Below are 112,980 nucleotides of genomic sequence, written 5' to 3' on the forward strand. Positions count from 1 at the left end.
ATCGCGGCCAACCGTACGCCTCGGGGGCCGGGTCCCGCGCCGCGTCGCGCGGAAGCCCTACGGGGCGAGGACGTCCAGCTCGTGCAGGGCGCCGACCGCGATCTCCTTGGTGATCCGTTCGGCGGCCTCCGGGTCGCCCTCGCGGACCGCCTCGGCGAGCCGGACGTGCAGGGTGACGGCGGCCGGGTCGGGGTCCTCGAACATCACCTGGTGGTGGGTGCGGCCCGCGAGGACCTCGGCGACGACGTCCCCGAGCCGGGCGAACATCTCGTTGCCGGAGGCGTTGAGGACGATCCGGTGGAAGGCGATGTCGTGTTCGAGGTAGCCCTCCAGCTGCTGGCCGCGCGAGGTGGCGACCATGCCGAGGGCGCGTTCGGTGAGCTCGGCGCACTGCTCGGCGGTGGCGTGGCGGGCGGCGAGGCCCGCCGCGACCGGTTCGATCGCGGAGCGCAGCACGGTGAGGGAGCGCAGCTGGCGGGGGCGGTCGGCGCCGGCGAGGCGCCAGCGGATGACCTGGGGGTCGTAGACGTTCCAGGTCTCGGTGGGGCGGACCGTCACGCCGACGCGGCGGCGGGACTCGACCAGGTGCATCGACTCCAGGACCCGGACCACTTCGCGCACGACCGTACGGGAGACGTCGAAGCGCTGGGCGAGCTCGTCGGTGCGCAGGACGCTGCCGGGCGGGAACCGGCCGGAGGAGATCTCCAGACCCAGGGTGTCCAGCACATGTGTATGCAGCCCCTGGCTCTGTGTGGTCATGGGTCAAGCCTACGGGGCGACCCTCGGGAACAATAAGTACGACGTTTACGTCACAGCCTCTTGAATAAGTCGTACCTAATAGGTTTCAGTAGCGCGACGGACCGATGTCGAAGAAGACAGCGAGACACCCCCATGAACACCGCACCCCCCGTGAACACCCCCCACGTCGTCGTGGTGATGGGCGTAGCAGGAACCGGCAAGACCACGATCGGTCCCCTGCTCGCCGCCGAACTCGGCGTTCCGTACGCCGAGGGCGACGACTTCCATCCCCCGGCGAACATCGCCAAGATGTCGGCCGGCACCCCGTTGGACGACGACGACCGGTGGCCCTGGCTGGATGCCATCGGCACGTGGGCGCACGAGCGGGCGGGGCTCGGCGGGGTCGTCTCCAGCTCCGCGCTCAAGCGGGTCTACCGGGACCGGCTGCGGGACGGGGCGCCGGACGCCCTCTTCCTGCATCTGACCGGTGACCGGGCGCTGATCGAGGAGCGGATGGCGGACCGCAAGGGCCACTTCATGCCCACCGCACTGCTCGACTCGCAGTTCGCGACGCTGCAGCCGCTCCAGGCCGACGAGGCCGGGGTGAGCGTCGACGTGTCCGGCACTCCTGAGGAAATCACCCGGCGAGCCGTCGCCGCACTGCGCCGGCTCGATAGTTAAGGACCATTACCGTGACCAGTCTCAGCGTCGAGATGCTGGCAGCGGAAGCCGCCGAACCGATCACCTCGGCAGGCAACGCTCAGTTGGGCATCGCCGTCCTGGCGGGCATCGCCGTCATCGTTCTCCTCATCACCAAGCTCAAGATGCACGCGTTCCTGGCGCTGACCATCGGTTCGCTGGCACTCGGCTCCTTCGCGGGAGCCGCCCCGGCCGACACGATTCTCAGCTTCACCAAGGGCCTCGGCTCCACCGTCGCGGGCGTGGGCGTCCTGATCGCGCTCGGCGCGATCCTCGGCAAACTGCTCGCCGACTCGGGCGGGGCCGACCAGGTCGTCGACACCATCCTCGCGAAGGCGAGCGGCCGGGTCATGCCCTGGGCGATGGTCCTGATCGCCTCGATCATCGGCCTGCCGCTGTTCTTCGAGGTCGGGATCGTGCTGATGATCCCGGTGGTACTGCTCGTCGCCAAGCGCGGCAACTACTCCCTGATGCGGATCGGCATCCCGGCGCTGGCCGGGCTCTCCGTGATGCACGGGCTGATCCCGCCGCACCCCGGCCCGCTGGTCGCGATCGACGCCCTGGACGCCAATCTCGGCGTGACGCTGGCGCTCGGTGTGCTGGTCGCCATCCCGACGGTGATCATCGCCGGTCCGGTGTTCTCCCGCTACGCCGCACGCTGGGTGGACATCAAGCCGCCGGAGAACATGATCCCGCAGCGCCCCTCCGAGGACCTGGACCGCCGTCCGAGCTTCGGCGCGACCCTGGCGACCATCCTGCTGCCGGTCGTCCTGATGCTGCTGAACGCGCTCGTCGAGATCGTGGTCGACAACCCCGAGAACGGCCTCCAGAAGGTCACCATGGTCATCGGCTCGCCGCTGATCGCCCTGCTCGCGGCCGTCCTCGTCGGGATGTTCACGCTCGGCCGGGCAGCCGGGTTCACCAAGGACCGGATCGCCGGCACCGTGGAGAAGTCCCTCGCCCCGATCGCCGGGATCCTGCTCATCGTCGGCGCGGGCGGCGGCTTCAAGCAGACGCTGATCGACGCCGGAGTGGGCCAGATGATCCTGGAGTTCTCCGAGAACTGGTCGATCCCGGCCCTGCTGCTCGGCTGGCTGATCGCCGTCGCGATCCGCCTCGCCACCGGCTCGGCCACCGTCGCCACCATCTCGGCCGCCGGTCTGGTCGCCCCGCTGGCCGCCGACATGTCGACCTCGCACGCGGCTCTGCTGGTGCTAGCGATCGGCGCCGGTTCGCTCTTCTTCAGCCATGTGAACGACGCCGGGTTCTGGCTGGTGAAGGAGTACTTCGGCATGGACGTCGGCCAGACCCTGAAGACCTGGTCGGTGATGGAGACGATCATCTCCGTGGTGGCCATGGCCTTCATCATGCTGCTGTCGCTGCTGCTGTAGCGGGGCCCGTCCTCGTAACGCGTGCAGACGCGTACAGGTGCGCCCGCCCCGGGACCGTCCGGGGCGGGCGCACCTGTACGCGTACGGGGGTGTACGGAGATGTCAGCGGCGGGCGGACTCGCTCTCGGCGGCCTTCTCCAGCTGGAACGCCTCGTTGCCGAGGCCGATCCTCGCGTGCACCTCGGGCTTGACCGAGCGCAGCACCGCCCCGTACACGAGGCCTCCGGCGAGCGCGAGGAGGATCACGCCCGGCAGCAGCCAGTCGAGGGCCGAGCCGGGGCCCGAGCCGACGAGGACGTCGAAGTCGCGGACGGTGAAGACGGCGATCGTCAGGAGCGCCAGTCCGGCGAGGGCGGAGGCGACCAGGCGCGGGGCCTGCGCGCGGCCCGCGCCGCGCTTGACGAAGAAGGCGATGACGGCGAAGGAGGCGGCGGCCATCAGCAGGATGACGCCGAGCGCCCCGACGTTGCCCATCCAGGTGAACAGCCGCAGGACGGGGGCGGTGGGGTCGCCGACCGGGTTGTCGTCGGTGACGGCGAAGACCAGCACGATCACGACGGAGACGACGGTCTGGAGCAGCGAACCGGTGCCGGGGGCGCCGCTCGCCCGGTTGGTGCGGCCGAAGCGGGCCGGCAGCAGCCCCTCGCGGCCCATCGCGAACGCGTAGCGGGCGACGACGTTGTGGAAGCTGAGGAGCGCGGCGAACATCCCGGTGACGAAGAGGACGTGCAGGATGTCGGTGAAGGTGGAGCCGAGCCGCTCCTCGGTGAGGCCGAACAGCATGCCGGGGCCCTCCTTGAGGGAGGTGTCGGCGATGGAGCCGGGTCCGGCGGCGACGGTCAGGGCCCAGGAGCTGATCGCCAGGAACAGCGCGGCGTAGCCCACCGCGAGGAACATCACCCGGGACACCACGATCTGCGGGCGGCTCGTCTCCTCCGCGTACACCGGGGCCTGCTCGAAGCCGACGAACGCGGCGATGCAGAAGCAGAGCGCGGTGCCGAGCCCCGCGCCGGTGAGGGTCTCGGGATTGAAGGCGTGCAGCGACAGGCCCTCCGGGCCCGGCTTGCTCACGGCGGCGATGTCGAAGATCACGACGAGGGCGCACTCGATGACCAGCAGGACGCCGAGCACCTTGGCGTTGAGGTCGATCTTCAGCCAGCCGAGGACGCCGACGACGGCCGCCGCGACCAGGGCCGGAATCCACCACGCCAGCTCGATGTCGAGATACGTGGCGAAGATGCCGGAGACCTCGAAGCCGAGGATCCCGTAGATGCCGACCTGCATCGCGCTGTACGCCACCAGCGCCACGAGCGAGGCTCCGGCGCCGGCGGTCGGGCCGAGCCCGCGGGCGATGTACGCGTAGAACGCGCCGGCGTTGTGGACGTGCCGGCTCATCTCCGCGTAGCCGACGCCGAACAGCATCAGGACGACACCCAGGATGATGTAGAGCAGTGGCTGACCGACGATGCCCATCACGCCGAAGACCGTGGGCATCACTCCGGCGACCACCATCAGGGGGGCGCTGGCCGCGACGACCGACAGCAGGAGGCCGGGAGTGCCGAGCCGGTTCGCCCGCAGGGCGCGTTCCTCGCCCTTGTAGGTGTTGATCCCGCCGGTATCGGCCGTCCCCCTCGTGGTGCCGGTATCGCTGGAAAATGAACTGCCGGTCGACATGGCGGGATGGGTCCCTTCCTGGTGGTGGGGTGGTGCCTTTCGTGGATCACGGGGTGCCGAGCGCGTAGGAGCGGGCGGCGACGAACGCGGCGTGCGGCTCCCGGCCCGTGTACGACCAGGGCGCGGCGGTGGCGTAGGAGCCGATGCGGTGGAAGAGGGCGGCGGCCTCGGCGGGCCGCCCCTCGCAGACCTTGGCGTGCGCCAGGAAGTTCAGGTCGAGACGGTGGCGCGGGTGGTCCTCGCGCTCCCATTCCAGCCACCAGTCGAAGGCGGCCTTCATCACCTGGCGGGCCCGGCGGCCGGACCAGTGCTCGGAGACCCCCGGGTCCTCGGACTCGATGCCGGCGGCGACCAGGACGCGGTAGCGCTCGGCGTGGGCGATGACCGGGAGCACGGCCAACGGGGAGTCGGCGGGGGCCAGTTCGGCGGCCCAGGCGGCGAAGTCGTACACCTCGTGGAGGGGGTCGTGGCCGCTCTCGGGGTTGCTCTCGGCCAGCAGAGCGGTCATCACATGGTGGGCGTGATGGTGGTCGGGGTGGCGGGAGCGCACCTCCTCGAAGAGCCTGCCGGTCTCGTCCGCCCCGTCGTCGCGGCCCCGGTCCAGGAGGAGCAGCGCCAGCCAGGGGGTGGGGTCGTCGGGGATGAGGCGGGCGGCGGCCAGGCAGGCCTCCCGGGCGCGGGCGGCGTCGTTCGCCTTGGCCTTGGGCCGTAGCGCGCGGGCGACCCGGGCGCAGCCGAGCAGGACGGCGGCGTCGGCGCTCTCGGGTTCGACGAGCAGCCAGTCACCGGCCCAGTCCACGGCGGACGGGGTCTCGGCGAGGGCCAGAAGTCGATGTCCGCGGCGGTCCCAGTCCCGCCCGGTGCCCACCAGCAGGGTGCGGGCCTCGGACCATCTGCCCTGAACGAACTGGCCGCGTGCGGCGATGAGTTCATCGTCGTCGAGGGCCGGGTCGAAGACGTGGTCCGAGCGGCTGCCCCGACGGCGGGAGCGGCCCAGGGGCGGCGGAGGCGGGGGCATGCCGCAGGCTTCTTTCGATGCGGTGTGCGAGCGGATGATCGCGCACAGCAAAGCGGCACGCAATGCTCCACGTCAAGGGGCGCCTAGTGTCAACTCTGTTCACTTTTTGGCTACTTGGCTGGAATTCATCCCGTCGGGCGGGGTGTTCGCACAGCGTGCGGCGGGGGCGGGGGGGCGCGGAGTGGCGCCTGACACACTGAGGACATGGAACCTCGCGAACCGCTCAGCCCCTTCCTTCTCGCCTTTCCCGGGCCGTTGCGCGATCAACTGGTCGCGGCGGTCCTCTCCGGCGAAAAGGTGTCCACCTCCGGGCTGTTGGCCGAGTACGAACGGGAGCAGGAAGAGCTTCCCCCGGTGGGCGAACGGTCCGCGCTGATCGACTCGGAGGGGCGGGAGGTGGCGTTGCTGGAGCTGACCGGCGTACGGGTGCTGCCGCTCGGGGAGGTGGATCTGCAGCATGCGCTCGACGAGGGCGAGGGATACCGGTCGGTGGCCGAGTGGCGGGCGGGGCACGAGCGGTTCTGGCACAGCGAGGAGATGCGGGAGGCGTTGGGGGATCCCGGGTTCACGGTGAACGACGCGACGCTGATCGTCGCGGAGCGGTTCCGGGTGGTCGAGCGGTTGGGGTGACTTCGGAGCTCCGCCCCGGACCCCGCTCCTCAATCGCCGGAGGGGCTTGAATTACCGGCCCCGCCCTCGATGGTCGGAAGGGGCGCGGCCCCGGTCGGCCGCGTTACGCCGTCGCTTCCGCCGCCGCCCTGCCCGCCGCCCTGCCGGAGAAGATGCAGCCGCCCAGGAACGTGCCCTCCAGGGAGCGGTAGCCGTGGACTCCGCCGCCGCCGAAGCCCGCGGCCTCGCCCGCCGCGTACAGGCCGGGGAGGGGGGCGCCGTCGGCGGTCAGGACGCGGGAGGACAGGTCCGTCTCCAGGCCGCCCAGGGACTTGCGGGTGAGGATGTTGAGGCGGACGGCGATCAGCGGGCCCGCCGCCGGGTCCAGGACGCGGTGCGGTTTCGCGGTGCGGATGAGGCGGTCGCCCAGATAGGCGCGGGCCCCGTGGATCGCGGTGACCTGGAGGTCCTTGGTGAAGGGGTTGGCGATCTCACGGTCGCGGGCGGTGATCTCGCGGCGCAGGCTCTCCTCGTCGATGAGGTCGTCGCCGGTGACCGCGTTCATGCCCCGGACCAGCGCGCCGAGGTCCTTCTCGACGACGAAGTCGACACCGTGGTCCATGAACGCCTTGACCGGCGCGGGCACGTCCGCGCGGGCCCGGCCGATCACGTCGCGGACCGACTTGCCGGTCAGGTCGGGGTTCTGCTCGGAGCCGGAGAGCGCGAACTCCTTGCCGATGATGCGCTGGTTGAGCACGAACCAGGTGTAGCCGTGGCCGGATCCCATGATGTGTTCGAGGGTGCCGAGCGTGTCGAAGCCCGGGAAGAGCGGGACCGGCAGCCGCTTGCCGCGCGCGTCCAGCCAGAGGGACGAGGGGCCGGGCAGGATCCGGATGCCGTGCCGCGCCCAGATCGGGTTCCAGTTCTCGATGCCTTCGGTGTAGTGCCACATCCGGTCGCGGTTGATGTGGTGCGCGCCCGCCTTCTCGGCGATGCCGAGCATCAGCCCGTCGACGTGCGCGGGCACCCCGGACAGCATCTTCCCGGGCGGGGTGCCCAGGCGCTCGGGCCACTGGGAGCGGACCAGGTCGTGGTTACCGCCGATGCCGCCGGAGGTGACGATCACCGCCTGGGCCTTCAGTTCGAAGGCACCGGCGACCTCCCGGCCGCTCGCGGTTCCGCGCTCGGCCCCGCTGGGCTCCAGGATCTCGCCGGTGACCGTGTCGAGCGCCCCGGCGGTACGGGCGAGGCCGGTGACCCGGTGGCGGAACCTCAGCTGGACGAGCCCCTTGGCGACGCCCGCGCGGACCCGCCGTTCGAAGGGGGCGACGACGCCGGGGCCGGTGCCCCAGGTGATGTGGAAGCGGGGTACGGAGTTCCCGTGGCCCATCGCGTCGTAGCCGCCGCGTTCCGCCCAACCGACGACCGGGAAGATTCGCAGCCCCTGCTGGTGCAGCCAGGAGCGCTTCTCGCCGGCGGCGAAGTCGACGTACGCCTCGGCCCACTTGCGCGGCCAGCGGTCCTCCTCCTCGCGGTCGAAGCCCGCCGTGCCGTACCAGTCCTGGAGGGCCAGCTCCCGGCTGTCCTTGATCCGCAGCCGGCGCTGTTCGGGCGAATCCACGAGGAAGAGGCCGCCGAAGGACCAGTGCGCCTGGCCGCCGATGGACTGCTCGGGCTCCTGGTCGAGGAGGATCACGGAACGGCCGGCGTCGACCAGTTCGGCGGTGGCCACGAGCCCGGCGAGTCCTGCCCCGATCACGATCACATCAGCGTCGTACGCCATGGCTTCCATCCTGTCGGGGTGGCTCGGGGGCGGGCGGGGAGGGCGGCCTGCCGGGTCGGCGAAGCGTTCAAGTTACCCGTGCGTCAGATCTTGGATACCCGCCGGGGCCACGTCAACCTTCCGGGTGCTGTTGGATGAAACGCATGACGCCCTCTGACGAGATTCTGGACATCGTCGACGAGAACGACGAGGTCATCGGGCAGGCTCCGCGTGGCGAGGCGACCGCGCGGAGGCTGCGGCACCGCTGTGTGTTCATCGAGGCGCGTGACGCCGACGGGCGGGTCTTCGTCCATCGGCGTACGCCCACGAAGCTGGTCTTCCCCTCGCACTACGACATGTTCGTCGGCGGGGTGGTGGGGGCGGGCGAGTCGTACGACGAGGCGGCGCTGCGCGAGGCGGAGGAGGAGCTGGGGGTCTCGGGGCTGCCTCGGCCCGAGCCGCTGTTCCGGTTCCTCTACGCCGACGCCGGGCACACCTGGTGGTCGGCGGTCTACCGGGTGCGGTGCGAGCTGCCGGTGGTCCCGCAGGTCGAGGAGGTCGCCTGGTACGCGTTCCTCGACGACGCGGAGCTGGAGCGGCGGCTCGGCGAGTGGTCCTGGGTGCCCGACGGCCTGGAGGCGTACCGGCGGCTGCGGGAGTTCCGGGCGGGATGACCGGCATGGACCGGCCCGAGCGGGGCCGGCCGGGCCTGACCGGGACCGGTCGAGCCTGACCGGGCCTGATCGGTAGGCACCCCCTAGGGTTCCAGGTGTGAACAAGATCGCGCAGAGCGTACGGCTGTGGTTCGCGCCGCAGCGGATCAGGGAAGAGGGCGACACCCCCGACTACCGGTTCTCGCTGGCCAACGAGCGGACGTTCCTCGCCTGGATCCGGACGGCTCTGGCCCTGATCGGCGGGGGGTTCGCCGTCGATCAGTTCCTGCCGGAGCTGGTGTGGGGCGTGCGGGCCGGGCTCGCGCTCGGGCTGCTGGCCGCCGGGGTGCTCTGCGCGCTGCGGGCGGTCAACCACTGGGTGCGGTGCGAGCGGGCGATGCGACGGGGCGAGGACCTGCCGGTGTCCCGGTTCCCGACCCTGCTGAGCCTCGTGGTCGCCGTCGTCGCGGTGGCGATGGTGGTGGTGGTCCTCTTCGGCTGGGAGGGCGTGTGACGGCGGCGGCGGACCGGGATCCCGGGCTGCAGCCCGAGCGGACGCGGCTGGCCTGGCGGCGTACGACGCTGTCCGCCACGGTCGTCGCGCTGCTCGCGGTGCGGCAGGCGCTGCACGGCGGGGCGACGCCGGCCGCGCTGATCGCGGTGTCGCTGAGCGCGCTGGCCTGGCTGGGGTTCCTGGTGGTGGCCCACCGCCGGATGCTGCGGATGGAGGCGGCGCGGCCGGAGCCGCTCGCCCCGCGCGGTGCGCTGACGGCGACGCTGTGCACGGTGGCGCTGGCGGTGTTCGCGGCGGCGATGCTGTTCTGAGAGCCGGGCCGGCCGAACCCGGGCCGGACGCGGGCGGCCGTGCTGTCCCGGGCCGGGCCCGGCACACGCGGCCGGCTGATCCCGGCGGGCTCCTCAGCCGTCCCAGTCCACCGTCACCACGATCTTGCCGCGGGTCCGCCCCTCCTGGTTGAGCCGGTACGCGTCGGCGGCCTGCTCCAGCGGGAACACCCGGTCCACATGGACGGTGACGATGCCCCGTTCGGCCAGTTCCGCGACCTGGGCCAGGTCGTCGGCGTCGGGGCGCACGAAGGCGTAACGGCCGCCGTAGGAGAAGACCTCGCCGTCCGCGATGGAGGCGAGCCGGCCGCCCGGGGCGAGGGTGTCGGCGGAGGCGCGCAGCGCGTCGCCGCCCACCGTGTCGAAGGAGGCGTCGAAGCCGTCCGGGACCAGTTCGCGCAGCCGGTCGACCAGGCCTTCGCCGTACTCCACGGGCTCCGCGCCGAGGCTGCGGAGGTGCTCGTGGTTGCGGGGGCTCGCGGTGCCGATCACCCGGCAGCCGGCGTGCCGGGCGATCTGGACGGCGATCGATCCGACGCCGCCGGCCGCCGCGTGGACCAGGACGGTGTCGCCGTCGCGGATCTTCAGGGTGCGGTGCAGCACCTGGTAGGCGGTCAGCCCGGCCAGCGGCAGGCCCGCGGCCTCCTCGAAGCTCAGGCTCAGGGGCTTGCGGGCGAGGGTGCGCACGGGGGCGGCGACGTACTCGGCGAACGTGCCCCGGGAGAGGAAGTCCTCGCGTACGTAGCCGATGACCTCGTCGCCCACCGCGAACTCGTCCACGGCGACGCCCGGTTGCACGACGACCCCGGAGACGTCCCAGCCGGGGATCACCGGGAAGACCGCTTCGAGTCCGCCCTGGAGGTAGCCCTCGCGGGCCTTCCAGTCGACCGGGTTGACGGCGGCGGCCCGTACCTTCACCAGGACCGTGTCGGGGCCGACCTTGGGGTCGGGCCGCTCGCCGTACTCCATGACGTCGGCGGAGCCGTACGCGCTGTAGCTGATCGCCTTCATCCCTCGACCTTCCGTGCAGGCCGGTGTTACCGCAACTCAAGGGGTACGGCCGGGGCCCACCCCCTCTCACCAGCGCGGGACCGCCGGTGTCGTCCACTCCGGGTCGGCGACGCGCATCGCCGCCGCGTCGTCGCGCTCACGGTGGGTCCCGTCGTCCTCCAGCCAGCGCCGGTGCAGGGCGGACAGGCGCTCGCGGTCCAGCTCGACGCCGAGGCCGGGGGCGTCGGAGACGGTCAGCCGGCCTCCGGTGAAGGCGTGGCGCTCGGTGATGACGTCCTCGGTCTGCCAGGGGTAGTGGCTGTCGCAGGCGTACGCGAGGTCCGGCACCGTGGCGGCGACCTGGGTCATCGCGGCGAGGCTGATGCCGAGGTGGGTGTTGGAGTGCATGGAGAGCCCGACGCCGAACGTGCGGCAGATGCCCGCCAGTTCCCGGGTGCGGTGCAGCCCGCCCCAGTAGTGGTGGTCGCTCAGGACGATCTGGACGGCGTCGCGGGCGAAGGCCTCGGGGACCTCGGCGAGGGTGGTGACGCACATGTTGGTGGCGAGCGGGACGTCGGTTCCGGCCGAGACGGCGGCCATGCCCTCCGTGCCGCTGGTGGGGTCCTCCAGGTATTCGAGGACGCCCTTCAGCTGCTCGGCGACGTACAGCGAGGTGGGGACGGACCAGGCGCCGTTCGGGTCCAGGCGCAGCGGGCGGCCCGGGAACGCCTCGGCCAGGGCGCGGATCGCGGCGATCTCCCGGTCGGGCTCGAAGACGCCGCCCTTGAGCTTGAACGAGCCGAAGCCGTAGGTGTCGGCGAAGCGCCGGGCCTGGGCGACGACGCCGGCCGGGTCGAGCGCGGCCCCCCAGTCGTCGGCCTCGCCCGCTCCGGGGTGGGCGGCCCAGCGGTAGAAGAGGTACGCGCTGTATTCGACGGAGTCGCGGACCTTGCCGCCGAGCAGGGCGTGCACCGGCAGGCCCTGCGCCTTGCCTAGGGCGTCCAGGCAGGCGACCTCGAAGGCGGAGACAACCGAGAGCCGGATCTTCCCGGTGTTCCTGACTCCGCGGAGTCCCCCGGCGTCGACCCGGTCGTCGGCCGCGCGCGAGTCGCCGCACACCTCCTCGGCCAGGGCGAACAGACCGTTCATATCCGTGACCGACCGGCCGGGGAGCGCCTCGGCGAGGGAACGTGCGGGCTCCAGGTAGGCGCCGTCGCCGTACGTCTCCCCCACGCCGGTCGTTCCACCCCGGGTGACGACCTCCACGATCAGGCGCGGGGTGTACGGCTGGTGGACGCCCTGCGTGTTCAGCAGGGGCGGATCGGCCACGAGGATCGGGGTGAGCCGGACGTCTTCGATCACCAGAGCTGTATTCATACGTGAACTCTATTCAGGGATGCGTTTTCCCGCCAGGCCCTCGCCTGCGCCGCCGGTGAGGCCGCGGGCGTCAGGGGCGGCCGGCGGGCACGGTGTCCTTCGTCAGCAGGGTGCCGCCGGACCAGCAGAGCCGGTAGAGGTCGACCTCGTCCAACAGGTCGCGGCCGGAACGGTAGAACTCGCAACGGGCGCCCGGCGGCCGGGGTGCGGAACGGGCGTGGTCGGGCGGGTAGGGGTAGGCGCGGGCCGGCAGCAGAAGGGCGAGTTCGGTGCGCGGCACGCCGGGGGTCAACTCGTCGTACCGGGAGGGCGGGAGCACGCTCGTCGTCAGTTGCCACGCCAGATAGACGGCGGACGGCACGAAGAAGACGGCCGCGACAACAGGTGCGACGAAGGCGAGGGCCGAGCGTCGACGGGCATCGCTCCGTACGGAGGCGAGCCGCTCGGCGGACTCCGGCAGGACCTCACCCAGGGCTGTATCCGGGTCCCCGGCCCTGATCGGGTCCGGGGCCATGCCCGGGTCCGGGCGGCGAGCGGTGCCGGTCGGCGACGCGGCCCCGTGGATCCCGGACGGCCTTCCGGGCGCCGTCACCGGTCCCGGCGCGGGCGTCCCGGTACGGGCGGCGGTCGTCGCCCGGTGCGGGAGCACGGCGGTGACGTGGAACCCGCCGCTGCCGGACCCGGTCCGCAAGGAGCCGCCGAGGACCGTCACGCGCTCCTGAAGGCCTATCAGCCCCCGGCCGACGCCGCTTGCCGGGCCTGCGCCCGCGTGCGCCGGTCCGCCGGCCGACGGGACGGCGTTCACGACGCTCACCCGCGTCCGGTCGGGCTCATGGGTGATCCGCACGCTGATCGAACAGTCCGGCGCGTGCTTCGTCGCGTTGGTGAGGGCCTCCTGCACCACCCGGTACATCCCGCGCTCGACCAGACAGGACAGGGGAGGCGACGCCCCGCGCCGCTCCCAGCGCACCGGCACTCCGGAGGCGGCCGCCCGTGAGAGGAGGTCCTCGACGGTGTCGTTGACCGGCAGGCCCGCGCCCGTGTCCCTGCCGGGCGGGTCCTGCAGGACCGCGACGGTCTCCCGGACCTGCTCCACCGCGTCCGCGATCGTCCCGCGCAGATCGGCGAGGTCGGCGCGGTCGCGGTCGGTGAGGTCGGGCGAGAGCTCCAGCGCCCCGGCGCGCAGGGCGACCAGGCTCAGGGCGTGACCGAGGGAATCGTGCATGTCGGCCGCGATCTCCGCTCGTTCGGTCAGCCGCGCCCGTTCCGCGACCAGATGCTGCCGCTCCTCCAGGCCGCGGGCCAACCGCCATCCCTCCCGTACGAGTTGGCGGCGACCGCGCCAATGCCGTCCCGCCAGCCAGGGCAGCAGCAGAGCCGCGGGCAGGACGGTCAGCGCGTAGAACCACCACACGGGCTGTGCCCGCAGCACGGCGCACGTCGCGAGATCGACCGCGGCGCACCCGGCGAGCACCAGGAGCGGGCGCCGCGCCTCGGCGACCCGGGCGCCGAGCAGACAGCTCAGGGCGGCCAGCGACAGGACATGGGCGTTGCCGGGAGTCGAGGCGTCGGCCAGGCCCATCACGCACAACCCGTTGACCAGCACGACGGCGGCCCCCGGTCGGCGGCGGGACCACGGCACGGCCACGGCCAGGACGGCCAGGGGGAGGACCAGGTCCAGCGTCAGGGACGCCGAACCCGCGTCCCAAAACCCGTAACCGGTGGCGGCGGCGAGCACCGTCCACAGAGCCGCGTCGCCGCGCGCGGACCTGGCTGAGGTGGTACGCGTGTTCAGCATGGCGCGTCGGCCGTCCTCCCGCTGGATGTCCTCACCTGTCAGGGGCAATTCTGTGGGGCGGGCCCGAACGCCCTGCGTGGGGGCGGGCCACGGCGAGGGCGTCCGGGACGTTTCCGCCGTCCTGTTCAGGCGTCCCGCCGTCGCAGCACGCAGAGACCGGCGACATGGGCGGCGACGGCCCACACCAGCAGGATCAGCACACTCACGGCGTCCGGGAACGGGGCTTCGCCGTCACCCAGCATGAAATATCCCCCCACGGTCTGCGGCATGTACGCGTTGATGGCCAGCAGCACCGGACCTCCCAGTCCGACCAGCATGCCGGGCAGCGCGGACACCACGAAGAAGATCATGGCCACGGCGCCGGCGGCCGTCCGCAGAGCGAACGACACCCCTACCGTCATCACGCAGATGAGCGCGGAGTACACGCCCATGGCGACGGTTTGGTACGCCACCTTCGACAGCTCGAATTCGGCGTGCCCCCGGAAGGGGCCCCAGGCCAGGGCGATGCCCAGCACGGCCCACACCATCGCGGTGACGAAGCCCACCAGGGCGCTCAGCAGCGCCTTGGCCAGCTGTACGCGGGGTCTGACCGGCACCCACAGCAGCGAGGTGCGCACGCTGTTCGTCGAGTATTCGCTCGTCACCGTCGTCATCGCCAGAATCACCAGGGCGAACTGGGTGAGGACGACCGAGGAGACCGACGCGTTGCCGACCGGCTGGAGCGGCTTGTCGTTGATCCGGGCGATCGACCCGTAGTAGTAGGTGAAGACCGCGGTCACGAGGAGGCCGGCGAGCAGGCAGACGTACGGTGTGCGGACGGTCCATAGTTTGGTCCACTCCGAGGTGAACGCGCCGACGAATCCGCCACCGGTGCGGTCGGAGCCCACACGGCCACGGGGGCCGTCGCTCGCTTCGGTCGATACGGTGCTCACGCTCATGCTCCGACTCCCCGTGTCTGCCCGGTACCCGTGCCGCCGGACACCGTGTCGCCCGTCTCGTACTCGACGCTCCGCGCGGTCAGTTCCATGTAGACCTGTTCCAGCGAGGCGGAGACGGTGCGCAGTTCGTGCAGCCGCAGTCCCAGCCGGTGGGCCAGGTCGCCCACCTGCTCGGCGCTGCGGCCCTTCACGACGAGCTCGTCGGCGGCGGGCGACTCCACGCTCACGGCGCCGTCCTTCAGGAGATGGCCGGTCAGCGTGCGCAGGTCTGCCGCGTCGGGGGTGCGCACCCGCACCGACGACAGCGAGCTGCCGGCCAACAGGTCGGCCATCGGGGTGTCGGCCAGGAGCTTCCCCCGCCCGATGATGACCAACCGGTCGGCGGTCAGCTGCATCTCGCTCATCAGGTGGCTGGACAGGAAGACCGTCCGGCCCTCCGCGGCCAGGGACCGCACGAGCTCACGCACCCAGCGGACACCGTCGGGGTCGAGGCCGTTGACCGGCTCGTCGAAGACGAGTACCCGCGGGTCGCCGAGCAGTGCGCCCGCCACGCCGAGCCGCTGGTACATGCCGAGGGAGAACGCCCCGGCGGAGCGCCGCGCCACCTTCGCCAGGCCGACCATCTCCAGCACCTCGTCCACCCGGCGCACCGGGATGCCGTTGCTGCGCGCCTGCGCCACGAGGTGGCCGCGGGCGGAGCGGGCCGGGTGCAGCGCCTTGGCGTCGAGGAGCGCGCCGACCTCGCGGACCGGGTGGCGCATCGATGCGTACGGCCTGCCGTCGATGAGCGCCTCGCCCCCGGAGGGATGGTCCAGGCCGAGAATCATGCGCATCGTGGTCGACTTGCCGGCGCCGTTGGGACCGAGGAAGCCGGTCACCAGACCACCCTTGACGTCCAGTGTCAGACCGTCGACGGCGACGGTCTCGCCGTAACGCTTGGTCAGTTCTCGAAGGGTGATCACAGAGCTCCTCGGTGCCGGTCGTGGAACGCGGAAGTCGGCGGCGGCGCGCCCACGGGCCGGCCCGTGATGCTCGGCTCCGGAGCGGGGGCCGCCGCGATTCCTGTACGAAAGCGACGCTAGAAGTCCGCGGCGGCCATGCCCATCGGTCGAACGGCAGCGGCGTCCTGCCGTTCGTCGGGGGCGCACCCGGCCTCCGGGCTGATCCGCGCCGCCCAGCGTTCGCACGGCCCCACTTCGGCCGTAGGCTCGCCGCGTGGAAGAGACGACACCGGGCAGTCGCCCGGTCCGGGTGCTGATCGCCGACGACGAAGCGATGATCCGGGCGGGGGTGCGGGCCATCCTGGCCCGGGACCCGCACGTCGAGGTGGTCGCCGAGGCGAGCGACGGGCACGAGGCCATCGCGCTCACCCGCGTGCACCGGCCGGACGTGGTCCTGCTGGACATCCAGATGCCCGGCCTGGACGGGCTCACGGCAGCGGCGCGGCTCCACCGGGAATCAGCGGAGGTGGGAGTGATCATGCTGACGACCTTCGGTCAGGACGCGTACGTCACCCGCGCCCTGGAAGAGGGGGCCGACGGCTTCCTGCTGAAGGCGGACGATCCGAGAGAACTCCTCAACGGCGTACGGGCGGTGGGAGCCGGCGGGGCCTACCTGTCCCCGCGGGTGGCCGGCCGGGTCATCGCGGGGATGCGCGCACACCGGGCGGCACACCCCCACCGCCCCCTGGAGCGGCTCACGGAACGGGAGCGGGAGGTGCTGGCCGGACTGGGGACGGGCCTGTCCAACGCGGAGATCGCGAGCCGGCTGCACCTCGTCGAGGGCACGGTGAAGGCACACGTCAGCGCGGTGCTCGCGAAGCTAGGCGCACGCAACCGGGTGGAGGCGGCCATCTCCGCGTATGAAGCCGGCCTGGTTCCACCGGTCGGCGGCGGTGATGACGCCACGGTGGTCGTCGAATCCCGTGGCCGGGCTCCCCGCTTCGGTGAGTAAGGGGTGTCGACGCGCGATGAGTTCTGTCGCCTCGGGCAGTCCCGAGGAGGAGACACCAAACCTCCGCTCGAACAAAGGTGGCATTCATGGACATCGTCCGCGTATTGATGGTTGCGCCCGTGGGAAACGTGGAGACCGCGGTGGTCTGGTACGAGAAGTTGCTGGGCCGTCCGGCGGACAACCGGCCGATGCCGTCGCTGGCGGATTGGCATCTCTCCACAGGGGGCCGGCTCTCGGTCTTCGAGGACGCCGAGCGTGCCGGTTCGACGCTCCTCAATCTGGAGGTTCCCGATCTGGACGAGGCCCTGGCGCAGCTCAAGGAACGCGGTCTGACCGCGGGGCCGGTGCAGGCCGGCGGTACGCGCACCCGGTTCGCCGCCCTGGAAGACCCGGACGGCAACCGGGTCACCCTGCTGGAGAACCCCGCGATCTGACTTCTCCGACAGCACACCCCGTAGGCCGGCGTCGGCGGCAGGAGCCCCGGGCGCCGGCCGACGCCGTCCACCACGGCCCCGGACAGTGCGCACGGTCACACGGCTCCGCACCGTCGGATCGCGGGAGGGCACTGGACGACATACCGACTGGTCGGCATCATGGTTCCCGATCACCCAGTCGCCTCGTCCCGCCGCCCGGAGGTACGCACCATGAGCCCAGTCCCCCCACCAGGTCTCGACCCGGAGCTGCTGCGCCGCCACCTCGACCGGGAACGGCCGGGGCTGGTGAGCGGACCCCTCGAAGCGCGGCTGATCGAGGGCGGCCGCTCGAACCTCACGTACACCGTCAGCGACGGGACGGGCCGGTGGGTGGTGCGCAGGCCTCCGCTCGGCCATGTGCTGGCCACCGCGCACGACATGACGCGCGAGCACCGCGTGATCAGCGGCCTGTACCCCACCGCCGTACCCGTGCCGGAGCCGCTGCTGCTCTGCGAGGACGACAGCGTGATCGGCGCCCCGTTCTATGTGATGGAGTACGTCGAGGGCACCCCGTACCGCACCGCCGAACAGCTCGCCCCGCTGGGCCCCGAGCGCACCCGGGCGGCGGTCCTCGGGCTCGTCGACACCCTGGTCGACCTGCACGCCGTGGACCCGGGGGCGGTGGGGCTCGGGGACTTCGGGCGGCCCGACGGCTTCCTGGACCGGCAGTTGCGGCGCTGGGGCAAGCAGTTGGACGCCTCCCGCAACCGTGATCTGGCGGGCATCGACGAGCTGCACGCCTCCCTCGGCCGGGAGCTGCCCTCCTCCCCCGCACCCACCGTCGTCCACGGCGACTACCGCCTGGACAACGTGCTGCTCGGCTCCGACGACCGGATCAAGGCGGTCCTCGACTGGGAGATGTCCACGCTCGGCGATCCGCTGACCGACCTCGGGCTGCTCGTGATGTACAGCTCCGACCTCGACCTGCCGAAATCGCCCGTCTCCACCACCAGCGGCGCGGCCGGGCATCCGTCGCCCGCCGAGCTGATCGAGCGCTACGCGGCCCGCTCGGGCCGGGACACCTCCGCCATCTCCTGGTACACCGCGTTCGCGTGGTTCAAGCTCGCCGTGATCCTGGAGGGCATCCACTACCGCTACACCCTCGGCCAGACCGTCGGCGCGGGCTTCGACCGGATCGGCGATCTGGTCCCCGTCTTCATCGAGCACGGCCTCACCACCCTCCAGGAAGGCTGAACCCCATGGACTTCGCATTCGACGCCCGTACCGAGGAGCTGCGGAGCAGGCTGCTCGCGTTCATGGACGAGCACGTGTATCCGGCCGAGCAGGTCGCCGAGGAGCAGCGGGCGCTCCTCGCCTCCCCGTGGGACACCCCGGCGATCGTGGGCGAACTGAAGGCCGAGGCGCGGCGGCAGGGGCTGTGGAACCTCTTCCTGCCCGACGCGGAGTACGGGGCGGGGCTGACGAACCTCCAGTACGCCCCGCTCGCGGAGATCACCGGACGCTCCCCGCATCTCGCACCGACCGCGCTGAACTGCGCGGCCCCGGACACCGGGAACATGGAGGTGCTCTTCCAGTTCGCCACGGACGAGCAGAAGAAGCAGTGGCTGGAGCCGCTGCTCGCCGGGGAGATCCGCTCCGCGTTCGCGATGACGGAGCCGGACGTGGCGTCCTCGGACGCGACGAACATCGAGACCCGGATCGTCCGGGACGGCGACTCGTACGTCATCAACGGCCGCAAGTGGTACATCTCCGGGGCGATGAACCCCGACTGCGCGGTCTTCATCGTGATGGGCAAGACCGACCCGGACGGCGCCGACATCCGCCGTCAGCAGTCGATGATCCTGGTGCCGCGCGACACCCCGGGGCTCGAAGTGCGGCGCGCCATGCGGGTGTACGGGTACGAGGACCACTCGCACGGCGGCCACGCCGAGGTGGTCTTCCACGACGTACGGGTGCCCGCGGCCAACCTGATCGGTGAGGAGGGCGGCGGCTTCGCCATCGCTCAGGCTCGGCTGGGTCCGGGGCGGATCCACCACTGCATGCGGCTGATCGGGATGGCGGAGCGGGCCATCGAGCTGATGTGCCGCCGGGCCGTGGCGCGTACGGCGTTCGGCAAGCCACTCGCCCAGCAGGGCGTCGTGCAGAACTGGATCGCGGACGCCCGGGTCACGGTGGAGCAGCTGCGGCTGCTGGTGCTGAAGACGGCCTGGCTGATGGACACCGTGGGCAACAAGGGCGCGCACACCGAGATCCAGGCCATCAAGATCGCCACCCCGCGCGCGGTGGTGGACATCCTGGACTCCGCGGTGCAGCTGTACGGCGCGGGCGGGGTGAGCCAGGACTTCCCGCTGGCGGAGCTGTGGGCCTCGGCGCGGACGCTGCGGCTGGCGGACGGGCCGGACGAGGTGCACCAGCGGTCGCTGGCCCGGCGGGAGATCAAGCGGTACGTGTGAGCCGCGAGCGGCCCCCTCCCGAGGTGCTCTTCGGGAGGGGGCCGCTGCCGGGCGGTCGACGGTCAGAAGGTGAGCTTCCAGCTGTCGATGTAGCCGGTGTCCTGCCGGGCGACGTCCTGGACGCGGAGCTTCCAGGAGCCGTTGGCCACCTCGGCGGCGGCGTTGACCGTGTACGTCGTGATGACGTTGTCGGCCGAGTCGCCGCTGCTGGAGTTCTTCAGCCGGTACGCGGTGCCGTCCGGGGCCACCAGGTCGACGACCAGGTCGCCGCGCCAGGTGTGCTTGATGTCGACGCCGACCTGGAGGGCGGCCGGGGCGTTGCCGGTCCGTCCGGTGACCGCGACCGGCGAGGTCACCGCCGCTCCCCCGTCCGGGATGGCGACGTCGGCGGTGTTGCTGAACACGCCCTCGCCGGTGGGCGGTTCGCCGGCGGCGGACAGGGTCCAGATGGCGTGTGCGGCGGCGTCGCTGTTGCGGTCCAGGGCGGTGTCGTTGATGTTGCTCGTGGTGTCGCAGGACGAGTGGTAGCAGCGGTCGAAGGCCTGCCCCGCGGTCCCGCCCCACTTCTGCGCCTGGGCGGCGGACTTGGTGTAGCCGGCGCCGGTGAAGAGTCCGCCGACGGGGACGCCGACGTTCTTGAACGGGGCGTGGTCGGAGCGGCCGTCGCCCTCGGTCTCGATCTCGGTCGGGATCGACAGGCCGGCGAAGTAGTCCTTGAAGGTCTTCTCGATGACCGGGTCGTCGTCGTAGACGAAGTAGCCGGCGTTGGGTGAGCCGATCATGTCGAAGTTGAGATAGCCGGAGAGCTTGGAGCGCTCGGTGGACGGCAGGTTGTTGACGTAGTACTTCGATCCGATCAGGCCCAGCTCCTCGGCGCCCCACCAGGCGAACCGCAGGTGCTTGTCGGGCTGGTACTGGGCGCGGGAGACGGCGAGAGCGGTCTCCAGCACGCCGGCCGAGCCGGAGCCGTTGTCGTTGATCCCGGCGCCGGAGGAGACCGAGTCGAGGTGGGCCCCGGCCATCAGGACCTTGTTCGGGTCGCCGCCGGGCCAGTCGGCTATCAGGTTGTAGCCGGTGGCTCCGCCGGAGGTGAACTGCTGGAGCGTGGTGGTGTATCCGGCCGCGTCGAGCTTGGCCTTCACATAGTCGACGGACGCCTTGTAGCCGGGGCGGCCGTGGGCGCGGTTGCCGCCGTTGTTCGCGGCGATCGTCGAGAGCTGTGTGAGGTGGGCCTTGACGTTGGCCAGGGGGATGTCGGGCGCCGCCGCGGCGGCCGCCGCCGGTGCCGGCTCGCCGGCGGCCTGGGCGGCCGGTGCTCCGGCCGCGAGGACGGCGGCGAGGGGGACGGCCAGGGCGGCCGCCGGGGATCTGCGCAGGGTGAAACGGTTCGGTCTCATTCACGGGCTCCGGATTCCGTTGGGGACTGACGGAACGTGCGGGGGGTCCCCGGCCGTGTGGTGATCCGGCCGGGTCCTGGAGCGTGGGCCCAGGGGCCCAGAGGTGCGCAATGCGTGACCGATGCTCAAGGAAGTGACCGTGCTCCGTCAAGAGCGGAAACCGGACAGAACCGTTCTATTAACGAACAGTGCTGTGCCCATGAACCCTGGCGCCTCATCGGGAGGCAGGACATACGTCATATATCCAGACTCACCCCGACCGGCGGAGCGGGCCAGTGGATGGCCCGGGCCCCGCTCCGGAGCGATGCGGGTGCCGGGGGCCGGGGCGCCGGTGCGTTACGGGCGCAGGGCCCGTAGCAGCAGGTCCGCGAGGTGGTCGGCGACCTCCTGGCGGCTGAGCGGGCCGTCCGGGCGGTACCAGGTGGAGAGGTGGTGGACCGAGCCGAAGTGGTAGTCGACGACCAGGTCGGCGGGGGTGGCCGAGGAGAACACGCCGCTGCGCTGGCCCTCCTCGATCAGGGCCCGGAAGCGCTCGTGGTACCGGCGGCGCTCGACGCGCACCTGCTTGTTCTTCTCGGGGCTCAGGTGGTGCATGGAGCGGAAGAAGATCGCCGCGTCGTCCAGGTTGTCGATGGTCGTGACGACCACGTCGGCCGCCGCGTCGCGCAGTCGCTGCTCGATGGGCGCCTCGGCGTCCGCGAAGGCGTCCAGCCGCTCCTGCTGGAGCCGCAGCACCCGGGCGTAGACCTCCTGGAGCAGGTCTTCCTTGGAGCCGAAGTAGTGGTAGAGCGCCCCCTTGGTGACGCCCGCCGCCTCGACGATCTCCTGGACCGAGGTGCGGTCGTACCCGCGCTCGGCGAAGAGCCGGGTGGCGGCGGCCAGCAGCCTCTGAGGGACAGGAGCGCCGTTCTGATCCGTCGCCTTGGCCATGAGCCGCCACCTTCCTTTCGTACCGTGCGTGCGCTGTTTCGACGCCGTTCTAACGGGGGGAACGCAGTTCCCGCCTGAGGATCTTCCCACTCGCCGTCTTCGGCAGCTCGGCCAGGATCTCCACCTCGCGCGGATACTTGTACGCGGCGAGCCGTTCCTCGCAGTACGCGCTCAGCTCGCCGGGCTCCACCGAGGCCCCCGGACGCAGACTCACGTACGCCCGGACCGTCTCCCCCCGGTACGCGTCGGGCACGCCCACGACGGCCGCCTCGCGCACCGCCGGGTGGGTGTAGAGGACATCCTCCACCTCGCGCGGCCACACCTTGAACCCGGAGGCGTTGATCATGTCCTTCTTGCGGTCGACGACGTACAGCCAGCCCGCCGCGTCCATGAAGCCGATGTCGCCGGTGCGCAGCTCGCCGTCAGGGAAGGCGGCGGCCGTGGCCTCGGGGAGGTTCCAGTAGCCGGAGACGACCTGGGGGCCGCGCACCGCGATCTCGCCCTGCTCCCCGAAGGGGACCTCCCGGCCCGTCTCGTCGAGGATCCGGACGAAGGTGTCGGGGCCAGGTACGCCCACGGAGAGCGTGCCCGAGACCGGGTCCACCGGGGCCTCGTGCTCGGGCGGGACCGAGGCGCAGGGGGCGGTGCACTCGGTGAGTCCGTAGCCGTTGCGGATGTACGGGCCGAAGCCCGCGCGGAACTTCTCCACGAGCGCGGGCGGCAGCGGCGCGCCGCCGGAGGAGATCACCCGGAACGAGGCGAAGTGGTCCGGGGTGACGTCCGGATGCGCGGCCAGCGCCATGAAGGCGGTGGACGGGCCGACGGTGTAGGCGGGACGGTGGGCGGCGAAGGCCTCCAGGACGACGCCCGCCTCGAAGCGGTAGGCCAGGACGAGGGTGCCCGCGTTGCTGACGCAGGCGGCGAACTGGCAGACCATGCCGGTGATGTGGAAGAGCGGGGCGAGCGCGAAGTAGGCGGAACCCTCGGCGATCGGGTGACCGGCGCGCTGGCGTTCGGCGTTGACCATGATGTTGCCGTGGGCGTTCATCGCGCCCTTGGGGGTGCCGCTCGTCCCGGAGGTGTAGCTGATCAGCGCCACGTCGGCGGCGGTGAGCTCCCGGCCCTCGGGGGCCGGGTTCCCGGCACGGGCCGCGGTGAGCAGGTCGTCGGCGAGGTCGTCGGGGCCGGGGGCCGGGAGCCGCTCGAAGCCGAGGACGCGGGGGTCGTTCACGCTCTGGAGGTCCAGCTCGCAGGCGGTGAGCGCGATACGGAGGTCCGGGGCCGCCGCCGCGGTGTCCCGCAGATACGCCTCCCACGCCCGGTCCGAGCAGATCAGCGCGGTGACCCCGGCGTCCGCGAGGACGTGGCCGACCTCGCCGGACTTGTACATCGGGTTGAGGGGGACGACGGTCGCGCCCGCCTTCCAGGCACCGAGCAGCGCGAGGACGAAGTGCGGGCTGTTCTGGAGCATGATCGCGACCCGGTCGCCCCGGCGCAGCCCCCGGGCGGCGAGGTGTCCGGCCACCGAGTCGGACAGCCCGTCGGTCTCCCGGTAGCTCAGGCGGCCGTCGAAGTAGGCCAGCGCCGGGTGCTCGGGCGCGCGCCGGACGGCGTCCCGGAAGGAGTGCAGCACGGTCGCGGGCGGGGTGACGGGGGCGCGCTGGGCGTCGCTGAGCAGGGCGAGCCACGGCTGGGCGGCGTAGATCGAGCCGCCGGGGGCCGGAGCGGCGGAGGTCGGGTCGCTCATGCCTCGCTCGCCTCCCACTTCTGCTGGAGGCGGTTCATACCGCGCATCCACCGGTCGGGGTCGGCGGCGCGGGCCTGGTAGTAGCGGGCCACCTCGGGGTGCGGCAGGACCAGGAAGCGGTCGGCGTCCATCGCCTCGAACAGCGCGTCGGCCACGACGTCCGGTTCGACGGCCCCGGGGCCGAGGACCAGCTCGCCGGCCGAACCCGCCGCGGTGAGCATGTCGGTGCGGACGCCCTGCGGGCAGATCGCGTGGACCTTGATCCCGCGGTGGCGGTAGGTGAGCGAGAGCCACTCGGCGAAGGCGACCGCCCCGTGCTTGGTGACGCTGTACGGGGCCGCGCCGATCATCGTCAGCAGCCCGGCCGCGGAGGCGGTCGTGACGAACCGGCCGCTGCCGCGCTCCAGCCAGTCCGGCAGGAGGGCCCTGGCCGCGCGGACATGGGCCATCACATTGACGTCCCAGGCGGCCGCCCAGACCTCCTCGTCGGCGAACACGTCGCCGGGCGAGGCCAGGCCCGCGTTGGCGCAGTAGACGTCCACCGTGCCGTCCAGCGCCTCCCGGGCGGCGTCCACGATGCCCGAGGCGTCCCCGGCGACGGCGAAGCCGCCGATCTCCTTCGCGAGCGGCTCGATCCGCGCGAGGTCGAGGTCGTTGACGACGACCCGCGCACCCCCGGCGGCGAATCTGCGGGCCAGAGCGGCTCCGATGCCGCCTCCGGCCCCTGTGACCACTACGCCGGCGCCCTGCACCGTACTCATCGTCATCCCGCCCTTCCGATCCGGCTGCACCGGCAGACTAACCGGTCGGTATGTGATCCGGGAAGGGTCGGGCGCGGGCCGGACGGGGCCCGTACGGATCTCCGGGACCGGCTCGGGGAATCGGCGCGGTCCAGGTCGTTCCGTGCGGCCCCGGGCCGCGCTAGCGTGCGTGGCCATGACAGTCGGCGCGATCATGGAGGTTACGGAATGAGCCTGTCCCGACGTGGTGTGCTGGCAGCGGGAGGCGCCGTGGGAGCGCTCGCGGCGACAGCGGCGGGCGCCGGTCCCGCCGCGGCGTCGGCCGCCCCCGGACGCGGCTCCGGGCACGGGCGGGGCCGGGTCCTCACCGGTTTCGACCGGCTGGCGGCCGACGGCTACCGGCTGCTGCGGGGCCAGAAGGTCGGGGTCGTCACCAACCCGACCGGCGTCACGGCCGACGTCCGGCACATCGTCGACGTGATGCACCCGGACGCGCGCGTGAACCTGACCGCCGTCTTCGGCCCCGAGCACGGGTTCCGGGGCACCGCGCAGGCGGGCGGCTCCGAGGGCCGCTACGACGATCCGGCGACCGGGCTGCCGGTCTACGACACGTACCTCAAGAGCGGGCAGCCGCTCGCGGACGTCTTCACCGCCTCGGGCGTGGACACCGTCGTCTTCGACATCCAGGACGCGGGCGCGCGCTTCTACACGTACATCTGGACGCTGTACGACTGCATGGAGGCGGCGGCGCTCGCGGGCAAGCGCCTCGTCGTGCTGGACCGGCCGAACCCGGTGACCGGGCGGGCGGCGCTCGGCCCGGTGCTGGACCCGGCGTTCGGCACGTTCGTCGGCCGCCGGGAGATCGCGCAGGCGCACGGGATGACGGTGGCGGAGCTGGCGCTGTTCTTCAACGCGGAGTTCCTGCACGAGAATCCGGCGCGGCTGGACGTGGTGACGATGTCGGGGTGGCGGCGCTCGGACTTCTTCGACGAGACCGGGCTGCCGTGGGTGCCGCCGAGCCCGAACATGCCGACGCCCGAGACGGCTCTCGTCTACTCCGGCACCTGCCTCTTCGAGGGCACGAACCTCTCCGAGGGCCGCGGCACCACGCGCCCCTTCGAGCTGCTGGGAGCGGAGGGCGTCGACCACCGCTGGGCGGCCGCCGCGAACGCCCTGGAGCTGCCGGGGGTGGCCTTCCGCGAGGCGTACTTCGCGCCGACCTTCTCCAAGTTCGCGGGGAAGACGGTGGGCGGGGTGCAGGTGCACGTCCAGGACCGGGAGGTCTTCGACCCGGTCCGCACCGGGATCGCCCTGCTGGTGACGGCGAAGCAGAGCTGGAGCGGCTTCGCCTGGCGGCCGGACAACTGGATCGACAAGCTCACCGGGAACACCCGGGTCCGCACGATGATCGACGCGGGCGCCGACACCGACACGGTGGTACGGGCATGGCAGCAGGACCTGTCGGCGTTCCGGGCGAAGCGGCGGAGGTATCTGCGGTACGGCGGATAGCGCGGACGTCCCGGACCCGGCCCGCCGGGTCCGGGACGGCGGGTCCGGGACGGCGGGTCCGGGACGGCGGTTCAGCCGGTCAGGTCCAGGTCGCCGAGGCACTCGTCGTCCTCGGTGATGCCCCGCTTGCGGTAGCCGAGCCGGAGGTAGAACTCCTCCGGTCCGCCCTCGCCGGGCTTCCAGGTCACGGTCGAGACCGTCCCGCCACGCCGCCGGATCTCCTCGTTCACCGCTCCCACGGCGAACCGCCCGTACCCCCGGCCCTGCTCGCCGGCGGCCACAGCGAGCCGCCAGAGACCGGAACGGGGCGGGGCGTCCGGCACGTCGGCGTCGAAGGTGAACGGCACGTCGAAGAAGGCCATCACGAAGCCGACGACACGCTCGCCGTCGCAGATCAGCCGGGGCCAGGCGATGTCGGGATGCACATAGGCCTCGGCCAGGGACTGGGCGACCGGGGAGACGAACACGCGCTGCTCGGGTGCGACTTCCAGCCGACAGGCGGCGAGCACGGTGTCGGGGGTGACCGGTTCCAGGCGCGGTCGAGCTGCTGTCATGAGCGAACCCAACCGCACGGGACCGTGCCGCCGCCACCGGATTTCGGGCGCGCCCGCAAGGCCGCACGCCCTCGCACCACCCGCCCGCGCGCCGCTCCGCTTCGACCCGTGGCACCCCCTCCCACATGGGGAGTCTCGGCCAATGGACGGATTTCATCTTTCGATGGAGCCGAAACGGGCAGGCGTACGTCCATTCCTTGACGTCCAAGGACGAGCGACGGAGGTGGCGGTGTCATGGCCGGTTTCCGGAGTCTTGCGAGACAGGTCCGCGATCCGATGGGGGATCTGGCCCTGCGGCGGTATTCGCTGCGCAAGTGTTTGGAGAGGTTCGCCCCGTACGGGCACCGGGCGACCTGGGACCATCTGTGCGCCCGGCACGGGATCGATCCCGAGGACCGGGCGCCCGATCCGGCGAGCCTGCTGGGCGCGCTGGACGAGCTGGAGGAGGCGCGGGCGGTCTGGCTCGCGTACGAGGCGGGTTTCGCCGAGCGGCGGAGGCGCGAGAAGCACGCGGGGCTGCGGCGGCCCGGCGCGTTCGACGACTGGCACCGCCGCACCTGGGGCGGTCACGGGGTGGCCCGCTGCTCCGACCCGGGCGTCCATCCCACCGAGCCGCTCGCCGAGGTCCTGCGCCGGCTGATCACGGCTCTGGGCGCCGGCCCCGGCTCCGCCTGCCCGGTCTGTGCTGGCACCGGCATCGAGTGGCGGCAGGAGCGGGGCGAGGCGCCGTGGGCGGGCCCGGTGTGCACGGGCTGCGGGATCGCGGTGCCGCAGCCCGCCCTGACCGACCGCACCCTGGCCAGGGCCCGGCTGCCCCGGCACCGGAGGCCTGCCGCGGCGGCGGCGTGAGGTCGCGCGATCCCGTCGCGGCGGCTACGTGCGCCTGGGCGGCTTCCGGCCCTCGGGCATCAGCCGGGAACCGGTGATCCGCTCACCGACGATGTCGTCGGGGTTGGACAGCACGCAGGTCTCCAGCGACAGACAGCCGCACCCGATGCAGTCGGTCAGATGGTCGCGCAAGCGGTGCAACTGTCCGATGCGCTCGTCGAGTTCCTTGCGCCAGACCTCGGAGAGGCGGGCCCAGTCCTCGCGGTTCGGCGTGCGCTCCTCGGGCAGTTCGGCGAGCGCCTCGCGGATCGTGACCAGGGGAATGCCGACGCGCTGGGCCGCCCGGACGAAGGCGACCCGGCGCAGTGCGTCCCGTGAGTAGCGGCGCTGGTTGCCGCTGGTGCGGCTGCTGCTGATCAGGCCCTTGGCCTCGTAGAAGTGCAGGGCCGAGACGGCGGCGCCGCTGCGCGCCGAGAGCTGGCCGACCGAGAGTTCGTGGAGTGTCTGTGGGATCTGGGGCACCCCTCGAATCTACTGCCATGTCGTTGACAGGAACGCGCCGCACAACGATGCTGAGCAAGCGCTTAGACATCGCGCCTGATGGTGCGCCGAGCCGGAAGGCAGGAACCGGGAACATGGCAGAGCCGAGGATCTTCACGTCCGCGCAGGAGCTGCGGGACGGAGTGGGCGAGCAGCTGGGACACAGCGACTGGCTGGAGATCGAGCAGGAGAGGGTCGACCGGTTCGCCGAGGCGACCGGCGACCACCAGTGGATCCACGTGGACCCGGAGCGGGCGAAGGACGGGCCGTTCGGCACGACCATCGCCCACGGTTATCTGACGCTCTCGCTGCTGCCCGCACTGGTGCCGCAGGTGATGCGGGTCGAGGGCATGAAGATGGGCATCAACTACGGGACCAACAAGGTCCGTTTCCCCTCGACCGTCCCGGTCGGCTCACGGCTGCGGGCGACGGCGGTGCTCCGCGACGTCGAGGAGACCGGCGGCGGCGTACAGGTCACGGCGGTCGTCACGGTCGAGCGCGAGGGCAGCGAGAAGCCGGCCTGCGTCGCCGAGTCGGTGTCCCGCTACTACTTCTGAACCTGCCGGGCGCCGACCATCCGCAGGACGAGGCCGGCGTACAGTTCGCCGACCTCGTCGGGGGTCCGGCTGCCCTGGGCGTTGAACCAGCGGGCCACGTCGATGCAGAGGGACAGCACCGCGAGCGCGGTGCCGGGGACGTCGGGGACGTCGAACTCGCCGTCCCGCACCCCTTCACCGATGATCCGGCGCACCACCGCGTCGCTCCTGCGCCGCAGTGCGACGATCTCGGTGCGGTGCTCCTCGCCGAGGGCGTCGAGCTCGTACTGCACGACCCGGGCGGTGGTGTGCCGCTCCGCGTGCCAGCGGACGAAGGAGCGGACGGCCCCGGCGAGCCGTTCGGCGGCCGTGCCGTCCCGGTCCGCCTCGGTATCGAGGACGCACAGGGCCCGCTCGTGGCCGATCTTGCTGATCCGGTGGAGCAGCTCTTCCTTGGTCTTGTAGTGGATGTAGAGCGCGGCCGGGCTCATCCCGGCCCGGCCGGCGATGTCACGGGTGGTGGTCGCGTGGTACCCGCGCTCGGCGAAGGCGTCCACGGCGGCGACGAGGAGCCGCCTGGCCGCCTCGGGAGTGACCTCGCCCCACGGCGCGTCCTCGCCGCTCGTCTCCTGCGCCGCACACATCGCCCAAGGCCCCTCTCCGTCAACAGGACGAACACCATACCCCGAACCTGAGCAAGCGCTTAGGGATTGTCCTGTCGATCTTGCCGGGTCAGAGCTTCTGGAAGGGGTCGTGCTCGGCGAGGATCTTCTCCAGCCTGGCCTGGTCCACCCGGCTGACGATCTGCCCGGCCTCCTGGCGGTCCCTGATCACCTTGGCGAGCGTGAAGCAGGACGTGACCAGGTAGAGCACACCGATGGCGAGGAAGCCGCGCACCCAGGCGTCGGCGTCGAGGAAGAAGATACCGAAGGCGACCGCGGCGATCGCCACCATGAAGGAGGCGACGGCCTGCATGTAGAAGGCCGCGGTGCTCTGCTGCTTGACCGATGTCGTGTCACTCATGGGTTCAGCATCCGCCGACGTGGCGCACGCCACATCCGTGCCCGTACTCAGGCCGGTACTCAGACACACGTACGAACACGCGTGCCGGTCAGAAGGCGGAGACGCCGGTCAGCGCGCGGCCGATGATCAGCTTCTGGATCTGGCTGGTGCCCTCGTAGAGCGTCATCACGCGGGCGTCCCGCAGCAGCTTACCGACCGGGTACTCGTCAATGTAGCCGTAGCCGCCGAAGACCTGGAGGGCGTTGTTGGCGCAGCGGACGGCGGCCTCGGAGGCGTACAGCTTGGCCTTGGACGCGGCGGTGGCGAATTCCTGGCCCCGGTCGATCAGGTCGGCGACCCGCCAGGTCAGCAGCCGGGCGGCGTCCACGTCCACGGCGATGTCGCTGAGCAGTTCCTGGACGAGCTGGTGGCGGGCGATGGCCTTGCCGAACTGTTCGCGTTCACCGGCGTAGCGCACGGCCGCGTCCAGGGCCGCCTGCGCGATGCCCACGCAGCCCGCCGCCACGGACATCCTCCCCTTGGCCAGGGCGGACATGGCGATGGAGAAGCCCTTGCCCTCGGGTCCGAGGAGAGCCCCGGCCGGTATCCGGACGTCCTGGAGGACCAGTTCGGCGGTGGCCTGGCCGCGCAGGCCGAGCTTGCCGTGAATGGTGCGGCGGGTGAGGCCGGGGGTGTCGGTGGGGACGAGGAAGGCGGAGACGCCCCGGTGGCCAGGGGTGTCGTTCGTGCGCGCGAAGAGCAGGACGACATCGGCCCAGGTGCCGTTGGTGATGAACATCTTGGTCCCGTTGACGACGTAGTCACCGCCGTCGCGCACGGCCCTGGTGGCGAGGTTCCCGGCGTCCGAACCGGTGCCCGGCTCGGTGAGGCCGAAGCAGCCGATCGCCTCGCCCGCCGTCAGCCGGGGCAGCCACTGCCGCTTCTGCTCCTCGCTCCCCCAGGTCGCGACGGTCTTGGCCACGAGACCGAGCGATACGGAGACGATGCCGCGCACCGAGGAGTCGCCGCGTCCCAGCTCCTCGGTGACCAGGCAGTAGGACAGGTGGTCGCCGCCGGAGCCGCCGTACTCCTCGGGGACGGTCAGGCCGAGGAAGCCGACGTCCCCGAGCTTCTTCACGATCGACTTGTCGACGTTCTCGGCACGGTCCCACGCGACGGCATGGGGGGCGACCTCGCGGGCGACGAAGTCCTCGGCCAGCTTCCGGACGGCTTCCTGCTCCTCGCTGAGCGTCAGGTCCATCGTGCCCACCCACTGTCTCTCGGGAGCGCCGCTCGGGCGCACTTTAATTAGCACTGCTAGTTTCTGGTTCGCAGGCCCTACTATGAGCCGCATGGCCCGACCGCGCAAGCCCCTCCTCAGCAGAGACCGCATCGTCGGGGCGGCGAGCGCGCTCGTGGACGCCGAAGGGCTCGACGCCGTCTCCACGCGGCGGCTGGCGGCCGTCCTGGGGGTCAGCGGGCCCTCGCTCTACAACCACTTCCGCAACAAGGAGGAGATCCTCGACGCCGTCGCCGACGCGGTCTCCGTACAGGTCGATCTGTCGATGTTCGAGGAGTCGGACCCGCGCGACTGGCGCGAGGCCCTGCACGACTGGGCGCTGTCCTACCGGGCCGCCCTCGCCGCGCACCCGCACATCGTCCCGGTGCTCGCCCGGGGCCCCGGGCGCCGCCCGGCGGGGCTGCGGGTCGCCGACGCGGTGTTCGGGGCGATGACCGGCGCGGGATGGCCGCCCGCCCAGGCCACCCGGATCGGGGCCCTGATGCGCTACTTCATCACCGGTTCCGCGCTGGGCTCCTTCGCCGGAGGATTCGTCGACGACGAGACCGCCTACGACCCCGCCGACTACCCGCACCTCGGCCAGGCCCACCTGCTGGCGGACCACCGCCGCCAGGTCGACGAAGGGGCCTTCGAGACCGGGCTGCGGGCCCTGCTGGACGGCCTGGCGATCCAGTACGAACAGTACGCACGACCCACGGACGGGCGCCTGTCCGACGCTTGAGGACGGGGCGAGCGGCTCCTCCGGCCGTCCGGTGCTGGAGGACGGGGGGCGAGCACCCCATCCAGCCCGTCCGGCGTTTGAGGACGGAACCGGTGCTGGGGATGGGCGGCTCCCCTGCTTCCCGGACACGGAGGGGTCACCCGGTGCCAGCTCCACGGTTCCGTCCTCAAACGCCGGACGGGCTGAGGTGGCTGAGCTCCGTCCTCAAACGCCGGACGGGCTTGGGTGGCGGGCTCCGAACACGGGGCGGGCGGGGGTGGCGGGCCCCGACCAGGTGGGTGGCCCGTCGGTCGTCGATTGACGGGACTCGACAATTCGGTGGGGGGCGCAGCGTTCCGGCTCTACGGTCGTGGCCATGACGACGACCCCGACACCCCTTCCGGTCTCCCCGCCGGCCCACCGCTGGCGGGCCCCCGCCGCCGCCTGCACCACCGTCGTGCTGTGGGCCTCCGCCTTCGTGTCCATCCGCAGTGCGGGCGAGTCCTACTCCCCCGGCGCACTCGCCCTCGGGCGGCTGGTGACAGGCGCGCTGGTGCTCGGGGCGATCCTCCTCGTACGACGGGAAGGACTGCCCGGGCGTGGCGCCTGGCGCGGAATCATCACCTCCGGCGTGCTCTGGTTCGGGCTCTACATGGTGGCGCTCAACTGGGGCGAGCAGGAGGTCGACGCCGGGACGGCGGCGATGCTGGTGAACATCGGGCCGATCCTGATGGCCCTGATGGGCGCCCGCATGCTCGGCGAGGGGCTGCCGCGCCGCCTGCTGCTGGGGATGGGCATCTCGTTCTCGGGCGCGGTCGTCGTCGGCCTGGCGATGTCCGGGCACGGCAGCTCGTCCGTGCTGGGCGTGGCGCTGTGCCTGCTGGCCGCGGTCGTGTACGCGCTGGGCGTGGTGAGCCAGAAGCCGGCCCTCGCACACGGGTCCTCGCTCCAGATCAACACCTTCGGCTGCATGATCGGAGCCGTCGCCTGCCTGCCGTTCACCGGGGTGCTGGTCTCCGAGGCGGCCGACGCCCCCATGTCCGCCACGCTGAACATGATCTATCTGGGCGTCTTCCCGACCGCGCTGGCCTTCACCACCTGGGGCTACGCCCTGGCCCGGACCACCGCGGGCCGGATGGGCGCCACCACGTACGCCGTCCCGGCGATCGTCGTGCTCATGGCGTGGGTGCTGCTCGACGAGGTACCGACGCTGCTCGGCGTCCTGGGCGGCGTGCTGTGCCTGGTCGGGGTGGCGGTCTCCCGGAGCCGTCAGCAGACTGGGGCCACACGCGGAAATCCGGCCAGGCCGGTGGAGGGATCCCGTCATGACGAGGAGCGCCAAGCGGAACGGACGTAACGGAACCGAGGGCAAGGCAGGCAAGGCACCCAGCGGGACCGAGGGCGAGGCACCCAGCGGGGCCGGGGGCCGAGCAGGGCGGGACGAGCCCGTCGCCCCCGGGGCGAGCGAGCGGGCCGCCCGTCTCGGCGGCCCGTACCTCGACGGGTTCGGCGTGGTCGACAGCGGCGACGACGATCCGGTCCTCGTGACGCCGGAGGGCCACGCCCGCGACGCCTGGCGCGAGGACTACCCGTACGACCGCAAGCTGCGCCGCCGCGACTACGACAAGGCCAAGCGGGCGCTCCAGATCGAGCTGCTGAAGCTCCAGCACTGGGTGAAGGAGCGCGACGAGCGGCTGGTGATCCTCTTCGAGGGGCGGGACGCGGCGGGCAAGGGCGGCACGATCAAGCGGTTCACCGAGCATCTCAATCCGCGTGGCGCGCGAGTGGTGGCCCTGGAGAAGCCGACCGAACGCGAGCGCACCCAGTGGTACTTCCAGCGCTACACGGCGCATCTGCCGAGCGCCGGGGAGATCGTGCTGTTCGACCGCTCCTGGTACAACCGGGCCGGGGTCGAGCGCGTGATGGGGTTCTGCACGACCCGGGAGTACCTGGAGTTCATGCACCAGGCGCCGGGCTTCGAGCGGATGCTCGCCCGGGACGGCATCCACCTGGTGAAGTTCTGGTTCTCCGTCTCCCGCAACGAGCAGCGCAACCGTTTCATGATCCGGCAGATCGACCCCGTACGGCGGTGGAAGCTGAGCCCCGTCGACCTGGCGTCGCTGGACAAGTGGGACGAGTACACGGAGGCGAAGGAGCTGATGCTCTTCCACACCGACACGGCGGACGCGCCCTGGACGGTGGTGAAGAGCAACGACAAGAAGCGGGCCAGGCTGGAGGCGATGCGGCATGTGCTGGACCGCTTCGACTACCCCGGCAAGGACCCGGAGACGGTCGGGAAGCCGGACCCGCTGATCGTGGGCCCGGCCTCCCGGCTGTTCGAGGAGGGCGAGATGGACGCCCGGCTGCTGGGCCCGGTGACGTCGACGTCCCGGACCACGGACTTCTGAGCGGGTCTCTAGAAGACGACCAGGGCGCGGCCGCCCTTGCCCGCGAGCATGTTGTCGAAGGCGGCGGGGATGCCGTCCAGGGCGATGTGCTCGGTGACCATCATCGACAGGTCGAAGCGGCCCGCGCGGATGTGGCCGGCGAGGACGGGCAGGTCGCGGGCCGGGTCGCTGTTGCCGTAGACGCAGCCCGTGAGCGACCGGCCCCAGTGGAAGATCTCCAGGGCGTTGAAGGTGACTTCCTGGTCCTTGCCGCCGATCCCGACGACCGTGGTGCGCCCGCCGCGCCGGGTGGATTCCCAGGCTGCCCGGATCGTCGCGGGCCGGCCGACGCACTCGACGGCGACGTCCGTTCCCTGGCCGCCCGTCAGCTTGCGGATCTCGCGCGGGGTGGTGGCGGAGGCGACGAGGTAGTCGGTCGCCCCGGCCCGCCGGGCCAGCTCCTCCTTGGCCGGGGAGACGTCGACCGCGATGATCCGGGAAGCGCCCGCGATCCGGGCGGCCTGGAGCACGGCGAGGCCGACGCCGCCGATCCCGAACACCACGACGCTCTCGCCCTCGCGGACCCGGGCGCTGTGGTGGATCGCCCCGTAGCCGGTCAGGACCGCGCAGCCGAGGAGGGCCGCGTCGGTGAGCGGGATGCCGTCGGGGGCGGGAAGCACGCAGTTCGCGGCGACGACGGTCTCCTCCGCGAAGGCCGCGACGTTGAGACCGGGGTGGAGGTCGGTGCCGTCCGCCGTACGGGCGTGGAGACCGGCGGTCCCCTTCAGGGCGTCGGCGCAGAGCCACACCTCGCCGATCCCGCAGTGGAAGCAGGCCCCGCAGGAGGGGGCCCAGTTGAGGACCACGCCGTCGCCGGGGGCCACATGCGTGACGCCCTCGCCGACGGACAGGACCGTGCCGGCGCCCTCGTGGCCGAGGACGGCGGGCACCGGGACGCGCATGGTGCCGTTCGACAGGGACAGGTCGGAGTGGCAGACCCCGGCGGCGGCGAGGGCGATACGCACCTGGCCGGGGCCGGGCTCCGGCAGGACGATGTCGGTGATCTCCAGCGGAGCTCCGACGGCGGGCAGTACGGCGGCGCGGACCACGAACAGACTCCTTGCGAGGGAAGGGTTACGGGGGTCAGAACTGGAGCGACTTGGTCTGGAGGTACTCCGCCAGACCGTGCGGCCCCAGCTCGCGGCCCACCCCCGACTGCTTGTAACCGCCGAACGGGGCCAGCGGGTTGAACCGGCCGCCGTTGATGTCGACCTGCCCGGTGTCCATCCGGCGGGCGAAGGCCACCGCCTCCTCGTCGTCGGCCGCCCATACGGCGCCGGCCAGCCCGTACACGGTGTCGTTGGCGATACGGAGGGCGTCCTCCACGTCCTCGTACCGCAGGATCGAGACCACCGGGCCGAAGATCTCCTCGCGGGCGATCGTCATGTCCGGGGTGACGTCGGCGAAGACGGTCGGGCTGACGTAGTAGCCGGTCTCCAGCGGCGCGTCCGGGCCGCCCGCGATCAGCCGGGCGCCCTCCTCGACGCCCTTGGCGATGTAACCGCGCACCCGGGCCTGCTGCTTGGCGTTGACGAGCGGGCCGACCCGCTCGCCGACCACGTACTTGGTGACGGCGTTCGCCGCGAGCTCCACGGCCTCCTCGTACCGCTCGGCGTCCACCAGCATCCGGGTCCAGGCGCTGCACGTCTGGCCGGAGTTGCTCATCACGTTGGCGATGCCGACGTTGACCGCCCTGGCGAGGTCCGCGCCGGGCAGGATCACGTTGGCGGACTTGCCGCCCAGCTCCAGGGCGACCCGCTTGACGGCGGCCCCGGCGGTGGCGCCGATCTGCCGGCCCACGGCGGTGGAGCCGGTGAACGAGACCAGGTCGACGTCCTCGTGGGCGGCGAGCGCCTGGCCCGCGACCGGTCCGAGGCCGGTGACCAGGTTGAAGACGCCGGGCGGCAGTCCGGCCGCCTCGGTGGCTTCCGCGAAGAGCTGGGCGGTGAGCGGGGTGTCCTCGGCGGGCTTGAGGACGACGGTGCAGCCGGCGGCGAGCGCGGGGGCGACCTTGGCGACGATCTGGTGGAGCGGGTAGTTCCAGGGGGTGATCGCGCCGACCACCCCGACCGGCTCCAGCAGCACGGTGGAGTTGCCGATCCGCTCCTCGAAGGCGTGCCGGGCGGCCAGTTCGGCGTACGAGGCGGCCACCAGTACGGGCACCCCCGCGTGGACCATCTGCGACAGCGGCAGCGGTGAGCCCAGCTCGGCCGTGATGGTCCCGGCCAGTTCGTCCTTGCGGGCGGCCAGCGCGTCGGCCAGCGCGGTGAGCCGGGCGGCGCGTTCGGCGGGCGGGGTCGCGGCCCAGGCGGGGAAGGCGGCGCGCGCGGCCCGTACCGCCGCGTCGACGTCCTCGGCCGTCCCCGCCGGCACGTGGGCGATGACCTGCTCGTCGACCGGGTTCACGACCGCGATCGTGTCCTGGCCGGCGGCGGGCCGCCACGCACCGTCGATGTACATCTGGTCATGGGCCTTCATGGCTGTTTCCTCCCGGACGTGCGGTGCGGAGCCGTGCTGTGCGGAGCGCCGGAGCCGTGCGGCGCGGGGCGACACGTCGCACCCGCCCAAACTAGCGCCGTTAGTTTTCTGACGCCAGGGAGCCACCCGAGACGCCCGTCACGCCCGGCACGCACGCCCCGGCACCGGCGCGTCACCGCCGCTGACGCCCCGGCACGGGCGCGTCACCGCCGCTCCCCCTCTCCCTCTCCTCGCCCGCCCTCCCGATCTTGCCGGAACGGCATGACGCCTTGCCCTGACGGCCGCAGCCCGGCCAAGACTGGGGCGAGCACGTGAACGCGGATTCCCAGGAGGCAACCATGACCACCGCACCCCGCCCCCGACGCCGCCGGGACACCCCGCCGCCCCGGACCGGGGCCGGCGAGGCCGAGGTGCTGCGCGGATTCCTCGACTACCTCCGCGACTCGGTCGCCGCGAAGGTCGCGGGCGCCCGGGAACCGGGGGTACGCGCCGCCGGGGTGCCCTCGGGCACGAATCTGCTCGGCCTGCTCAACCATCTGACCTCCGTCGAGCGGTCCCTGTTCCTCGGGGAGCGGGTCGACGACTGGCCGGCGACCTTCCACGCCGCACCCGAGGACGGCGTGGCCGAGGTCGTCGCCCGCTACCGGGAGGCGGTCGCGGAGGCGAACGGCGTACTCGACACCTGTGCCGACCTCGGCGCACGGGTGCCCCGCCCGCACCCGGAGGACTCCGCCCCCAGCGCCCGTTGGGCGCTCACGCACATGATCGAGGAGACCGGCCGCCACGCCGGTCACGCGGACATCCTCCGCGAGCTGATCGACGGCTCGACGGGGCGCTGAACCGGGCGGGCCCCTCAGCTCCGCGGGGCACCGTCGACCCCGGGCCGCCGGACGGGGGCGGTTCCCGTCTCCGTCGGTGCGGGACCGGACTCCGGCCGTACGGGGGCGGCCGCGGACTCCGACGGTGCGGGCGCCGTCCCGCTCTCCCCCGGCGCGGGGGCGGACTCCGGGCGTCCCTCGCCGCGCAGCCCGAGGCCCGCCGCACCGACCAGGAGCACGCCGAGCAACGCGAACGGCGCCGCCACTCCCACCGCGCCCGCGATCAGACCGGCCGCGGCGGGGGCGGCGACCTGGCCGAGCCGGTTGCCGGTCAGCCGGAGGGCGAGCGCGGTGGACCTGGCCCGGTCGGGCGCGGCCCGGACCACGGTGGTCATGGACAGCGGCTGGCCGACGCCGAGGCAGAAGCCGAGCACGGCGAGCATGACGGCGAGGACCGGGACGGACACGGGGAGGGCGACGCCCGCGCAGAGGAGCCCGGCGAGCAGGCAGCTGGTGGCCAGCAGGACCCTGCGGCCCAGCAGCCCCAGCAGCGGCGACATGACCAGTCGGCAGGCGATCGTGGCGGCGGCCCGCAGGCTCAGCAGCAGCCCGACGGTGGCCGGCGCGATGGAGCGGTGTTCGCCGACGACCGGCAGGTAGGCGGTGAGGATGTCGGTGGCGGACAGCACCGCCATGCTGATGAAGATGCCCGCCGGGACGCCGCGCGCGCCCAGGATCGCGCGGACCGGGACCTTGTGGCCGGGCTTGCCTCCGGCGCCTTTCGCCCGGCGGTGCTCGATGCGCCAGAGCGAGGTGAGGGCGACCGCGGCGACCGCGGCCGATACGAGGAGGGCCAGCGCGCTCGTACGCCCCAGGGTTCCGCCCTGTCCGGAGATGAGCGCGCCCGCGGCGACCGGGCCGATGAGCTGGCCGAGCGAGGCCCCGATCGTGAAGTGCCCGAAGTTGCGGTCCTGCTCGTCGGGCGCGGACTGCCGGGCCACGATCGACTGCGCGCCGATCACGAAGCACAGGTGGCCGAGGCCCATCACCCCGCTCCAGGCGGCCATCGCGGGCAGCGAGGAGACGATGCCGCTGAGCGCGCAGCCGCCGGAGATCAGGAGCACGCCGAGCGGCAGCAGGGGCGCGCAGCGGCCGTGGTCGGTACGGCGCCCCAGCGGTACGGCGACGAACAACGGGAGCAGGGCGTAGACCCCGGCGATGACGCCGACGGCCGCCTCGTCGGCGCCGAGCGCGAGGGCCCGGTAGGAGACGGCGGGCCGCGCCATCGACACCGCCCCCTGCGCGAAGGCGAAGGCGATGACGAGGCGCAGCAGCCAGCCCCTGCCGGGCCCGGTCCGTGGTTCGGGTGCCATTACATGATGCCGAAGAGGATGCCCGCCCCGAGCACCACGAGCGAGGTGAGCACGGCCCACTTGACGGTGAAGCGGGTGTGGTCGCCGAACTCGACCTTCGCCATGCCGACGAGGACGTACACGGCGGGCACGAGCGGCGAGGACATGTGCAGGGCCTGACCGGCCAGGGAGGCGCGGGCGATCTCCAGCGGCGAGACCCCGTGGGCCGCGCCCGCCTCGGCGAGGACGGGGAGGACGCCGAAGTAGAAGCCGTCGTTGGACATGAAGTAGGTGAGCGGCAGGCTGAGCAGGCCGGTGACGATGGCCATGTGCGGGCCCATCGCGTCGGGGACCGCGCCGACGACCCAGTCGGCCATGTTCTCGACCATGCCGGTGCCGGTGAGGACTCCGGTGAAGACGGCGGCCGCGAAGACCATGCCGGAGACGTTGAGGACGTTGTCGGCGTGCGCGGCGATCCGGGCCCGCTGGTCGGGCATGTGGGGGAAGTTGACGGTGAGCGCGAGGGCCGCGCCGAGCAGGAAGAGCACCGGGATCGGCATCAGTTCCATGATCATCGCCGTCAGCAGGGCGGCGGTGAGTCCGGCGTTGAACCAGTAGAGCTTCGGGCGGAGCGTGGACCGGTTGGGGTCGAGGCCCTGGAACTCCTCGTCGTCGGCCTCGTCCGCGGGGCCGGCCGCGGGATCGGCGTCGGCGCCGGTCCCCGTACCGCCCCCGGAGGCGGAGGCGCCCTTGCGGAGGCGGTCCTCGCCGCCGGCGCCGCCGGTGCTGCCGCCGCGCGTGCTGCCCGCGCCGGTGGACACGGTCTCCTGCTCCGGCTCCCGGGCGAGCGCCTCGTCGAGCGTCAGCATGCCCAGGCGCTTGCGCTCCCGGAGGCCGAGCACGTACGCCAGCACGAACACGGCGAGCAGACCCATGGCCAGCGCCGGGATCATCGGCACGAAGATCTCGGAGGCGTCCAGCTTGAGGGCGGTGGCGGCACGGGCGGTGGGGCCGCCCCAGGGGAGGGTGTTCATGACGCCGTTGGCGGTGGCCGCGACGCCGGTCATGACGACCAGGCTCATCTTCAGGCGTTTGTAGAGGGGATACATCGCCGAGACGGTGATCATGAAGGTGGTGGAACCGTCGCCGTCCAGCGAGACGATCGCGGCGAGCACCGCCGTACCGACGACGATGCGCATCGGGTCGGCCCGGCAGAACTTCAGGATGCCCCGGACGATCGGGGCGAACAGGCCGACGTCGATCATCACGCCGAAGTAGACGATGGCGAACATCAGCATGGCCGCGGTGGGCGCGAGGTTACCGACGCCTTCGATGACGTAGTCGCCGAGCTGCGCTCCCTGTCCGACGGCGACACAGAACAGTGCGGGGATCAGTACCAGCGCCGCGATCGGCGACATCTTCTTCGTCATGATCAGGACCAGGAAGGTCGCGATCATGGCGAAGCCGAGGATTGTCAGCATGGGGGATACCTAACGTTCATCCTTGAACTCCCACCGGTCTCGGCGGTCCGGATGACGTTAGGGGCGCTCTCGCGGCGTTAACAAGATGTTGACGTGTGAGCAATACGAGCAAAACCCCAGGTCAACACGGTGATGCTAGAGAGCGGGGGTCACGGAGACCGGAATGGCGTTCAGTACGGCGGTGCCGGACAGCGGATCCAGGAGCGTCCCGTCGAGCAGCTGGTTCACGTTCGCCCCCGGGTGGGCGGCGGCGACCGCCATACGGGTGCCGGGGCGGCTGTGGCCCCAGCCGTGCGGCAGGCTCACCACCCCGCTGCGCACGGTGTCGGTGATCTCGGCGGGGGCCTCGATCCCGCCGCCCGACGACTCGATCCGGGCGGTGGCCCCGTCCACGAGCCCGAGGCGGGCCGCGTCGTCGGGGTGGATCTGGAGGGTGCAGACGTTGGACCCGCCGGTGAGCGAGCCGACGTTGTGCATCCAGCTGTTGTTGGACCGCAGATGGCGGCGGCCGACGAGGACGAGCGGGGCGGGCCGGTCGCCCAGTGCCCGGCGCAGCCGCGGCAGATCGGCGGCGATCGGCTCCGGGAGCAGTTCGATGCGGCCGGAGCGGGTGCGCAGGACCTCCGTGACACGGGGTTTCAGCGGGCCGAGGTCGATGCCGTGCGGGTGGGCGAGGAGCTGTTCCAGCGTCAGCCCGTACGGGCCGAGGCGCAGCATCAGGTCCAGTCGCCGTTCGGGGCCGTTCTCGCCGGTGAGACCGGCGGCCAGCTCCTCCGGGGCCCCGGCGCGGGTGAGGGCGGTGCCGATGGCCTGGTCGTCGACGGCGGACGGCGGCGCGCCGTGCAGGCCGCTCACCGCGAGGACGAGCCGGGCGTGGATCTCGCTCTCGTCCATCCGGCCGTCCTCCAGGGGCACGGCGGCGCGGGTGTAGCGGACCTGGTTGTGCACGGCGAAGCCGTTGAACGCGAAGTCGAAGTGGGCGCTCTGCGAGGGCGGCGGCGGGGGAAGGACGACGTCGGCGTGCCGGGAGGTCTCGTTCAGGTACGGGTCGACGCTGACCATGAAGTCGAGTCCGTCGGCGAGGGCCGCGTCGAGGCGGTCGCCGTCGGGCGCGGAGAGCACGGGGTTGGCCGCGATGACCAGCAGGGCGCGGATGCGGCCCTCGCCCGGGGTGTCGATCTCCTCGGCCAGGGCGGCGATGGGCAGTTCGCCCTTGGCCTCGGGGTGCCCGGAGACCCGGCTCGACCAGCGGCCGAGCGCGAAGCCCTTGCCCGGGACGGCTTTACGCGTCCCTGGTTCGGCGGGCCGCGGGGCGCGCGCGGTCGCGGAGAGCGGGAACAGCGCGCCGCCCGGCCGGTCGAGGTTGCCGGTGAGGATGTTGAGGACGTCCACCAGCCAGCTGGCGAGGGTGCCGTGCTCGACGGTGCAGCTGCCGATGCGCCCGTAGACGGCGGCGGTGGGGGCGGCGGCGAGTTCGCGGGCGATGGCGGTGATGGTGTCCGCGTCCACGTCGCAGGCGGCGGCCACGGCGTCCGGGGTGAAGCCGTCGAGGGCGGCGGCCAGTTCGTCGATCCCCTCCAGGTGTCCGGCGAGCGGACCGGGGTCGGCGAGCTTCTCGTCGATGAGCGTGTGCGCGAGCGCGGCCAGCAGCAGGGCGTCCGCGCCGGGCCGGATCGCGACGTGCCGGTCGGCGAGGCGGGCGGTGCGGGTGCGGCGCGGGTCGATGACGGTGAGGGTGCCGCCGCGCCTGCGCAGGGCCTTGAGCCGGCCGGGGAAGTCGGGGGCGGTGCAGAGACTGCCGTTGGACTCCAGCGGGTTGGCCCCGATGAGGAGGAGGTGGTCGGTGCGGTCGAGGTCCGGTACGGGGATGGCGTGCGCGTCGCCGAAGAGCAGGCCGCTGGAGACGTGCTTGGGCATCTGGTCCAGGGTGCTCGCGGTGAACACGTTGCGGGTGCGCAGCGCCCCGAGCAGCAGGGGCGGGTAGAGGGAGCCCGCCATCGTGTGCACGTTGGGGTTGCCGAGGACCACGCCGACCGCGTTCGGCCCGTGGGTCTTCGTCAGCTCCGGTATCCGTGCGGCGATCAGGTCGAACGCCTCGCTCCAGGCAGCCTCGCGCAACTCCCCGTCGTCGCCGCGCACGAGGGGGACGCGCAGCCGGTCGGGGTCGGCGTCGAGCCCTCCGAAGGAGGCCCCCTTGGGGCAGATGAAGCCCCGGCTGAAGATGTCGTCGCGGTCGCCGCGCGCACCGGTGACGGTGGTTCCCTCGATGGTCAGGGTGAGGCCGCAGGTGGCTTCGCAGAGGGGGCAGATACGCGGTGCGGTGCGGGTGTTGTCGTGGGACATGGGCCCTCCCCGGGGCGGCGGCGGTGGCAGGACGACGTCGGCGACATGGACCGGGCGGGCGTGGGAGCCCCGGCACGGGCGAGCATACCGACCGGTACGCACGGTGGGGAGGTGTTGCGCGGAGGAGAAGGCGAGGAGGGAGCGAGCGGGCCCCACCACGGACCCCGATCACGGACCCGACCACGAACCCGCCCAGGGACCGGGCCAGGGATCCCCGCTCAGTCGAGCGTCTGGGCGAGGTAGGACCTGACCAGGGTCCGCGTCTCGGCGACGATGGCCGCGTCCCCCGACGGTTCGGTGCGGAAGGCCAGTTGGAGGAGCGCGTCGGCGGCCTCGACGCTCACCAGGATCGCCCGGTACAGCCCCTCGTCGGGCCGGCGGCCGAGGTGGCCCGCGAGCAGTACGGCGAGCCGGTCCGCCAGGCGCCGGTTGGCGTCGTCCGCCGCGTCGGCCGGGAGCGGTGGCCCGAAATCGACGAGCGCGAAGCCGGGGACGCTCCGCTTCATCGCCAGGTACTCGTCGAGCACCGCGTCGATGGCGGCCCGCCAGTCGGCGGCGGGGAGGTCCGCGAGCCGGGCCGTGATGCGGTCGGCGTAGGTGTCCAGGTTGCGCAGGGCGAGGGCGTCGACGAGCGCGCGCTTGTTGGAGAAGAACCGGTAGACGGAGCCGATGGGCACCTCGGCGCGCTCCGCGACGGCCCGGGTGGTGAGCTGCTCGTATCCGGTCTCGTCGAGGAGGCCTGCGCAGGAGTCGAGTATCCGGGCCAGCCGGTCGGCGCTGCGCTGCTGCACGGGGGCGCGGCGGAGGTTCGGGTTGACATGGGGCACGGGCCCCATGATGCCGTGCCCACTCCACCGGGCGGACGGCAGTGGCTGCCCGGCGGACGGCGGCGGCGCCCGGCGCCGGGAACCCCCGTCTCCCCGCACCCGCCGCCACGAGCGCGACACGGGCCCCGAATGGCGCGATGTATGCCGTTGACGTGCCCCGCTCTGATTCCTACGGTAGTACATAGGATTCGTCGTCCGGCGGATCCGATGGCTTTCTTGGGCACCGGGAGTGCGGGATGAGCGCGATCGACCAGGCGAGGAAGACGGCCGAGGGGCTGACGTATTCCTCGGGCTTCGGCAACGAGCACGGCTCGGAGGCGGTTCCCGGGGCGCTGCCGCACGGCCGCAACTCCCCCCAGCGCGCCCCGCTCGGGCTGTACGCGGAACAGCTGAGCGGCTCCGCCTTCACCGAGCCGCGCGCGGACAACCGCCGTTCCTGGCTCTACCGGATCCGCCCCTCGGCCGCCCACCCGGCGTTCACCCGGACCGACAACGGGGGCCTGCGTACCGCGCCCTTCACCGAGACGGTGCCGGACCCGAACCGGCTGCGCTGGAACCCGCTGCCCGACCCCGCGCCCGGCACGGACTTCCTGAGCGGCCTGTGGACCCTCGGCGGCAACGGCGACGCCGCGCAGCGCACCGGTATGGCGATCCACCTGTACAACGCCGACACCTCGATGACGGACCGCGTGTTCAGCGACTCCGACGGCGAGCTGCTGATCGTCCCCGAGCGCGGCGGACTGCTGCTGCGCACCGAACTGGGCCTGCTGCGCGCCGAGCCGGGTCATGTCGCGCTGATCCCGCGCGGGATCCGCTTCCGGGTGGAGCTGCTGGAGGAGACCGCGCGCGGTTACGTCTGCGAGAACTACGGCCGCCCGTTCGCGCTGCCCGATCTCGGCCCGATCGGCGCCAACGGCCTGGCGAACGCCCGGGACTTCCTCGCGCCCGTCGCCGCGTACGAGGACCACGAGGGCCCGGTGGAGGTGGTCAACAAGTTCTGCGGGAACCTCTGGTCGGCGACGTACGGCCACTCGCCGCTCGACGTGGTGGCCTGGCACGGCAACCACACCCCGTACGTCTACGACCTGCGCCGGTTCAACGTGATCGGCACGATCAGCTACGACCACCCCGATCCGTCGATCTTCACGGTGCTGACCTCGCCGTCCGACACCCCGGGGCTGGCCGGGGTGGACTTCGTCGTCTTCGCCCCGCGCTGGCTGGTCGGCGAGGACACCTTCCGCCCGCCGTACTTCCACCGCAATGTGATGAGCGAGTACATGGGCCTGATCGACGGGGCGTACGACGCGAAGGCGGACGGCTTCGTCCCGGGCGGCGGCTCCCTGCACAACATGATGTCGGCGCACGGCCCGGACCGGGCGACCTTCGACCGGGCGAGCGCGGCGGAGCTGAAGCCGCAGAAGATCGACGACGGCCTGGCCTTCATGTTCGAGACCCGCTGGCCGGTCACGGCGACCGCGCAGGCAGCCGCCGCCGAACACCTGCAGCGCGGCTACGACGACGTGTGGCAGGGTCTGAGCCGCAACTTCCGGCCGTAGACGGCGGAAGGCCGGAGGGGACGGGACGGGACGACGTGACAGAGAGCCAGGAGAGAGCCGGGGCGGATGCCCAAGGGACCGACGGCGACGCCACGACCGGGACCGACGGGGGCGCAGTCGTCGGGGCCGGGGCGGACGCCCAGGCGGTCCCGGTGCCGCACCCGCCGGCCTTCGCCCCCGACTCCCTCGTCCTGAACCGGAAGCTACCGCTCTGGTATCAGGTCTCCCAGTCCCTCCGAGCCTCCATACTGGGCCGCCCGCAGGACGCCTCCGCCCGGCTGCCCACCGAGGAGCAGCTCGCCGCGCACTACGGGGTCAGCGTGCTCACGATGCGCCAGGCGCTCAAGGAGCTGGAGACGGAAGGACTGATCAGCCGGCACCGGCGGCGCGGCACGTTCATCGAGCCGCGCGCCCGGCGGGTCTCCCCGGTCCGGCTGCTGGGCTCGGTCGACGCGATCGTGGCCCAGCAGTCCGGGGAGGCGACGACCGTTCTCGGCCACGGTCCGACGGCGGTGCCCGGTGATCTCGCCGAGTTCTTCCCGGACTGCGCCGAGGTGACCTGCTACCGGCGGCTGCGCCGCGACGAGGAGAGCGACGAGCCCACCAACTGGGCGGAGAACGCGGTCCGTCCCGACATCGCCGCCCGGATCGACGTCGCCGACCTCGAACGCTGGCCGATGACCAAGGTCCTGCGTGACGTCGTCGGGGTGAGGATCTCCCGGATCACCGACACGGTGGAGGCCCGGCTCGCCGACCCCGTCACCGCCGAGCTGCTCCAGGTCCCGCTGCTCAGCCCGATCCTGCACTACACGGGCGTGACGTACGACGAGGAGGGGCGCGTGGTGGACGTGGCCCGGATCCGCTACCGGGGCGACCGGTTCTCCTTCTCCGTGACGGTGGAGGCCCACTGACCCAGCCCCACGGGGACGCCGCCCGCCGTTACGATGCGAACGGGTGACGGCGGACAGGGGAGGACGGGCAGGTGCCAGCGCACGGGACAGCGGCGGCCGACGGCGACGAGAAAGCCCCTTCCTCGCCTCCGGGGACGCCCGAACCGCCGGACGGACTCCCGTCGCCGGACGGGCTCCTGTCGCTGGACGAGCTGATGCCGTGGTCCGTACGGCCGCTCCGGACCGGCCGCGCCTGGGTGAGCGGCCCCGACCCCGTGGCACTCCGGGCCCGTTGGGAACGGCTGGCCGCCGCCGGCCCCGCCGAGCAGGAACGGCTGTTCGCGCCCACCCGTTCCCGTACGCCGCACACCTCGGTCGCGGCCCTGCCCGGCCGGTCCGCCGGAACGGGCCGCTTCGCCCGGACCCCGGGCCCCTGCCCCGACCCCGTACGGATCCTGCACGGCCCCTACGACGAACAGTGGCTGCTCCCCGACCACCGGCTGATCGACGCGGCCCGTCCGGAGCTGTGGCGGGTCGCCGACGGGCGGCAGCTCTTCGTGGTCGAGCACAGCGCCGCACCCGGGGATTCCGGGCCGGCCCTGTCCGTGACCACGCTGCTGCCCGACGGGCACTCCCCCGCCGGGCGGCCCGGCCGGATCAGGCCGCTCTACCGCAGGCCCGGCGGCGCGGAACCCAACCTGGCTCCGGGACTCCCGGACCTGCTGCGCGAGCGGCTCGGCGGCGCGGCGGAGCCGGACGCGTTCACCCCGGAGGCGGTGCTGGCCTGGGTCCTGGCCGCCGCCCGGCCCTCCGCCACCGGCCCCCGGGTCCCGTTGCCGGCCGACGCGGAGGTGTGGTCGTCGGGGGTGGCGCTCGGCCGGGAGCTGATGCGGCTCCAGTTGCGCGGGTCCCGGGGCGGGGAGCGGCCCCGCCTGCCGGGCGGGCGCAGGCCCTATGTGCGGGCGGCCCTCCCGGCCCGTCCCACGGAGCTGGTCCATGACGCCGGGGACGAGGCGCTGATCGTCGGCGACGGCCGGATCTCTCCGGTGCCCGCGCCGGCCTGGGAGTTCACGGTGGGCGGGGTGCGGGTGCTGGAGCTCTGGTTCGGGCGCCGGGCCGCGGCGGCGACGGGCCGGGCGCCCGACGGGGCCGCCCCGGACGGGCTGGACGCGGTCGGTGCGCGCGGCTGGCCCCGGGAGTGGACCTCGGAGCTGCTCGAACTCATCACCGTACTGGCCCTGCTGGACGGCACGGCGGGGGCCCGGCAGGAGTTGCGGGCGGCGCTGGGGACGGGCCCGCTGATCGGGCCGGCCGAGCTGCGGGCGGCCGGGGTGCTGCCGGTGCCGTCCTCGGCCCGGCGTCCCGCATCGGTTCTGGGGCACCAGGAGGAGGGCCCGGAGGGGCAGTTCGCGCTGCTGTAGCGGCGGGCCGGGGAGTCCGCGGGGCGGGCGGAGGTGGCAGAAGCACCGGTCAGGGGGTAAGCACGGGGTCATGAACACATTGCCACTCCCCCTCGACGGCATCACCGTGGTGGCCGTCGAGCAGGCGGTCGCCGCCCCCTTCGCCACCCGGCAGCTCGCCGACCTCGGAGCCAGGGTCATCAAGGTGGAGCGCCCGGACGGCGGCGACTTCGCGCGCGGCTACGACACGGCGGCGCGCGGTCTCGCCTCGCACTTCGTCTGGTGCAACCGCGGCAAGGAGTCCCTCGCCGTCGATCTGAAGGATCCGCGCGGCCTCGCGGTGGTCCGTGAACTCGTCGCCGGGGCCGATGTGTTCGTCCAGAACCTGGCCCAGGGGGCGGCGGCCCGGCTCGGCCTCGACGCCGCCTCGCTCTGCGCGGCGCACCCGCGCCTGGTGGCGGTCGACATCTCCGGTTACGGCGCGGACGGACCGTACGCGCACAAACGGGCCTACGACATGCTCGTGCAGTGCGAGGCCGGCCTGGTCTCGGTGACGGGGACGGCGGACCGGCCGGTGAAGGCGGGCATTCCCGCGGCGGACATCGCGGCGGCGATGTACGCGTTCTCCGGGGTGCTCGCGGCGCTGCTGCGGCGGGCGAACACCGGGCGGGGCGGCCCGGTGGAGGTCTCCATGCTGGACGCGCTGGCCGAGTGGATGGGCCACCCGCTGCACCAGGGGACGCACGGCTCCGCTCCCCCGGCGCGCACCGGCCTCGCGCACTCGGTGATCGCCCCGTACGACGCCTACGCGACGGCCGACGGTGAGCAGGTGCTGCTCTCCGTGCAGAACGACCGGGAGTGGCGGCGGCTGGCGGAACAGGTGCTGGGGCGGCCCGAGTTGGCCGACGACCCGGACTTCGCGACGAACGCGGCGCGTACCGCGAACCGGGAGCGGACCGATGAGGCGGTGGGCCGCGGGCTGGCGGGTCTGACGGGGCGGGAGGCGCTGGCCGGTCTCGAGGCGGCGGGCATCGCCTGTGCCCGGCTGAACACGGTGGCCGATGTGGCGGCGCATCCGCAGCTCGCGGCACGGGACCGGTGGCGGGAGGTGGGGACACCGGTGGGGCCGTTGCGGGCGCTGCTGCCGCCGATCACGCTGCCGGGGAGCGAGGAGGCACGGATGGGTGCCGTACCGGCGCTGGGTGAGCACACCGATGCGCTGCTGCGAGCCCTGGGGATGACGGACGAGCAGACATCGGTGCTGCGCCGGGACGGAGTGATCGTCTGAACCGTCCCGAGCGGCGGGCCGGTCCTGACGGGCGATGCCGTGGGTCAGCGGCGGCTGCCGAAGAGCGAGCGCCGCAGTCGCCGCAGCGGCGCGAAGAGCGACACGCGTGCGCTCCTGCTCCGGCGGGTGTGCGCGGCATCACGCGAGGTCAGCTCACGCATCAGCAGGGTCGCTTCCGCCGACTCGCGCTGCGGGACGACAGGGCCGCCGAGCACCGCGAGATGGCGGTCGAGGCGCGTACTGGTCGCACCGCTCCCGCATGTGATGGCAGGCACACGCGGCCTGCTTCGCACCGTTATCTGTTCCATGTCACTCCCCACCCGTACGAGGGCACCCGGTCCGGGCAGGTTAACCCTATCGTCCCGCGGTGACACCCGTGTATCCCGGCCACAGGATTACGCACACACATACGGAGGTTGACGCCTCGTTACCGAATCCGCGCGATTCCAGGGCGACTTCGGGCAGTTCGGGTGGTTCGCGCGGTTCGGGGGCCCTGCCCGGCCGTCCCCCTGCGCATGCCGCGTGGGGGGACGGCGGGCGGCGGAACGCTTCGTGCGGAGCGCCGGGCCTCCGGTCAGAGAGCGGAGTTGAGGACGGGAAGATAGCCGCCCGACTGTCCGGCGGCGGTGGGGTGGTAGGACTCGCCGATATTGAGCCAGTTCACGCTGTGCAACCAGGCGTTGCCCGAGCAGATCTCGTGCCCGGTGAAGGTCGGCCTGACGTCGCCGAAGGTGAAGCCGTGGTCCGCCGCCCGCTTGGCGGTGGCCGTGTTGAGGTGGTCGGACGCCCCGTTGATGGCGGCGCGCTCCTTCTCGCTCAGGCCGGCGAGGCAGCCGCCGCCGAGCTGGTAGAAGCGGGGGTAGCCGAGGACGACGACCTGCGCGGAGGGGGCCTTGGAGCGGATGGCCGTGTACACGGAGTCGAGCCTGCCGGGCAGGGTGGAGTCGACGTAGGCGCGGGCGGTGGCGACGCGGTTGAGACAGGTGGCCTCGGACTGCAGGACACAGGTCGTCATGACGTCGGCGAAGCCCGCGTCGTTGCCGCCGATGGAGATCGAGACGAGGTCGGTCGAGGCGTTCAGCCGGCCGAGCTGACCGCCCGTGACGTCTCCGGTCCGGGCGCCGGAGCAGGCGGCGAAGTCGAACGAGGAGGGGGAGTTGGCGGCTGCCCAGAGGGCGGGGTAGGCGCGGCTGCTGCGCTTGCAGCTGGAGCCGTCGTAGCTGCCGGCTCCGACGCCGGAGGAGTACGAGTCGCCGAGGGCGACGTAGTCGACGGCCGCGACCGACGAGTCGGCGTTCGCGACCCCGGCACCGGTGAGGGCGAGGGCGGCGCCGAGCAGGAGCGAGGACGAGAACGCCACGAGTCTGGACATTTTCATGGGACCTCCTTGAGCAGGGGATATCTGCCTACTCCGTAGTAGCAGCACCCACACCGCACCGGAAGTGTTCATGCCAAAAATAGAAGTGGTGTGCTTCCGTCCGCCCCCGGTCGTTCAACGGACGCTCCTTGACGCCCCGCTGTCGCCCCGTCGGTTGCCGGGCGCACCGCTTTCCCGGCACGCGAGCCCGCGAAACCCGGGTGCACGGGGGCACCCCGTGCCGGATCATGGGCGCCATGCCCGACTCCCCCGAATCCGCTCTGCCGATCCGGCTCACCGTCGACGACAGCGATTCACCGTCCGATGTCGTCGACGCGCTCTTCCTCGGCCGCTTCGCGACGGGCGAGCAGCCGTACGCGCACAGCTCCTCCCTCGACCGGGTCAAGGCCGGGGCGACGCTGCTGCCTCCGGACGCCACGGTGCTGCGGGCCGCCCGCGACGACGACCGCAGCGCGACGCTCGCCGAGGGCGAGGGCTGGACCCTGCTGGCATCCCGGTGGAACCGGGGCGCGGACGTCACCGTCACCGCGACCAGCGAGGAACTGGCGGAGAAGATCCTCGGCCAGGCCGTCGAGGGGGCGCAGGACGAGCCGGAGCCCCAGCCCGACAACGTGACCATGGGCTTCTGGTACGTCTCCCCGCGCCGCGGCCCGTACCGCACCACCCGCCGGATCACCGCCGGCAGTTGGGACGAGGTCCGCCCCAACTACACCGCGCCGGTGGCCGACGCGATGGACCGGCTGATGAAGGTGACGCCGGACGACATCGCGGGCCGACTGCTCCTGCTGCACGGCCCGCCCGGCACCGGCAAGACGTCCGCGCTGCGCACCCTGGCCCGTTCCTGGCGCGACTGGTGCCAGGTCGACTGCGTGCTGGATCCCGAGCGGCTCTTCAACGACGTCGGCTATCTGATGGACATCGCGATCGGCGAGGACGACGGCACGGCGAAGGGGCGGTGGCGGCTGCTGCTCCTGGAGGACTGCGACGAGCTGATCCGCGGCGAGGCCAAGCACACGGCGGGCCAGGCCCTGTCCCGGCTGCTGAACCTGACGGACGGTCTGCTGGGCCAGGGCCGCAACGTGCTGGTGGGGGTCACCACCAATGAGGACCTGGAGCGGCTGCACCCGGCGGTCGTGCGGCCCGGCCGCTGTCTGGCCAGGATCGAGGTCGGCCCGTTGACCCGTCAGGAGTCGGTGGCCTGGCTGGGCACGGACGAAGGGGTGAGCCGGGAGGGCAACTCCCTCGCCGAGCTGTACGCGCTGCGCCGGGGCTTCGGCCCCGCCTCGGTGCCGAAGCAGGACGCGGGCGCGGACGCCGGGCTGTATCTCTGACCCCGGGTGTTACGGGTGGGACGTCAGTCCCCGTACGCCGCGCGCACCGCGTCCTTCGCCAGCGACAGGGCCTGCTGCCGGGTGAGGCCCAGCCGCTCGGCCGTCTCGGCGTACACCTGTGCGGCGGTCGCCGCCCGCTGTTCGGCCGCTCCCCCGGCGGCCGCGACGAAGGTGCCGTTACGGCCCCGGGTCTCGATGACCCCGTCCGCCTCCAGGGCCCGGTAGGCCTTGGCGACGGTGTTGGCGGCGAGCCCCAGCTCCTCGGCGAAGCCGCGTACGGTCGGGAGCCGGTGGCCGACGGGCAAGGCACCGGAACGGGCCAGTTCGGAGAGCTGGGTGCGCAGTTGCTCGTACGGCGCGATGCCGGAGTCCGGGTCGAGGACGATCTTGTCAGTCACGGGCCGATTCTCCCCTACCGGCGGAAAAAGGGGAGGCGTTCGGGGCGCGGCTGCGCATACGGTCCACCGCATGACTGTGATCGTGCGCGATTTCCGGCCGTCCGACGCGGAGGCGTGGACCCAGGCACGCCGGGCCTCGGTCCCCTGGATGGTGGCCACCCCCGAACAGGTCGTCCACGACCTGGCCCACGCCCATCCGGACCGGCACTACCGGCTGCTGGTCGCCGAGGAGGACGGCGAGATCATCGCCACGGCCCAGGCGGGCATCGCCCACGAGAGCCCGGAGCCGGGACAGGGGTTCTTCACGCCGCAGACGCTCCCCGGCCGCACCAACCGCGGCGCGGGCTCGCTGCTGCTGCGCACGGCGGAGGAGCACCTGGCCGAGGCCGGGGCCACGGTCCTGTACGCGTGGGTCATCGACAACCCGGAGAGCCTGGAGTTCGCCCGTAAGCGGGGCTATCTGCCCAGCCGCTCCGCGCACTTCCAGCACCTCGACCTCGCGGGCGGGACCCTGCCGCCGCGCCGGGAGCTCCCGGCCGGCGTCGAGCTCCGGCCCGGCTCCGACTTCGCCGGCGATCCCCGGCCGCTGTTCGACGCGGACGCCGAGGTCACCGCCGACGAGCCCGGCGACATCACCTCCGAGCTGGACGACTACGAGGACTGGCTGACGAGCGTCTGGCGGCACCCGGCCTTCGACCAGGGGCTCACCTCGGTGGTGCTGGTGGACGGGAAGGTGGCGGCGTTCAGCGCGGCCACCACCGACGGCCTGCGGACGTATCTGAGCGCCATGACCGGCACCCTGCGGGACTTCCGGGGGCGTGGCCTGGCGAAGCTCGCGAAGAACGACTCGCTGCACCGGGCTCGGGCGGCCGGGTACACGGACGCCTACACCTCCAACGACACCGGCAACGGCCCGATGCTGGCCGTCAACCAGTGGTTCGGCTACCAGGTATGCGCGACGGAGGTCCGCCATGTCCGCACCCTCTGAGACCCGCGCGGGCCGTACGAAAGGCCTCGTCGTCGACCTGTCCAAGGCCGGCCGCACCAAGATCAGGTATCCGGCGGAGCTGCTCCGGGACGACGGCGTCCGCGTCACCGTCCGGGCGCCCTGGGCCGCGCCCGGGGTGCGGGACTTCGGCTTCGTCCGGTTCGAGCCGGGAGACGTCTTCACCGAGCACTACTGGCGGGACCGGTGGTTCGCGGTCAAGGAGGTCCGCACCGGCGACGGCGGACTGAAGGGCTGGTACTGCGACATCACCCGGCCGGCCGTGCTCGCGAACGGAGTGCTGGCGGTCGAGGACCTCGACCTGGACCTGTGGGTCTCGGCCGACGGCTCGACGGTCCTGCGGCTGGACGAGGACGAGTTCGCCGGGAGCGGCCTGGCCGGGCGCGATCCGGCGGCGGCCGGGGCGGCGGCAGCGGCCCTGGACGAGCTGGAACGCCTGGCCCGGACGGAAGGGCTGACCGCCCTGCTCGGCTGAACGCCCCGGCGGGCGCGGGGGCCCGTACCAACCGCCGGGCGGTTCAGGGGCGCGGCCGGGAGTCGGCGACGAGCTCCACCTCGTACCCCGCCGGGTCCTCCAGATAGGCGGCGTGATGCCCCTCGCCGCCCGCGTACGGATGGCGGTCGGGGAACAGCAGCCGCCAGCCGTACGCCGGGGCCTCGGCGACCAGGGCGTCGAGGGCGGCCCGGTCACCGACGTGGAACGCCAGGTGGTTGAGCCCGGGACGGCGGCGGTCGTGGCCGCCGGCGGCCAGGTCGGGCGACTGCTCCAGCACGACATACGTATCGCCGCGCCGCCAGCTGCGGCCGTGGGCCCAGTGCTGGTACGGCACATGGCCGAGCCGGCCCAGCAGCCAGCCCCAGCCGCGCTCCGACTCCGCCAGATCCGCCACCCACAGCTCGATGTGGTGCACCCGCCCGGTGGTCTCCTCGGCGGCGGGCAGCGGAACGGCCCGGCGGGCGCCGCCCGGCACATACGCGATCGGCTCCCCGTCCCGGTGCCAGTGGATCATGAAGTGCTCGCCCGCCCGGTATCCGTCCAGGCCCGCCCGGCAGTACGCGACCATGTCGTCCGGCAGGGCGGCCAGCGGGAACCAGTCCAGCTCGGAGCACTTCTCCGGCTCGGCGTTGCGCGGCGGGCGGGACGGGTCGTGCTCCGCGACGAAGAACCAGCCCATGCGCGCACCGCCGCCGGGGCCCCGGTGCTGCATCACGAGGGCCACCCGCAGCTCCTCGGGCTCCAGATCGAGGCCGATCTCCTCGGCGGCCTCCCGGATCATCGCCTCGCGGACGTCCTCGCCGTCCTCCGCGTGGCCGGAGGGCATGTGGAGCAGTCCGTCCGCGTACCCCGTGTCGGAGCGGCGGGCGAGCAGGACGTCGGGGCCGCGGCGCAGGATCAGATGGACGTCGACGACCTCGGTGTGCCGGTGCGGAGGCATCGCGCGGGCGACCAGCGCATAGCGCTCGTCGTCGACCTCTTTGCCCCACAGCCGGGGGTCGGGGGCCAGGTCCTCGTGGTGGATGCGCTCGGTGTGCGCGGAGAGCAGGGCGGTGAGCGCGGTCGCGGACAGGCCCGCGCCGCCCCACACCCCTTCGACCAGCACGAGCCGCCCGCCCGGCTTCAGCAGACCGAACCAGTGCTCCAGGGCCGCCGCCGGATCGGGCAGCAGCCAGACGACGTGCCGGGCCACGACGACGTCGAACACCCGCTCGCCGACCGGGGGGCGGGCGGCGTCCCCGACGATGACCTCGGCGCCGGTCCCGGCGAGCTTGGCACGGGCCCGGTCGGCCATGCGGGGCGAGCGGTCGACGGCGGTGACGCGGTGGCCCTGGCCCGCGGCGAGCAGGGAGAGGCTGCCGGTGCCGCACCCCAGGTCCAGCACATCGGCGCGGGTGCCGGGCAGCCAGCTCTCCAGCCGCCCGGCCCAGGCGTCGCGCACCGCGGGGTCGAGGAGCCCGTGGTCGGGCTCCTCGTCGAAGGATCCGGCAGCCGCGTCCCAGTCGATCGTGGTCATGGAGCCGATGCTCTCAGCCGCCACCGACAGTGCGGGACTCCTCTGCCGTTTTCCGGCCACCGCGCGACCGCAGGACGAGCCGGCTGATCAGCGGCCACGCCACGATCAGCACCACGATCGCGTAGACCGTGACGGAGAACGGGGTGTTGACCAGGCCGGACACGCTCCCGTCGCTGATCTGGAGCGCGCGGCGCAACTGCTGTTCGGCGGCCGGGCCGAGGATCACCCCGATGACGGCGGGCAGCACCGGCAGTCCGTAGCGCCGCATCCCGAACCCGATCAGCCCGATGATCAGGAGGATCACCAGGTCGAGCGACTCGCCGCCGACCGCGTACGCGCCGACGGCGGCGAAGAAGAGGATGCCCGCGTACAGATAGGGACGCGGGATCCGCAGGAGCTTCGCCCAGACGGGGGCGAGCGGCAGGTTGAGGGCGAGCAGCAGCACCATGCCGACGAAGAGCGAGGCGATGAGACCCCAGACCAGCTCCGGTTCGCGTTCGAACAGAAGGGGGCCCGGCTGGATTCCGTACTGCTGGAAGGCGGCCAGCATCACGGCGGCGACGGCGGTGGTGGGCAGCCCGAGCGTGAGCATCGAGACGAGGGTTCCGGCGGCGGAGGCGGAGGCCGCGGCCTCGGGTCCGGCGACGCCTTCGATGGCCCCCTTGCCGAACTGGTCACGGTGCTTGGAGAGCCGCTTCTCGGTGACGTAACTGAGGAAGGTGGGGATCTCCGCGCCGCCCGCCGGGATCGCCCCGAAGGGGAAGCCGATGACGGGGCCGCGCAGCCAGGGCTTCCAGGTGCGCTTCAGGTCGGCGCGGCCGAGCCACGGTCTGCCGACGGGGATCGGCTTTCCGGTGGAGCGGCGCAGATGGGCGGCGACCCAGAGCGCTTCGCCGATCGCGAAGAGTCCGACCGCGACGATGACCACGTCGACGCCGTCCGCCAGTTGGAGCGATCCGAAGGTCAGGCGCTGCTGGCCGGTCATCTGGTCGAGGCCGACCAGTCCGATGGTGAGGCCGATGAGGAGCGAGGCGATGCCTCGGATGCGGGAGGCGCCGAGGACGGAGGTGACGGCGATGAAGGCCAGCACCATGATGGCGAAGTAGTCGGGCGCTCCGATGCCGATGGCGAGGGAGGCGACGGTCGGGGCGAGGACGACCAGCAGGATCGTGCCGATCATGCCGCCCGCGAAGTGACCGATCGCGGCGGCGGCGAGCGCCTGGGCGCCGCGTCCGCCCTTCGCCATCGGGTTGCCCTCGATCGCGGCGACCACGGCCGCGCTCTCACCGGGGGTGTTGAGGAGGATCGAGGTGGTGGAGCCGCCGAACATCGCGCCGTAGTAGATCCCGGCGAACATGATGAACGCGCCGGTCGGGTCGAGTCCGTACGTCACCGGGAGCAGCAGCGCCACGGCCATCGCCGGGCCGATGCCGGGGAGCACGCCGATCGCGGTGCCGAGCAGGACGCCGATCGCGGCCCACAGCAGGTTCATCGGGGTGAGCGCCGTACCGAAGCCGTCGATGAGGGAGTTGAGGGAATCCATCGGTCAGAGCACCCCCATCAGCGGGCCGCCCGGAAGGGGGACACCGAGCAGGTTGTCGAAGACGAAATAGGTGGCGAGGGAGATGCCGGCCGCGATGAGCGGGTCCCGGCCGTGGTGCCGGCTGCCGAGCGCGTAGGCGGAGCCCCAGAAGAGCAGTGCCCCGGCGATCGGGAAGCCCAGGGGGCCGATCAGGACGGCGGCGCCGAGGAAGACCCCGGTGAGCAGGAGAACGGTGCGCCAGTCGGCCGGTTCGTCGAGGTCGACGTCCTCGCCGCCCTCCGCCTCGCCGCGTCCGCCGCGCAGGACGTCGCCGGCGAGCAGGACGGAGATGAGGAGGAACAGACCGCCGATGACGAAGGGGACCGTGCGGGGGCCGACGGGGCCGCGCTGGGCGATGTCGACGCTCATGGTGAAGGCGTCGGTGAGGACGAGCAGGCCGAGCGCGAACAGCAGGACGCAGACGCCGAGTTCGGAGTGCTCGCGCAGCCAGGAGAGGGCGGTGCCCTCCTCCTGTACGGCTTCGGCGCCGGGCTGTGCTGCGGAGCCGGGCTGTGCTGCGGAGCCGGTGGGTTCGGTGGGTTCGGTGGTCACAGCCCCAGCTCCTTGAGAACGGTGGCGACCCGCTGGTTCTGCTCGTCGAGGAAGTCGCCGAAGGGTTCGCCGATGAGGAGGGCGTCGTCCCAGCCGTTCTTCTTCATCGACTCCTTCCACTGCTTCGAGCCGTGGAGTTCGCGGATCAGGCCGGTGAGCTTGTCGCGTTCGGCCGGTGAGAGGCCGGGCGGGGCGACGATGCCGCGCCAGTTGGTGAACTCGGTGTCGAGTCCGGCTTCGCGCAGGGTGGGGGCGTCGAGGCCCGGCACCCGCTCGGGACCGGTCACGGCGAGCAGCCGCAGCTCGCCCGCCTCGATCTGGTCGCGGTACTCGCCGAGGCCGGAGACCCCGAAGCCGACCTTGTCGCCGAGGATGGAGGCGAGGAGTTCGCCGCCGCCGTCGAACGGGACGTAGTTGACCGTCCTCGGGGCGATGCCGGCCGCCTGCGCCATCAGCATCGGGGCGAGGTGGTCCGGACCGCCGGGCGAGGAACCGCCGCCGACCGGGACGCGGGCCGGGTCCTTCTTCCAGGCGGCGAGCAGGTCGGCGATGGTCCGGTACGGGGAGTCCTTGGAGACGACGACGATGTCCGGCTCCTCGGTGAGCCGGGCGATCGGGGTGGTGTCGGCCAGCGTGCTCGGGGACTTGTTGGTGTGGACGGCTCCGACGACGCCGAGCCCCATGGAGAGCGCGAGCTTGCCGTTGCCGTGTTCGCCGACGAGCCGGGTCAGGCCGACCGTTCCGCCGGCGCCCGGCAGGTTGAACACCTCGATGTTGTGGGTGAGTCCGGCGTCCTCGGCGTTCTTGGCGAGGGTGCGCGCGGTGATGTCGTAGCCGCCGCCGGGAGTGTTGGGGACCATGAAGCGGAGCCCGGGAATCTGGGTGCCGGTGTCGGAACCGTCACCGGTGGACAGCAGGGGTGGCCCCACCACCACCAGCAACGCGGCCCCGAACAGGGCGAGGGGAGTGCGCAGTCGCACAGGTTCCGCCTTTCGCTGTGAAGTGGCCCACATGTTGCCTGCGCGTTAAGAAGCTGTCTCTCTTCCGGTATCAACGGACGTTGTGGTCATTGCGGTCGCCGCTTAGCGTGGCGGCGTGACAACTGTGCTGGTGGTGGACGACGACTTCATGGTCGCGAAACTGCACAGCCGCTATGTGTCCGCTATGGACGGCTTCGCGGTCGTCGGGGTGGCGCACAACGGCGCCGACGCCTTGCGGGCAGCCGAGCGACTGCGCCCCGATCTGGTGCTGTTGGACATCTATCTGCCCGATATGGATGGGATCGGGGTGTTGCGTGCCTTGCGTGCGGCGGAGGAGCGGGACGCCTCGCGCCCCAGCGCGGACGCCCTGTTCATCACGGCGGCCCGGGACGCGGGCGTGATCCGGGCGGCGCTGCGGGCGGGGGCCCTGCACTATCTGATCAAGCCGTTCAGCCGGTCCGCGCTCCAGGAGCAGATGCGCCACGTCGCCTCGCTGCGCACCCGCCTGGACAAGCTGGGCGAGGCCCGCCAGGAGGACGTCGACCAGATCTTCGGCACCCGCCCGCCCGGCTCCCGCGAGCTGCCGAAGGGCCTGGCCGCCCCCACCGCCGACCTGGTGGAGCGCACCCTGCGCGACCACCCCGAGGGCCTGTCGGCATCGGAGTGCGCCGAGGTGGGGGCGCTGTCCCGGGTGAGCGCGCGCCGCTACCTGGAGTACTTCACCGGGACGGGCCGGGCCGAGGTGACCCTGCGCTACGGAGGCACGGGCCGGCCGGAGCGCCGCTACCGCTGGACGGGGTGAGGCGGCGGGGGCGTCGTCCGCGCTCCGCGGTCGGCACGACAACCGCGGCACCGTCCGCACGGCGGCCCCGTCCGCACGGCGGCCCCGTCCGCACGGCGGCCCCGAGCCGGCGCGCCCCCGGCCCGCCGGGCCCTCGTTCCGGCGGGGCGTCCGACGGGTGCGCGGCTGTCGCGGCCCACGCGCCGCCCGCGCCCCGTTGCACCCTGTCGTCCGATGGATGACAATCCCGATGTCATCCAGCTGCTGACACGACGGGGGAGGCGCCCATGAACGCGGCGGACCAGCCGTCCACGGCCAGTACCGGGGCCAACGGCCCGGCGTCCTTCATCGCCGCCGCGGCTGCCCTTGCCGCCATGGGCGACGCGCTGCGCGACGCGGAGCGCGGGACCCCCGACGCCGTGGGCCCCGGGCCCGAACAGGCGCTGGCCTCCCTGATCCTGCTGCGGCAGGTGCGTGAGCATCTCGCGGGCTGGGAGACCGGGTTGATCGAGACCGCCCGGGGCGCGGGCGCCAGTTGGTCCGATCTCGCCCGCCCGCTCGGTGTCGCCAGCCGCCAGGCCGCCGAGCGCCGCTACCTGCGCGGTCGCCCCGGCGCCGCCGGAACCACCGGCGAGCAGCGCGTGACGGCCACCCGCCGGGCACGGGCCGCCGACCGCGCCACCGCCGACTGGGCCCGCGCCAACGCCGCCGACCTGCGCCGGCTCGCCGGGCAGATCACCGCGCTCACCCACCTCGGCCCCGCCGCGCGCTCGGCCCAGGCCGCCCTGCACGCGGCTCTCGGCGCCGCCGACGCCGCCGAACTCATCGCCCCGCTGGGCGGCATCCGCCCCTACCTCGATGCCCGCCACACCGGCCTCGCCCGATCCCTGGACGCCCTCGACGCCCGGGCGCACCACCACGCCGCCGGCGGTGACTGACTCCCACCGCCCGGAGCACACCGTGCGGGCATGCGCCCGGCCACACCGAACCACGCCCGTGCCGGGCAACGGCCCCTCACCGTTCCTTCTCCGAGTCCCTTCATGCCGTTCCACAGAAAGAGGTCCCCATGGGCAGCAACGTCGAGACGCTGGAATTCCAGGCGGAGACACGCCAGTTGCTCCGGCTGGTGATTCACTCGATCTACTCGAACAAGGACATCTTCCTGCGTGAGTTGATCTCCAACGCCTCCGACGCCCTGGACAAACTGCGACTGGAGTCGCTGACCGACTCCAGCCTCGCAACCGCATCGGCCGACCTGCACATCGCCCTGGAGACCGACCCGGAAGCCCGCACCTTGACGGTCCGTGACAACGGGATCGGCATGACCCGCGACGATCTGGTGGAGCTGATCGGCACGATCGCCAAGTCCGGCACCGCGGGCATGCTGGAGAAGATCAAGGAGTCCCAGGACGCCGCCACCGCCGAGAGCCTGATCGGGCAGTTCGGCGTCGGCTTCTACTCCGCCTTCATGGTCGCCGACCGGGTCACCCTGTGCACCCGGCGGGCCGGCACCGACACGGGCACCCGATGGGAGTCCGACGGCGAGGGCACCTACGCCGTCCAGGACGTCGACGGCCTGCCCGTGGGCACCTCGGTCACCCTGCACCTGAAGCCCGCCGACAGCGAGGACGGGCGCGCCGACTACCTGTCCGGGTCGAAGATCCGTCAGATCGTGAAGCAGTACTCGGACTTCATCCGCTGGCCCATCCGCATGGCCGCCGAGCGCACCGGCGACAACGGCGCGACCACCGGCGAGACCGACACGCTCAACTCGATGAAGGCACTGTGGGCCCGGCCTCGCACCGAGGTGACCGAGGACGAGTACAAGGAGTTCTACCAGCAGATCAGCCACGACTGGCTGCCCCCGGCCGAGACGATCCACATGCGCGCCGAAGGCACCTTCGAGTACGAGGCGCTGCTGTTCATCCCCTCGCAGGCGCCCTTCGACCTGTTCTCCCGCGAGACCAGGCCCGGTGTGCAGCTCTACGTCAAGCGGGTGTTCATCATGGACGACTGCGAAGCGCTCATGCCCAACTACCTGCGCTTCGTCAAGGGTGTCGTGGACGCCCATGACCTGTCGCTGAACGTCTCGCGCGAGATCCTCCAGCACGACCGGCAGATTCACGGGGTGCGCCGGCGCCTGGTCAAGAAGGTCCTCGGCGCCCTCAAGGACATGCAGTCCAAGGACGCCGAGCGCTACACCAAGGTGTGGGAGCAGTTCGGCCGGGCCCTGAAGGAAGGGCTGGTCGAGGACATGGACAACACCGAGGCCCTGCTGCAGCTGGTGTCGGTGGCCTCCACCCACGACCCCGACAGGACCACCACACTGCGCGAGTACGTCGAGCGCATGAAGGACGGCCAGGACACCATCTACTACCTGACCGGCGAGAGCCGGGCGATGGTGGAGAACTCCCCGCACATGGAGGCCGTCGCCGCGAACGGCTACGAGGTCCTGATCCTCACCGACCCCGTCGACGAGGTGTGGGTCGACCGCGTCCCGGCCTTCGACGGCCACCCGCTCCAGTCCATCGCCAAGGGCCAGGTCGATCTCGGCGAGCCGGCCGACGGCGAGAAGGAGGCCGACGCCGCCCGGGCGCGGCGCGAGGAGGAGTTCGCCTCCCTGCTGCCCTGGCTGACCGACGCCCTGTCCGAACAGGTCAAGCAGGTCCGCCTGTCATCACGTCTGACCACCTCGGCCGCCTGCATCGTCGGCGACGCCCACGACGTGACGCCGACCCTGGAGAAGATGTACCGGGCGATGGGTCAGCAGATGCCCACCGTCAAGAGGATCCTGGAACTCAACCCCTCGCACCCCCTGGTCGTCGCCCTGCGCACAGCACACGGCGCGAACGCCGACGACCCCGCACTCACGGAGGTGGCCGAGCTGGTCTACGGGAGCGCACTGCTCGCCGAAGGAGGCGACCTGCCCGACCCGGCCCGCTTCACCCGGCTGCTCGCCGACCGCCTGGCACGCACGCTGTAGCGACCGGGTGCGGCCCGGCATCCGATGAACCCGCCCGCGTCGGCGGCCCGTACGGGGCGCCGGCGCGGGCGGCTGCGAGGGGCCGGGCGATGCCGGCTGATCCGGCTCCATGAAGGAGGAGGCACACCGCATGAGTCCGGACGAGGTCACCAACATCATCAACGGGGGCGTCTACAAGGACGCCGTGATCCAGGCGGCCACGGTGACCGTGCAGAGCCCGCCCGCGCCCGCTCCGCCGAGCGACCCATGGGTACGGGCGGTGCTGGAATCGGGCGTCTGGACCCATGCGGCTCCTCGCGGCGTCGAGGCCCATGTGCGGCACGCCACACGGCTGGCACAGCGACTGGCCGACGTCCGGGATGCCGCCGAGCAACGCATCTCCGGGGACGCGTGGGCCGATCCCGGCTTCGCGACGCGGTTCGCGGACCGGGTGGAGTGGCTGCTCGGCGAGCCCGACGGCGCGCTCGACCTCTATCCGGCCGAGGCCGGGGTGCTCGTGCTGCTGCCCTACCTGTACCAGGTCCATCGGCTCCTGTTGGTCTCCTCCCATCTGGAGGTGGACCCGACCGATCTGCGGGCCCGGCCGCGCGCCGCCGGGGAGCGTGCGCGGTACCAGTCCTTCCTGGCCGGTCAGCACCTGCTGGTGAGCCGGGCCGAACTGCGGCCCGAGGCCGCGGGGGTGATCGGCTGGTGGCTGTACCACCGCTGGCTCGCGAAGGAGGAGAAGGGGGCAGACCAACTCGCCGCGCTGGAGGCCGAGATCGCCGGGGAGGGCGGACCGCTGACCGAGGCGTTGAACCCGCGGTTCCTGGCCAGGATCCTGATCGGTCTGCGGCTCGGCCCCGACGTCTGCAACCCCGAGCACCTCGGCCGGATGGAGGCGGACCAACTGCTGCCCGGGCCCGGCCGGCAACGCTTCCGTGAGCGGCGGGCGAGCCTGCTGGCGACCGTCGCGTACAGCGCTGCGGCCGAACTCACCGTCCTCCCGGACACGGTGGTCCAGCACACCGGTGTTCCCGGAGCCGTCGATCTGGACGGCGTGCGGCGGACCCTGGACCGGATGGCGTGGGGCGGTTCACCGGAGCTGCCGGTGCTGAAGGCGGTCTGCGAGCACGAGGCCGTGGTCGAGGCCCTGCGCGAGCACGCCGAGCGGCTGGACGGACTGCTTCTCGCGGTCGGGCGCACCCTGCCCGACCGTATCGCCCAGCCGATGCCTCCCCTGCCCACACGGGTCTCCGCGGACGGCGTGGAACCGGCGGAGGGAACGTTCACCAGCGGCGCGCGGTTCCGGCTGGACGACCGCCGGGTACGCGACCTGCTGACCGGGACCCAGCTCTACAAGGACCGCGGCCTGGCGGTGCGCGAGCTGTATCAGAACGCCCTGGACGCGTGCCGCTACCGGCGTGCCAGGACGCAGTTCCTGGAGCGGTCGGGGCGGCCCTTCCACCCGTACGAGGGCCGGATCGACTTCGTCCAGGGGACGGACGACGACGGACGCGCCTACCTGGAGTGTGCGGACGACGGTGTCGGCATGGGCGAGGCGGAGCTGCGCGGCGTGTTCTCCGACGCCGGGAGCCGCTTCGCCGAGCAGCCCGACTTCCTGCTGGAGCAGGCGGAGTGGGAACGGGTGGAGCCGCCCGTGCGGCTCCACCCCAACAGCCGGTTCGGAATCGGCGTCCTGTCCTACTTCATGCTCGCGGACGAGATCCGGGTGACGTCCTGCCGGATGGGGCTGGACGGCGTCCCCGGCCCGCTGGTGGAGGCGCACATCTTCGGCCCGAACCATATGTTCCGGATCGTCGAGAAGACGGAACGGGGCACGGTCCCCGGCACCCGGGTGCGGCTCTACCTGCGGGAGCCGCGCCGCTCCTGGTCGGCGCTGGAGACTCTGGCCGAGGTCCTGTGCATCGCCGAGTTCCGTACGGCCGTGACCCACGGCGGGCGGCAGCGGGTGTGGGAGGCGGGGGTCCTCCGGGCGAAGAGGGGCCGTACCCACGGTGAACTGGTGGAGTGGCACGACGGCCCGCCCGGCGCGCAGGTGATCTGGTGCCGGCACGGCGGCATGCTGCTGGTGGACGGCCTCGTGATCGAGCCGCGGCACGAGGTCGGGGTGATGTCCGGACTGCTGGGCGTCGTGGTGAACCTGAGCGGGGACCACGCCCCTCGGCAGCTCAGCACCGACCGTCTGACCGTGCTGACGGACATAGCGGCCCAGGTGGAGGAGGTGCTGACCGGCGCGGCCCCCGCACTGGTGGCGAGCGGAGCGGCGTTCCTGACCCTCGCATGGCTGGAGGACGTCGCCAAGAGCAGCCCACGCATCGCGGACCTGGTGGCCGAGGCGGCCCGCGCGGCGGGCTACGCGTTCACCGGATCGGAGGGGACGCCCGTGCCCGTGGAGGCGGGGTGCTTCCCGCTCGACCGGATGCTGCTCCCCCACCTGCTGGCGTCGAACCGTCACGCACCACGTCCGGCGAGCGCCGGGTTCTCCTCGATTCCCGACCACATTCTCCTCTGGCGCATGCTCGCTCTGGGGAAGAGCGACCTGTCACGTGAGCTGACGAAGCTCGTACCGGAGCTGTCCGAGCCGCGCCGGGTGGCCGATGCCCGTCCGTCGGATCTGGAGCTGCTCACCGGCAACCGAGGGGGGTTCGGGGCGACCCGGCCCTCGGATGCCTTCGGCGTCGCCCGGCGGCTGGGCTGCGATCCGGTGGGCCCGGCGGAACGTCGACGGCTCTTCGGGGTCGCGGACCTCGTGGTCCCCGAGCCCTCCGGCTCGGACGTGTGGGACCTCTCGGACATGACCTGGCTCGACGGTCCCTACGAACGGCGTCGTACGCATGCGACGATCGGTGAACTTCTGGAGATCCGCGAGAAGCTCGGGGTGAGCGCGGCGCGGGCGGCGCGCCTTCTTCGCTCCTTCAACGTCGCGGTGGTGCCGGCCGAACTGCCGGAAGGGTCGCCCGACGAGGTGGATCTCCGGCTGCTCCACAGGAACGGCGAGGTCGCCGAGCATCTGGGGATCTGGCACCTGGGTCCCGTACCGCCCGGGCACGTGGCCCAAGCCGCCCTGAACACCGGGCTGTCCCCGCACGCCGTACGGGAACGCCTCGAACGCTACGGCCTCAGCGTGGAGCCGTTCGACTTTCCCGAGGAGTTGGACGAGGAGTACGTCAGCCGGCTCAGCCGCGATCGCAACGGGAGGTGGCCCTGGGTGAGCAGTACGGCCCCGCTGACGCCCTGGCAACTGGTGGCGGCCCAGGATGCGTCGGAACTGACCGCCGAGGAGGTGCGGGCGGACTACGAGCGTCTCGGGTTCACTCTGCCGCCCCGTGCCGACCGCGCGGAGTCACCCGATGACTTCGATCTCCTCGCCGGATTCTGGGAGGTCGACTGGTCCCCCTTCCGGACGGACCGCGCACCGAGCTTCCACCAGCTCATGGAGGTGGCGGAGGACCTGGGACTCTCCCTGCGCACGCTCACCACCCGGCTGGCCGCGTACCGGGTGAGAACGGGCATGACCCTGCCGCAGCGCGAGACGGAGCTCGACCGCGACCTGTTCCGTTACGACAGCTTGCTGCGCATCACCGGGGAGACCGACGAACGGGACCTGCCCTGGTGGTTCTCGCTCACCCCGGACGACGAGATTCCCTTCTTCCTCCTTGTCCTGGCCGCCCGCGACCTGGGCCGGCGCCCGAAGGAGCTGGCCTCCCGGCTCCGTACCTACGGCCTGCGGGTCTCCCGTGGCGATCTTCCCCCGGACCTCGGCCAGCGCGACGCGCTGCGCCTGCTGACAGCCGACGAGCAGGCCGTACCGAGGCCGGCCGAACCCGCGATGCCGCTCGCCCAACTGGTCCGGATCGCCCGCCGGGTCGATCTGCCGGTGGTGGACACCGCACGCCACCTCCGCGACCTGGGCGTCCATGTCGACGATGTGGCGACAACCGTGCGGGCGGCCCTGGCGCGGGTGCCGTCCGGTGCGGGGGAACCTCCTTCCTGAGCGCCCTCTTAGCCGTGCCTTAAAGCGACCATAAGGATGGTCATTACCCCCTCCCATCAGGCCTTTTCAGCCTTTCGAGCGGCTAGCTTGCTGATCGCCACCCTCATAGCTGTGCCGTCTCGAAGGAGATCCACCCATGACCGCTCGCCGCAGGACCGCCGGAATCCTCGCCCTCGGTTTCGCACCGCTCGCACTGGCCGGGCTGGCCGCCGCCCCGGCCGTCGCGCACGGTTCGCTCACCGACCCGGTGAGCCGGGTGTCCGCGTGCTTCGCGGAGGGGCCGGAGAGCCCTGTGTCGGCGGCGTGCCGGGCGGCGGTCGCGGCGGGCGGGACCCAGGCGCTGTACGACTGGAACGGGGTGAACATCGCCAACGCGGCGGGCAAGCACCGTGAGTTGATCCCGGACGGCAAGCTGTGCAGCGCGGCCAACGACAAGTTCAAGGGCCTGGACCTCCCGCGCGCCGACTGGCCGGCCACCGCGCTGTCGGCGGGCAAGCACACCTTCCGGTTCCGTGCGACGGCTCCCCACCGGGGCTCGTTCGAGCTGTATCTCACCAAGCCCGGTTACGACCCCACGAAGCCGCTGGCCTGGTCGGACCTGGAGGCGAAGCCCTTCGCCGAGGCCACCGACCCGACGCTGGAGAACGGTTCGTACGTCTTCGACGGGACGATCCCCGAGCGCTCCGGGCGGCAGCTCGTCTACACGGTCTGGCAGCGCTCCGACTCCCCCGAGGCGTTCTACGCCTGCTCCGACGTGACGTTCGGCGGCGGTTCGGCGGGCGGCGGGACGCAGGACGGCGGCGCGGAGGAGGGTCAGCAGGGTTCCGGTGGCTCCGGCGCCGGGACCCCGGTGACGGCGCCCTCCGCACCGTCCGAGGAAGCGATCACCGAGGGTTCCGAGAAGTCGTCGGTCGAGCACAACGGCCACGGGGACGACGACGCGAACACCGGGGCGAAGGTCACCGCCGCCGCCCCGGCCGCCGAGGACGAGGGCAAGGCCGAGGGCAACGCCCCGGAGGCCAACGCGGCGGGTGCGGAGGAGGTGCTGGCCGAGACGGGTGGCTCCAGCAGCAGCACCTTCCTGGCGATCGGGGGCGCCGGGGTGCTCGCCGCCGGCGCGGCCGTGCTGTTCGCCTCGCAGCGCCGGCGGGCCACCGCGGCGGGCCGCCACGGCCGCTGACCTCCGCAGCACCCCCTCTCATACCCCTGCCGCGTCCCTCCGGGACGTCGGGCGCGGCAGGACGTGACGGGCCGGGGTCCGCCGTCCGCCCCATCGGACGCCGGGCCCCGGCCCGTCGTTGCGCGGCGGGTCAGCCGATGACCGAGGCGCAGGTGGTCGGGGTGGCGCGTGCCGGGTCGAGGGCGTTGGCCACTTCGTGGAAGGCGATGCGGTCGATGGTCCCGATCGCCACGTGCTCGGACAGGTCGACCGGGCACAGGTCCTGGAGCAGCACGTTGCGTACGTTCGGCCCGTCCAGGTACTGCGTGCGGTACGGGGTCACGACCTGGTCGTACTTGGTCGCGATGACGGTGTAGCGGACGCCCGGGACGGTGTCGCCGCCCGCGGTGAGCTTGGTGATGAAGGGTGATCCCGCGACCTGGTCGGCGAGTCCGGGGGTGTTGTCGCTGATGAACTTCTCGACGCCGGGGAAGAACGGCAGCAGCTTGGTGAGGCCGAGCAGCGTGGTGCCGTGGTTGTCCGGGGCGATACCGACGAGGGCGTTGACCTTGTCGGCGCCGCCGAGGAACTTCAGGTAGTAGTTCGGCATCATGCCGCCCTGGGAGTGGCCGACGAGGTCGGCCTTCGGGGCTCCCGTGGCGTCGAGGACCTTGTCGACGAACACGTCGAGCTGTTCGGCGGACTTGTCGATGGGGCCGAGGCCGTGGAAGAACGGCACGCCGGGGAGCTGGCCGTAGTCGAGGGAGAAGACGCAGTAGCCCCGGTTGACCAGGTAGGGGGCGAGGACCAGCCAGTTGTCGATCGAGTTCCCGAAGGTTCCGTGGACCAGGACGACGGGGCGGGGATGGGCGGCGGAGGGCTTGCAGGAGTAGTCGTTCCAGCCACGCGAGGTGGCCTCGGCGGCGGCCGGGGTGGCCGCGGTCGCGGTCGCCCCGGGGGCGACGAGGACGGTGAGGGCGAGGAGCAGGGCGGCGAGCAGGCTGCGCGTGCGGGGAACGCGCGCAGCACGGATCCAGGGCAGCATCGTGTGGTCTCCTTGCGGCTCAAGGGAGGTGCGATGGCGGTGCGCCCTGTGGCCCGGACCACAAGCTTTATGTGCTCATGCCAAATTACGCACGAGTAAGGTGGGGAGGGAAGTTACGCGTCGGTAAAAACTGGCGGGGCGGCGAGTGCTCACTCCCGGCCACCGACACGGCCGGCCGTCCGCCTCCCCCTGTCGGCGGGTGACGCGCGGCCGGCCGGTGACGGGCCGTCGGGTCAGGAAGTCGCCGCCCCTGTCGTGGACGTCGACTGGCCGGCCTCTCCCGTTTCGCCCGCAGCCCCTTCCCGATCCGCGCCTTCGCCTGCGCGCCCCACGTTCCGGAGCAGCATCGTGGCCGTGACGGCCAGTGCGAGCATGACCGGGACGGAGCCCATCGCAATCCAGGCGAGGCCCTGGGCGAAGGAGTCCCTTGCCGCGGAGACGAGTTGGGCCCCTGTCTCCGCCGGCAGCCGCCCGGCGGCCTCAAGGGCCGCGGGCAGGTTGTCGGCGACCGCCTCCCGGGCGGAGGCGGGTACGCCGTCCGGCACCGAGCCGGTCATCCCGCCGTGGTAGGCGACGTTCAGCACGCTGCCGAGGACCGCGATGCCGAGGGCGCCGCCCAGCTCCTGGGTCGTCTCCCCCACCGCGGCCGCGGAGCCCGCCTGCTCGGGCGGCGCGGCGTCGACGATCATCCCGATCCCGAGGGACGAGACCGGCATCAGGCCGGCGAACAGCAGCGACGCGGCCGTGACGACGGTTCCGATCCCGGAGCCGCTGTCCACCTGGGAGAGCACCGTGAAGCCGACAGCGGCGATCGTGAGACCGGCGCCGAAGACGTACCCCTTGCCCACCCGGGCCGCGACACCCTGGGCGACGAACATCGCGAGGGTTCCGCTGACGACCATCGGCAGGCTCCACACCGCCGACTCCAGCGGCTCCATGCCCACCACCATCTGGATGTACTGGGAGATGAGGAACTGACTGCCCAGCATGAACACCACGGTGAGGGTCAGCGTTCCGAGGGAGACGCTGAAGCCGCGGTTCGCGAAGAGCTTCATGTCGAGCAGCGGGTCGGTGAGCCGGCGCTGCCGCAGGACGAAGAGGGCGCCGATCACGAGACCGGTCACCAGGGACAGCAGCGGCAGCCAGGTGACACCTTCCTCGGCGAACTCCTTCACGCCGAGGACGACCAGCAGAATGGCGGCCAGCGACATCGCGGCGCTGGTCAGGTCGAGTCGGCCGGCGTCCGGGTTACGGACCTCCGGAAGCACCAGCGGGCCCGCCACCAGCAGGAACACCATGACCGGCACGGCCACGAGGAAGACCGAACCCCACCAGAACGCCTCCAGCAGCACACCGCCGACCAGCGGGCCGACCGCGCCGCCCAGCATGAAGCTCGTCATCCACACCGTGATGGCGAAGCTGCGCTGCTCGGCGTCGTGGAACATGGCGCTGATCAGCGAAAGCGTCGACGGGCCCAGTACCGCACCGGCAAGGCCGAGGAGGGCACGGGCCACGATCAGCGTCTCCGCGGTGGGCGCGTAGGCGGCGAGCACCGACGCGAGGCCGAAGGCCACAGCCCCGGTCATCAGCATCCGGCGACGGCCGATGCGGTCGCCGAGCGTCCCCATGGTGATCATCGCGCCGGCGATGACGAACCCGTAGACATCGGTGATCCAGAGCAGTTCCGCCCCGGACGGCTCCAGGTCCCGGCTCAGGGTCGGCAGCGCCAGATGGAGCACGCTCATGTCCATGATCACGAGCATCGCGGGCAGCGCCAGCGCCGCCAGCCCGATCCACTCGCGCACCCCGGCGCGCGGCGCGGTTTCCGTGTCCACCGAAATCTCCCTTCCGGGCCACTCGACCCGTCGGGCTTACCCTAGGTTTTGAGCTTTCGATTGGTAAGGGCTTACCTGTCGGTCAGCCCCGGACCGGGCCGATAGCCAGCAGGCCGGACCGCCGGTCCGGGAGATCATTCGACGAGCCGTTCGGCACAGAAAAGCGCCCCGCTCCGGGGAGCGGGGCGCCGGTGAACAGCGTTCACCTCACGTCGTCATGACGCTCGCGCGCGGCGACGATGTCTCCGATCCGATGCGTGATCCACTCGACCAGGCCGCCCAGCGTCACCGCCAGTTCCCGCCCCAGGGGGGTGAGCGAGTAGGTCACCTGGGGCGGCACGGTCGCTTCGACCTCGCGGGCGATCAGCCCGTCCCGCACGAACACCCGCAGATTCTGGGACAGCATCTTCTCGCTGATGCCGCCGATCCTGTCCCGCAGCACGTAGAAGCGCATCGGCCCCTCCTGCAACGAGGCCAGAATCAGCACGCCCCAGCGGCTGCTGACGTGATTCAGCACCGTCCGGGCCGGGCAGTCCGCCGTGAATGCGTCACTCATGGCGACGCCTTTCTCATCCTTGACCTCAGAGCTTACGTCCACATCCGGAACTTACCTCAGGACATGCCCTTACGAAAGGATAGCCCGAAGCTCGTCCACCCCCGGCGCTACGCCGTTCGGCCGCGCCCCGCCTGCGCTTGCGCCGCCCCGCCCGGACCGTGGGGGCATGACTTTCGTCGACGAGGTGAAGAACGCCGTCACCCCACGGGCCGCCCTGCTCGTCATCGGTGTGCTCGGACTGCAGTTGCTGTTCATCGCGTCCTACGTCGGAGCGCTGCACAAGCCCAAGCCGACGGATGTCGCGTTCGGGGTGGTGGCCCCGCAGCAGATGTCCCAGCAGCTCGTCGACCGGCTGGACGAGCTCCCCGGCGGGCCGCTCGACCCCCGTACGGTGAGCAGCGCGGCCGAGGCCCGCGAGCAGATCATGAACCGCGACATCGACGGCGCCCTGATCGTCTCGCCGGAAGGCCGCACCGACACCCTGCTGGTCGCCTCCGGCGGCGGCACGGCTCTGGCCACTTCCCTGGAGCGGATCCTGACCGAGGTCGACGCCTCCCAGCAGCGGAGCGTGCGGACCGTGGACGTCGCCCCGGCCTCCGGCGAGGACTTCAACGGGCTCTCGTCCTTCTACCTGGTCGTCGGCTGGTGCGTGGGCGGCTATCTCTGCGCCTCGATCCTGGCGATCAGCGCCGGCGCCAAGCCCGCCAACCGGCAGCGGGCGGTGATCCGGACCGGAGCCATGGCCCTCTACTCGGTCGTGGGCGGCATCGGCGGCGCGATCATCATCGGCCCGGTCCTCGGCGCACTGCCGGGCAGCTTCTGGGGCCTGGCCGGCCTGGGCGCCCTGGTCGTCTTCGCGGTCGGCATGACCACGCTCGCGCTGCAGGCCCTCACCGGCATCGTCGGCATCGGCCTGGCCGTCCTCATCATCGTCATCGCGGGCAACCCGAGCGCGGGCGGCGCCTTCCCGCTGCCGATGCTCCCGGACTTCTGGCGGGCGATCGGCCCGGCCCTCCCGCCGGGGGCGGGCACCTGGGTGGCCCGCTCGATCGCCTACTTCCAGGGCAACGCGGTCACCGGGCCGCTGCTGGTGCTTTCGGCCTGGGCGGTCGTCGGCACGGCGCTGACCCTGCTGCTGTCGATGCGGCACCGGGCGGACGCGGATCCGACGGGCGCCGCGGTCACGGGCACCACGGCCACGGGCCCCGCCCCGGGAACGGACGCCGGCGGATCGACGGCGGCCTGAAGCCGGACCCGCCCCCTTCTCCCCGTCACTCCCCCTTCACGACTCTTCACCCCCCTTTTCCGCCTTCACGCGCTTCACGCGCTTCACCCGCTTCACGCCCTTCACCCCTGATGATCCGTGTGTGGGGCCGCCCCGACGGCGGCCCCATCTGACATGCGCCCCAATTCTTGATGTCCGGTCAGCGCGACGACTAGGCATGACAGGTCCATGGCGACATGCTGGAGCCGCCTCGTACCACCCGACGAGGAGCACGGCCAGGACCAACTCCCTTCTCCCCCACGGAGGTCGCTCATGCGTCGTCGATTCACGGTTCCGCTCGCCGCAGTCGCCCTGTCGCTCCCGCTCAGCCTGATCACCGCCGCTTCCGCCTCGGCCGCACCCGCCGACAAACCTCAGGTGCTCAGCTCCTGGACCCAGACCAGCGCCTCCAGTCACAACGCCTGGAACGCCGCCCGCAACAACCAGGGCGCCTGGTCCGCGTACGGCTTCAACTGGTCGACGGACTACTGCAGCAGCTCCCCCGACAACCCGTTCGGCTTCCCCTTCCAGACCTCCTGCGCGCGCCATGACTTCGGCTACCGGAACTACAAGGCTGCCGGTACGTTCTCCGCCAACAAGGCCCGCATCGACTCCGCCTTCTACGAGGACCTCAAGCGCGTGTGCGCCGGGTACTCGGGCGCGACGAAGACCTCGTGCAACGGCACCGCCTGGACCTACTACCAGGCCGTGAGCATCTTCGGCATCTCCCCGGCCAAGGCGGACTCCGACAATCTGATCAAGGCCGCCTGACCGCCCGGCCGCCCGCTCCACCACGCACGACACCGCACCGCACCGCACCGCACAAGGGAGAGGCCCCCGGCGTACCGGGGGCCTCTCCTTGTCGCCGTGACGCGGTGGAGCGTCAGCCGATCTCGGCGCCGTAGGCGGCCAGCGCCTCCGGTACCGGCTGGAAGAAGGTCGTGCCGCCGGAGGAGCAGTCGCCGCTGCCGCCCGAGGTCAGACCGAGCGCGGTGTCGCCCGCGAAGAGGGCGCCGCCGCTGTCGCCGGGCTCGGCGCAGACCGTCGTCTGGATGAGGCCGTTGACGATGTCGCCGTTGCCGTAGTTGACCGTGGCGTCCAGCGCGGTGACCTCACCGTCGTGCACCTGGGTGGTGGAGCCGCTGCGGGTGACCGCCTGGCCGACCGTCGCGTCACCCGCCTGGGTGATCGCCTGGGTCGAGCCGTCGTAGAGGTTCACCTCGCTCGGGTGCGCGGTGTCCGAGGTGTACTTGACCAGGCCGTAGTCGTTCTCCGGGAAGCTGGAGCCCTCGTTCGCCCCGATCTCCGAGCCGCCCTGGGTGTCCGACCAGCTGGTGACCGACTCGGTGCAGTGACCGGCGGTCAGGAAGTACGGCTCACCGCCCTTCACCACGTTGAAGCCGAGCGAGCAGCGGGAGCCGGAGCCCCAGATCGCGTCGCCGCCCGCGATCATCGGCTTGAACTCGCCAGCCGTCCTGTTGAGTTCGGCCGTGCCGCCGAGCCCCTCGACCACGGCCGAGAGCTTCTTCCAGGCCGCACCGTCGACCGTGCTGTCGGCGGTGACGAGCACCTTGTTGCTCACCGGGTCGACCGCCCAGGAGGTTCCCGGGATCGTCGCCTTGTCGGTGAGGGTCCCCCGGGCCGACTTCAGCTCGGCGAGGGAGTTCTCCACGATTCTGGCCTTGCCGCCCGCCTGGCGGACCTGCTCGGCGCCGGCCTCGTCGACGACGTTCACGACGAGGGCCTTCGCCGTGGTGTCGTAGTACGAGCCTGCCGCGTCCGCGCCCAGGTCACGGTCCAGGGCGGTGGCCAGCTTTCCGGCCGCGTCCGCGCTGAGGGTCTTGGCCGTGAATGCCGGTACATCGTCACTGGCGTTCGCAGTCTGGAACGTGAATCCCGCTGCGACCAGGGCGACGACGGCCGAGCCGGCCAGCGTCGCGCGCTTCCTGGATATGCGTCGATGCTTCAACTTCGACCTCCTGTGGGGCCGTGCACGGAGCAAGTGGGGTGCCCGTACACGGAGGATGGGGAACCCACTATTCCGAGGCGGCGAAACGCACACAAGGTCGACTTCCAGACGTGCACACGACAGCGACGCTTCACACGCGAGGCGTTCACCTCCCCCGGGTCGTGCCACGTCGGTTCCGATTGCGAACACCCGGTGCAACCGTTGACGGCCCCTGGGTGAGGACTAGTCCTGTCCTGTATTCGCCTGTCCCGGTCCGCATGGTGTGCCCACCCGTCCGGATGCCGACGGAATCGTCCGCCGGGAGCCTCCCAGTACCTTCACAGTTCCTGTCGCCCAACAGTCCCGGTAACGCCTCTGATGGGTCATCATCGAAAGGGCAGCACACGCCGGACACACCGTGTCCGGGCCGGCCGGGTGACCGAGCGGAGGAGGAACGGGTGCGCAATCGGGTGCTCGCGGCGGACGGGCGGCATCTGATGGTGGAGCGGATGGGCGACCCGCGGGGAAGACCGGTCTTCCTCCTCCACGGCACTCCGGGCAGCAGGCTCGGGCCCGCTCCCCGCGGCATGGTGCTGTACCAGCGCCACACACAGCTGATCACCTACGACCGCCCGGGATACGGCGGCAGCGACCGGCACGAGGGCCGCCGGATCAAGGACGTCGTCGAGGACGTCCGGGCGATCGCCGACTCGTTGGGACTGGAGCGGTTCGCCGTGGTGGGCCGCTCCGGCGGGGCCCCGCACGCCCTGGCCTGCGCGGCGCTGATGCCGGAACGGATCACCCGGACCGCGGCTCTGGTCAGTCTCGCGCCCTGGGACGCGGCCGGTCTCGACTGGTTCGACGGGATGACCGCGTCCAATGTGCTCGCGTACTCCACGGCGGCCGACGACCCGGAGAGCCTTGCCGAGTCCTTCATCATGCGCTCGGCGCAGATCCGCCGGGACCCGGTCAGGCTCCTGGACGATCTGCGCCGGGAGCTGACCGACTCCGACCGGCTGGTGGTCAACGACGCGGGCATCCGGTCCATGCTGCTGCGCAACTTCAGCGAAGGGCTTCGCCATTCGGCCTACGGCTGGATCGACGACGCCATCGCGTTCTGCAGCCCCTGGGGGTTCGACCCCGCCCGGATCACCGGCGAGGTGCTCCTCTGGCACGGGGTGAAGGACGTCTTCGCCCCGGTCGGCCACTCCCGCTGGCTGGCCGGGCAGATCCCGGGTGCCACCGCCGTACTCGAACCGAAGGCGGCCCACTTCGACGCGTTCCCGATGCTCCCCCGCGTCCTCGACTGGCTGCTGGACGAGCGGGAGCACCCGGACGGTGCCATGCGGGCCGCCGTGCCGGGAGGGTGAGCCCTCCCGGCCGGACGGTCACACCGACATCGGTTCCAGCTCCCGCCTGAACCGCTCCTCGGTCCGGGCGATCCGGACCAGCGGATGGTCGTCGCCGAGCTGGCGCGACAGCTCGGGGACGATGTCCGCCCGCAACTGCACGGCTTCGTCGTCCCGCCCCATGGCGCCGAGCGTGACCGCCATGTTCGAGGTCATGGCCAGGGTCTCCGGATGGTGCGAACCCAGCGCCTCCCGCAGCTGCCCGGACAGTCGCTGCTCGGTCTCCAGCACGATGGCCAGCTCACCTCGGTCCGCCGTGGCGCTGGCCAGGTTCATCACACAGAACAAGGTGTTCGGGTGATCCCGGCCGAACGTCTCCCGCATGGACGCGACGACCAGCTTCAGCACGCGCTCCGCCGCTTCCGGCTCCCCGGTTCCCGTCAGGTAGACGCCGAGGTTGTTCTGCGCCGCCAGGGTGTACGGGTGCTTCTCCCCCGGCACCTTCATGAACTGGTCGACGACCTCCTGCGCGGTGTCCCTCGCCTCGGCGTTCTCGCCCGCCGCGAACAGGTCCGCGGCGAGGTTGAGGTCGCAGGCCAGCGACTCGGGGTTGGCGATGGTGTACTTCGCCCGGTAGCGGGCTCGGGTCGCCACCGTGAGACGGCGGGCGTCCTCCAGCCGCCCTGCCCTGCGCAGCGACACCGCAAGGCTCTTGGCGGCGCTCAGCGTGGCCGGGAAACTGCGGCCCAGCGTCTCCTTCGAGCTGTTGTACGTCGTGCTGAGCAGCCCCACCGAGTCCTCGTACCGTCCGACCTCCCGCAGGTCACGGGCGAGGTTCATGGCGGAGGACAGGCTGTAGGGGTGCTTCGGTCCGAGCACCTGGGAACGGAGGTCGTAGACGTCCTGGTCGATCTCCCGGGCACGGGCGTACTGGCCGACGCTGCGCAGGTTCAGGGCCAGGTTGTTGGCGGCGGCCAGGGTCCGGGGGTGGGAGTCGTGGAAGATCTGCCCGAACCCCTCGTGGGCCTCGGTCGCCATCTCGATAGCCCGGGCGTAGTCCCCCAGCAGACCGAGGTCGATGGCCAGGCTGCTGGTGGTCATGTACGTGTGCGGGTGCTCGGGACCCAGGACCGCCCGCTGCCGTTCCAGGGTGAACTCGTCCAGCTCCTTCGCCTCCACGTAACGCCCGCGGGTGCGCAGGATGTTGGAGAGGTGGAAGCAGAGGTAGAGGTACTGCAGGTCCCGCTCCCCCAGCTTCTCCTTCCAGATGTCCCTCAGCTCGTCGCCCAGGGCTCCCGCGGTCCTGACGTCTCCGCGCTTCCAGAGGTAGCGGACCCGGTCGATCAAGAGCCTGCGGGTCTCCGGCTCCTTGCAGTTGCGGGCGTCGGAGGGGCCGAGGTGCGGCCAGATCGTCGCGAAGCGCGGCCAGGTCTCCGGGTTGTCGATCGGCTCGTCGTCGTCGGGCCGGGCGCCGGCGAGGATGCGGTGGACGACGTGCCGGGCCTCGCGCTGCTCCTCGTCGCTGAGCTGCGCCTTGATCACGGCCTGGACGAGGCGGTGGACCTGGATGGAGTTGGAGACCTGGTCGACCTTGGCGAGGGCGAACCGGCCGATCTCCCGGATGACCCGGCCCAGCACCAGCTTCTCCTGGAGCGAGGAGTCGTACGGCTTCAGCGCGTCGATCATCTCCTTGCTGTAGAGGAGGTTCGCGGAGATCGGTTCCGGGGCGAAGAAGGCGCAGAGCTGGAGCAGCCGCACCGCTGCGGGCGAGCGCTCCTTGAGCCGGGCGATGGAGATGTTCCAGGTCGCCGCGACCGGTTCCGGGTAGCCGGCCGGCTGGTTGAGCCCGAGGACCTGGGGAGCCTGCTGGGCGAGCTGTTCGAGATAGGCGTCGATGGGCGTGGCGGTCTCCGCGATCCAGGCGGCCGCCTGTTCCACGGCGAGCGGCAGGTCGCCCACGGCGGTCGCCACCTGGTCGGCGTCCTCGTCGCTGAGTCCCGGGGCCCGGCGCTGGAGGTGCTCGATCGACTCCTCGCGCAGGAAGACGTCCACGGGCAGCGCGTCGCCGTGCTGGGACCAACTCTGGTTGCGGGAGGTCACCAGGATGTGGCCGGAGCCGCCCTGCGGGAAGTAGCGGCGCAGCTGCTCGGGATCGTCCGCGTTGTCGAAGACCAGCAGCCAGCGGTCCGAGGGCACGCCGCGCCGCAGCAGGTCGACGGCCTCCTGGGAGGCGGCGGCCATGTCGTCGCCTCCCTGGGCGCCGAGCCGGACGGCGAGTTCGGCGAGCGAGGCGACCACGTCGTCGGGCTGCTCGGACGATATCCACCACACCAGGTCGTAGTCGGCCATGAAGCGGTGCACGTACTCCAGGGCCACCTGGGTCTTGCCGACGCCGCCGAGTCCGTACAGGGTCTGCGGCTGCGGCAGGACGACGGCCAGGCCGCCGCCGAGCTGGTCGCGCATCCGCTCCAGGACGAGCGAGCGGCCGGTGAAGCCGGGGTTGCGGGGCGGCGCGTTCCAGATCCTCGGCACGGTGCCGGGGAAGCGGGGCCCGGGCGAGACCCCGTCCGTCACCTGCACCGGGCGGTCCAGGGCCCGCATCACGGCGGTGGTGGCGTGCACCTCGTCCAGCCGGAAGAGGTCGACCGGGTTGCGGTCGATGTACGGGGCGCTCAGGCGTACGTCCCCGACCCGCAGGGGGACCAGTCGGCGGCGGCCGCTGCCGACGGCCTCGGCGGCGGTCCGTTCCCACAGCTCGACCGCGCGCTGGGACTTCAGATAGGCGCTGGAGAGCAGCACGACGGTGCGGGCGGCGTTCTCCGGGGCGGTGTCGGCCGCCTCCTCCGGGGGGCGTTCGGCGGAGACGTCGCGCGGGACCACCCGGAAGCCGGCCCGGGTGAGAATCGATTCGAGCCAGTCGGCCCACATCCGGTTCTCCGCCACGTAGCTGAGGAAGAGATCGGCGGGCAGCGCGGGCCGGCGCCGGGTGAAGGCGTCGCGGATCCGCAGGCGGACCTCCTCGCCGATCGGGGGCATCGAGGTGATCTCCCGGTCGGTGATGACCGCGACGAGCCGTTCGAAGGCGGAGAGCAGCGAGTTGGTGAGCCCGGCCTCGTCACCGAAGGTGGCGAGCGTCTCCTCGTAGGCGTAGTAGGGCCGGTAGGGGATCTCCACCGCGCCCCAGTAGGCGGTGAGTTCGTCGCCGGACAGGTCGCGCGGCAGCCGGTCGAACTTGAGCCGGGCCAGTGCCCGGCCGGCGTCCGCCTTCTCCTTCTCGCCCTCGTCGATGCGCATCGGGACGGGGTAGAGGGCGATGGGCCGGCCGGTGTTGCGCTCGGCGATCTGGCGGGCGACGGAGGCCGCGCCGTCGATGGACTGGTCGCTGAGGGTGAAGCAGTCGACGAGCACGTCCGGGAGGTGGACGGTGCAGATGTCGGCGATGTCGCTGAGGCCGGTCCGGCTGTCGATGAGGATGTAGTCGTAGTTGGCCTTCATGTCGTCGCGCAGCGCGTCGAAGAAGTGGCCGCCGCCGAACCGGTCGTAGAAGTTGTCCCAGTCGAAGGTGGAGACGGTCGCGGAGTATTCGCGGTTCTGCCGTCCGGCGGAGACGAAGTCGAGCGTGCCGCCCTGCGGGAACTCCCAGCCGAGCGACTCCGGGGTCAACGACACGGCGTGCGGCTGGATGCGGGCGTAGTCGCGGTGCCAGTCCTCGGCGCGCTGGGCGGGGCTGGTCGCGGCCCACGCGTACTCGGTGATCAGGTCGATCACGCCGGTGGTGGCGCCGAGGGTGGCCGGGTCGAGGAAGGGGTGGAAGAACCGGTGCAGCCCGGGGGCCTCCAGGTCCCAGTCGACGGCCAGCACCCGCTTGCCGTTGGCCGCGAGGATCCAGGCGGTGTTGGCGAGCGCCATGGTGCGCCCGGTACCGCCCTTGTACGAGTAGAAGGTGACGATGCGCCCGTCACGACCGGCACTCATAGGTCCTCCGCTTCCGTCGCAGGGTCGTGCGGGTCGGGGATGTAGCTCGTACTGCCCATGGGACCGGTGAGCCGGGTCCGCTCGCCGGAGCCGCCGCCGGAGCCGGGAGGGTAGGCCTTCGCGTGCTTGAGGTACTGCTGGGCGGCCACTTCGACCACCTGGGGCAGGAGTTGGCCGAACGCCTCCATGGTGGGCACTCCCTTCGCCGCGGCCCGGCAGAGGGCCCGGCCCTGGCCCATCTTGATCGGCATGGTCGCTTCGAGCTGCTCGATGAGCTCGCTCTCCGCCGCTCTGCTCTGGTGGTCGTCACGGCTCCAGGGCACGACCATGGTCACCCAGGGACGGTTCTCGGCGTCGAAGGCGGCGAGCCTGCGGCGGTGGTCCTCGTCCCTGAGGGCCCAGCGGTCGACGAGCAGGATCTCGGGGGTGCTGGGCGGGGCCTTGCCGTCGTGCCGGTCCTCGTCGAACGAGCTGATGACGGCCTGGTAGTTGAGCGAGCGGACCAGTTCCTCCGCCACATATGCCAGGGGGCGGGCGGCGGCCGGGTAGTAGGGGTTCCAGTCCTGGGGGTGATCGCCGTAGTGGTCGCTGTTGCGGCCCTCGGGCAGATCGTGGCGGGTGGGCGCCGCGATGGTGATCTGCATCGGCCGGGGGGCGCCGACTCCGCTGCTGGGGGAGCCGAAGGCGCTGGGCGCGAGGCGGTAGTCGACGGGGCGGCCGGTGTCGATGCGGACCGAGTCGGCGACGCTGACGATGCGTTTGGCCAGTTCGTAGACGGCCCGTTCGTATTCCTCGGCGAAGAGTCTGAGCTTGATCAGACCGTAGAGGCCGTCGCTGACGTACCGTTCCCCGAAATCACGGTGGTTGAACTGCAACCGTTCGGCGGAGCCGGGCAGTTGGCTCGGCGGCACCGGTACCCAGAGTGCCGGGACGATGGCCTCGGCGGGCTGGTTGGAGCGGGCGCGGTGGTGGATGGCCCGCTGTTCGAAGGCGTACCACTCCTTCCCGCACATCTCGCTGGCGAAGTAGCGCGGTGAGAAGAGCGGGACGAAGACGCGGCAGGTGGCGAGGACGTCGCCGAGCCGTTCCGACCAGCCCTCTCCGGAACGTATCTCCCGGTCCATGAAGCCCGCGGGCGCGCCCGCGGGTAAGTCGGTCATGGCCATCACATGACCGCAGAGATCCTGGAAAAGCCGCTCGACCCACATATCGGGGTCCGTGCCGCCGCCGTACCCCGGCGTGTGGGCGTAACTCAGAAAGAAATACGGCCGATGGCCCACCGCTCGCTGTTGCGTCGATGCGTGCACACGACCCCCGTCCTGTGTGAGCACTCGCATCCCGGAAGGAGGAAGGGAGTGGAAGCGAACTCATCATTCCGGAGCGGACCTCTTTCCACCCCCCTGCCGTTCGGTCATTCGAACGTCGCTTTTTGGTCAGATTCCAGGACGTTCACCTGCCGACCGGACGACGGGAAGCTCCTGCCGCGATTCTTCTCGGCCGCACTCCGTGTTCCGCTGATCTCCTTGCGGACAGCGGAGATCAGCTGTTTACCGTCGACCGTCACCTCCGCCGCGTTTTCGATCTTGTCGAGAGCTTCCGGAACACCCGTGAGGAAGCGCGGATCGTAAAGCCCGAGCCCCGCCCGTTCGAATGTCTCGGCCAGCAGTCGGGAGAACGTCACGTGTTCGTTCCCCCAAGGCGTCCGATGTTCCCAGGTACCGTCCAAGGCGTAAAGATCCGTCACTTCACCGAGCGCCCGCAGTTTCGCCCGGCGGAATCCGCTCAGCAGGCCGAGGGCCAGCTCGTTCGCCTCGGCCGACGGCCCGACGCCGAGCGCTCCGGGCCCGTGGCGCCCCGGCTCGGCGTCACCGGTGAACAGCGGGGTCAGCGTGGTCAGCGTCAGGGCCGCCTCGGCCGCCTGGCCGGGTACGGCGTCGGCCAGCAGCGACCAGGCTTCGCCGACCCGGTGCGCCCAGGCGTCGGCCTCCTCCGCTTCCAGACGGTCGGTCGCGGGGGCGTCGAAGCAGTCGCGGAGGGGGTCGAGGTCGTCCAGCAGGAGTACGGGGGCGGGCGCCCGGCGCAGGACGTGTACGGGCAGCCAGTGCGGGCCCTCGGGCTCATCGGGGGCGATGCGCAGCTCCGTGCCGGGCGCGTCCTCCGGCCGCCGGACGAGGAATCCGTCGCCCGTGGCGCGCACCACGGCCGTTCCCCGCTCCCCCGGGCCACCGAGGAGCACGGTGCCGAGGGTGGGCAGATACAGGCCTCCGTCCCGGTACGCCACCGGCACGGGCAGGTCGAGTCCGGCGCGGACGGCGGCGGCGGCCACGGTGGCGCCGAGCCGTTCGGCGGCGGGCCCCGTCAGGCCGCGGCCCGCGTCGACGTCCGCCAGGGCGTCGACCAGCCAGGTGCGGGTGTAGGGGTGGGCGAGCACCGTGTCGAGCGCCTCGGCGCCCGGGGTGTCCGCCTCCACTGTCGCCGCGAGCCGCCAGGCGTCGTCCCAGAGGGCTCCGCCCCGCCCGTCGAGGGTGTCGTGGAGAACGGCGAGCAGGGTACGGGTCAGGTCCTGGTGGGCGGCGAGCAGTTCGTCCGGCGCCCGGACGGCGGGCGACTCGGTGGCCGCGGCCGTACGCTCCTCGATACCCCGGATCAGGGCGGCCAGGTCGGCGCAGTAGACCGACGGGTTGTCGAAGCCGCTGCCGGCGACGCTGTCGGGGCCGCTGTCGGAGCGGTAGCGGTGGGTGTAGAGCCCGCCGCCGCACGAGCGCACGACCGGGCACCGACGGCAGGTCTCGCTGACTCCGGCCAGACCGAGCTGCCGCGCCCGGACGCCGGGGTGGGCCGCGACCTCGTCGAAGGTGTTGTGGAAGACGTCGAACCCGGTGGCGGCGGCGCCCTCGTAGGCGCTCTTGAGCGAGTCGACCTGTTCCAGCTGCCCGTCGGTCTCGATGACGACGAGGTCGGTGGGGGCCAGGCCGAGGGACTCGGTGAGGCTGGGGCCGCCGTTCAGGCTGGAGAGCACGGAGGCGAACATCCGGACGGGCATGGGGCGGCCCTGCTCCGTCCAGCGGTCGAAGACCGTCAGGAGCCAGTCGGCGTACGCGGTGGGCGATCCGTCCGGCCGAGGGGGCGGGTCGTCCCAGGTGGCGTGCGGCAGCAGGAAGTCGACGAGCGGGGGTTCGAGTCCGGCGAGGGCGTCGTGCACGGCCACCGGATCGTTGTGGATGTCGACCGTGCACAGCAGGCCGAGGTCCAGATGGCGGTAGCGCTCCTCGCGGAGCAGTTCGACCGCTCGCATCACCATCGGGTGGCTGCTGCGTCCGTTGGCGAAGAGGCGGTGGCGGTCGTTGGCCGCGCGATCGCCGTCGAGCGAGATCCCGACGCGGACGTGGAACTCGTCGAAGAGGTCGAGATAACGGGGGCTGAGCTGGACGCCGTTGGTGTGGATCCTGAGGTCCAGCTCAGCGATGCCGTTCAGGGCCGAGCCGAGCTCCTCGCAGACCCGTCGCAGTCGCGCGGGCCCCGCCAGGAGCGGTTCCCCACCGTGCAGGATCACTGTGAGGGAGGGAAGCGCATGAGTCGTCGCATGCTCGGCCAGGCGCCGGGCAGTCCAGGAAATCGCCTCGTCAGAGATGGTCTTGGGGCGTGTCAGCCAGCTCTGGTCGGCATGTTCATAGACATAACAATGATCACAGGCCAGGTCGCACCTGCTGTGCACTTTCAGCACGAATTCGCGGAAGGGGACCAGGGGTCCTGTCATTCCCTCATTCTAGCCGCTTCTGACGTCGACTCAGAGAGCCGAATTGAACGTGGAGATCCGGGTGGACCTGGCCGTTGTCGCACCGCATACGCGGTTGATCTTCCTGGCGGCCTCGGCGCTGCGAACGTCGGTCGCCGAGAGGGTCGCGCGAGTCTTCGCAGAGGCGAAGGCGGGGGTGGTTCCGTAGGTCTTCACGGCCGTCCTAGGGGGATCCTGAAGGGGTCTGTTTCCGGACATTGAAACGCTGCCGGATTCCGTGTCATCACACGTCCCGGCACGCGCACTTTACTACCGCGGAGGCCCTTCCACATGCCGGCGGAGCAGCCTTCACACCTGGTTTCGAAAGTCGAAACACGCCTTCCGTTCGGCCGCTCGGGTGAGCGGGGCGCGGGCGGCGGAACCGACGGGCCCGGGGGCCGCCCCCACCGCCGCCGGCACGCGCAGGTGAGAGGCTTCCCGCCGTCGGCGAGACCGCTCGCACAGGTGCCGGGCGCGCGCACCGCGCGGGTCCCGGGCGGCGGACGCCGGGAGGCTCCGGCGGGACAGCGGTTCACCCGTTCACCAGCTCCTCGCCAGGGAGGCCGTGTTCCGCCCGGGCGACGCGCACGCGGTCCGGGACGGGGTCGTGGCCCTCGCCCGCGGCGCCCGTGACCCGCGCCCGGGCGCGCGGTGCGTCGACCCGCTCGGCGCACCGCGGCGGGAGCACGCCCGCCGTCCCGGTCACTCTCGATGGCCCCTCCCCGCGCGGAGGTGGTCGCGCCCACCGCAGGGGGCAGCAACTCACTTCTGGTTCAACCCAGTTGAACAACCTTGCCACAGCGTCGCGATACGAGGAAGGACGCCCGCGCGGAAGTGGCCGAACCCTGTCGTGGCGACCGCCCGAGGAGCCGGGACGGTCTTGCCGCGTCCGGCGCTCCCCCCTACTCTCGTGGCCCCGGGCGGGGCAGGCGTCACGACCGGCCGGGTCATACGACAACTGCAGACGGAGGCGTCCATGACGGCGTTGCCTGAGCCGCTGAGATCCATGGTCTTCAGGAACGATGACCTGCCGGCGCTGTTCCACCACACGGACGCGGTCGCCGTGGCCCGCCAGCGCGAGGCCGTGAACACCACCCGGGTGCAGCTCGCGCTGCTCGTGGCCGGCACGGTGCCCGCGGCGCTGCCCTGGCACGCCGAGGACGGCCCGGCGGCCCGGGCGCTGTACGGCGGCGCGGTGCTGGCCTACCTGGGCGTGCTCTTCGCGACCTTCCTCGCCTCCCACCGCAAAGCAAAGTCGCACTGGCAACTGAACCGCTCCGCAGCCGAGTTCATCAAGTCCAACTGCTGGCGCTACGCGGTCCACGGCGCGCCGTTCGACAGCACGTCCGAGCATCCGGAGGCACTGTTCGCCAATCGTCTGGAGGACGGCCTCCAGGAGCTGCGGAAAGTGGGCTGGGCCGACCCGCGCGAGGAACTGCCGGATTCCGGCGGCCTCATTACGGAGTCCATGCGCGCGTTACGGAACAAGGCCTACACGGTCCGCAAGGAAACATATGTACGGGACCGGCTCATCGAACAGCGGCGCTGGTACCGCAGACGTCAGCAGGCCTCCCGGCGCGGGGCGCTCCTGTGGTCGGGCGCCATTGTCGCGCTGACGCTCCCGGCGCTGGCACTGAGCGCGTTCCAGGCCTTCGGGGTGGGGCGCTCGGTCGGCCTGACGGGGGCGTTCTCCGCGGCGGCGGCGGCCTGTCTCGCCTGGAACGAGATGCGCCGGCACCATCCGCTGATCTCGGCGCACTCGCTGGTGGAGAAGGACCTGGAGTCGATGCAGGCCGCCATGGAGACCACCCTCACCGAGCGGCACTGGCCGGCGGCGGTGTTCGAGACCGAGCGGATCGTGTCGCCCGAGCACACCGACTGGCTGGTCAGGCACCGCGTGTGAGCTCCGGGGAGGGCGTGCGGGGCCGGAAGCCCCGTTCCCGTACGGCCTGTTCGGCGGGCGTCCGCCGGTCAGCCGCGCAGCACCCCGTCGCGCCAGATCACGGTGACGGGGCGGCCCAGAGCGCGGGCGTACGTCACGATGTCGCCCGTGCCGCCGAGGCCCCGGGCCGGGAGGCCGTCCCAGACCGCGAGCAGCCGGTCGCAGTGGTCGGCGATGTAGGCGCCCGCCGCGTAGTACGCCTCGTCGGTGGAGTGCGGGAAGTCGAGCCGGACCTCCTGCGCCGCGCGCGCTTTGAGCATCCGGTAGCGGGCGAGGTCGACGTCGTTCTCGAAACAGGCCTCGTAGTCGCCGCTGGGGATCACGGCGGTCAGTTCCGCCCCGCAGGCGAGAGCGAGGTCGGCGAAGAGCTGGTCGGCGCCGACCGCCAGGCTGGAGAGCGCGTGCGTCGCGCCGTCGAGGCCGCAGAGCGCGGCCCGCAGACCCGCGAGCACATGGGCCTCGGCCTCGGCGGGGATGGAGCGGTGACCGGTCACTCCGATGCGATTCACGGACCTGCTACCCCCTGATGCCAGCGGAGCGCGGCCGGGGGCTCGCCCGCCCCGTCGCCCCGCCCCCCGTCGCCCCGTAGCGGCGACCCGTCGTGGCGACATCCTCTCAAGAGCTCCCCGGCGAGCGGGAGCCCCCGTCCGGAATTCCGGACGGGGGCACGTATGTACGGACAGCTCCGTACCTGGCCGGGGCGGTACCGGTCAGGACCCGCCGACGGGTCAGTACACGCTGACGCCGTACGCGCTCAGCGCCTCGGTGACCGGCTGGAAGAAGGTCGTTCCGCCGGAGGAGCAGTTGCCGCTGCCGCCGGAGGTGAGACCGATCGCCCGGGTGCCGGAGTAGAGCGGGCCGCCGGAGTCGCCGGGCTCGGCGCACACGTTGGTGCGGATCATGCCGTAGACGACGTCGCCGCCCCCGTAGTTGACGGTGGCGTTGAGTCCGGTGACCGAACCGCTGTGGGTGCCGGTGGTGGAGCCGCGGCGGGTGACGGCCATGCCGTTGGTGGCGTTGGCGGCGCTGGTGATGTCCTGGCCGCCGACCGTGCCGTCCTTGGGGATGGTGGTGTTGGTGTAGCGCACGATGCCGTAGTCGTTGTTCGGGAAGCTCGACCCGGAGGTCGTGCCGAGCACGGTGGTGCGGGCCGAGTTCGACCACCAGGTGGTCGCGCCGTCCGTGCAGTGGCCGGCGGTCAGGAAGTAGTAGGTGCTGCCGCTGCGGACGTTGAAGCCGAGGGAGCAGCGTCCGGTGCTGGAGTAGATCGCGTCGCCGCCGGAGATCAGCTTGGTGAACTTCCCGGGGGTGCGCTCGATGCGCAGCGCGTCGGCGTTGGCGCCCGCCGACTTCTTGATCCGGTTGATCTCCGCCTTCGAGACCGTGCTGTCGACGGTGACGACGAGGCGCTTGGACTGCGGGTCGATGTTCCAGGCGGTGCCCGCGATGTCGGCGCCGAGCACGGCGTCGCTCGCCGCGGTCAGCTGGTTGGCGCTGAACGTCCGGGGGGTTTCGGCGTTCGCGGTGGGGATGGCCATCGCCGCGACGGCGGCGAGCCCCGCGAGTACGGCCGTGGTACGAACGCGTCTCGCCGCGTTCGAGCGGTTGCTGGTGCGCTTGATCCTCACGTCGGGTTCCTCCGAGGGGAATCGGGGGCCCTCCTGTGGGGTGGTGGGCCCGTGAGGCGCAGTCGGGGGCCTGTCCGGATTCCGGAGTTGCCGTGCCCCTGACAATCGCTGACCGGAGTATCGAGGGGGCCGGACAGGGGACGCAAGAATGCCTTTCGGCCACACGGGTCACCTACGTCTCCGGCCCCGGGAGCCGTGGGGCTGCCGGGGCCGGAGGGGCCCTCTCGCGGGTCAGGCGTCGATCCGGTTCCGCTCCCCCGCCGGGACCGCCGCGGAGAGCGTGTTGCCCGGGGGCGGGAAGGGGCAGATGAAGTGATCGGCGAAGGCGCACGGCGGCAGCAGCGCGCGGTTGAAGTCGATGCTCACGCTGCCGTCGGCGGCGGGCGCGCCGGGCCGCAGGAAACGGAAGCGGTAGCTGCCGTTTCCGCTGGTCGCGTCGGCGAAGACGGCCCACAGCGACCCGTCGGGCTCGACCGCGACCTGGAGTGTGTGCTCGTCGCCGTCCACCGTGAAGACGATCTCCCCGCCGAGCCCCAGACCGCGCTCGACCCCGTCCGCGTTGACCACCTGCACGGTCCGGTCCCCGCCGTAGCGACGGAAGGTCCCCGGCAGCGTCCAGCGGGGGTCGTACGGGGTGGCCTCGATGGTCGAGAAGGCGTGCCGGGCCGGTGATCCCGGGTCGAAGTCCCGTACCGCCCACAGTCCTTCGCGGCGGAGCACCACCAGCCGCCGCTCCCCCTGCGCCACCCGGGAGTCGTCGATCGGCCCGCGGTCCGCGCCGAGCACGACCTCGCCGGTCAGCGGCTTGCCGTCGACGACGATGCCGTCCTCCGCGGCGGCCGTGAGGACCACCTCGTCGCCGTTCTCGCGCCAGTGCCCCGGGACGGCCGGAATTCGCCCTTCCGGGTAGTCCGAGAGCCAGTGGGTTCCGGTCAGGGAGAGAGGGCCGTACGGGGCGGCGACGGCGACGACGCGCCCTTCGTGCCACCGCTGCCAGTCCTGTGCGGCGTCCGGCCCGCCGCCCTGCTCCTGCTGCTGTGCGTCCGTGCTCATGCGGTCAACCTTTCCATACCGGCTCCGGCAGGCCGAGGTGCGACCGCAGCGTGGAGCCGGTGTATTCGGAGCGGAACGCTCCGCTCTCCTGGAGGAGCGGGACGACCCGGTCGACGAAGTCGTCCAGGCCGCTCGGGGTGAGATGGGGGACGAGGATGAAGCCGTCGGCGGCCCGTTCGTCGACGAACGAGGTCAGCTCCGCCGCGACGGTCCGGGGCGAGCCGATGAACGACTGCCGGGTGGTCGTCTCGATGACCGTCTGCCGGAGGGACAGCCCCTTGGCCTCGGAGACCGCCCGCCAGCGGGCGACGGTCGCGAAGGGGTCCCCGTGCCGGACCCGGCCCTGGGTGATCTCGGAGTCGGGGACGGGGTCGATGTCCGGGAGCGGTCCGTCGGGGTCGTACGCGGAGAGGTCGGTGCCCCAGATCTGTTCGGCGGTGAGGATCGCGTTCTGCGGCGAGACCTGCTGCCGGCGGATCCCGGCGGCGCGCTCCTGGGCCTCCGCGTCGGTGTCGCCGGTCACCACGGTGACGCCGGGCATGATCTTCAGGTCGCCGGGCTCCCTGCCGTACGCCGCGAGCCGCGCCTTGACGTCGGCGTAGAAGACGCGGCCCGCCTCCAGGGTGCCGTGCCGGGTGAAGATGACGTCGGCGGCGGAGGCGGCGAACTCCCGCCCCTCGTCGGAGTCCCCGGCCTGGATGACCACCGGGTGGCCCTGCGGCGAGCGCGGGACGGTGAACTCTCCGGAGATCGTGAACTGCGTCCCGTCGTGCGCGAAGGGCCGCGACGTGCCGTCGGGCGTCCAGGAGTCCCACAGCTCGCGGGCGGTGGCGACGAACTCGGCGGCCCGGGTGTACCGGTCGGCCCGGTCCAGATAGCCGCCCCGGCGGAAGTTCTCCCCGGTGAAGGCGTCGGAGGAGGTCACCACGTTCCAGGCGGCGCGGCCCGCGCTGAGGTGGTCGAGGGTGGCGAGCCGGCGGGCGAGTTCGTAGGGCTCGTTGAAGGTGGCGTTGACGGTGGCGGCGAGGCCGAGCCGGTCGGTGACGGCGGCCAGCGCGTTCAGCACGGTCAGCGACTCGGGCCGGCCGACCACGTCGAGGTCGTGGACACGGCCGTTGTGCTCGCGCAGCCGCAGCCCTTCGGCGAGGAAGAAGAAGTCGAACTTCCCCCGCTCCGCCGTCCGGGCCAGCAGCTCGAAGGAGGAGAAGTCGATCTGGCTGCGGGAGCGGGGATCGGCCCACACGGTGGTGTTGTTGACGCCGGGGAAGTGGGCGGCGAGGTGCATCGGACGGGGCACGGTCAGACCTCCTTCGCGGTGGTCCGGGCGGCGGCGTACCGGCTGGCGGGGCGCACGAGCCCCAGGTGTTCGCGCAGGGTGCCGCCGGGGTGGAAGGTACGGAAGAGGCTGCGGTGCTGGAGGAGGGCCACGGTGCCGTTGACGATCCTTTCGAGGTCGCGTTCGGGGGTGATGGGCGTGAGGTGGAAGCCGTCGGCCGCGCCGGCCCGGTGCCACTGGGCGATGAGGTCGGCGAGGTCGACCGGGCCGCCCCGGAAGTAGGTGCCGCGCCCGGCGAGCTGCGGTCCGCTCTCCAGACCGGGTTCCGGCGCGGTCTCCATGTCGCCGAGGTCGACGGTCAGCGCGACCAGGACCCGCAGGGTCCCGGGGTCGCGCCCGTGGGCGGCGGCCTTGGCCCGCACCTCGTCGCGGACGGCGGCCGCCTGCTCGGGGGTGGTGGCCCGGATGTGGACGACGTCGGCGTGCTGGGCGGCCGCCTCGCGGGCCGGGCCGGTGGTGGCGTCGATGACGGTGACGGGGCGGCCCTGCGGCGGGCGCGGCACGATCGCGGGGCCCTTCACGGTGAAGGCCGAGCCGCGGAAGTCGACGTAGTGCAGCTTGTCCCGGTCGATGAAGCGGCCGGTCGCCGTGTCCCGGATCTCGGCGTCGTCCTCCCAGCTGTCCCACAGCCGCCCGGAGACGTCGGCCACTTCCCCGGCCTCCTGCCACAGGGCGGCGGGCGGCGCGGCGGAGCGTCTGCCGAAGAGCCGGGCCTCCGCCTCGGTGGTGGAGACGTCCGCGCTCCAGCCGGCGCGGCCCCGGCTCACCCAGTCCAGGGTGGCGACGGCCGAGGAGACGTGGAAGGGCTCGGTGTGGGTGGTGGTGACGGTCGGGACGAGGCCGATGCGGTCGGTGGCGGGCGCGACGCGGGCGAGGACGGCGAGCGCGTCGAGTCCGGGGCGGGCGAACGAGTCGCCGAGGGTGACGTAGTCGAGCGCGCCGTCCTCGGCGAGCCGGGCGAGCCGGAGGTAGTGCCCGGCGTCGTAGTGCGGCGGGCCGCCGATCTCGGCGGCCAGATGGAGGGATGTACGTGCGGACATGCGGGGACCTCTCGGGTCGGCGGTCGGTCGGGGCTGCGCGGCGGCCGCTCACCGGCCGCGCGCCGGGCGGGGCGCGCGGCCGGGGTGGCGGGCCCGGTGGGCCGCCGCGTCAGCTCTTCGCCTTCGGCAGGCCGGGCGGGTTGATCTCCGACTTCTCCACGGCCTCGCCGCTGAGTCCCCAGCGCTCCAGGACCTTGCCGTACGAGCCGTCCCGGACGATGTGGTCGATCGCGGCGGCGTACGCCTCGACCAGGCCGCTGCCCTTCTTCGTGGTGGCGGCGATCTTGCCCTGGAGGCCGCCGCCGGCTCCGGAGAGCTGGCCGACGATCTCGGACTGGCCGGCCGAGGCGACGTGGTACGCGGCGACGGGACTCGGGCCGAGGTGGGCGTCGATACGGCCGGACTGGAGGGCCAGGTAGTAGTCGGTGTCCTTCTGGAAGTACTTGATGTCCACGGGCTCACGCCCGGCCTCGACGTTCTTCTCGCTCCACTCCACGAGGATCTTCTCCTGGTTGGTGCCGGAGGAGACCGAGATCGTCTTCCCCGCGACGTCGGCGGGTTCCTTCACCTTCCAGCCGGAGCCCTTCTTGGCCTCGAAGGCGATGTTGTCGAGCCGATAGGTCGCGAAGTCGTACTTCTCCTTGCGCTCCTCGGTCACGGTGACGTTGGAGAGGACCCCGTCGAACTTGGAGCTGTCCAGGCCGACGAAGAGGTTCTCCCAGGAGACCTGCTCGAACTCCGGTTTCAGGCCGAGGGTGTCGGCGACGAGCGTGGCGATGTCGATCTCGGAGCCGATCCGCGTCCTGTCGTCGGTCGCGTAGAAGCCGAGCGGCGGCACGGCCTCCGCACTGGCCCCGAGCCTCAGCGTGCCGCGCTCACGGATCGCCTCCGGTACGAGGTCGGCGGCGGCCGCGACCTTCTTGCCTCTGAGGCGGTCCTGGTCGGGCCCGATGTTGACCCCGGTGTCCTTCTGGCCCTTCGGGGCGGCCAGGTCGGTGGAGGGGTCGGAGGCGCCGCAGGCGGTGAGCAGACCGGTGGCGGTGAGAAGGGCGAGGGCGAGGGTGGTCCCGCGGCGGACGGACACGTACGTACTCCTTGCGTAGGGGCGGTGCATGAGGGCGGTTCAGAGGACCTTGGAGAGGAACGCGCGGGTGCGCTCCTGGGTGGGGCGGTCGAGCACGTCGGCGGGCGGGCCCTGCTCGACGATGCGGCCCTCGTCCATGAAGACGACGGTGTCGGCGACCTCGCGGGCGAAGCCGATCTCGTGGGTGACGACGATCATCGTGGTGCCGCCGTGCGCCAGGTCCTTGATGACGTCGAGGACCTCGCCGACGAGTTCGGGGTCGAGGGCGGAGGTCGGCTCGTCGAAGAGCAGCAGCCGGGGTTCCAGGGCCAGGGCGCGGGCGATGGCGACGCGCTGCTGCTGGCCGCCGGAGAGCTGTCCGGGGTAGGCCGCCGCCTTGTCGGCCAGGCCGACCCGGTCGAGCAGCTTCTCCGCTGCCGCGACGGCCTCCTTGCGGGGGCGGCGCAGCGCCGAGACGGGCGCCTCGATGATGTTCTCCAGGACGGTGAGGTGCGGGAAGAGGTTGAAGTTCTGGAAGACGAAGCCGATCTTGGTGCGCTGCCGCAGCACCTCGCGTTCGCGCAGCTCGTAGAGCTTGTTCCCGTCCCTGCGGTAGCCGACCAGGGTGCCGTCCACGCTGATCCAGCCCCGGTCGACCTTCTCCAGGTGGTTGATGGTGCGCAGCAGGGTGGACTTGCCGGATCCGGAGGGGCCGATGACGACGGTCACCTCGCCGGGCCGGACCGACAGGTCGATCCCGCGCAGCACCTCCAGGGAACCGAACCTCTTGTGCACGGAGCGGATCTCGACCATGGCATCGCTGGGTGCGCTCATCGCACGGCCCCCTTGGCGTAGTGACGTTCGACGTAGTGCTGGAGGACGGAGAGCGCGGTGGTCAGCAGGATGTACCAGACGGTGGCGACCATCAGCAGGGGCACCACCCGGCCGTTGCGGCCGTAGACGACCTGCACCTGGTAGAAGAGTTCGCCGATCGCCATGACGGAGACGATCGAGGTGCCCTTGAACAGCGAGATGATCTCGTTGGCGGCGTTGGGCAGGATGGAGCGCATCGCCTGCGGGAGCACGATCCGCCTCAGCTGCCGGAACCGTGGGATGCCGAGGGCGGACGCCGCCTCCAACTGGCCGCTGTCGACGGCCAGTACGCCTCCGCGCACGATCTCCGCCGCGTACGCCGCCTGGTGCAGGGCGAGACCGAGGACGGCCGCGCTCGTCGCGCCGACGAGGTTCATCGTGTCGAAGGAGAAGAAGCCCGGACCGAAGGGGATGCCGAACTGCAACTCCTTGTAGAGATAGGCGAGGTTGAACCAGAACAGCAGCTGCACGATGAGCGGGATCGAGCGGAACGCCCAGATGTAGCCGTACGCGACCGTCCTCAGGAAGGCGCTCGCCGACAGCCGCATGAAGGCCAGGACGACACCGAGGGCGAAGCCGATCGCCGTGCCGTAGAAGGTCAGTTGGAGGGTGATCCAGACGGCCTTGAGGATCGTCGGCGCGGTGAAGAACTGCGCGAAGACGTCCCATTCCCAGCCGGGGTTGGTGATCAGCCCGTTGAGGAACTGGGCCAGCAGGACGGCCGTCGCGGCGATGGCGACCCACCGCCAGGGGTGGCGTACGGGCACGACGGTCAGCGCCTCGTGGTCCGCGCCGGGTCCGGCCGCCTTCGCGGCGGGCGGATCGACGGGAGGATCGGTGGACGGCCCGGTGGACGGCCCGGTGGGCGGACCGGTGGCCGGCTCGGTGGGTGGATCGATGGGTGGATCGCTGGTCAGCGACATGGGAGGGGTCCTTGGGCGCGGAGGAGGCGGTGGTACGGAACGGGGGCCGGCGGCCGGTCAGGAGGCGAGCCGGCCGCGACAGGAGAGGTCGCGCAGGAAGGTGAGCGCGGCGCGTGCGGCGGCGTCGTTCTGCCGGAAGGCGGGTCCGCCGGTACGGGGCCGGGTGAACGCGCCGCTGCTGCGGGCGGTGGTGAACGGGCCCAGCGCGAAGCGGCGCGGGTGCGGGCGGCCCGCGCGGTCCAGCACCCGGCCGTCGGCCGGGTCCACGGAGAGCAGGCCGGTGTCGGTGACGGCGGCCCCGTCGTCGCGCAGGGAGCGCAGCAGGGGGCTCGCGGTGTGCTGGAGCGAGGGGTCGGGGAGGCGGGCCTCGACCAGCGCGCGGGCCTCGGTGGACGCGCCGGGGACGGTGGCGCTCCGGGCCCGGTAGAGGCCCTGCTCCTCGTCGGTCTCCACGGTCAGACCGGCGCCGAGGAACCGGACGACGCCGGCCCGGGAGAGGGCCAGGAGCTGTTGGAGGCGCGGTCCCGGCGGGCCGGAGGCCAGGTAGCTGAAGAACCCGTGCCACCAGCCACCGATGTCGCCGAGCCGGACGAGCTGGGCGTAGGCGGAGAGCAGGCCGAGGAAGACCGCGAGATCCTCGCTGTGCGCCGGGTCGTGACGGCGGGTCAGGTCATCGGTGATGTAGGCGCGCAGCGCTTCCTGGAGCGCCTCGGGCGATGCGTGGCGGACGCCTTCCAAGGGCCGGTCGAGGGCGTCGAGGTCGAGCCGGTCGGCGGGGTCGGGCACGGCCTCGGCAACGATGCCGGCCAGTTCGGGGCTGCCCGGGTCGGCGGCGGCGTACTTCTCGGCGAAGACCTCGTGGGCCAGGGCGGTGCGCTCGGGGTGGGCGGTGAACAGCCGGTGGTAGTGGGCGTGGCCCAGCTCCTTCGCGACCACCGGCCAGACATCGCGCCGGAAGTCCGGCGGCCCGGTCCGGCTCAGCAGCTCCTCGGTCCACTTCGGCCCCAAGTGCTGTGGCAGCGGCGGTCGTTCACCGGTCCAGCCGTAGCCGATCTTCGCGTGGTACGGGACGCCGCGCCGCGATCCGACGTACAGCACGGGTTCACGGCCCGACGGCAGGTAGACCCCGTTCTCGTGGCGTCCGCCGCGTCCTTCGGTGAGCAGGACCATCAGATCGATGAAGGCGAGCCCGAAGCCCCGGACGATGACCGGCTCCCCGGGGCGCAGGGCGTCGAGGTCGCTGTCGGCGGTGAAGTCGGGGGGCAGATGGACGAGGTCGTGCCGCCGGGCGAAGGCGCTCAGCCGCTCCTGCTCGGGCTCCCGCTCGGCGTCGAGGTGGCCCACGGTCAGGACGACGAGATCGGCGGACAGGGGTTCGGTGCGGCCCTGGAGCCGGACGTGCTGGCGGCCGCCGCGCGGCCCGGTGACGGCGAGGGCGGTGGTGCGGTGCTCGTGCACGGTGATGCCGGGCGGCAGAGCGGCCAGGGCTCGGTCGTAGGTCCAGCGCAGATAGGCGCTCTGGAGCCGTCGGGTGGGGAAGTCCGCTCCGGCGAGGCCGTGTATCTCGGCGAGCACGGCGGGATCCGCGTCCGGGACCACACGGCCCGCGCGGACGTCCTCGGCCCAGGCGTCCAGGGCCGGGCCCGCCACGACGGGGCCGGCCAGATCCACCGTCTCGTCGGTGAACATGGTGACGTCCTCGGCCATGGAGTTCATCCACAGCAGCGGCGACTGGTCGGGGCGCCAGATCCGTCCGCCGCCCGGCGGGTAGGGGTCGACCAGGTGGATGTCCAGGCGCGTATCCCCGTACAGCTCAACGGCGTTGGCGGCGATGCGCTCGATGACTCCGGTGCCCCGGGGGCCGCCGCCGATCACCACGACGCTGGGTGCGGAGGTCATCGCGCACCCGCTGTGCCACGGGCGTAGTACCGCTCCACATAGCGCTGGCCGATGCTCAGCAGCGTGGTGACGACCGCGTACCAGACGGTGGCGACGAGCAGCAGCGGGATGACCTCGTAGGTGCGGTGGTAGACGAGCTGGACGGAGTACAGCAGGTCCTGCACGGCGATGATGCTGACGATGGAGGTGCCCTTGAGCGTGCCGATCAGCATGTTCCCGGCCGGCGGCACGATGGACCGCATCGCCTGCGGCAGCACGATGCGCCGGAACCGCCGCCAGGGGCCGAGGCCGAGGGACTGGGCGGCCTCCACCTGTCCGCGCTCGACGGAGAGGATGCCGCCGCGCACCACCTCGGCGGCGTACGCGGCCTCGTGCAGGGTCAGCCCGATGACGGCGATGGTGACCGGGCCGAGGAGGCTGACGGTGGAGACGCCGAGGATCTGCGGGTACAGGGCGCCGATGTTGAACCAGAACAGCAGCTGGACCAGGATCGGGGTGGACCGGAACAGCCAGACGTACCCCCAGCCGACGGCCTGGAGTACGGGGTTGCCGGAGAGGCGCAGGACCGCGAGCACCGCTCCCAGCACGAAGCCCAGCGCCACGACCACCGCGGTGAGCCAGAGGGTGAGCCAGAGTCCGCGCAGGACGGGGACGGTGGCGAAGTAGGAGAGCACGACGTCCCACTGGAAGGCGTCGTTGCGGATGACCGAGTTCAGCGCCAGCGCGAGCAGCACGAGGACGGCAACAGCCGCTGCCCAGCGGCCTGTTCGGCGTACGGGGACGATACGCGGCACCGTGTCGGCATCGTCCTTGACGAGCGGCCGGGAGGAGGGAGGGGGCAGCGAGACGGTCTGCGGGGGCATGCGGGAGCTCCGTGGATGCTCAGATCGAACACGGGGCGTGCCTTCACACCGGAAACCACACATGGGCCGGGCCCCTCAGCGCCGGTCCGTCTCCGAGATAAGCGGCGTACGGCGGGAGTTGTCAAGCCTGTCCACACTGTGAGCCGTACATCTCACCTCGGTTGACGCGCACTCGGATGCCTGTTCCACTTGGCCCATGCATCCGCAGCAGTGGCTGGTCACCCGCTCCCACATCGACTTCGGTCGCGTGTGGTCCTCTTCCTGTTGAGCTGACCCTCTGCTGTCCGGTTCTTCCCGCTCACGCCTCTTTTCCCGGCGTTCGAGCCCCGTTCCCCGTGTGACTTCACCTTCACCACACCGCTTCGCCCTCCCCTCGCACCGCTGAACCTTTTCCGTCGCCCCTCCGTGCCGCCGCGGCCCCGTGCCGCCGCGACCCGGGGGCGGTCGGCCTCCCCTGACGAACCCGGAGAAGCACCGCCATGTCCCGATCCCGACATACCGCCCTGTTCGCCCTCATCACCGTGGCCGCGCTGACGCTCACCGCCTGCGCGGAGCCGGCCGGCCCGGCGGGCGGCGGGTCCGACAGGGCTTCCTCCCGGGGGAAGACCCCGACGACGGACGTCGTCTCGAAGGTCCGCAAGGACGAGGCCGCGGCGAAGCTGCTGCCTGCCGGGGTCCGCGAGGCGGGCACGCTGCGGATCGCCTCCTCCGTCGGGGCCCCGCCCGGGGCGTTCTACGAGGAGGACGGCTCCACGGTGGCCGGCGCTGACATCGACTTCGCGGACGCGGCGGCCCGGGTGCTGGGGCTGGAGCTGAAGCGCGAGGTGGCGTCGTTCGAGGCGATCCTGCCGGCGCTCGGCAGCGGCAAGTACGACCTGGGCACGGGGAACTTCGGCGTCACCGACGTACGCCGCAGGACGATCGACTTCGTGACGTACATCAACGACGGGCAGGGCTTCGCGGTCCGCGAGGACAGCGGACTGAAGAAGGTCACCGACCTCACCCAGCTGTGCGGGCTGGACGTGGCCACCGGGGCGGGCACCACCTTCGAGGTGACGCTCCAGGAGAATCTGCCCCGGTGCGCGGAGGCGGGCAAGAAGCCGTACAACGTCAAGACCTACGCCGACCAGGCGGCCGTCTGGATCTCGCTCCAGCAGAACCGCAGCGATGTGGTGATGTCCACCATCAACGGGCTGCGCTACGCGGTGAGCCAGCAGGAGGGACTGCGCTTCCTCAACGAGTTCAAGCGGCTCGACGTGGGCTTCGCCTTCAAGAAGGGCACCACGCTGGCCCCCGCCTTCCAGGCGGCCGTCAACCGGCTCAAGGAGGACGGGACCTACGACCGCATCCTGAAGAAGTGGGGCACTTCCGAGTCCGCGATCGAGACGTCCGAGATCTCGCCGCCCGAGCTGAAGTGACCTGACGTCAGCCGGCGGGCCTCAGCAGTCGCAGCCGCAGGACTCCCCGCAACAGCAGCAGCCCTCGCCGCAGTCGCCGCAGCAGCTGCAGGCCTCGCAGCAGTCGCCGCAGCTCTGGCACGGCGCTTCCCGCCGCTCCCTGCTCCAGGGGTCCTCGAAGCTCCCGCAGCACATCTGGCAGGTGCAGGCGAGCCCGGCCCAGACCAGGCATCCGGCGATCAGCCCGCGCCGGTCGCGGGGCGGGCGCGGCGGGGGCGGGGCGGCCGGGCCGCCGGGCGGCGGGCCGTAGGGGTGGCCGGGCTGCGGACCGTACGGATTGCCCGGCGGCGGGCCGAAGGAGCCTTCGGGCAGCAGCAGCCCCTGGCCTCCCCGGTGCTCGTGGCCCTCCTGGTGCGAGCAGGACGATGTGCCGAACGCCCGGTCGACCGAGCGCCGCAGCTCATGGGCGAGCAGGACGTGGACGAGCTTGCCGTCGGCGAACTCCACCTCCCGCAGCGCGAGCCGCACGCCGTGCAGCGCGTCGTCGCAGAGCCGGCGCGCCTCGGACAGCGGGGTGCCGGTGGCGGTGAGCGGGTTCCAGGCGCCCGACGCGGCGTCGGCCTCCCGGTCCTCCACGGCGTCCAGGAGATGGGCGAGCCGTCCGAAGAGCCGGCCTGCCTCCGCGAGCGGCGCGGCGTTCTGCGGCTTCCCGGCGAGAACGGCGGTGTGCGCGAAAGCGGCCGCGGTGGCGGTCTCGGTCGGTTCGGTGACCGTCAGCAGCGGGGTGCCGGGCCCGGCGAGCGTCTCGATCCCGGTCTGCCGGTCGACCGCGTCGACCAGGAGGGCGGTGTCGAAGCCGAGGGCCGCCCCGGTCCGCGCTCCCGCCCGGTCCCACCCGGCGTGCGGCGGCGGCGACCGGGCGGCGGGCCAACAGCCCGTCCCGGTCGGCGACGTGGTCGCGGACCTTGGCCGAGGCGAGGACGAGCGAGACGGCCGCGGCGAGCCGTGCCCCTTCCCCCTTGGCGACGGGCGCGGTGCGCATGGCGCGCAGCGGGCAGGGACCGGCGGTGCGCCGGCCCTCGGGCGTGCGGCCCGCCTGAGCCTCCGTCAGGACGGAGACGATCAGTCCGTCATAGTTCGTGACGACACGGGCGAACTGTCCGTGATCCGCCCTCAGGGCCAGGCACAGACCGCAGAGATGGGCCATCCACTCGACCCTGAGACCTTCGGAGAGCCGATGGGTACAGGGCCTGACGATTCCGAACACGACGATCCCCCGGGAGCCGTTCAGCCGGTGCGCGACGCTCGCGCACCCAAGCGTCGTGCATCGTATCGAGTGACCCGTTCACCCGTACGTCCCCCGGATCACCCGTACGGCCGGAGCATCATATTTTCCTTCTACAAGCCCCCTTATGCAGGAGGAACCCTGACGAATCGCCACATCTTCTGCACCAGTAACGTCACGAATCGCCTGCGAGCCGACTATCCACTTGGCGCGGTATCCGCATCATGGACGACCATAGGGATACGAAAGAGATGCGGAACACCAAGGAACCGCGGTGAGAGGAGGCGTCCATGGGATCGGTGCGCAAGGCGAGTGCCTGGCTGGGCCTCGTAGAGGACAACGACGAGCGGTACTACGACGACGAGTACGCCGAGGGTACGGAGACCGGTACGGGCAACCAGGCCTGGGTCACCGACCCGCGGGTGCAGGTGGCCGCCGAGACGGCCGAGGAGCAGGACCGCCGGATCGCGACGGTGACCCCGGACAGCTTCCGGGACGCACGCGCCATCGGCGAGCTCTTCCGGGACGGCGTCCCGGTGATCGTCAACCTCACGGCCATGGACCCCGCCGACGCCAAGCGCGTGGTGGACTTCGCCGCCGGGCTGATCTTCGGTCTGCGCGGCTCGATCGACCGGGTGGCCACCCGGGTCTTCCTGCTGTCCCCCGCCGACACCCAGGTGGTGGCGGGCGAAGCCGCCGGCCGCAAGGCCGACGGCTTCTTCAACCAGAGCTGAGCAGGGCGCTCGCCGGAAAGATCCGGTCAACGCATCCGGCCGGCACGCGCGTACCGGCGCGTCCCGCTTACCGGAAGGCGTCGAGACCGGTGAGCGCCTTGCCCAGTACCAGCTGGTGCATCTCCACGGTTCCCTCGTAGGTGAGCACCGACTCCAGGTTCGTGGCGTGCCGCATCACCGGATACTCCAGCGAGATCCCGTTGGCCCCGAGGATCGTGCGCGAGGTGCGGCAGATCTCGATCGCCTCCCGCACGTTGTTCAGCTTGCCGAAGCTGACCTGCTCCGGCCGGAGCCGGCCCGCGTCCATGCGGCGGCCCAGGTGGTGGGCGAGCAGGATGCCCTTGTGCAGCTCCAGGGCCATGTCCGCCAGCTTGGCCTGGGTGAGCTGGAAGCCGCCGATCGGCCGGCCGAACTGTTCCCGGCTCCTCGCGTAGTCGAGGGCCGACTCGAAGCTGGCCCGCGCCGCGCCCATGGCGCCCCAGACGATGCCGTAGCGCGCGTGGCTCAGACAGCTGAGCGGGCCGCGCAGCCCGCTCGCGTCCGGGAGCACCGCGTCGGCGGGCAGCCGCACCTCGTCCATGACCAGCTCGCTGGTGACCGAGGCGCGCAGCGACCACTTGTGCCGGATCTCCGGGGCCGAGAAGCCGGGGGCGTCGGTCGGCACGACGAATCCCCGGATGCCCCGCCCGTCCTCGCCCTCGTCGGTCTGCGCCCAGACGACGGCGACCCCGGCGACCGAGCCGTTGGTGATCCACATCTTGCGTCCGGTGAGGACCCAGTCCTCGCCGTCACGCTTGGCGTACGTCCGCATCCCGGCCGGGTCGGAGCCGTGGTCGGGCTCCGTCAGACCGAAGCAGCCGATGATCTCGCCGGACGCCATGCCGGGCAGCCACCGCTGCTTCTGCTCCTCGGATCCGAAGCGGTGGATCGCGTACATGGCGAGCGATCCCTGTACGGAGACGAGTGAACGGATCCCGGAGTCGGCGGCCTCCAGCTCCAGGCAGGCGAGCCCGTACTGGACGGCGCTCGCCCCGGCGCAGCCGTACCCGTCCAGGGACATGCCCAGCGCGCCGAGCGCGCCGAGTTCCCGGGCCAGCTCCCTGATTCCGGGCAGCTCGCCCTTCTCGTACCACTCGGCGATGTGCGGCAGGACGCGGTCGGTGGCCCAGGTGCGGACGGTGTCGCGGATCGCGAGGTCGTCGGGGCCGAGCAGGTCGTCGATGCCGAGGGGATCCGACGCGTCGAACGGCGGGAGCTTCGACGGTTTCGGTGACTCGGTGCTGGACATGAGGGTGCCTCCGGCGGCTCGCACGGTGCTCGGAGGGACCGGGAGACGCCCGCCCTCCGAAAACTAGCAGTGGTAGTCAGGGCGTCGTGCTGACGTTACGGCTCAGTGTGCCGCTCGTCCAGAGCCGGTCACCTCGGCCGGCTCGCGCCGCGCGGGCAGCATCGGGCGCGCGGCCGGGCGGTCCCGCCCGGCCGGCCGGGCGGCGCCGGGCACGCGGTGCTCGTCCGCCCCGTACGCGGAAGCCGTGGGCGCGGAGCTCGCGGGTGCGGAAGCCGTGGACGCGGCGTCGTCGGCCTCGGGCTCGGCCCGGCGGCAGGCCTCCTTCGGCGGGCAGTCCATGACCTTCGGCAGCCGCAGGGCGGCCAGCGCCCCGAGCAGCAGCAGCCCCGCGCTGACGAACAGCGTGATGTGGAGTCCGCCGACGAAGGCGTGCCGGGCCGTGGAGCGCAGCAGGTCGCCCATCGGCCCGCCCAGCTGCGCGGCCACCTGATAGGCCTCGCCCAGCGAATGCGAGGCCTCCGCGCCGGCGCGGGCGGGGACGCCCTTCTCGCGCAGACCGGCGAGGCCCGGGGCGTAGGCGGCGTTCATGACACTGCCGAGCAGGGCGATGCCGAGGCCCGCGCCCAGCTGGTACGAGGTCTCGCCTATGGCCGCCGCGCCGCCCGCCCGCTCCGGAGGGGCGTCGCTGAGCATCGACTCGTACGCCCCGAAGAGCGTGGTCTGCAGTCCGAAGCCGAGCAGGACGAACGCACAGGTCAGCAGGGCGGGCCGGTCGTGCTGGCCCATCGAGGTGAGCAGCAGCACCGAGGACGCGGTGAGGACGAAGCCCCAGCCGACCATGCGGCGGGGACCGATGCGGCGCAGGGTGTACGAGCCGGTGGCGCCCGCGGCCATCGCCGCGAAGGTCAGCGGCAGCAGCCGCAGCCCGGTCTCCAGCGGGCTGAGCCCCAGCACCAGCTGGAGGTACTGGACGGCGATCAGTTGGAGGCCGACCAGCGCCAGCATGGCGAGCACGATGCAGCCGACGGCGGTGGAGAAGGCCGGGCGGGCGAACATCGAGACGTCGATCAGCGGATGCCTGCGGCGCTTCTGCCGGCGCACGAAGAGGATCAGGAGCGCGAGCCCGAGGGCCAGCGGGCCCAGCGAGACCGGGTCCAGGAGCCCCGCGCCGCTGCCCAGGCGCTTCACGCCGAGGACGACGCCGAGCACCCCCGCCGCGGCGGTCAGCGCGCCCAGCACGTCCCACGGGCCGTCGTCGCCGCCGCGCGACTCGGGCAGCAGCCAGCGGCCCAGCGGCAGGATCACCGCCATCAGCGGGATGTTGATCAGGAAGACCGAGCCCCACCAGAAGTGCTCGACCAGGAAACCGCCGACGACAGGGCCGGTGGCGGCGCCGACCGCGGCGACCGCGGTCCACACGCCGATGGCGAGCGCCCGCTCGCGGCGGTCGGGGAAGACCTGGCGCAGGATCGACAGCGTGGCGGGCATGATCATCGCGCCGCCGACGCCGAGGAGGGCGCGGGCCGCTATCAGGACGGCCGGGGTGTCGGCCGTCGCGGCGAGCGCGGAGGCCACGCCGAACAGCGCGTAGCCGAAGAGCAGCACGCGCCGTCTGCCGATCCGGTCACCCAACGTGCCGAAGAGGATGAGCAGCGAGGCGCAGACGAGGGGGTAGGCGTCGACGATCCACAGGAGGGCCGTGCCACTCGGGCGCAGGTCCTCGGTGAGCGAGGGAACGGCGACGTGGAGCACGGTCGCGTCGAGCGCGACGACCAGGAGACTGAGGCAGAGGACCACGAGGACGACCCAGCGGTTGGCGTCGTCGGCGGCGTTGCGCAGCCGGACCCCGGCCGTGGTCGTCCCGGTCATCTACGTACCTCCCGATGAGTCCCTCGCGCTCGGCGGACCGACGGTGACGTGGGGTGCGCGTCCCTGGGGTCCGGCATCGACGGGCGAGTGAGCCGTCAGCGTACGCGAGTCCGGCGAGGTCACATGTGGTCCACGTCATACCCCGGTCCGCCGCACAGTGTGGCGTACGCCATGCGGGACCCCCGGCCGGGGCTCCCGCCCGAGGAGCCGGGACGCCCGCCGTGACGGGGGTCCGGCGGGCGCCCCGGGGCGCGGCACGACGGCGCGCGCCTCCCCCGAATGGCGGGATCAATTGCCGTGGATTCCGGTGCGCCTCTTTTTACGAGAGATCAAACACGCTTACGAACGGAACCGGCGGGCAATTGGCCGCAAGATCACGGAGATTCTTCTCCGCGTCCGGAAAAGACGCCGTTCCGAGACAAAGTCCACATCACATCGTCATCACAAAGAGCCCGGATTGGCCTGCTCCCACACTCACTCGCTGTAACGTCGATTGGGTGCGTACCGACATCTTTGCCCGGCTGGACCGGGAGCCGGAACCGCCGAAGATAGAGGCGCCGCGGATGAGCCGTCACCGCATCGCCCTCTTCGGCGGGACGTTGGCGTTCTATCTCGCCATCGTCTTCGCGGTGCTGATCACGTCCTGGCTGGTCGCCCTGGACTGGAAGGTGATGCTGTTCCGGCCCTACCAGCAGTGGCCCGAACTGCACGCCTTCCTGGACTACTACGTCGTTCTCGGCCAGCGCGGCCCCACAGCCGTGATGGTCGCCTGCTGGCTGGGCTGGCGCTCCTGGCGCCAGCACACGCTCCGGCCGCTGCTGGTCCTCGGCACGTCCCTGCTGCTGCTCAATGTGACGGTGGGCGCGGTCAAGCTGGGGCTCGGGCGGCTCGGCCCGCACTACGCGACACAGATCGGCTCGGCCGAGATGTTCGCCGGCGGCGATATATTTCCCTCCGGGCACACCGCCAACGCCGTCGTGACCTGGGGAATCCTCGCCTACCTGGCCACCACGCCGCGCGCCAGGCGCTATCTGTCGGCGGTGTCCGCGACGGTCTCGCTGGGTGTCGGCCTCACCACCGTGTACATCGGTACGCACTGGCTCAGCGATGTCGTACTGGGCTGGGCGGCCGGGCTGCTCATCCTGCTGGCGCTGCCCTGGTTCGAGCCGCTGATCGCCCGGACCGAGGCCTGGATCTTCGCGATGCGCGAGCGGTGGCGCGAGCGCCGCGGCGGCGCCCGTCCGGCGCCCGTGACCGGGGCCGCTCCGCAGCCGGTGCTGCTGCCGCAGTCGATGGCCACCGAGGGCCTCGCCCCCGGGACCGTGACCGCCGCGGCCGAGCCGGTGCTCCCCGCAGGACATCCGGCGTCGGGCGCCAGGGCGCGGGCCCATGGCGGACACCCCGCACGTCCGGGCGGCATGCCGGTCGCCCCGACGGGCGTCCGCCGTCCGCCGCCGCACACGGAGCGGGGCGCGCGCGGCAGCGGCAGCCCGGCGCGTCCGATGACCGGCGGCTGACCCCGCTCCCCGGAAACGCGGGGACGGGAGGCCCACAGCCTCATCCGTCCACACCGAAGGCCCCGACCGCGGTCGGGGCCTTCGGCCGTCGGGGGCCCGGTGCGGCCGGCGGGTCAGCCCAGCCAGCAGCGCGTCACCGTGTCGTCCTCGACCTGGAAGTTGATGCGGCCGTGGCGGAACTCCATGGTGAGGAACGTGCCCGGGGGAACGGCCCGGACCGTGTCCCAGCCGCGGCTCCTGGCCTGCCGCTCGGCGGCGTCGGCGGCGAGGCCGACGTACGAGTCGGCGGCGTCGTCCGGCTGTGACGGAGGGGTCGGTAGAGATGCCATGCCTTCACCGTAGGCGGCCCCGGACCGTGACGGAAGGCCGGGCCGGGAGAGCGTCCGGGAGGGCGTCCTGCTGCATCTCCACATGCCGTGGCGGTCACGCTTGTGTCACAGGATCCCCACACGTGTATACGCGGTTCTATTCACTCGAACGGCCCGATCGGAAGCATCGGCGCACATTAACGGGAAACCTCGTTCACCAGCGCGATGGGGTGCCGGAATCCTTCCGGAATCATGGGGGTGACCTGCTTCTTTTCCCATCGGTGGGGAGTGTCGCCGGAATGGCCGGGACACCGGAATTTCCCGCCCCCGTAAACCGGCCTTTCCTTTCCGCACGCTTCCTCCTCCCGCCCGCCGGGGGCGGTGGAGCGGGCGGTCACCCACACCCGGAGTCCCGCGGTCCGTCGAGCGCACGCGTGAGCCGGTCCCTCGCCTCCCGCATGGTCCCGGTCAGCTCGGGCGGCTCGATCACCTCGAAATCGATCCCCATCATCAGCACGTGGATCACCAGCACGGTGAGGTCCGGAGCGCCCGTGGTCAGCCTGCAGGTGTCTTCGTCCACGGACTCCAGCACCCCGGCGGACGGCGACACCCGCAGGGCGGCCTCCGCGAGCGGGGCCTTCAGCAGGATCACGGCCCGGGCCGCGTACGCCGAGACCGCGACGCCCCGGGAGACGTAGGCGGCCAGATCGTCCGCCGGCGGGGGGCGCGGGGTGAAGCGGGGGCCGTGCGGCGGGGTCGGGGTGATCCGGTCCACCCGGAAGGTGCGCCAGTCCGCCCGGTCCGGATCCCAGGCCACCAGGTACCAGCGGCGCTCGGTGCAGACGAGCCGGTACGGCTCCACGGTCCGGCGCGAGACCTCCCCGCCGTGCGTCCGGTAGGCGAACCGGAGCCGCTCGGTGTCCCGGCAGGCGGCCGCCAGCTCGGTGAGCACGGCGGGGTCCACGGCGGAGTCGTCCGCCCCGCGCAGCATCGGCACGGTGAACGCGCCGATCGCGCTCACCCGGCGGCGCAGCCGGTTCGGCAGCACCTGTTCCAGCTTGGCCAGCGCGCGTACGGAGGTCTCGCCGATGCCCTCGACGCCGTGTCCGGCGGCCGTGCGCAGACCGACGGCGACCGCGACGGCCTCCTCGTCGTCCAGCAGCAGCGGCGGCAGTTCGGCGCCGGCCCCGAGCTGGTAGCCGCCGCCGGTGCCCCGGCTGGCGTTCACCGGGTAGCCCAGGTCGCGCAGCTTGTCGACGTCCCGGCGCACGGTGCGCGGGGTGACGCCGAGCCGGTCGGCCAGATCGGTGCCGGACCAGTCCCGGTGGGCCTGGAGCAGTGAGAGCAGGCGCAGCAGTCGTGCCGAGGTCTCCAACATGCGGTTGAGTCTGCCAGGGATTGCGGACAGCCCCCGTCCGCAATCCCCCTTCCTCAGCGGCCCGCCGGTCCGGGCTCCAGCCGGAGGCACAGGTCGTTGTCGGCGGTGTAGCAAGGAGTGGCGAGCACCCCGGGGGCGGCCTCGCGGGCCGGGTAGACGAAGGACTTGTGGCGGGACCAGACGTCGTCGAGGATGCGGGAGATCCTGACCCCGGCCGCGCCCGCCGCCGGTACCAGCCACAGTTGCCAGAGCTGCGCCGCGTGCACCGGACCCTCGGCCGGCGGGCCGTAGGGCAGGGTGAAGGCGAAGCCGCCGGACGGCCCGCCGGCGGGAGTGAGCGGGAAGCCGTGCGTCCGGGCCGGGTCCCCCGGCAGCCGGGCCTCCACGGCGGCCCCCTCCCCCACGGCGACGCCGTACAGCATCCCCTCGACCGTCATGCCGGCCGGGCCGACGACGACGGCTCCGGCCTCGGCGTGCGGGGCGCGGACCCAGCAGCGCAGGGCGAGCCGGCCGTCGGCGGTCGGGTAGGGCACCCGGGCGCTGACGCTCGCGGCTCCGGTGTCCGGGCTGCGGTCGACGAGGGCCCGCAGGTCCCGCAGCCCCGGCTCCACGGTCCGGGGGGTCTCGGATCCCGGTTCCTCGACATAGGCGTCCCAGCGCCCCTCGGACAGTCCGGTGGAGGCCGGGAGCACCGCCCGCAGCCGCCCGGGACCGGCCCCGTCGAGCGGGATCCGCACGGTGCCTCCGGGCCTGTCGCCCGCCGCGCCCCGGCGCCGCAGGAGCAGCACGGCCGCGGGGGCGGAGGCCGGGACGGTCAGGTCGAAGGTGAGCGTCCCGGCCGGATCGGCGGCACAGTCGGCCCGGACGGTGGCTATGGCGGGGGTCATGCGGCCCTTCCCTTGCGGAGCACGTCGGCGGCCTTGTAGCGCAGGGCGTAGGCCCCGTCGAGGACGCTGCCCCGGGTGCGGTGCAGCGCGGTGCGCAGCGCGCCGTGCCCGTGTCCCTGGGCGCCGCGGGCGACGAGTTCGACGAACAGGCTCTCGTGGCGCTCGGCGATCCGCGCCGGGTCGAAGCGGGCCGAGGCGCTCAGCGCGGCCCCGCCCATCCGGTGGCGCAGGTCGTCGTCCTCGATCAGCTGGAGCAGCGCGGCGGCGATCGCGTCCGGGTCGCCGACCGGCACCAGTCGCCCGTCGACGCCGTCCTCGACGATCTCGGCCGGTCCGTGCGGGCAGTCGGTGGCGACGACCGGCAGACCGCCGCGCATCGCCTCGACGATCGTCATGCCGAAGGACTCGCGGTCCGAAGTGACGGCGGCGATCGACCCCTTGGGCCACTCGGCCTCCATAGGGTTGGCCGAGCCCATCAGGAACACGTGGTTGTGCAGGCCGAGTCGGTCGATGAGGGTGCGCAGCGCCGCCTGTTCGTCGCCGGTCGCGTCCCCGCCGCCGTAGATGCGCAGCCGCCAGTCGGGGCGGGCCGCGGACACCTGGGCGAAGGCCCGCACCAGGAGGTCGTAGCGCTTGACCCGGTGCAGCCGGCCCGCCGCGACGACCCACTTCAGGTCGCCGCCCGCGGGCGGACAGGCGGGCTCGGGCACGGCGTTGGGGATGGCCTCGATCCGCACGCCGGGCAGCTTCAGCCGGTTTCGGTAGTCGTCCGCGTCGGCACGGGTGACGGTGGTGAGCGCGTCGAGCAGCGTGTACCGGTGGGCGATCTCGCGGCGCAGCCGGTAGTTGTGGCTGTCGAGCGTCAGGTGCTCCTGCCCGACGCGCACCGGTCCGCGGCGGGTCTGCCGGCTGAGGTGCACGTTGAGACCGGGGCGGGTGCCGACGACGACATCGGCCTCGACCGCCTGGAGATGGGCGGCGATGCGGGCGTCGGTGAGCCTGCTGTACTGCTTGTGCCTGCTGTCCCCGCGCGGGAACACCGAGGCGGGCCGGGCGTGTTCGGCCTCGCCGCCGTCGTACGTCGCGCTCTTCTTCCGCAGGTCGACGAGGTGGCGCAGCGTCACGCCCTCGGGTGCGCCGAGGACGGGGGCGTCACGGTGCCGGAAGACGGACACGATCTCGACGTCGTGCTGCTCGGCGAGCGTACGGGCGAGCGTGAACGTCGTCCGGATGGTTCCCCCGATTCCATAGGCATTGTGCAGAAGAAAAGAAATATGCATGGTGTCGCTGTTTCCCCCTGTCGACCCGGCCTTGTCAAGCCTGTGGTTCCCGGCGAATTTCTGCCCGAAATACCCCGGGAAATCCCGGAGCATCCGCGACATCGCGCACGGTATCCCCGTTCCGCCGCCGGACCGCCACTGACCTGCGGGTTCCGGAGGCATTCAATCCGGATAGCCGCAGGGCCCGGACGTATCGGGACCGCGTGTGCGGGCCACCGGCACGGTGACCCGGACGGCTATCCGCCACCCGTTCACCAAGGCTTTCCTACGAGCTTGACGTAGGAGAATGCCGGGTGGTTGCCCGCGCCCCGGTAAAACTTCCGGGCGGAACGCGAAAGCCGTACGCCGACGGCTCGGGGAGCCGTACGCCGACGGCGCGACGGGCCGTACGTCGACTGCTCGATGTACCGATGTGTCGACCCGTGCCGCACTTCCGTACGCCCGGGTGCGTGACCCCGGCCACGGATCCCGCGTTGTCTCTTCATGGAGCCCGGGAACCACCCGGCCCACGCACCGAGTTCGAGGAGCCCCCGTGCCGCGCATGCTCGACGTCAGCCAGGACGTACGCGCCGAGATCGGCGACGACGAAGCCGACCGGCTGCTCGTCGGCGACAACGCCCCGGGCAGTTACGACTGCACCTCCTGCCGCACCCCCGGCGACTCCGACCAGGAACGCACCAGCACGGTGCTGTTCATCGGCGACGAGACCGCCGTCCTCGCGTTCGCCCACGCGACCTGCATCCCCTCGCAGGTCGTCAAGGTCGCGGAGGACCAGCTCCAGGGCGCGGTGCGCAGCATCACCGGAAGCGAGCAGAAGAATACGGAGGGGCGCATGCCCGAACAGGCCGTCCTCGGCATCACCAGCGGACTCGTCCTCATCGAGGACGATCTCCGCCCGGCCCTGGTCGTCGAACCGACCGGCCCGGTCGCCCGGCCCGGCACCGACGGCAGCGGGGGCGACGAGTTCCTCCAGCTGCTGCTGGAGCAGGGCTTCCGCCCCGCCCCCGACATGAACCGGCTGCCGGAGGTCCTCGCGGGCTGGTCCGTGCTGCTGGCGGTGGGCCAGCTGCACGCCGTGCTGCAGCCGAGCGCCGGCGGCGGCAACCCGGTCGCCTGGTGGCAGGCCCACCAGCCGCTCCAGGTGACCGACGGCTGGCGGGCCGCGGTCAACAAGTCGCAGACGGTCCTCGTCTTCGCCGCCCCGGCCGGCACCATCGGTCAGCAGCCGCGCGAGGACCTGCTCCGGGACGCCCTGGAGAAGGCGGCGGTCAACGGGCTGCTGGTCGCCGCGTCGATGCCGCTGGCCGGGACCTGATCATGTCCGGCCGGCTCGGGCGCCCCCGCCGAACAGCGTTTTCTCCGGCGGAGCCGCATCCGACGAGCGGTGAGGTCGTTGGCACCTACGTGCACTCATACGACTCCTCCCGCCAGCATCAGAGTCAGATCCCTGCCATGCGTCCTTCGCAGGATCCGTCGGGGGGCGTCTCCCCCACCCCGATCTACGACGCGCTGTACTCCGAGTACCGGCGCTCGTTCCGGGCGTTGCCGGGCGACCGGAGCGGCGAGGAGAATCTCGGTTTCCCGGCCTTCGGCGCCGGTCTCTTCGCCTCCAGGACCGCGCTGAGCGGTCACCCCGCCCCCTCCGGGCACAGCGGCAACGGTGGGCACAACGGCCAGAGCGGCAGCGGCGGGCAGAGCCAGCACACCGGGAGCCTCGGCTCCTGGCAGCGCGTGGGGCGGCACGCGGGGCGGCCCCGGCCCGCGGCGCTGCCGCCGGGGTCACGGGACTCCTGAGCCCCGGCGGCGAAGGCCGTACGACGAAGCCCCGGGCCGCTCTCGCGAGAGCGGCCCGGGGCTTCGTCGTACGCCGGTGCTACTTGTTGCGGCCGCGCTTCTCGCGGACCCGGACGGAGATGTGGATCGGGGTGCCCTCGAAGCCGAACTCCTCGCGCAGACGGCGCTCGACGAAGCGGCGGTAGCCGTGCTCCAGGAAGCCGGAGGCGAAGAGCACGAAGCGCGGGGGCTTGGTGCCCGCCTGGGTGCCGAAGAGGATGCGAGGCTGCTTGCCACCGCGGATCGGGTGCGGGTGGGAGGCGACGATCTCACCGAGGAAGGCGTTGAGCCGGCCGGTGGGGACGCGGGTCTCCCAGCCCTCGATCGCGGTCTCGATCGCCGGGACCAGCTTCTCCATGTGCCGGCCGGTGAGGGCCGAGACGTTCACGCGCGGGGCCCAGGCGATCTGCGCGAGCTCCGTCTCGATCTCGCGCTCCAGGTAGTAGCGACGCTCCTCGTCGAGGGTGTCCCACTTGTTGAAGGCGACGACGAGGGCGCGCCCCGCCTCCACGGCCATGGTGATGATCCGCTGGTCCTGGACGCTGATGGACTCGCTGGAGTCGATCAGGACGACGGCGACCTCGGCCTTCTCCACGGCGGCGGCCGTACGCAGCGAGGCGTAGTAGTCCGCGCCCTCCTGGAGGTGGACGCGGCGGCGGATGCCGGCCGTGTCGATGAACTTCCAGGTGATGCCGCCGAGCTTGATCAGCTCGTCGACCGGGTCACGGGTGGTGCCGGCCTGCTCGTTGACGACGACCCGGTCCTCGCCCGCGACCTTGTTCAGCAGGGAGGACTTGCCGACGTTCGGGCGGCCGATCAGGGCGATCCGGCGGGGGCCGCCGAGGGCGGTGCCGAACTTCTGGGCCGGGGCGTCGGGCAGGGCTTCCAGGACCGCGTCCAGCATGTCGCCGGTGCCTCGGCCGTGCAGCGAGGAGACCGGGTAGGGCTCGCCGAGGCCCAGCGACCACAGGGCGGTGGCGTCCGCCTCGCCGCTCTGTCCGTCGACCTTGTTGGCGCAGAGGACGACGGGCTTGCCGGCCCGGCGCAGCAGCTTGACGACGGCCTCGTCGGTGTCGGTGGCGCCGACGGTCGAGTCGACGACGAAGACGACCGCGTCGGCCGTCTCGATGGCGTACTCGGCCTGGGCGGCGACGGAGGCGTCGAGGCCCAGCACGTCCTGCTCCCAGCCGCCGGTGTCGACGACCTTGAAGCGGCGTCCGGCCCATTCGGCCTCGTAGCTGACGCGGTCGCGGGTGACGCCGGGCTTGTCCTGCACGACGGCCTCGCGGCGGCCGATGATCCGGTTCACCAGGGTCGACTTGCCGACATTGGGGCGGCCGACGACGGCGAGCACGGGGAGCGGGCCGTGACCGGCCTCGTCGAGGGCGCCCTCGACCTCCTCGGGATCGAAGCCTTCCTGCGCGGCGAGCTCCATGAACTCCGCGAACTCGGCATCGCCAAGTGCTCCGTGCTCGTGGCCCGAGCCGTCGGAGTGAATCTGGTCGTTCATGAAGTCCGTTCCTCTTTGCATCATCATCGATGGACCGCGATCAGCGCGGTCCACTACTCAAGTCTCGCCTATCGCCCGGTGAGGCGCTTGGCACTTTCCAGGTGGGCGGTCAGCTTCGCCTGGATCCGCAGGGTCGCCTCGTCCAGCGCCCTGCGCGTCCGCCGCCCGTCGCCGGCGCTCGCGTCGAACGCGTCGCCGAAGACGACGTCGACCCGGCTGCGCAGCGGGGGCAGCCCCCGTATCAACCGTCCGCGCCGCTCGGTGCTTCCCAGGACGGCCACGGGGACGATCGGTGCCCCGCCCCGTACCGCGAAATACGCGAGTCCGGCCCGCAGCGAGGCGAAGTCTCCTTCACCGCGGGTGCCCTCGGGGAAGATCCCGAGGACGCCGCCGTCAGCCAGCACGCCGAGCGCGTGGGTGATGGCGGTGCGGTCGACGGTCGTACGGTCCACCTCGATCTGCCCGATTCCGTGCAGGAACGGGTCGAGGGGGCCGACGAACGCCTCCTTCTTGATCAGGAAGTGCACCGGCCTGGGCGCGGTGCCCATCAGCATCGGTCCGTCGATGTTGTGGGAGTGGTTCACCGCGAGTATGACGGGTCCGGCGGCGGGCACGCGCCACGCGCCGAGGACCCGGGGCCTGAACAGCCCGTACATCAGGCCGATGCCGATGGACCGCCCGACGGCCGCTCCGCGCAGCGTGGGCGCGCCTGTGGCATCGCTCACGCGGCGACCCGCTTCCCCTCGACGAGGGTGACGACGCACTCGATGACCTGCTGCAGGGTCAGCTCGGTGGTATCCACCTCGACGGCGTCGTCCGCCTTGGCGAGCGGCGAGGTCTTGCGGCCGGAGTCCGCGGCGTCCCGCTTGATCAGGGCCTCGCGGGTGGCGGTCAGGTCGGAGCCCTTGACCTCGCCGCTGCGGCGGGCGGCGCGGGCCTCCGGGGAGGCGGTGAGGAAGATCTTGAGGTCGGCGTCGGGCAGCACGGTGGTGCCGATGTCCCGGCCCTCGACGACGATGCCGCCGGTCGCGGCCGCGGCGATGGAGCGCTGGAGCTCGGTGATGAGCGTCCGCACCTCGGGGACGGCGCTGACGGCGCTGACCTTGGAGGTGACCTCCTGGGTGCGGATCGGGCCGGAGGCGTCCTCGCCGTCGACGGTGATCGTCGGGGCGGCGGGGTCGGTACCGGAGACGATCACCGGCTTGGCGGCGGCGGTCGCGATCTCGGCCGGGTCGCCGACGTCGATGCCGTTGTTCAGCATCCACCAGGTGATGGCCCGGTACTGCGCGCCCGTGTCCAGGTAGCTCAGGCCGAGCTTGGCGGCGACGGCCTTGGACGTGCTCGACTTGCCGGTGCCCGAGGGCCCGTCGATGGCGACGATCACGGAGGAGCGTGCGGTTTCCACGGTGGTGGACACCTTCCTGGTACACGGTGCGGGGACGGACGGGCCTCGGAGACGGCCTCGTACCAGGTTACCGAGTACCGGGCGCGCCCTTGTACCCCGTACGGGGGAGGCGGTCCACCCGGGTGGGGGGTGGCGCCGCCCGGCCGTGCGGGAACCGGGTCAGCCGCGGATCGACCAGCCCCGTTCCTGGAGTGCCGTGCCGAGGACCGGGGCGGCACTGGGCTCGACCATGAGCTGGACGAGGCCCGCCTGCTGGCCGGTGGCGTGCTCGATGCGGACGTCCTCGATGTTGACCCCGGCCCGGCCCGCGTCGGCGAAGATCGCGGCCAGCTCGCCCGGCTTGTCGCCGATGAGGACGGCCACGGTCTCGTACGCGGCGGGGGCCGCGCCGTGCTTGCCGGGGACCCGGACGCGCCCCGCGTTGCCGCGGCGCAGGACGTCCTCGATGGCGTCGGTGCCCGCGCGCCGCTTCTCCTCGTCCGAGGAGTGCAGGCCGCGCAGCGCGGTCACGGTCTCCTCCAGGTCGGCGGCGACCCCGGCGAGGACGTCGGCGACCGGGCCGGGGTTGGCGGAGAGGATCTCCACCCACATCCGGGGGTCGGACGCGGCGATCCGGGTGACGTCCCGGATGCCCTGTCCGCAGAGCCGTACGGCGGTCTCGTCGGCCTCCTCCAGCCGGGCGGCGACCATCGAGGAGATCAGCTGCGGGGTGTGCGAGACGAGGGCCACGGCCCGGTCGTGGGCGTCGGCGTCCATGACGACGGGGACGGCCCGGCACAGGGCGACCAGCTCCAGCGCCAGGTTGAGCACCTCGGTGTCGGTGTCCCGGGTCGGGGTGAGGACCCAGGGGCGGCCCTCGAACAGGTCGGCGGTCGCGGCGAGCGGCCCCGAGCGCTCCTTGCCGGCCATCGGATGCGTACCGATGTACGGGGTGAGGTCGAGGCCGAGCGCCTCCAGCTCGCGGCGCGGGCCGCCCTTGACGCTGGCGACGTCCAGGTAACCGCGGGCCACCCCGTCGCGCATGGCTCCGGCCAGGACGGCGGCGGTGTGCGCGGGCGGTACGGCGACGATCGCCAGGTCGACCCGGCCCCGGGGCGGCTCGTCCGTGCCGGCGCCCAGCGCGGCGGCGGTGCGCACGGAGGCGGCGTCGTGGTCGACGAGGTGCACGTGGATGCCCCGGCCGGCCAGTGCGAGGGCGGCGGAGGTGCCGACGAGCCCGGTTCCGATGACGAGGGCGGTTCTCACTGGGCGATGTCCTTGCGCAGAGCGGCGGTGGCGCCGAGGTAGACGTGGCTGATCTCGGCACGCGAGAGATAGGTCTCGACGTGCACGAGGATACGGACGACCCGGGGCATCGCCCCGTCGATGTCCAGCTCCTGGGCACAGATCAGGGGTACGTCGACGATCCCCAGGCCGCGCGCGGCGGCGGCGGGGAAGTCGCTGTGCAGGTCGGGGGTGGCGGTGAACCAGATACTGATCAGGTCGTCGGCGACGAGCTCGTTGCGGTCCAGGACGGCCGTCAGCAGCTCACCGACCCGCCGGCCCATGTGCCCGGCCTCGTCCTCGTCCAGCTGGACGGCGCCCCGGACCGCTCGTACCGCCACGTCGCACTCCTCGCTCTTCGCTCTTCGCTGATCGTCCGCGCCTCCGGGCCCGGCGCCGCACGGCGCGGCCGGCGGCTCACCTCAGCCTAGATCGGACGCGGCGGACCCGGTCACGGCGTTCCTTCCGTGAGACGCGCGGTGCGCGCCCGGGAGGCCCGGGGGCGTG

The 112,980-nt window shown here is 72.1% G+C and carries 99 protein-coding genes and 1 pseudogene; 38 read left to right on the top strand and 62 right to left on the bottom strand.

Features of this window, described 5'->3' with window-relative positions; genetic code table 11:
* Positions 1-57 precede the first annotated feature (57 nt).
* Entirely contained in the window at positions 58-759 is a 702-nt protein-coding gene (locus IE272_RS17985; RefSeq protein WP_050359509.1) for a FadR/GntR family transcriptional regulator, read from the bottom strand.
* Positions 760-891: 132 nt separating this feature from the next.
* On the opposite strand from IE272_RS17985, the gene IE272_RS17990 reads away from it, so the two are divergent.
* Positions 892-1,419 (top strand): gluconokinase, encoded by a 528-nt coding sequence (locus tag IE272_RS17990; RefSeq protein ID WP_176739567.1) that lies wholly within the window; start codon positions 892-894, stop codon positions 1,417-1,419.
* A gap of 11 nt (positions 1,420-1,430) precedes the next feature.
* On the top strand, positions 1,431-2,828 hold the full coding sequence (locus IE272_RS17995; RefSeq protein WP_073745458.1) for a GntP family permease: 1,398 nt from the start codon (positions 1,431-1,433) through the stop codon (positions 2,826-2,828).
* Positions 2,829-2,930: 102 nt separating this feature from the next.
* Here IE272_RS17995 and IE272_RS18000 read toward each other — a convergent pair whose 3' ends face one another.
* Positions 2,931-4,502 carry an APC family permease gene (locus IE272_RS18000; protein ID WP_050359511.1) on the bottom strand — a complete coding sequence of 524 codons (1,572 nt, stop codon included), beginning with the start codon at positions 4,500-4,502 and terminating at the stop codon, positions 2,931-2,933.
* Between the two features lie 46 nt (positions 4,503-4,548).
* Positions 4,549-5,520 carry a hypothetical protein gene (locus tag IE272_RS18005; RefSeq protein ID WP_056703061.1) on the bottom strand — a complete coding sequence of 324 codons (972 nt, stop codon included), beginning with the start codon at positions 5,518-5,520 and terminating at the stop codon, positions 4,549-4,551.
* A 204-nt stretch (positions 5,521-5,724) separates the two neighbouring features.
* On the opposite strand from IE272_RS18005, the gene IE272_RS18010 reads away from it, so the two are divergent.
* Positions 5,725-6,150 carry an ASCH domain-containing protein gene (locus IE272_RS18010; protein ID WP_190007262.1) on the top strand — a complete coding sequence of 142 codons (426 nt, stop codon included), beginning with the start codon at positions 5,725-5,727 and terminating at the stop codon, positions 6,148-6,150.
* Between the two features lie 103 nt (positions 6,151-6,253).
* On the opposite strand, the gene IE272_RS18015 is transcribed toward IE272_RS18010, so the two are convergent.
* Entirely contained in the window at positions 6,254-7,912 is a 1,659-nt protein-coding gene (locus IE272_RS18015) for an FAD-binding dehydrogenase (RefSeq protein WP_050359514.1), read from the bottom strand.
* A gap of 143 nt (positions 7,913-8,055) precedes the next feature.
* Between IE272_RS18015 and IE272_RS18020 the strand changes: the two genes are divergently transcribed.
* The 3 genes from IE272_RS18020 (at position 8,056) to IE272_RS18030 (ending at position 9,369) form a co-directional block, all read left to right on the top strand.
* On the top strand, positions 8,056-8,565 hold the full coding sequence (locus IE272_RS18020; protein ID WP_098892606.1) for an NUDIX domain-containing protein: 510 nt from the start codon (positions 8,056-8,058) through the stop codon (positions 8,563-8,565).
* Positions 8,566-8,662: 97 nt separating this feature from the next.
* The gene (locus IE272_RS18025) at positions 8,663-9,058 is read left to right on the top strand and encodes a YidH family protein (protein WP_006123424.1); all 396 of its coding nucleotides are present in this window, start codon (positions 8,663-8,665) and stop codon (positions 9,056-9,058) included.
* Entirely contained in the window at positions 9,055-9,369 is a 315-nt protein-coding gene (locus IE272_RS18030; RefSeq protein ID WP_050359516.1) for a DUF202 domain-containing protein, read from the top strand. Before IE272_RS18025 ends, IE272_RS18030 begins: the two co-directional genes overlap by 4 nt.
* 93 nt (positions 9,370-9,462) lie before the next feature.
* Here the strand turns inward: IE272_RS18030 and IE272_RS18035 are convergent, their stop codons facing one another.
* From IE272_RS18035 to IE272_RS18055, 5 genes are all read right to left on the bottom strand, one after another.
* The gene (locus tag IE272_RS18035) at positions 9,463-10,398 is read right to left on the bottom strand and encodes an NADP-dependent oxidoreductase (protein ID WP_050359517.1); all 936 of its coding nucleotides are present in this window, start codon (positions 10,396-10,398) and stop codon (positions 9,463-9,465) included.
* Positions 10,399-10,464: 66 nt separating this feature from the next.
* Positions 10,465-11,754 (bottom strand): glucarate dehydratase family protein, encoded by a 1,290-nt coding sequence (locus IE272_RS18040; protein WP_190007263.1) that lies wholly within the window; start codon positions 11,752-11,754, stop codon positions 10,465-10,467.
* A gap of 70 nt (positions 11,755-11,824) precedes the next feature.
* Positions 11,825-13,552, bottom strand: a complete 1,728-nt coding sequence (locus IE272_RS18045) for a sensor histidine kinase (protein WP_190007264.1) — start codon at positions 13,550-13,552, stop codon at positions 11,825-11,827.
* A 125-nt stretch (positions 13,553-13,677) separates the two neighbouring features.
* Entirely contained in the window at positions 13,678-14,484 is an 807-nt protein-coding gene (locus tag IE272_RS18050) for an ABC transporter permease (RefSeq protein ID WP_098892609.1), read from the bottom strand.
* A gap of 2 nt (positions 14,485-14,486) precedes the next feature.
* Entirely contained in the window at positions 14,487-15,452 is a 966-nt protein-coding gene (locus tag IE272_RS18055) for an ATP-binding cassette domain-containing protein (RefSeq protein ID WP_190007265.1), read from the bottom strand.
* A gap of 253 nt (positions 15,453-15,705) precedes the next feature.
* Here IE272_RS18055 and IE272_RS18060 point away from each other — a divergent pair, with 253 nt between their 5' ends.
* The 4 genes from IE272_RS18060 (at position 15,706) to IE272_RS18075 (ending at position 19,330) form a co-directional block, all read left to right on the top strand.
* The gene (locus IE272_RS18060) at positions 15,706-16,443 is read left to right on the top strand and encodes a response regulator (RefSeq protein WP_506555326.1); all 738 of its coding nucleotides are present in this window, start codon (positions 15,706-15,708) and stop codon (positions 16,441-16,443) included.
* A gap of 86 nt (positions 16,444-16,529) precedes the next feature.
* Positions 16,530-16,877: a VOC family protein gene (locus IE272_RS18065; RefSeq protein ID WP_057661772.1), complete on the top strand. Its 348-nt coding sequence runs from the start codon at positions 16,530-16,532 to the stop codon at positions 16,875-16,877.
* Between the two features lie 210 nt (positions 16,878-17,087).
* The gene (locus IE272_RS18070; protein ID WP_190007266.1) at positions 17,088-18,110 is read left to right on the top strand and encodes a phosphotransferase family protein; all 1,023 of its coding nucleotides are present in this window, start codon (positions 17,088-17,090) and stop codon (positions 18,108-18,110) included.
* 5 nt (positions 18,111-18,115) lie between these two features.
* Positions 18,116-19,330 (top strand): acyl-CoA dehydrogenase family protein, encoded by a 1,215-nt coding sequence (locus IE272_RS18075; protein WP_190007267.1) that lies wholly within the window; start codon positions 18,116-18,118, stop codon positions 19,328-19,330.
* Positions 19,331-19,392: 62 nt separating this feature from the next.
* On the opposite strand, the gene IE272_RS18080 is transcribed toward IE272_RS18075, so the two are convergent.
* The 4 genes from IE272_RS18080 to IE272_RS18095 form a co-directional block, all read right to left on the bottom strand.
* Entirely contained in the window at positions 19,393-20,727 is a 1,335-nt protein-coding gene (locus IE272_RS18080; protein WP_190007268.1) for a M28 family metallopeptidase, read from the bottom strand.
* 336 nt (positions 20,728-21,063) lie between these two features.
* Positions 21,064-21,657 carry a TetR/AcrR family transcriptional regulator gene (locus tag IE272_RS18085; RefSeq protein WP_050359527.1) on the bottom strand — a complete coding sequence of 198 codons (594 nt, stop codon included), beginning with the start codon at positions 21,655-21,657 and terminating at the stop codon, positions 21,064-21,066.
* Between the two features lie 49 nt (positions 21,658-21,706).
* Entirely contained in the window at positions 21,707-23,404 is a 1,698-nt protein-coding gene (locus IE272_RS18090) for an AMP-binding protein (RefSeq protein WP_057661774.1), read from the bottom strand.
* Complete coding sequence (locus IE272_RS18095) at positions 23,401-24,171, bottom strand: SDR family oxidoreductase (RefSeq protein WP_179890792.1); 771 nt, start codon at positions 24,169-24,171, stop codon at positions 23,401-23,403. The genes IE272_RS18090 and IE272_RS18095 overlap by 4 nt, the downstream gene beginning before the upstream one ends.
* A 201-nt stretch (positions 24,172-24,372) precedes the next feature.
* Between IE272_RS18095 and IE272_RS18100 the strand changes: the two genes are divergently transcribed.
* On the top strand, positions 24,373-25,653 hold the full coding sequence (locus IE272_RS18100; RefSeq protein WP_078961279.1) for an exo-beta-N-acetylmuramidase NamZ family protein: 1,281 nt from the start codon (positions 24,373-24,375) through the stop codon (positions 25,651-25,653).
* A 71-nt stretch (positions 25,654-25,724) separates the two neighbouring features.
* On the opposite strand, the gene IE272_RS18105 is transcribed toward IE272_RS18100, so the two are convergent.
* A complete protein-coding gene (locus tag IE272_RS18105) occupies positions 25,725-26,207 on the bottom strand; it encodes a GNAT family N-acetyltransferase (protein WP_050359530.1) in 483 nt (160 codons plus the stop codon).
* A 234-nt stretch (positions 26,208-26,441) separates the two neighbouring features.
* On the opposite strand from IE272_RS18105, the gene IE272_RS18110 reads away from it, so the two are divergent.
* Positions 26,442-27,056 carry a hypothetical protein gene (locus tag IE272_RS18110; protein WP_050359531.1) on the top strand — a complete coding sequence of 205 codons (615 nt, stop codon included), beginning with the start codon at positions 26,442-26,444 and terminating at the stop codon, positions 27,054-27,056.
* A 24-nt stretch (positions 27,057-27,080) separates the two neighbouring features.
* On the opposite strand, the gene soxR is transcribed toward IE272_RS18110, so the two are convergent.
* Entirely contained in the window at positions 27,081-27,557 is a 477-nt protein-coding gene (gene soxR, locus IE272_RS18115; protein WP_050359532.1) for a redox-sensitive transcriptional activator SoxR, read from the bottom strand.
* 113 nt (positions 27,558-27,670) lie between these two features.
* Here soxR and IE272_RS18120 point away from each other — a divergent pair, with 113 nt between their 5' ends.
* Positions 27,671-28,132, top strand: coding sequence for a MaoC family dehydratase (locus IE272_RS18120; RefSeq protein WP_047175876.1), 462 nt, complete (start codon positions 27,671-27,673; stop codon positions 28,130-28,132).
* On the opposite strand, the gene IE272_RS18125 is transcribed toward IE272_RS18120, so the two are convergent.
* The 3 genes from IE272_RS18125 to IE272_RS18135 all read right to left on the bottom strand — a co-directional run bounded on the left by IE272_RS18125 (position 28,123) and on the right by IE272_RS18135 (position 30,374).
* Positions 28,123-28,755 (bottom strand): TetR/AcrR family transcriptional regulator, encoded by a 633-nt coding sequence (locus IE272_RS18125; protein ID WP_190007269.1) that lies wholly within the window; start codon positions 28,753-28,755, stop codon positions 28,123-28,125. The genes IE272_RS18120 and IE272_RS18125 overlap by 10 nt on opposite strands.
* Before the next feature lie 88 nt (positions 28,756-28,843).
* The gene (locus IE272_RS18130) at positions 28,844-29,134 is read right to left on the bottom strand and encodes a YiaA/YiaB family inner membrane protein (RefSeq protein WP_050359534.1); all 291 of its coding nucleotides are present in this window, start codon (positions 29,132-29,134) and stop codon (positions 28,844-28,846) included.
* An 88-nt stretch (positions 29,135-29,222) separates the two neighbouring features.
* The gene (locus tag IE272_RS18135) at positions 29,223-30,374 is read right to left on the bottom strand and encodes an acyl-CoA dehydrogenase family protein (RefSeq protein ID WP_050359588.1); all 1,152 of its coding nucleotides are present in this window, start codon (positions 30,372-30,374) and stop codon (positions 29,223-29,225) included.
* A 91-nt stretch (positions 30,375-30,465) separates the two neighbouring features.
* Between IE272_RS18135 and IE272_RS18140 the strand changes: the two genes are divergently transcribed.
* The 3 genes from IE272_RS18140 (at position 30,466) to ppk2 (ending at position 33,521) form a co-directional block, all read left to right on the top strand.
* On the top strand, positions 30,466-31,134 hold the full coding sequence (locus tag IE272_RS18140) for a TetR/AcrR family transcriptional regulator (protein ID WP_050359535.1): 669 nt from the start codon (positions 30,466-30,468) through the stop codon (positions 31,132-31,134).
* Between the two features lie 355 nt (positions 31,135-31,489).
* Positions 31,490-32,470 carry a DMT family transporter gene (locus tag IE272_RS18145; RefSeq protein WP_050359536.1) on the top strand — a complete coding sequence of 327 codons (981 nt, stop codon included), beginning with the start codon at positions 31,490-31,492 and terminating at the stop codon, positions 32,468-32,470.
* The gene (ppk2, locus tag IE272_RS18150; protein WP_190007270.1) at positions 32,439-33,521 is read left to right on the top strand and encodes a polyphosphate kinase 2; all 1,083 of its coding nucleotides are present in this window, start codon (positions 32,439-32,441) and stop codon (positions 33,519-33,521) included. Before IE272_RS18145 ends, ppk2 begins: the two co-directional genes overlap by 32 nt.
* A gap of 8 nt (positions 33,522-33,529) precedes the next feature.
* Here ppk2 and IE272_RS18155 read toward each other — a convergent pair whose 3' ends face one another.
* Together IE272_RS18155 and IE272_RS18160 are read right to left on the bottom strand one after the other, a co-directional pair.
* Complete coding sequence (locus IE272_RS18155; RefSeq protein ID WP_050359538.1) at positions 33,530-34,609, bottom strand: Zn-dependent alcohol dehydrogenase; 1,080 nt, start codon at positions 34,607-34,609, stop codon at positions 33,530-33,532.
* 34 nt (positions 34,610-34,643) lie between these two features.
* Positions 34,644-36,038 carry an aldehyde dehydrogenase family protein gene (locus tag IE272_RS18160; RefSeq protein ID WP_050359539.1) on the bottom strand — a complete coding sequence of 465 codons (1,395 nt, stop codon included), beginning with the start codon at positions 36,036-36,038 and terminating at the stop codon, positions 34,644-34,646.
* A 338-nt stretch (positions 36,039-36,376) separates the two neighbouring features.
* On the opposite strand from IE272_RS18160, the gene IE272_RS18165 reads away from it, so the two are divergent.
* The gene (locus IE272_RS18165) at positions 36,377-36,877 is read left to right on the top strand and encodes a DinB family protein (RefSeq protein ID WP_190007271.1); all 501 of its coding nucleotides are present in this window, start codon (positions 36,377-36,379) and stop codon (positions 36,875-36,877) included.
* 14 nt (positions 36,878-36,891) lie between these two features.
* Here the strand turns inward: IE272_RS18165 and IE272_RS18170 are convergent, their stop codons facing one another.
* The 4 genes from IE272_RS18170 to IE272_RS18185 all read right to left on the bottom strand — a co-directional run bounded on the left by IE272_RS18170 (position 36,892) and on the right by IE272_RS18185 (position 42,868).
* Positions 36,892-38,229 carry an MFS transporter gene (locus IE272_RS18170; RefSeq protein ID WP_190007272.1) on the bottom strand — a complete coding sequence of 446 codons (1,338 nt, stop codon included), beginning with the start codon at positions 38,227-38,229 and terminating at the stop codon, positions 36,892-36,894.
* Positions 38,229-39,689 carry a CitMHS family transporter gene (locus tag IE272_RS18175; RefSeq protein ID WP_190007273.1) on the bottom strand — a complete coding sequence of 487 codons (1,461 nt, stop codon included), beginning with the start codon at positions 39,687-39,689 and terminating at the stop codon, positions 38,229-38,231. The genes IE272_RS18170 and IE272_RS18175 overlap by 1 nt, the downstream gene beginning before the upstream one ends.
* A gap of 135 nt (positions 39,690-39,824) precedes the next feature.
* Complete coding sequence (locus IE272_RS18180; RefSeq protein ID WP_190007274.1) at positions 39,825-42,032, bottom strand: molybdopterin-dependent oxidoreductase; 2,208 nt, start codon at positions 42,030-42,032, stop codon at positions 39,825-39,827.
* A 218-nt stretch (positions 42,033-42,250) separates the two neighbouring features.
* Positions 42,251-42,868, bottom strand: coding sequence for a TetR/AcrR family transcriptional regulator (locus tag IE272_RS18185; RefSeq protein WP_050359544.1), 618 nt, complete (start codon positions 42,866-42,868; stop codon positions 42,251-42,253).
* A gap of 227 nt (positions 42,869-43,095) precedes the next feature.
* Here IE272_RS18185 and hmgA point away from each other — a divergent pair, with 227 nt between their 5' ends.
* From hmgA to IE272_RS18205, 4 genes are all read left to right on the top strand, one after another.
* On the top strand, positions 43,096-44,415 hold the full coding sequence (hmgA, locus tag IE272_RS18190; protein WP_190007275.1) for a homogentisate 1,2-dioxygenase: 1,320 nt from the start codon (positions 43,096-43,098) through the stop codon (positions 44,413-44,415).
* A 35-nt stretch (positions 44,416-44,450) separates the two neighbouring features.
* Positions 44,451-45,326, top strand: coding sequence for a GntR family transcriptional regulator (locus IE272_RS18195; protein WP_179890793.1), 876 nt, complete (start codon positions 44,451-44,453; stop codon positions 45,324-45,326).
* 71 nt (positions 45,327-45,397) lie between these two features.
* Entirely contained in the window at positions 45,398-46,726 is a 1,329-nt protein-coding gene (locus IE272_RS18200; protein ID WP_190007276.1) for a type ISP restriction/modification enzyme, read from the top strand.
* 70 nt (positions 46,727-46,796) lie between these two features.
* Positions 46,797-47,993 (top strand): CaiB/BaiF CoA transferase family protein, encoded by a 1,197-nt coding sequence (locus tag IE272_RS18205; protein ID WP_073960232.1) that lies wholly within the window; start codon positions 46,797-46,799, stop codon positions 47,991-47,993.
* 44 nt (positions 47,994-48,037) lie between these two features.
* Here the strand turns inward: IE272_RS18205 and IE272_RS18210 are convergent, their stop codons facing one another.
* Together IE272_RS18210 and IE272_RS18215 are read right to left on the bottom strand one after the other, a co-directional pair.
* On the bottom strand, positions 48,038-48,301 hold the full coding sequence (locus IE272_RS18210; protein WP_003970092.1) for a hypothetical protein: 264 nt from the start codon (positions 48,299-48,301) through the stop codon (positions 48,038-48,040).
* 266 nt (positions 48,302-48,567) lie between these two features.
* The gene (locus IE272_RS18215; protein ID WP_050359547.1) at positions 48,568-49,371 is read right to left on the bottom strand and encodes an SGNH/GDSL hydrolase family protein; all 804 of its coding nucleotides are present in this window, start codon (positions 49,369-49,371) and stop codon (positions 48,568-48,570) included.
* Between the two features lie 236 nt (positions 49,372-49,607).
* On the opposite strand from IE272_RS18215, the gene IE272_RS18220 reads away from it, so the two are divergent.
* Positions 49,608-50,702 (top strand): DUF5925 domain-containing protein, encoded by a 1,095-nt coding sequence (locus tag IE272_RS18220; RefSeq protein WP_057661789.1) that lies wholly within the window; start codon positions 49,608-49,610, stop codon positions 50,700-50,702.
* A 23-nt stretch (positions 50,703-50,725) separates the two neighbouring features.
* On the opposite strand, the gene IE272_RS18225 is transcribed toward IE272_RS18220, so the two are convergent.
* Positions 50,726-51,100 carry a GntR family transcriptional regulator gene (locus IE272_RS18225; protein WP_047175890.1) on the bottom strand — a complete coding sequence of 125 codons (375 nt, stop codon included), beginning with the start codon at positions 51,098-51,100 and terminating at the stop codon, positions 50,726-50,728.
* Between the two features lie 70 nt (positions 51,101-51,170).
* On the opposite strand from IE272_RS18225, the gene IE272_RS18230 reads away from it, so the two are divergent.
* Both IE272_RS18230 and IE272_RS18235 read left to right on the top strand, forming a co-directional pair.
* Positions 51,171-52,088 (top strand): GNAT family N-acetyltransferase, encoded by a 918-nt coding sequence (locus IE272_RS18230; RefSeq protein WP_050359549.1) that lies wholly within the window; start codon positions 51,171-51,173, stop codon positions 52,086-52,088.
* Positions 52,072-52,581 (top strand): ribonuclease FAU-1 family protein, encoded by a 510-nt coding sequence (locus IE272_RS18235; RefSeq protein WP_050359550.1) that lies wholly within the window; start codon positions 52,072-52,074, stop codon positions 52,579-52,581. The genes IE272_RS18230 and IE272_RS18235 overlap by 17 nt, the downstream gene beginning before the upstream one ends.
* A 43-nt stretch (positions 52,582-52,624) precedes the next feature.
* Here the strand turns inward: IE272_RS18235 and IE272_RS18240 are convergent, their stop codons facing one another.
* From IE272_RS18240 to IE272_RS18255, 4 genes are read right to left on the bottom strand one after another with little or no spacing between them, the layout of a single operon-like run.
* Positions 52,625-54,118, bottom strand: coding sequence for a trifunctional class I SAM-dependent methyltransferase/NUDIX hydrolase/VOC family protein (locus tag IE272_RS18240; protein WP_190007277.1), 1,494 nt, complete (start codon positions 54,116-54,118; stop codon positions 52,625-52,627).
* A gap of 13 nt (positions 54,119-54,131) precedes the next feature.
* Positions 54,132-55,661 (bottom strand): tripartite tricarboxylate transporter permease, encoded by a 1,530-nt coding sequence (locus IE272_RS18245; RefSeq protein ID WP_050359551.1) that lies wholly within the window; start codon positions 55,659-55,661, stop codon positions 54,132-54,134.
* A 3-nt stretch (positions 55,662-55,664) separates the two neighbouring features.
* Complete coding sequence (locus tag IE272_RS18250; RefSeq protein WP_190007278.1) at positions 55,665-56,252, bottom strand: tripartite tricarboxylate transporter TctB family protein; 588 nt, start codon at positions 56,250-56,252, stop codon at positions 55,665-55,667.
* A complete protein-coding gene (locus tag IE272_RS18255) occupies positions 56,249-57,232 on the bottom strand; it encodes a Bug family tripartite tricarboxylate transporter substrate binding protein (protein ID WP_050359553.1) in 984 nt (327 codons plus the stop codon). The genes IE272_RS18250 and IE272_RS18255 overlap by 4 nt, the downstream gene beginning before the upstream one ends.
* Positions 57,233-57,380: 148 nt before the next feature.
* Here IE272_RS18255 and IE272_RS18260 point away from each other — a divergent pair, with 148 nt between their 5' ends.
* The 5 genes from IE272_RS18260 to IE272_RS18280 all read left to right on the top strand — a co-directional run bounded on the left by IE272_RS18260 (position 57,381) and on the right by IE272_RS18280 (position 66,173).
* A complete protein-coding gene (locus IE272_RS18260; protein WP_228925059.1) occupies positions 57,381-58,034 on the top strand; it encodes a response regulator in 654 nt (217 codons plus the stop codon).
* A gap of 266 nt (positions 58,035-58,300) precedes the next feature.
* Entirely contained in the window at positions 58,301-58,951 is a 651-nt protein-coding gene (locus IE272_RS18265) for a hypothetical protein (protein WP_050359555.1), read from the top strand.
* A gap of 128 nt (positions 58,952-59,079) precedes the next feature.
* Positions 59,080-60,996: a molecular chaperone HtpG gene (htpG, locus tag IE272_RS18270; protein WP_190007279.1), complete on the top strand. Its 1,917-nt coding sequence runs from the start codon at positions 59,080-59,082 to the stop codon at positions 60,994-60,996.
* A 130-nt stretch (positions 60,997-61,126) separates the two neighbouring features.
* Positions 61,127-64,993, top strand: coding sequence for a wHTH domain-containing protein (locus IE272_RS18275; RefSeq protein WP_057661798.1), 3,867 nt, complete (start codon positions 61,127-61,129; stop codon positions 64,991-64,993).
* Between the two features lie 136 nt (positions 64,994-65,129).
* Positions 65,130-66,173 (top strand): lytic polysaccharide monooxygenase auxiliary activity family 9 protein, encoded by a 1,044-nt coding sequence (locus IE272_RS18280; RefSeq protein WP_050359558.1) that lies wholly within the window; start codon positions 65,130-65,132, stop codon positions 66,171-66,173.
* A gap of 130 nt (positions 66,174-66,303) precedes the next feature.
* Here the strand turns inward: IE272_RS18280 and IE272_RS18285 are convergent, their stop codons facing one another.
* From IE272_RS18285 to IE272_RS18295, 3 genes are all read right to left on the bottom strand, one after another.
* The gene (locus IE272_RS18285) at positions 66,304-67,197 is read right to left on the bottom strand and encodes an esterase/lipase family protein (RefSeq protein ID WP_056702993.1); all 894 of its coding nucleotides are present in this window, start codon (positions 67,195-67,197) and stop codon (positions 66,304-66,306) included.
* Between the two features lie 233 nt (positions 67,198-67,430).
* Positions 67,431-69,032: an MFS transporter gene (locus tag IE272_RS18290; protein WP_229897337.1), complete on the bottom strand. Its 1,602-nt coding sequence runs from the start codon at positions 69,030-69,032 to the stop codon at positions 67,431-67,433.
* Between the two features lie 202 nt (positions 69,033-69,234).
* Complete coding sequence (locus IE272_RS18295) at positions 69,235-69,588, bottom strand: winged helix-turn-helix transcriptional regulator (RefSeq protein ID WP_056702988.1); 354 nt, start codon at positions 69,586-69,588, stop codon at positions 69,235-69,237.
* A gap of 166 nt (positions 69,589-69,754) precedes the next feature.
* Between IE272_RS18295 and IE272_RS18300 the strand changes: the two genes are divergently transcribed.
* Positions 69,755-70,834 (top strand): hypothetical protein, encoded by a 1,080-nt coding sequence (locus tag IE272_RS18300; RefSeq protein WP_050359561.1) that lies wholly within the window; start codon positions 69,755-69,757, stop codon positions 70,832-70,834.
* A gap of 291 nt (positions 70,835-71,125) precedes the next feature.
* Positions 71,126-71,623, top strand: coding sequence for a phospholipase (locus IE272_RS18305; RefSeq protein ID WP_050359562.1), 498 nt, complete (start codon positions 71,126-71,128; stop codon positions 71,621-71,623).
* A 112-nt stretch (positions 71,624-71,735) separates the two neighbouring features.
* Here the strand turns inward: IE272_RS18305 and IE272_RS18310 are convergent, their stop codons facing one another.
* Entirely contained in the window at positions 71,736-72,821 is a 1,086-nt protein-coding gene (locus tag IE272_RS18310) for a S1 family peptidase (protein ID WP_050359563.1), read from the bottom strand.
* Positions 72,822-73,258: 437 nt separating this feature from the next.
* Here IE272_RS18310 and IE272_RS18315 point away from each other — a divergent pair, with 437 nt between their 5' ends.
* On the top strand, positions 73,259-74,170 hold the full coding sequence (locus tag IE272_RS18315) for an alpha/beta fold hydrolase (protein ID WP_056702983.1): 912 nt from the start codon (positions 73,259-73,261) through the stop codon (positions 74,168-74,170).
* Positions 74,171-74,188: 18 nt separating this feature from the next.
* On the opposite strand, the gene fxsT is transcribed toward IE272_RS18315, so the two are convergent.
* The 5 genes from fxsT to IE272_RS18340 all read right to left on the bottom strand — a co-directional run bounded on the left by fxsT (position 74,189) and on the right by IE272_RS18340 (position 82,605).
* Positions 74,189-78,124 (bottom strand): FxSxx-COOH system tetratricopeptide repeat protein, encoded by a 3,936-nt coding sequence (gene fxsT, locus IE272_RS18320; RefSeq protein ID WP_078961282.1) that lies wholly within the window; start codon positions 78,122-78,124, stop codon positions 74,189-74,191.
* Positions 78,121-79,461 carry an FxsC protein gene (gene fsxC, locus IE272_RS18325; protein WP_157875677.1) on the bottom strand — a complete coding sequence of 447 codons (1,341 nt, stop codon included), beginning with the start codon at positions 79,459-79,461 and terminating at the stop codon, positions 78,121-78,123. The genes fxsT and fsxC overlap by 4 nt, the downstream gene beginning before the upstream one ends.
* 74 nt (positions 79,462-79,535) lie before the next feature.
* Positions 79,536-81,881, bottom strand: coding sequence for a radical SAM/SPASM protein FxsBH, inactivated beta-hydroxylase extension form (gene fxsBH, locus IE272_RS18330; protein ID WP_190007281.1), 2,346 nt, complete (start codon positions 81,879-81,881; stop codon positions 79,536-79,538).
* Between the two features lie 30 nt (positions 81,882-81,911).
* On the bottom strand, positions 81,912-82,118 hold the full coding sequence (gene fxsA / locus IE272_RS18335; RefSeq protein ID WP_169808531.1) for an FxSxx-COOH cyclophane-containing RiPP peptide: 207 nt from the start codon (positions 82,116-82,118) through the stop codon (positions 81,912-81,914).
* A 313-nt stretch (positions 82,119-82,431) separates the two neighbouring features.
* The gene (locus tag IE272_RS18340; protein ID WP_157875676.1) at positions 82,432-82,605 is read right to left on the bottom strand and encodes a hypothetical protein; all 174 of its coding nucleotides are present in this window, start codon (positions 82,603-82,605) and stop codon (positions 82,432-82,434) included.
* 270 nt (positions 82,606-82,875) lie between these two features.
* On the opposite strand from IE272_RS18340, the gene IE272_RS18345 reads away from it, so the two are divergent.
* Positions 82,876-83,802, top strand: a complete 927-nt coding sequence (locus IE272_RS18345; protein ID WP_050359567.1) for a DUF4231 domain-containing protein — start codon at positions 82,876-82,878, stop codon at positions 83,800-83,802.
* Between the two features lie 68 nt (positions 83,803-83,870).
* On the opposite strand, the gene IE272_RS18350 is transcribed toward IE272_RS18345, so the two are convergent.
* From IE272_RS18350 to IE272_RS18395, 10 genes are all read right to left on the bottom strand, one after another.
* The gene (locus IE272_RS18350; protein WP_050359568.1) at positions 83,871-84,350 is read right to left on the bottom strand and encodes a hypothetical protein; all 480 of its coding nucleotides are present in this window, start codon (positions 84,348-84,350) and stop codon (positions 83,871-83,873) included.
* A gap of 219 nt (positions 84,351-84,569) precedes the next feature.
* Positions 84,570-85,469: a S1 family peptidase gene (locus tag IE272_RS18355; protein WP_050359569.1), complete on the bottom strand. Its 900-nt coding sequence runs from the start codon at positions 85,467-85,469 to the stop codon at positions 84,570-84,572.
* Positions 85,470-85,700: 231 nt separating this feature from the next.
* Positions 85,701-86,522, bottom strand: coding sequence for a DUF1684 domain-containing protein (locus IE272_RS18360; RefSeq protein WP_050359570.1), 822 nt, complete (start codon positions 86,520-86,522; stop codon positions 85,701-85,703).
* A 4-nt stretch (positions 86,523-86,526) separates the two neighbouring features.
* Complete coding sequence (locus IE272_RS18365) at positions 86,527-87,807, bottom strand: NtaA/DmoA family FMN-dependent monooxygenase (RefSeq protein WP_190007305.1); 1,281 nt, start codon at positions 87,805-87,807, stop codon at positions 86,527-86,529.
* A 14-nt stretch (positions 87,808-87,821) separates the two neighbouring features.
* Entirely contained in the window at positions 87,822-88,898 is a 1,077-nt protein-coding gene (locus tag IE272_RS18370) for an LLM class flavin-dependent oxidoreductase (protein WP_190007282.1), read from the bottom strand.
* A gap of 109 nt (positions 88,899-89,007) precedes the next feature.
* Positions 89,008-89,982 (bottom strand): ABC transporter substrate-binding protein, encoded by a 975-nt coding sequence (locus IE272_RS18375; RefSeq protein ID WP_050362273.1) that lies wholly within the window; start codon positions 89,980-89,982, stop codon positions 89,008-89,010.
* A 39-nt stretch (positions 89,983-90,021) separates the two neighbouring features.
* The gene (locus IE272_RS18380; RefSeq protein ID WP_007448626.1) at positions 90,022-90,774 is read right to left on the bottom strand and encodes an amino acid ABC transporter ATP-binding protein; all 753 of its coding nucleotides are present in this window, start codon (positions 90,772-90,774) and stop codon (positions 90,022-90,024) included.
* A gap of 17 nt (positions 90,775-90,791) precedes the next feature.
* Positions 90,792-91,757, bottom strand: a complete 966-nt coding sequence (locus tag IE272_RS18385; protein ID WP_190007283.1) for an amino acid ABC transporter permease — start codon at positions 91,755-91,757, stop codon at positions 90,792-90,794.
* 57 nt (positions 91,758-91,814) lie between these two features.
* The gene (locus IE272_RS18390; protein WP_050362275.1) at positions 91,815-93,656 is read right to left on the bottom strand and encodes an FAD/NAD(P)-binding protein; all 1,842 of its coding nucleotides are present in this window, start codon (positions 93,654-93,656) and stop codon (positions 91,815-91,817) included.
* A complete protein-coding gene (locus tag IE272_RS18395) occupies positions 93,653-94,519 on the bottom strand; it encodes an amino acid ABC transporter permease (RefSeq protein WP_056702969.1) in 867 nt (288 codons plus the stop codon). The genes IE272_RS18390 and IE272_RS18395 overlap by 4 nt, the downstream gene beginning before the upstream one ends.
* A gap of 479 nt (positions 94,520-94,998) precedes the next feature.
* Between IE272_RS18395 and IE272_RS18400 the strand changes: the two genes are divergently transcribed.
* Complete coding sequence (locus IE272_RS18400) at positions 94,999-95,937, top strand: ABC transporter substrate-binding protein (RefSeq protein ID WP_190007284.1); 939 nt, start codon at positions 94,999-95,001, stop codon at positions 95,935-95,937.
* Positions 95,938-95,958: 21 nt separating this feature from the next.
* Here IE272_RS18400 and IE272_RS18405 read toward each other — a convergent pair.
* Positions 95,959-97,123 (bottom strand): annotated as a pseudogene (locus IE272_RS18405) (DUF5685 family protein).
* Positions 97,124-97,491: 368 nt separating this feature from the next.
* Between IE272_RS18405 and IE272_RS18410 the strand changes: the two are divergent.
* Positions 97,492-97,935 carry a cell division protein SepF gene (locus IE272_RS18410; protein ID WP_050362279.1) on the top strand — a complete coding sequence of 148 codons (444 nt, stop codon included), beginning with the start codon at positions 97,492-97,494 and terminating at the stop codon, positions 97,933-97,935.
* Between the two features lie 67 nt (positions 97,936-98,002).
* Here IE272_RS18410 and IE272_RS18415 read toward each other — a convergent pair whose 3' ends face one another.
* Complete coding sequence (locus IE272_RS18415) at positions 98,003-99,223, bottom strand: acyl-CoA dehydrogenase family protein (protein WP_056702959.1); 1,221 nt, start codon at positions 99,221-99,223, stop codon at positions 98,003-98,005.
* A 102-nt stretch (positions 99,224-99,325) separates the two neighbouring features.
* The gene (locus tag IE272_RS18420) at positions 99,326-101,092 is read right to left on the bottom strand and encodes an MFS transporter (RefSeq protein WP_190007285.1); all 1,767 of its coding nucleotides are present in this window, start codon (positions 101,090-101,092) and stop codon (positions 99,326-99,328) included.
* Between the two features lie 497 nt (positions 101,093-101,589).
* Between IE272_RS18420 and IE272_RS18425 the strand changes: the two genes are divergently transcribed.
* The gene (locus IE272_RS18425; protein ID WP_050362282.1) at positions 101,590-102,609 is read left to right on the top strand and encodes a phosphatase PAP2 family protein; all 1,020 of its coding nucleotides are present in this window, start codon (positions 101,590-101,592) and stop codon (positions 102,607-102,609) included.
* A 113-nt stretch (positions 102,610-102,722) separates the two neighbouring features.
* Here the strand turns inward: IE272_RS18425 and IE272_RS18430 are convergent, their stop codons facing one another.
* The 4 genes from IE272_RS18430 to IE272_RS18445 form a co-directional block, all read right to left on the bottom strand.
* Positions 102,723-102,938, bottom strand: coding sequence for an I78 family peptidase inhibitor (locus IE272_RS18430; RefSeq protein WP_050362283.1), 216 nt, complete (start codon positions 102,936-102,938; stop codon positions 102,723-102,725).
* A gap of 373 nt (positions 102,939-103,311) precedes the next feature.
* Positions 103,312-104,295 carry a helix-turn-helix transcriptional regulator gene (locus IE272_RS18435; RefSeq protein WP_190007286.1) on the bottom strand — a complete coding sequence of 328 codons (984 nt, stop codon included), beginning with the start codon at positions 104,293-104,295 and terminating at the stop codon, positions 103,312-103,314.
* Positions 104,296-104,348: 53 nt separating this feature from the next.
* A complete protein-coding gene (locus IE272_RS18440) occupies positions 104,349-105,182 on the bottom strand; it encodes a hypothetical protein (RefSeq protein ID WP_057661817.1) in 834 nt (277 codons plus the stop codon).
* On the bottom strand, positions 105,179-106,462 hold the full coding sequence (locus IE272_RS18445) for a glycosyltransferase family 4 protein (protein WP_190007287.1): 1,284 nt from the start codon (positions 106,460-106,462) through the stop codon (positions 105,179-105,181). The genes IE272_RS18440 and IE272_RS18445 overlap by 4 nt, the downstream gene beginning before the upstream one ends.
* Positions 106,463-106,994: 532 nt before the next feature.
* On the opposite strand from IE272_RS18445, the gene IE272_RS18450 reads away from it, so the two are divergent.
* Positions 106,995-107,777: a DUF8842 C-terminal domain-containing protein gene (locus IE272_RS18450; RefSeq protein WP_050362287.1), complete on the top strand. Its 783-nt coding sequence runs from the start codon at positions 106,995-106,997 to the stop codon at positions 107,775-107,777.
* A 137-nt stretch (positions 107,778-107,914) separates the two neighbouring features.
* Positions 107,915-108,256, top strand: coding sequence for a hypothetical protein (locus IE272_RS18455; protein ID WP_050362288.1), 342 nt, complete (start codon positions 107,915-107,917; stop codon positions 108,254-108,256).
* A gap of 79 nt (positions 108,257-108,335) precedes the next feature.
* On the opposite strand, the gene der is transcribed toward IE272_RS18455, so the two are convergent.
* The 5 genes from der to aroH all read right to left on the bottom strand — a co-directional run bounded on the left by der (position 108,336) and on the right by aroH (position 112,814).
* Entirely contained in the window at positions 108,336-109,805 is a 1,470-nt protein-coding gene (gene der / locus IE272_RS18460) for a ribosome biogenesis GTPase Der (RefSeq protein WP_050362289.1), read from the bottom strand.
* A 68-nt stretch (positions 109,806-109,873) separates the two neighbouring features.
* Positions 109,874-110,530, bottom strand: a complete 657-nt coding sequence (locus tag IE272_RS18465; RefSeq protein WP_056702942.1) for a lysophospholipid acyltransferase family protein — start codon at positions 110,528-110,530, stop codon at positions 109,874-109,876.
* Positions 110,527-111,222, bottom strand: coding sequence for a (d)CMP kinase (gene cmk / locus IE272_RS18470; RefSeq protein WP_032790830.1), 696 nt, complete (start codon positions 111,220-111,222; stop codon positions 110,527-110,529). Before cmk ends, IE272_RS18465 begins: the two co-directional genes overlap by 4 nt.
* A gap of 147 nt (positions 111,223-111,369) precedes the next feature.
* Positions 111,370-112,455, bottom strand: a complete 1,086-nt coding sequence (locus tag IE272_RS18475) for a prephenate dehydrogenase (protein ID WP_073960211.1) — start codon at positions 112,453-112,455, stop codon at positions 111,370-111,372.
* The gene (gene aroH / locus IE272_RS18480; RefSeq protein ID WP_032790828.1) at positions 112,452-112,814 is read right to left on the bottom strand and encodes a chorismate mutase; all 363 of its coding nucleotides are present in this window, start codon (positions 112,812-112,814) and stop codon (positions 112,452-112,454) included. Before aroH ends, IE272_RS18475 begins: the two co-directional genes overlap by 4 nt.
* Between the last annotated feature and the right edge of the window lie 166 nt (positions 112,815-112,980).

This window comes from Streptomyces anulatus, from assembly GCF_014650675.1.
Classification (GTDB): domain Bacteria; phylum Actinomycetota; class Actinomycetes; order Streptomycetales; family Streptomycetaceae; genus Streptomyces; species Streptomyces anulatus.

Excerpts from the sequence above, each read along its gene's own strand:
- IE272_RS18400 (WP_190007284.1), top strand. The coding sequence starts at position 94,999 with ATGTCCCGATCCCGACATACCGCCCTGTTCGCCCTCATCACCGTGGCC.
- fxsBH (WP_190007281.1), bottom strand. The coding sequence starts at position 81,881 with ATGACAGGACCCCTGGTCCCCTTCCGCGAATTCGTGCTGAAAGTGCAC.
- IE272_RS18075 (WP_190007267.1), top strand. The coding sequence starts at position 18,116 with ATGGACTTCGCATTCGACGCCCGTACCGAGGAGCTGCGGAGCAGGCTG.
- IE272_RS18360 (WP_050359570.1), bottom strand. The coding sequence starts at position 86,522 with ATGAGCACGGACGCACAGCAGCAGGAGCAGGGCGGCGGGCCGGACGCC.
- IE272_RS18295 (WP_056702988.1), bottom strand. The coding sequence starts at position 69,588 with ATGAGTGACGCATTCACGGCGGACTGCCCGGCCCGGACGGTGCTGAAT.
- htpG (WP_190007279.1), top strand. The coding sequence starts at position 59,080 with ATGGGCAGCAACGTCGAGACGCTGGAATTCCAGGCGGAGACACGCCAG.
- IE272_RS18175 (WP_190007273.1), bottom strand. The coding sequence starts at position 39,689 with ATGCTGACAATCCTCGGCTTCGCCATGATCGCGACCTTCCTGGTCCTG.
- IE272_RS18265 (WP_050359555.1), top strand. The coding sequence starts at position 58,301 with ATGAACGCGGCGGACCAGCCGTCCACGGCCAGTACCGGGGCCAACGGC.
- IE272_RS18420 (WP_190007285.1), bottom strand. The coding sequence starts at position 101,092 with ATGACCGGGACGACCACGGCCGGGGTCCGGCTGCGCAACGCCGCCGAC.
- IE272_RS18170 (WP_190007272.1), bottom strand. The coding sequence starts at position 38,229 with ATGGCACCCGAACCACGGACCGGGCCCGGCAGGGGCTGGCTGCTGCGC.
- IE272_RS18215 (WP_050359547.1), bottom strand. The coding sequence starts at position 49,371 with ATGAAAATGTCCAGACTCGTGGCGTTCTCGTCCTCGCTCCTGCTCGGC.
- fsxC (WP_157875677.1), bottom strand. The coding sequence starts at position 79,461 with ATGCGAGTGCTCACACAGGACGGGGGTCGTGTGCACGCATCGACGCAA.
- IE272_RS18040 (WP_190007263.1), bottom strand. The coding sequence starts at position 11,754 with ATGAATACAGCTCTGGTGATCGAAGACGTCCGGCTCACCCCGATCCTC.
- IE272_RS18085 (WP_050359527.1), bottom strand. The coding sequence starts at position 21,657 with ATGGCCAAGGCGACGGATCAGAACGGCGCTCCTGTCCCTCAGAGGCTG.
- IE272_RS18130 (WP_050359534.1), bottom strand. The coding sequence starts at position 29,134 with ATGAGTGACACGACATCGGTCAAGCAGCAGAGCACCGCGGCCTTCTAC.
- IE272_RS18080 (WP_190007268.1), bottom strand. The coding sequence starts at position 20,727 with ATGAGACCGAACCGTTTCACCCTGCGCAGATCCCCGGCGGCCGCCCTG.
- IE272_RS18205 (WP_073960232.1), top strand. The coding sequence starts at position 46,797 with ATGAACACATTGCCACTCCCCCTCGACGGCATCACCGTGGTGGCCGTC.
- IE272_RS18280 (WP_050359558.1), top strand. The coding sequence starts at position 65,130 with ATGACCGCTCGCCGCAGGACCGCCGGAATCCTCGCCCTCGGTTTCGCA.
- IE272_RS18245 (WP_050359551.1), bottom strand. The coding sequence starts at position 55,661 with ATGGATTCCCTCAACTCCCTCATCGACGGCTTCGGTACGGCGCTCACC.
- IE272_RS18430 (WP_050362283.1), bottom strand. The coding sequence starts at position 102,938 with ATGGCATCTCTACCGACCCCTCCGTCACAGCCGGACGACGCCGCCGAC.
- IE272_RS18165 (WP_190007271.1), top strand. The coding sequence starts at position 36,377 with ATGACCACCGCACCCCGCCCCCGACGCCGCCGGGACACCCCGCCGCCC.
- IE272_RS18035 (WP_050359517.1), bottom strand. The coding sequence starts at position 10,398 with ATGAAGGCGATCAGCTACAGCGCGTACGGCTCCGCCGACGTCATGGAG.
- IE272_RS18095 (WP_179890792.1), bottom strand. The coding sequence starts at position 24,171 with ATGACGATGAGTACGGTGCAGGGCGCCGGCGTAGTGGTCACAGGGGCC.
- IE272_RS18230 (WP_050359549.1), top strand. The coding sequence starts at position 51,171 with ATGACTGTGATCGTGCGCGATTTCCGGCCGTCCGACGCGGAGGCGTGG.
- IE272_RS18395 (WP_056702969.1), bottom strand. The coding sequence starts at position 94,519 with ATGCCCCCGCAGACCGTCTCGCTGCCCCCTCCCTCCTCCCGGCCGCTC.
- IE272_RS18390 (WP_050362275.1), bottom strand. The coding sequence starts at position 93,656 with ATGACCTCCGCACCCAGCGTCGTGGTGATCGGCGGCGGCCCCCGGGGC.
- hmgA (WP_190007275.1), top strand. The coding sequence starts at position 43,096 with ATGAGCGCGATCGACCAGGCGAGGAAGACGGCCGAGGGGCTGACGTAT.
- IE272_RS18415 (WP_056702959.1), bottom strand. The coding sequence starts at position 99,223 with ATGTCCAGCACCGAGTCACCGAAACCGTCGAAGCTCCCGCCGTTCGAC.
- IE272_RS18285 (WP_056702993.1), bottom strand. The coding sequence starts at position 67,197 with ATGCTGCCCTGGATCCGTGCTGCGCGCGTTCCCCGCACGCGCAGCCTG.
- IE272_RS18260 (WP_228925059.1), top strand. The coding sequence starts at position 57,381 with ATGGTCGCGAAACTGCACAGCCGCTATGTGTCCGCTATGGACGGCTTC.
- IE272_RS18240 (WP_190007277.1), bottom strand. The coding sequence starts at position 54,118 with ATGACCACGATCGACTGGGACGCGGCTGCCGGATCCTTCGACGAGGAG.
- IE272_RS18070 (WP_190007266.1), top strand. The coding sequence starts at position 17,088 with ATGAGCCCAGTCCCCCCACCAGGTCTCGACCCGGAGCTGCTGCGCCGC.
- ppk2 (WP_190007270.1), top strand. The coding sequence starts at position 32,439 with ATGACGAGGAGCGCCAAGCGGAACGGACGTAACGGAACCGAGGGCAAG.
- IE272_RS18455 (WP_050362288.1), top strand. The coding sequence starts at position 107,915 with ATGCGTCCTTCGCAGGATCCGTCGGGGGGCGTCTCCCCCACCCCGATC.
- IE272_RS18220 (WP_057661789.1), top strand. The coding sequence starts at position 49,608 with ATGCCCGACTCCCCCGAATCCGCTCTGCCGATCCGGCTCACCGTCGAC.
- IE272_RS18275 (WP_057661798.1), top strand. The coding sequence starts at position 61,127 with ATGAGTCCGGACGAGGTCACCAACATCATCAACGGGGGCGTCTACAAG.
- IE272_RS18300 (WP_050359561.1), top strand. The coding sequence starts at position 69,755 with ATGACTTTCGTCGACGAGGTGAAGAACGCCGTCACCCCACGGGCCGCC.
- IE272_RS18125 (WP_190007269.1), bottom strand. The coding sequence starts at position 28,755 with ATGTGTGCGGCGCAGGAGACGAGCGGCGAGGACGCGCCGTGGGGCGAG.
- IE272_RS18210 (WP_003970092.1), bottom strand. The coding sequence starts at position 48,301 with ATGGAACAGATAACGGTGCGAAGCAGGCCGCGTGTGCCTGCCATCACA.
- IE272_RS18005 (WP_056703061.1), bottom strand. The coding sequence starts at position 5,520 with ATGCCCCCGCCTCCGCCGCCCCTGGGCCGCTCCCGCCGTCGGGGCAGC.
- fxsT (WP_078961282.1), bottom strand. The coding sequence starts at position 78,124 with ATGAGTGCCGGTCGTGACGGGCGCATCGTCACCTTCTACTCGTACAAG.
- IE272_RS18135 (WP_050359588.1), bottom strand. The coding sequence starts at position 30,374 with ATGGACCTGACGCTCAGCGAGGAGCAGGAAGCCGTCCGGAAGCTGGCC.
- IE272_RS18065 (WP_057661772.1), top strand. The coding sequence starts at position 16,530 with ATGGACATCGTCCGCGTATTGATGGTTGCGCCCGTGGGAAACGTGGAG.
- der (WP_050362289.1), bottom strand. The coding sequence starts at position 109,805 with ATGAACGACCAGATTCACTCCGACGGCTCGGGCCACGAGCACGGAGCA.
- IE272_RS18010 (WP_190007262.1), top strand. The coding sequence starts at position 5,725 with ATGGAACCTCGCGAACCGCTCAGCCCCTTCCTTCTCGCCTTTCCCGGG.
- IE272_RS18140 (WP_050359535.1), top strand. The coding sequence starts at position 30,466 with ATGGCCCGACCGCGCAAGCCCCTCCTCAGCAGAGACCGCATCGTCGGG.
- IE272_RS18380 (WP_007448626.1), bottom strand. The coding sequence starts at position 90,774 with ATGGTCGAGATCCGCTCCGTGCACAAGAGGTTCGGTTCCCTGGAGGTG.
- IE272_RS18435 (WP_190007286.1), bottom strand. The coding sequence starts at position 104,295 with ATGTTGGAGACCTCGGCACGACTGCTGCGCCTGCTCTCACTGCTCCAG.
- IE272_RS18090 (WP_057661774.1), bottom strand. The coding sequence starts at position 23,404 with ATGAGCGACCCGACCTCCGCCGCTCCGGCCCCCGGCGGCTCGATCTAC.
- IE272_RS18445 (WP_190007287.1), bottom strand. The coding sequence starts at position 106,462 with ATGCATATTTCTTTTCTTCTGCACAATGCCTATGGAATCGGGGGAACC.
- IE272_RS18020 (WP_098892606.1), top strand. The coding sequence starts at position 8,056 with ATGACGCCCTCTGACGAGATTCTGGACATCGTCGACGAGAACGACGAG.
- IE272_RS18440 (WP_057661817.1), bottom strand. The coding sequence starts at position 105,182 with ATGACCCCCGCCATAGCCACCGTCCGGGCCGACTGTGCCGCCGATCCG.
- IE272_RS18365 (WP_190007305.1), bottom strand. The coding sequence starts at position 87,807 with ATGCACCTCGCCGCCCACTTCCCCGGCGTCAACAACACCACCGTGTGG.
- IE272_RS17990 (WP_176739567.1), top strand. The coding sequence starts at position 892 with ATGAACACCGCACCCCCCGTGAACACCCCCCACGTCGTCGTGGTGATG.
- IE272_RS18345 (WP_050359567.1), top strand. The coding sequence starts at position 82,876 with ATGACGGCGTTGCCTGAGCCGCTGAGATCCATGGTCTTCAGGAACGAT.
- IE272_RS18015 (WP_050359514.1), bottom strand. The coding sequence starts at position 7,912 with ATGGCGTACGACGCTGATGTGATCGTGATCGGGGCAGGACTCGCCGGG.
- IE272_RS18180 (WP_190007274.1), bottom strand. The coding sequence starts at position 42,032 with ATGTCCCACGACAACACCCGCACCGCACCGCGTATCTGCCCCCTCTGC.
- IE272_RS18185 (WP_050359544.1), bottom strand. The coding sequence starts at position 42,868 with ATGGGGCCCGTGCCCCATGTCAACCCGAACCTCCGCCGCGCCCCCGTG.
- IE272_RS18305 (WP_050359562.1), top strand. The coding sequence starts at position 71,126 with ATGCGTCGTCGATTCACGGTTCCGCTCGCCGCAGTCGCCCTGTCGCTC.
- IE272_RS18000 (WP_050359511.1), bottom strand. The coding sequence starts at position 4,502 with ATGTCGACCGGCAGTTCATTTTCCAGCGATACCGGCACCACGAGGGGG.
- fxsA (WP_169808531.1), bottom strand. The coding sequence starts at position 82,118 with ATGTCCGGAAACAGACCCCTTCAGGATCCCCCTAGGACGGCCGTGAAG.
- IE272_RS18410 (WP_050362279.1), top strand. The coding sequence starts at position 97,492 with ATGGGATCGGTGCGCAAGGCGAGTGCCTGGCTGGGCCTCGTAGAGGAC.
- IE272_RS17985 (WP_050359509.1), bottom strand. The coding sequence starts at position 759 with ATGACCACACAGAGCCAGGGGCTGCATACACATGTGCTGGACACCCTG.
- IE272_RS18110 (WP_050359531.1), top strand. The coding sequence starts at position 26,442 with ATGGCCGGTTTCCGGAGTCTTGCGAGACAGGTCCGCGATCCGATGGGG.
- IE272_RS18370 (WP_190007282.1), bottom strand. The coding sequence starts at position 88,898 with ATGTCCGCACGTACATCCCTCCATCTGGCCGCCGAGATCGGCGGCCCG.
- IE272_RS18385 (WP_190007283.1), bottom strand. The coding sequence starts at position 91,757 with ATGTCGCTGACCAGCGATCCACCCATCGATCCACCCACCGAGCCGGCC.
- IE272_RS18105 (WP_050359530.1), bottom strand. The coding sequence starts at position 26,207 with ATGACAGCAGCTCGACCGCGCCTGGAACCGGTCACCCCCGACACCGTG.
- IE272_RS18120 (WP_047175876.1), top strand. The coding sequence starts at position 27,671 with ATGGCAGAGCCGAGGATCTTCACGTCCGCGCAGGAGCTGCGGGACGGA.
- IE272_RS18235 (WP_050359550.1), top strand. The coding sequence starts at position 52,072 with ATGTCCGCACCCTCTGAGACCCGCGCGGGCCGTACGAAAGGCCTCGTC.
- IE272_RS18045 (WP_190007264.1), bottom strand. The coding sequence starts at position 13,552 with ATGCTGAACACGCGTACCACCTCAGCCAGGTCCGCGCGCGGCGACGCG.
- IE272_RS18160 (WP_050359539.1), bottom strand. The coding sequence starts at position 36,038 with ATGAAGGCCCATGACCAGATGTACATCGACGGTGCGTGGCGGCCCGCC.
- IE272_RS18100 (WP_078961279.1), top strand. The coding sequence starts at position 24,373 with ATGAGCCTGTCCCGACGTGGTGTGCTGGCAGCGGGAGGCGCCGTGGGA.
- IE272_RS18145 (WP_050359536.1), top strand. The coding sequence starts at position 31,490 with ATGACGACGACCCCGACACCCCTTCCGGTCTCCCCGCCGGCCCACCGC.